Here is an 87155-nt window from a genome sequence, read left to right on the forward strand (position 1 = left end):
TGAATACATTAAAAGAGGTTAGTGTAAATCACTTCACTATTGATAAAGATAAAGTCGTACAGGCGATGATTTTGGATAAAGTTGAAAAGGTGTTAATTGATGGAAATAGTAAGGGCGCATAAAGACTGTATATCTCCTCGTATCTGTGTTATTGGAGCTGGCCCGAGTGGAATCGCAGCAATTAAAAACTTACAGGAACAAGGTTTAACCAGTATCACGGCTTTTGAAAAAAACAATCAAATAGGTGGCAATTGGGTATATGATGAGAATAATAATCATTCAAGTGTCTATGAAACCACTCATATTATAAGTTCAAAGAGATGGTCACAGTTTGAAGACTTTCCTATGCCTGCGGAATATTCTGATTATCCATCTCATGCACAGTTATTAAATTATTTTAAGAGTTACGCAGAACATTTCGATCTGAACAAATATGTTCGTTTTAATACCACAGTTTTGAAAGTCACGCGAACTGAAGAGCAGAAATGGAATGTCCTTTATGAAGACTCACAAGGTACTCATGAGGAATGTTATGACTATTTGTTAGTTGCAAATGGCCATCATTGGGATCCCACTATGCCTGAGTATCAGGGGGAATTTACCGGTGAGGTGCTTCATTCCCATCAATATAAAAAGGCATCGACCTTTAAAGATAAGCGAGTATTAGTCGTAGGTGGTGGAAACTCAGCTTGTGATGTGGCAGTAGAAATTTCCCGAGTGTCTCCTAAAACCTGTATCAGCATGCGCAGAGGCTATCATATATTCCCCAAATTTATTTTTGGTAAACCTACTGACGTTGCTGTAGCTAAAATTCAATGGATGCCATCCTGGTTAAGACAGAAATTTATCAGCCTGGTAGTTCGAGGCTTGCAGGGACGTTATGGTAAATACAAATTAATGAAACCCGATTGTGGCCCTCTGGAAATACATCCAACAATCAATTCGGAATTATTGTACTTTATTCGTCATGGAAAAATTTTGCCTCGTCCTGGCATTTCCCACTTCGATGGGAATGTAGTGCATTTTACTGACGGCAGCAACGATGAGTTTGATACGGTCATTTTTGCGACTGGCTATCAAATCAGTTTTCCATTTTTTGATAAAGAATGCCTGGATTTTAGCAATTCCACCAAAATTCCTCTGTATCGAAAAATGATGCATCCCGAATTTGATAATTTGTATTTTATCGGTTTGTGCCAGCCTCAAGGGTGTATTTGGCCACTCGCTGATTATCAATCGAAAATTGTTGCACGCATCATTACTGGAAGTTTAAAGCGACCAGAGCAATTGCATAAAAAAATAGAGAAAGAGATTAATAAACCGCATTATCGTTTTAAATCCAACAGGCGTCATGCCCTGGAAGTTGACTATCACCGGTTTCGTCGTGAATTATTGGAAATGCTGGATCAAAAACGATTTGGTTGAATTTTTAAATCAGAATTGAACGCTAGAAATGGCTCTTGGTATTTGAAGGAGCCTTCTCACAGGATGCCTTCTTAAATACACCATTCTGCTATTCATCAGTTCTAATGTACCATTTTATAAGGTAGTCATCCTCGCGAAAGCACATTAGTGTCCGGGGAAATTGAGCCTCTTCCGATCAAATCCAAATCCACTCTCCACCGCACAAAGCGTGGGGGAGAGGGTTTAGGGTGAGGGGGTTCAAATACTGTCGCGCAAAAGCGCGCTCGTTTATACTATTGTCTGCATACCGCACCTAAAGCACGGTAATTAGGCGTTTTCGAGCAATGCAATAAGTCAATTATCAACAGACCTTAAAGCGTGTTTGCGTTTGATTAGAGCGTTCATTAGCTTTTCAATGTTATTAATATAAGGGTTTTCCTGACGAACGATGGCGTTTGTCCGTTCTTCACAATAACCTTTGACTTCTTTATCTGGCAATATATAAAATCGTTTCTGCTCTACTTCCTGGATGATATGTAACGCAACATCAGATGCGGGCCGTGAGTGCGCTAATAGCGAATTTAATGATTCGTGAAATACGGAATTGGATTCAGCCGGATTAGTTGATAATAACGAGGTGTCGGTAAATGAAGGGAATACGACTGATACATCGACTGGCTTTTCTAGTCTTTTCAAATCATAAAACAGGGATTCAGATAAAGCCAATACCGCATGTTTCGACATGGAGTATGCTGCAATTTGTGAACCAGAACACAGTCCATACAAGCTTCCCATATTAATTATATGAGAATGAAATGGCTGCTTAAATAAATAAGGCATAAAAATTCGGATGACATGGATCATTCCATGTAAATTAACATCCATGACCTGATTAAGCTGTTCAGGCTGCAACTCCCAGACTGGAGCCAAAGATCCAATAATCCCGGCGTTATTATAAAGCCAGTCTATTCTACCGCAATGAGTATCGACATAGGCAAGCAGTTGTTCAATGTCATCAGGCTTGGTGATGTCACACGTTTTATTGAGTGCCAATCCAGGATATAACTCATTCAGTTCGTTGGCCTCTTTTATAAGTTTGGAGCTGTCCTTATCCACCATGACTACCTTGATGCCACGTTGGAGGTATAGTTGGCTTAGGGCTAGTCCTATGCCACTGGCAGCACCAGTAATTAAAGCAACCTTCATTCGAGTTCCCCAATATTCTGTCATTTTATCTTCGATTGCCTCATGCAGATTGCTGAGTAGTGAAGAAATACTTAATTTCGAAAGGGTACCATAATTTGCTTTAATACTAAACTTTCAACAATCACGAGCTACAGGCCAAGGCATGACATAAATATTTTTAGTGTTTCAATATAGTCGAATTTGGCTTTGCTATAATTAATTAAAATGACAACCCAAAGGTGTTACTTTGAGAAACAGTGAAATACCGGAATCCCCATATGAATACCCCGCGGAGCCAATAGAGTATCCAATAAATCCAGAACCGTTGGAACCAGGATATCCGGAATTACCCGAACCAGAACCCATTGATACTCCTGAGCCAGGATATGAAGAGTAATTAATTGGGATCGCAGATTAATCCTTTGAGCGCTTTGCCTATGTTCTGGGCTCGCATCAGACTTTCCCCGATAAGAAAGGTATTAATCCCATGAGACTGCATTAATTTAATGTCGTTTCGTGTGTTGATTCCACTTTCCGAAATAATTAGTTTATCTGAGGGCACACATTCTTTTAGTTGAATGCTTAATTGCATGTCTGTTTTAAAGGTATGCAGGCTGCGGTTGTTGATGCCTATCAATGGAGTCGGTAATTTTATAGCTCGCTCCAGCTCTTCCCTGGTGTGACTTTCAACGAGTACAGACAGGTTAAGCTCCTGGGCTAATTGACAAAAATCAGTTAATTGCATGTCATCCAACATGGCAACTATAAGAAGAATACAGTCCGCACCCAAAGCCAGACTCTCATGGATTTGGTATGGGTCAATGATAAAATCCTTTCTTAGAACGGGTAGATTACACTGTGATTTTGCTAACGCCAAATAATCAGGGTGTCCTTGAAAGAAATCTCTATCGGTTAAAACGGAAAGGCATTTTGCGCCATTATTGGCATATACAGTTGCAATTTCTGCGACATCAAAGTGTTCTCTTATTAATCCCTTACTGGGAGAGGCTTTTTTAATTTCTGCGATGATTGAAGGGGACGAACCGGATTGAAGAGCTGCCAGAAAATCTCGTCTCTGAATGTCGTGTTCTTTTGAAAGGGAACTCAGGGGCTTATCTTTTTTAGATTGGGCAACTTCTTCCTGCTTATGTTGAGCAATGCGTTGTAAAATACTATTCATGGTGAGATTCTTTAGTTAATTGTTGAGTTAGATTTCGAAGATTGGTGAAACATTGGGCTGCTTTACCACTGTCTATTGATGCTTTAGCCTGTTCAAGAGCAAGGTCGAATGATAATTCATCCCTGGCACAATAAATTGCCGCAGCAGAATTCAGTAGCACCATGTCTCTCGCAGCACCCTGGGCTCCGGAAAGTACGGATGAAATTAATTCCAGACTTTGCTGGGGTGAGTCAACAATAATGGCATCCAGTGATTGGTGTTTTATACCAAAATGTTCTGGATGAATCAGCCATTCTTTATAAGTTCCATTATGGTACTCTACAACATCGGTAGGTGCGGCAATACTGATTTCATCAAGGCCATCGTGTGAACTGATGACCAAGGAGCGTTCACTGCCCAAATTAGCCAATACGATGGATAACGGTTTTAGCCAGTTTGCTGGATACACTCCAACAACCTGTTTTTTAACGCGCGCAGGGTTGACCAGAGGTCCAAGCAAATTAAACAGAGTTCTAATTCCCAACTGTTGGCGCGCTGCACGTGCATGCTGCATGGCAGGATGATAATGGGGTGCAAAGAGAAAAGCCAAGCCGCATTGTTTCATGCAGGCCATCATCTGGTCGTCAGTAAGATTCAGGGTAAATCCCGCCTGTTCCAATAAATCGGCACTACCGCTTCGGCTTGAGACGGAGCGATTTCCATGTTTTGCAACTTGAATTCCTGCTCCAGCTACTACAAAACTACAGGCAGTAGATACGTTAAAGGTATTTTTGCCATCGCCACCGGTGCCAACGATATCAATCAGATTCTCACCAAGTGCAAGAGGATGAGCTAATTGTCGCATTACAGATGCAGCGGTAGTCAACTCATTGGCTGTTTCGCCCTTCATTCGCATGAGAGCCAAAAAAGTTGCGATCTGCAGATCATTTAATTGACCCGTCATGCAGTCATGAATGACTTCATGCATTTGAGAGGGGCTCAGATCTTGCTTCGCGATGAGTTGTTCAAATAGTTGATTGGGCTTCATAACTTAAAAAATTCTCTAATATGTGCAAACCGTATTGGCTTAAAATTGCTTCGGGATGAAATTGTAGACCAAAAAGAGGGTATTGACGATGTGAAATTGCCATAATTGTATTATCTGCCCAGGCGTCTATAGAAAAACAATCGGGCAAACTGGATGCTTCGACTGCCAGCGAGTGATATCTCGTGGCTTTAAAGTGATTAGGAATATTCTTGAAGAGTCCTCTATTACTGTGGCGGATTTCAGAGGTTTTGCCATGCATGATTTCAGGAGCTGAGATAATTGTTCCTCCAAAAGCCTGAGCCAGGCATTGATGGCCAAGACAAACACCTAATATAGGAATATCCTGATGAAATGCTCTGATTGCTTCCAGGGAAATGCCTGCATCATCAGGTGAATTGGGGCCTGGTGAAATGACTATAAGTTTGGGGGCAAGTTTTTTTATATCCGCTATGCTAATGTGATCATGGGGATGAACTGAAACCGTTTGGTTCAAACATTGAAAATATTGTACCAGGTTATAGGTAAATGAGTCGTAATTATCAATCAGTACTAGCATTGAGATCCTATAATGCAAAATCCTCACCGAGGTATACTGCCCTCACTTGTTTATTAGCCAGGATGACTTCCGGAGCACCTTCACATAAAATTTTTCCTTGGCTTACAATATAAGCGCGTTCACAAATATCCAATGTTTCTCTTACATTATGATCCGTAATTAACACACCAATGCCATGATCGCATAAATGCTGAATAATTCTTTTAATGTCGATAACCGAAATTGGATCAACGCCGGCAAACGGTTCATCAAGAAGTATAAACGAGGGTTCAATTGCTAAAGCTCTGGCAATTTCAACCCGTCTTCTTTCGCCACCTGATAAGGACATTCCCAGACTTTTTTCAATATGGGTAATATGGAATTCCTGAAGGAGCAAATCCAGCTTCTCTTCTCGGGCTTGTTCGTCCAAATCAGTCCTAAGCTGCAGGATTGCCATGATGTTTTCTGCAACGGTAAGTTTACGGAATACTGAAGCCTCTTGAGGTAGATAGCTTATACCTAATCGTGCTCTTTGGTGCATTGCGGAATGGGTAATGTCTGTACCATTCAAAATGATCTGACCCTCATCACAGGATTGCAGGCCTACTATCATATAGAAACATGTGGTTTTACCTGCTCCGTTAGGCCCTAACAACCCAACACATTCCCCTTTTTTGATATTAATACTAATGCCGTTAACCACAGTTCTGGATTTAAATGATTTTTTTAACTCTCGGGCTTCTAATAGACTCATGTCGGTTTCTTTTCTGGATAAATGATAATGGTTGTTCTGGTTTTCCCGTCGCTTTCAGATACAACATGCTGCTCGAGGGTGTCGTAGCTAATTTTAGCCGCGGACAATGAATTGGTTCCTTGTTCAATACGCGCGTTGCCGATTAATTCAATTAGATGTTTTAATGGGTAATACTTTATAGTATCAGCATAGGCATGAAAAGGTGGCTTGTCGGGTCCGGTTTCGGTCCAGTAGTGAGCTTGTTTCCCTTTTTCACCATTGGCTATGGCCAAGACTAACTGATTTTTGGCATCACCTTGAGTTATGGCTTTAGCTGCATTCAGATTAGTTGAACCCTGCATGAATTCTACGTTACCAGTGTAGACTCCTTTATGATTTTTTTGGCTTAAATCGGCGGAGTCAGAGATGACATGCATGGTCTGCTCTTTGTCTGAGGGAAGGGCATAACCAACCATAACATTCAGCATCAAAATTACTAATAAACTGAAGCTAGCCTTTCGCTGGCTCATATCTACCTCTGGCTTGGTGAAGCAGTTCGACGCGTTTTTCATCAAGATAAGCATTCATTCCAGTTGACTGAATGATGTTTCCTGGTTGTTCAAAAGTTACGAACAAGTCGGTAGTTGCTTTCTTTTCTTGTGGATAATAGGTTACTTCTTCTGTTTTCAAGGTGCTTTCCTGGGATTTGTCGCCAGGATTTTGATGAACAACAACTTGCTCTATAAACGTAATGCGTTTACCGCCTTCGAATGATTTAGCGCGCTTGGAATTAATCTCCCATGCCGGTTGATCATCCTGATGGATAATAATATGGGGGGTCTTTAGCAGGTGAATGTCATCTTTAGGGATGTGTTCCATTAATGGAGTGGTTAATAAGTTAATCAGTACTCCTTCACTATTGAATTGACTTACGGTCAATTGAGTGATTGTCGTATCGATAGTATTGGACAGTATATCGTTATCCAAACTAATGAGTTTCTTTGAGTTGGTAAAATACCAACTGGAACATGCCAGAAGTGCAATTGCAAAAAACAACCATGCTGCTTGTTTGATGGCGTTCATTGTTTTAGATAACCTTCCAGTGCTAAATCCATTTTATTTTGTGCGTTCAGAATTAAGTCGCACAGTTCTCTTACTGCTCCACGACCACCTGTTTGCTGGGTTTGCCAATCAGCAAACTCTTTTACCTGGGTGACTGCATTTCCGACTGCCACACCTAATCCAACTTGCCGGATTAATGGTAAGTCAGGTAAGTCATCACCGATATAGGCGAATTGCTCATCATTCAGCCCCAGGCTTTTTTTAAGTTGCTGGTAGGCATCTCGCTTATCAACTTGTCCTTTAAAATAATGGACTATTCCTAGCTGTTTCATCCTGTGATCTACAACAGCATTGCGAGCGGTAGTAATAACTGCAACTTCTATGCCAATAGCCATAAGCAATTTTAGACCCATTCCATCCTGGACATGAAAGGATTTTAATTCATTACCATGATTGTCAATATGAAGCAGTCCATCACTAAGGACTCCATCGACATCACAAATAAGGCATTGAATTTTTTTTGCTTTTTCAATTAATTCATTCATTTTATTCTCTAAGTTAAAAAACGCCGGCTTTTAACAAATCATGTAAGTGAAGCACAGCATGAGGTCTGTTCATGTCATCTACCACTACAAGGGAAGTGATGCTGTATTTTTGCATTATCGCCAGGGCTTCGGCTGCAAGCATTCCCATATGAATGGTTCTGCAATTGCGGGTCATTACTTCTTTGAGCTGAGTCGTATTGATGTCGTATTGGCTGGTTAAGGTTCTTCGAATATCTCCATCGGTATACACGCCTACCAGGATCCCGTGATTGTCCACAACGCAGGTCATGCCCAGTTTTTTGTCGGTTACCTCAATCAGGGCTTCACTAATGGTTGCTTTCTCATTGGTCAGTGGCAATTGATCGCCTTTATGACATAAATCGTCTATTCGGAGTAATAATTTTTTACCCAATGCCCCGCCTGGATGGGACAAGGCAAAATCTTCGGCACTAAAGCCGCGTGCTTGAAGAAGGGCTATTGCCAATGCATCTCCCATGACCAGAGAAACGGTAGTACTGGTTGTCGGGGCTAGTCCTAGTGGACATGCTTCCTGCTTGATGCTGACATCGAGATTGACATCGGCTGATTTGGCCAGGGTTGAGTCAACATTTCCGGTTAAGGTAATCAGCGGTACTTCTAGACGTTTTAATAATGGGAGGATGGTTACAAGTTCAACAGTGTTGCCGGAATGTGATATTGCTACAACGGTATCTTGAGGAGTGATCATCCCCAGATCACCATGACTGGCTTCTCCAGGATGCATAAAAAAAGCAGGGCTACCGGTGCTGGAGAATGTAGCGGCCAGTTTGTTGGCTATATGTCCGGATTTGCCCATTCCTGTGACTACGATACGCCCTTTACAGGCAAGCAGTAACTCACAGGCCTTTTCAAATCGAGCATCAATTCGCTGAGTCAATTCGAAGACAGCTTGTGCTTCAGTTTCAATAACTGCGAGTCCAAGTGTGCAAAAATTCATAGGCAAAGTGTATTATTTTTTGTGTATTTTTCATTCTAACACATTGCTTTTGAATGATGTAACCCTATTTTTTTTTATAAATGAACTTTTTTTTAATTCAAACGCAATTAAAAACCACATTTTTTTTTTAACCAGTATATACTTCTAAATTCAGACTAAAATTGGAAATGAGAGCATGCCTGAAAATTGGGTTGTAATTAATAATCTGACCTTTACCCGGGATAACCGCTACATTTTTGATGGCATAGATATGGTGGTGAAGCAGGGAAAAATTACTGCTATCATGGGTCCAAGCGGTTCTGGAAAAACTACCTTGCTCAGGTTGATCGGTGCCCAATTAACACCTGACAATGGTGAGGTGTTCGTACACGGTCAAAACATACATCAGCTTTCTCGTTCAGCGTTGTATGAGGCAAGGCGTAATATGGGCCTGCTCTTTCAGAGCAGTGCACTTTTTACTCATCTTTCTGTATTTGACAATGTGGCTTTTCCTTTGAGAGAACATACTCAATTAAACTTTTCCATGTTGCGTGATATAGTGTTAATGAAGCTCGAAGCAGTCGGTTTGCGAGGTGCAGCGAATTTAATGCCAGCCCAGTTATCTGGCGGAATGGCAAGGCGTGTGGCACTGGCAAGAACTATAGCGCTTGACCCTGAGCTGATGATGTATGATGAACCTTTTACAGGACAGGATCCAATTTCAATGGGGGTTTTGGTGCGTTTAATAAAACGGCTGAATCAGTTGTTACACACCACAACCATAATTGTATCTCATGATGTTGAAGAAACCTGTTCAATAGCGGATTATATTTATTTGATTTCAGGCGGAAAAATTATTGGTCAGGGAACTCCTGATGAGTTAATTCAATCTGCAGAACCGCAAGTTAAGCAGTTTATGCATGGTGAAGCGGATGGAGCTGTTCCATTCCATTATCCTGCCAGACCTTATACAGAGGAGTTATTAGATGCTTGATTCAATCGCGCGTCTTGGTAATCGTGGTATACAGGTATTAAGTACTATTGGTAATTCAGGATTTTTTTTATTTACCATGTTGTTCAGAAAGCCTAATATACCTAAATTATGGCCTTTGTTGCGTCAGCAACTTCATTTTGTTGGCGTGTTGTCCTGTTTGATTATTGTCGTATCGGCCTTATTCATCGGTATGGTTGTTGGATTGCAAGGATACAATACTTTGCAAAAATTCGGCGCTGCCAGCCAGCTGGGACAATTGCTGGCATTAAGCATTGCACGAGAATTAGGACCAGTAATCAGTGCCTTGTTGTTTGCAGGACGGGCTGGTTCAGCTTTGACTGCCGAAATTGGCTTGATGAAAGCAACAGAGCAGTTATCCAGCATGGATATGATGGGTGTTGATCCACTGGGCAGAGTGATTTATCCACGTTTTATGGCAGGTTTTATTGCTTTACCCGTACTTGCATTAATTTTTTCTGCAGTAGCGATTTATGGCGGGTATTTTATCGGGGTACATTGGCTGGGTGTGGATGACGGCAGTTTTTGGTCCAATATGCAGGCAGCGGTTAATTTTCGTATTGATATTTTTAGTGGAATCATCAAGAGTTTCGTTTTTGCTTTTGTAGTGACCTGGATAGCAGTTTTCCAGGGATTTGAGTGTGTGCCAACAGCGGAGGGCATTAGTCAGGCGACGACTAAGACCGTAGTTTATTCATCGCTTGCTGTTTTAGGGCTCGATTTTTTGTTGACTGCAATGATGATTGGAGATTGGTAAATGAAAAAGCAACGTTATGTAGACATAAGTGTAGGAATATTTATGTTGCTTGGCCTATTGGCATTATTGGTAATGGCAATGAAAGTCAGCAGTTTTAATGATTTTATCTCTCAGAAAGGATATCAGGTCACAGCAGATTTTACTGATATCGGTGGCTTAAAGGTAAGGGCTCCAGTTACGGTCGCTGGCGTACGAATTGGTGAAGTGAGTCGAATTGAGTTGCAGCCAGGTGAGCTTAATGCCAGGGTTACCATGACTCTGAGAAGTGATAAAAGGATACCGTATGAGGATTCTTCTGCGCGAATTTTGACCGAGGGCTTGCTTGGTTCCAATTATATTAGTATTGTTCCGGGTTTTGAAGATGAGGACAGTAATGATCATCCGTATTTGCGGCAAGGGGATGTGATTGCTAAAACTCAGGAAGCGATTATTCTTGAGAATCTTATAGGCCAATTATTATTTAATATCAAGAAATAGGTGAACCATGAGAGCATTTAAAACCCTTTTATTAGTTGCTTGTATGTCCTTATCTCAAATGATGGCGGCACAGACATCTCCAGTACCTATGCTGGAACGAGCTGCTAATGATATTATCGCTACTCTCAAGGAAAACAAGTCAAGTTTGAAGAGCAATCCTTCTATTATTTATAAAGCAGTGGAAATGCATTTGCTACCAAATGTTGATGTAGCTGGTATGTCCCGATCCGTTTTAGGCCGTCAGGCATGGAATAAGGCAACACCATCTGAGCGCGCTGAGTTTTCCAAAGCGTTCACCCGATTGGTTATACGCACATACTCCAGCCCACTGGCTGAATATTCAGATGAAACCATCCAGTTTTTGCCTTTGCGCGGTTCATTGGACAGTCGTTTCATTAGGGTAAATAGTGTGATAGTTCGTTCCAAGGGACAAAATATTCCTTTAAGCTACAGTCTGGTTTCAAAAAATGGATATTGGAAAATTTATGACATAAGCGTTGAAGGAGTGAGTTTGTTACAGAGCTTTCGATCTCAATTCGCTCAAGCACTGCAACATTCCAGCATTAATGAAGTGATTAGTGAAATGCAGAAAAAACAAGTGAAGAAGGCTTCATAATCGTGGAAAAAATTAATTTTAAACCCGGTTCTGAGCTTACTTTTAAATCAGTGGTGTCTGTTCGCGCAAAGCTGTTTAAAGCGTTGATGGATGATGCCGCTACTACCTTTTGTCTTGATTTAAGTGACGTGAGGCATTGCGATAGTGCAGGCTTGGCATTACTGATAGAGGCAAGAAAATTGTGTATGCACCGCAACAAAATGTTTGAAGTGATAGGGATATCTCCAGAAACTCAGTCCTTAGCCGAATTTTGTGGAGTAAAGAGTATTTTAGAAAGTGCATGAATAGAAGAACCTGAATTAGGTAAATACTCATCATCCCTAAGACCTTGGCCTGCCTTTCGCGCAGGCTAGTTTTTTTGATATAAAACCCCCTTTGGAATGACTGTATAATCCTCTTTTATATTTTTTTTTACAACTAGGGTAAAAAAATTGTATTTATTTCAATTAGTGAGCTAACTTTATGTTAAGTAATGAAGAAATTGAACAAAGACTTAAAAGCATTGACGAAGTGCTTCATGTCGAAGTAACAGGCGATGGTTACCAGTACCAACTGATAATAGTAACCGATATATTTTTAAATAAAACCAGGGTCGCTCGACAGCAATGGGTCTATGCTCAGCTCAATGACTTAATTACCACTGGCAGGCTTCATGCTTTAAGCATGAAGACATGGACAAAAGAAGAATGGGGGAAGCAACATGGATAAATTATTAATAAACGGTGGTAAGGCATTACAGGGTGAAGTAGTTATTTCTGGTGCTAAAAACGCAGCATTACCCATCATGGCTGCCAGTTTACTTGCCAGTGACCATGTAACCATATCCAATGTTCCTCATTTAAAAGACATTACTACCATGATGGAGCTGCTTGGACAATTAGGCGCCCATTTGATTGTTGATGAAAAAATGAATGTGCAGGTAGACGCCAGTCAGGTCAATGAGTTTGTTGCCCCCTATGATCTCGTTAAAACAATGCGCGCGTCAATTCTGGTGTTGGGGCCTATGCTGGCGAGATTTGGAAAAGCCGATGTTTCCCTGCCCGGTGGCTGTGCGATTGGAACTCGTCCAGTAGATTTGCATCTCAAGGCATTAAAGGCTATGGGTGCTGATATCACGGTTAAAAATGGATACATCAACGCGCGTTGCCGGCGAGGTCGATTGCAGGGACGTCGATTAATGTTTGATACCGTTACGGTAACGGGTACTGAAAATATTCTTATGGCAGCAGTGCTTGCAGAAGGTACAACGATAATTAAGAATGCTGCTCGTGAGCCTGAAGTGGTTGATTTAGCTAATTTCCTAATCCAGATGGGCGCTAAAATATCAGGTGCTGGAACTTCAACTATTGAAGTTGAAGGTGTTGAGTCATTAGCTGGTGGGACTTATTCTGTTATGTCTGACAGAATTGAAGCTGGTACTTATCTTGCTGCCGGAGCATTGACCCGAGGTCATGTAACCGTAAAAAGAGTACGACCCGATACCTTGTTGTCTCAGTTGTGCAAATTTGAGGAAGCAGGGGCTGAGCTGACTATAGGCGAAGACTGGGTTAGTCTGAATATGCATGGCAAACGACCACAGGCAGTCAATATTTCAACGGCTCCTTATCCTGCTTTTGCTACTGACATGCAAGCTCAATTTATGGCAATGAATTCAGTTGCCGAAGGCACTTCAACGATAGTCGAAACTATTTTTGAAAATCGCTTTATGCACGTGCAGGAATTGCAACGCATGGGTGCTCAGATCCAGCTAAATGGTAATACCGCAATTATCAATGGCGTTGAAAAGCTAACGGGAGCACCAGTAATGGCAACCGATCTTCGCGCTTCAGCCAGTCTGATATTAGCTGGTTTGGTGGCTGAGGGAGAGACTGCTGTTGAGCGCATCTATCATGTTGATAGAGGATATGAGCGTATCGAAGAAAAATTGTCTCTTTTGGGCGCTGACATCAAGCGAGTTTCAGAGCGGTGATTACACGCAGTGAATTAAGCCTGTACCTGAATGATTTGCTGAATTGTCGTCAATATACTGACTATGCACCAAATGGAATTCAGGTTGAGGGTAAGGAACACATCAAGCGCATCTGTACTGCAGTAACTGCATCTGAGGACGTAATTTCTCAGGCAATTGAATGGCATGCAGATGCGCTTTTGGTGCATCATGGTTATTTTTGGCGTGGTGAAGATCCTGTTATCACCGGAATGAAGCGTCAGCGAATCAGTAAATTATTGAATCACGAAATTAATCTGTTTGCATATCATTTACCTCTCGATTGCCATCCTGAGCTGGGCAACAATGCGTGTCTGGCTAAATTATTGTCATTAGACTCAATTCAGATGCATCAAGTTGGCACTACAGATAACCTGTTATGGTCTGGTCTTCTGACTGAAGATATGACAGAAATGCAATTGGGCGATTTTTTGGAGCGTTCTTTTGGACGTAAACCTCTTCATATATCCGGTCATTCTAAACGCATAAAATCTATAGCGTTGTGTACTGGGGCTGCTCAGGATTATATTGAACATGCTCATGCGTTGGGAGTCGATGCCTATTTAAGTGGAGAAGTTTCAGAACGAACTTATTATCAGGCAAAAGAATTAGGAATTCACTATTTCTCTTGTGGGCATCACGCAACAGAGCGCTATGGAATTCAGGCATTAGGAAATCATGTAGCACAATATTTTAATTTGTCTCATCTGTTTCTGGACAGCAATAATCCTGTTTAATTATTTACCTTATTTAAAATTCATATTTGGTCATCAAATTGGAAGATAATAAAACAGATATACTGGATTAACACTTTTTTTATTCCTTGCTAGAACAATCTCTCTTGTGCCTGCCCTCTATAGTGGGCTAACATGTGACAATAGTTGCTAAAGGATTGTTATAATGATCAATTTTAAAAGATTTCTGGTCTTTATATTTGTGCTTTGTTTTTTTTCGTTGCAGTTAAATGCGAAAGGATTACAAAATAAAGCATTTAGAACGATCTGGCATCCAACTTATCTTGGAGAACGTCTGGATTATTGCAGTTTTGATGGAAAAGAGTGCGGTAAGGATGTTGCTAATCGTTATTGTCAAATGTTGGGCTATGATTATTCCAGTCAAAATGTCATTGCTTACAACGTAGGGTTAACAAATTATTTATCCAGCAGACTACAATGCAAAGGTTGGCGTTGCAATGGATTTATGACGATTAGTTGTGCCATCGGACTGTCACATAATCCACCCAAACCTTATCATTACCGCGAGAAAGAATTTGCATATCCTCGATACAATGATTATCGAGTAGATTGGTGTTATGACAAGGATAAAGGTTGTGGAGCACGAGCTGCAAATTCATTCTGCAGCAGGATGGGGTATCTCCAGGCAAAACGTTTTGTTAAGGAATCTCAAATTAGTGCAACCAAATCAATTGGTAGCCAGGAACTGTGTTTTGGTAATCAGTGCAATGCATTTAAATCAATACTGTGTTATCGATGATCCTATCATCTTAAGGGTCATGGAACATGTCATCCCGAATACAGCATGGGATATCCTGATATTCAGTTTTTGTTTATGAAGAATGAACCCCAGTTGTTCTGAAAGAACCTGGGGTAACAGATCGGTCGTGAAGCAGAGTACATGTTTATATGCTTGAATCATTTTGATTGATGGTTTTTATGACAGTTCAGTAAATTTAATGTCAGAAGTTTGACAGTAATGAAGTAAGTATCCGATACTTAAATTAAATTATCTCAAACTTAAGGATAGGTTTATGAGTGACAATGAGACAATATACATCATTGATGAGAATGAAAATCGTTGTGACAAATTAAGAACTATATTTGACTTTTTAGGACAATCTACCGAGGTTATCAAATATAACAATTGGCAAATTATAAATAATCCTAATCCTGGAGTAATCATTCTGGGTGCTGAGCGAGAGTTCGATAAGACTATTGATGAGCTTGATGCTTTAGCCCAGCAATTTTCAAGAGTTCCAATAATTGTTATTGGTCAACAACTTAACTCCGTTCAATGCGAAGATCGGAATGTTGTTGCCTGTCTTTCTTTTCCATTCAGTTATGCTCAAATGCTTGAAGCGTTGCATCGTTGTCAAATTGCTAAAGAAGCAGTAAAACTGATTACTGCCAGCACACAAAGAATCCCTTTGTTTCGTAGTTTGGTTGGAACGAGTAAAAGCATTAGCCAGGTTCGTAAACTGATTGAGCAAGTTGCAAATACTGAGGCTAGCGTATTGATTTTAGGAGAGTCAGGAACTGGTAAGGAAGTTGTTGCTCGAAATATTCATTCTTTATCTGCACGAGCGAATAAGCCCTTTATACCGATTAATTGTGGCGCTATTCCGGGTGAATTATTAGAAAGTGAATTATTTGGCCATGAAAAAGGCGCTTTTACCGGGGCCATTACTTCAAGACAAGGACGTTTTGAATTAGCTAATGGTGGAACTCTCTTCCTCGATGAAATTGGTGATATGCCTTTGGCCATGCAGGTAAAATTGCTTCGAGTGTTGCAGGAACGTTGTTTTGAGCGAGTGGGCTCCAATAAGAGCATTGATGTAAACGTTCGGATCATTGCTGCAACTCACCGAAATTTGGAAGTTGCCATTAAGGAAGGTAAGTTTAGAGAGGATTTATTCTACAGGCTTAATGTATTCCCTATTGAAATGCCTCCTTTGAGGAGCCGAAGTGCGGATGTGGTGCTTTTATTTAATGAACTCATTTCGCGTATTGAAGGGGAGAATAGGCCCATTGTTCGTCTAATGCCTGATGCGATGGATGCATTATGTAATTACAGCTGGCCTGGAAACGTTCGTGAATTGGCAAATTTGGTAGAACGTTTGACCATTTTATACCCTAATGGTATTGTGTGTAAAAATGATCTACCCCAGCGCTTTCAAGGTGAATACAAACTATCCTATATGGAAATGAATTCATCTGGCTCTGAACGTGAAACCTTATTACAAATAATCAGTCAGGATCAACCATCAAATACTGATGGGATTGATTTGAAAGAGCACTTGGTTAAAACAGAGCTTTCTTTGATAAGCCAAGCTTTAGAGGAGTCTGACTGGGTAGTAGCTCATGCAGCAAGTTACCTCAACATGAGGCGGACAACTTTAGTTGAAAAAATGCGTAAATATGGATTGACTCGTCCGGAGAAAGAAGAGCGGTAGGCTCATTATATTTTATCTTGGACTGGCTCAAACTCAGTAAGAGATTAATGAAAAAAATGTATATTATCTGAGATTTGAATAGACCCCGCGGTCTTCATTTGCTGAATTATCTCATGGCATAGTTCATTTCATTTTGGATTACTATATTGGATAAGATCCATTTTCCACGATCGCTTCCAGGCAAAACCAAGAGCTATTGAGTCGTTTCTAGTTTTCTTAAGCACTATTGGCTACGTAGGAGTAGTCCTCGCGAGATAAACTTGAAAATAAATTGGAAGAACACGTTGCATGTAATACAATCGCGTCAATAAAATACTAATGGAATAATAATTGAGTCTTTAGGGATAAAGCGAATTATCCTTTAAGAGATGTAATCATGAAAATTATTCAAATTAAACGAAGCGCCTCAGGAACGATAAAACCAGTTAAAGAGCGAGTTTATTTGCCTCGATCAGAATTTCATTGCAGATATCCTTCATTATTTGATATGACCGATCCGGTGAGATGGTCTACTTACCACAGAAGTGATTTTAAAAAAATCGAAGGAACAACTAAAGACCTGTTTAAATTTCAGGGAAATCAGGAGTCAATAACAACGGGTATGTACCCTAAAACGGGTAATTTTTACAATCCTTTCCATTTTGCAAGATATAAAAAAGCCTTAAAACCAGTAAAAAAGGCACTGGCAATTTCGGAACCTGCTATATGGTACGACAGGCTTTTGGAACAGCAAAAAAATATGGCTGCTTATGTTGTTGCTCAAGTTAATGAACGCGATCCTGACATTCTTATCAACGCAGATAATAACTACACCTGCGTATTGTTTTCTTTGCCTAAGCCCGCCGGTGAGAAAAATCCTAAAGTTTGGAGCCAATTTCTATCCGTATACCTCATTGCATTTGCTAATATTTTGGCTGATGAGCGGGGAATTAATATTGAAATGGTGCACCGCTCGAGCTTTGGATGCTTGAGACCCTCTGTTGCAGATTGTGGTGAAAGTGTGCGTGTTAATCTTGGATTAACACCAAAACCCTATGCGGACTGTGTGATTGATGCGATCATGTTTTTGCAAAAACTGGTCAAGAACCAGAATGCTTTTGAAATTCCATTTCACTCTGTAGCATTGACGAAGACTCTGAAAAATTATAATAAAATAAAATCGACGGAAACAAAACCAGTAGACATTCAGCTTAAAGATACCCTTTGGAATACTTTATGGGCTCCAGGTGATAGTTCAAATAAATCGTTTGCGAGTCAAATATTCAGAAAATCAGTAGTTAAGGAATGCCTGGTCGACTTGATACAAAATGCCTGTCTTGATCATCCATTAGAAGATATCTTCCAGGATAAAAAAGCTTGTAACAAGGCGTTCATAGAACCACTTAAAAAAGTGCTTCAATCCATTAAATTAAATGGCAAATCCCTTTCGATCCAACTTGATGGTGATGACTTAACATCCTATGAATGGGGGGAGGCCGAAAAAGTTCTGGACGATGAGTTTTGGACCCTGGTAAAAGAAATGGCAGAGCTTTTGGGGGCGACAAAAAAAGAAGTTGCAACTCTTGTAAAGGAACAAAAAACAGAAGATCTCCATTCTTGTTTTGAAGCATGGGTTGCAAATTTCATTTTTCAACCTAAAGCAGATCAATCGGTTGAGGATGGAAATGGCTCTGACTCTGATGAAGAAGGGGAGCTTGAACTTAAAGGAGAGCCTCAGACAATTCATGCAAAGAAAATAATTACCGCAACAGGGATGAGGGCAATACAACTGATTCATGCTGTCAGTAGAAAATACCTCCATGATACATACCAGATAGATCCCTTGTATCTAACATTCAGTGCAAGCCAAATGTATTATGAAACAGATGAAGCATTATCAAAACATCCGATTCCTGTTGATTATGTGCATGATAAACCCAAAAAAAGAGTTCAGACCAACGTCGCCTTTTTTGACGTAAATCATTGCAACACAACCCATGAGGATATGGCGGATGAAATTGCTTTAATTGATAAAAAAGATCGGATTTGCGCCATTGATGTCACTTCAGCTACAACTCGAGAGATTCATGAAACCCTGGTGCGACTTTATGAAGAGCGGCCTAATCTTGAGATTATTTTAACAATCAGTAGTGGCTTAAAAAATGAGCAGGCAATGGGTGATTACAACCCCTATGGCACTGTACGTATTTTTTCAAAAAATCGTGAATCGCTTGATGTCATCTATGATGATTTGGTTGAGCTTGAAGAGCAAGCGGGCTATTTACACCCGAAAGAAAGTCATTTAATCAGAAAATCTGCAAAATTAGCGGGATTGACTCCAACTAATGCGTCCATTTTATGTTAAGGAGTTGGGAATATGTTTAATTCATTTCATTTAGACGGAATAAAGGCATTTGATGAACATAATTATGAACGTGCTAAAAATTGTTTTCTTCAAGCGATTGATAACAATCCAGAAGTACCAGAGAGCTATTTATATCTAGGAACATGTTTCTTTTTTTGCAGCGAACCAAAAAGAGCAATTTCTTCTTTAAAAAAATTTATTGAATTAAGACAAAGTAATCCAGACGAAGTAGCCAATGTGTCTCATGCGTTCGATTTATTAGGGCAATGCTATGAAATGGAACATAACAGCAAAGCCGCACTCACATGTTATGAGACGGCAACAAAAATATATCCATCTGGTGCCTCTGCCTGGAATAACATGGGTTTATTGTTTATAAAGTCCGCTGTGCATTATCTCGAAACAGACTTGGTACAGAGCGTCAAGCTGTTTCGTGCTTCCCTGGCTTTTATCACAAAAGCCTTGAGTATAAGCAGCGAAAACCCTGTTTTTTTACACAGTGTAGCAAGTTGGTATGAACAATATATTGAAGTGGTTGTGAAGGTCGTACAAGACGAAGATGCTGTGATGAATAATGTAGCAATGAATTTTAGTTTTGCAATACACTATTACCGAAAAGCTCTAGCGGTTTGTAAAGAACATGAGGTCACATTGAGAAACATTATCTTATCTAACCTCACTGAATGTTTGGCACAATATGGACATCATTTTTACAAAAATAATGAATACTTAAAAGCGCAAGAAATTTATTTAGAAGCACTTCAGTTTGATCCAGAACATCTTATTGTCATTAATCAGATTGGAATGTCTCTTTTTAAACAGGATTGTTTTCCTGAAGCGCGAAAATACTTTTCCTCTATTCTCAATAAAACAGAAGACACGCAAGAAATTGCAGATGCCTGGTTAAATATTGCTTGTACCTATAGATTAGAGAATAAGTGGGAGCAGGCTGAAGAGGCTCTTATCCAGGCTAAACAGCATGCGCCTGAGGATTCTTCCATAACTGAAGAAGAAATGAGGTTGATTGAATCAAAAAGTGCTGCGCTTCTTATATCAACACCTCAAACATTATTTGGTAGTTCAAGTTCTGCTTCTCAAGGAGCAGGATGTCAGGAGGTTTCAAAATCAAGTTGCATTTTTCAGTTAAACTAAAATTATTTAAAGCATGCTTGTTTGGTCTGGAGATGAACTCTACAACCCTTTTCCCCACGCTGAGTGGGGAGGGGAAAAGCCTTTGATTGTGATTTCAGGGGATGTTAATACCAGGCCTTGGTTTTAGGACTAAGGCTTATTCTCGGTGGGTTCTTCTTCAGTTTTTTCTGTTGTTTTGGCTTTTTCAGTTTTTGTCTCAGCCGCTTTTACTTCTTCAGTTTTAGTCGCTTCTTTTTTTACCTCTTCAGCAGGTGTTTCCTGTTGCTCTCTTTTTTGCTTGTAGTCTTGAATTATTTCTTCGACACTGCTTTTTATGCCTTTATACAGTTTCGTTGTCATTGAAGTTAATTCTTTAAAATCAGGCAGCTTGGATTTAAAATCGCTCATGTTCCACTCCCTTGCAGAAAATTGTTTTATTATATAATTATATACTCATATTCAATCTTTTGTTGTTCTTCTCTTATCTATCACCGGGCTTTTAAGTTAAGCCCAGGGATGCAACAGATTCATTGCGGGTTTTAGCAGTTTATTCATTAACGTATGTTTGGGCTGTACCGTTATTTTAAATGCCTTATAGCGTGCCATTTTTTCCACCAGGTAGTCATCACTGGTGCATAGTTTATCTACCAGACTTAGTTCAAAAGCATCGCTAGCCAGCCAATGCTCACCTGTGGACACTTTATCCATATCCAGTTGGCTGCGATTAGCGAGGACATAATTTCTAAATGCCGTATGAATGTGCTCCAGATCTTCCTGAAATTTTTTCCGGCCTTTATCGGTATTTTCAGCAAACAGAGTAAGGGTACGCTTGTATTCACCAGCCGTTAATAATTCAACGTCAATATCATTTTTCTTTAACCAGCGGTGAAAATTAGGGATTTGAGCCACAACACCAATTGAACCAATGATTGCAAAGGGAGCCGCAATAATTTGATTGGCTACACAGGCCATTAAATAGCCGCCACTTGCTGCTACTTTATCAATACACACTGTTAAAGGAATGTTTTTATCACGTATTCTTTGCAATTGGGATGCAGCTAGACCATACCCATTAACCGCACCGCCAGGGCTATCCAATCTGACCAGAACCTCATCTTCCGGTTTGGCAATACACAGGATAGAGGTAACTTCTTCACGAAGTTGTTCTACTTGTGACGCTTTGATATCACCACTGAAATCAATGACATAAAGAGTGGGTTGCTTTTCCTTGCTTTTTTTCTTTTTTTCAGGTTTTTTATCAAGAATTTCTTTGTTCATTAACGTTTGAATATGCTCATATTGTTCATTTAGAGAAGTAATTTCCAATTTAGGTTTGGGTTTGCGACCTAAAGAAAAGATACCTGCTATAAGTACCAGAAATGCAACAACCAGGGTGACGCATTTAAGGAGAAACATACCGTATTCACTAAGAAATTCCATGGATAACCTTTAAATAAATAAAACTGATTATGGCGATCCTGATGTGACTTCGCAAGACAAAAATCAGGAATTTAAACGGTATACACGCTAAAAAACTTGTTTTGTCTTTTATTTATAGTTAGTCTCGCTTTTTACGGTAAAAAACACATTCCTATGCTTGAAGTGATTGATCTTGATTTTGATTACCAGGAACAACCTCTGTTACATCATATTTCATTTAGAGTACCACAAGGCGGTCTTTTACATCTGAAAGGCGGTAATGGCGCGGGTAAAACTACCTTACTTAAGTTGATAGCGGGATTGCATCAACCCATGCACGGGCAGATCTGTTTTTCAGGCCTACCGATTTCTGATCAGCTTGCTGCATACCAACAACAACTCTGTTTTGTAGGCCACAAAACGGGAATTAACCCTTATCTTACCGTAAAAGAAAATTGCCTGTTTGATTTGAACTATGGTGGTAACACGGCCGATATCACTGAACTGGCTGCCCAATTTCATTTGGAACGATTTTTAGATCAACCTTGTGGCTTGCTTTCAGCGGGACAAAGAAGACAGGTCGGTCTTCTCCGATTATGGATGTCTGATAAACCTTTATGGCTGTTGGATGAACCCTTGGTAGCTTTGGATCAGACCGCGTTGATGACTCTGATGGATAAAATAGAACATCATCGATTGCAAGGTGGTGCAGTATTGCTTACTTCTCATCAAAACTTGCCATTAAGCGATAGTGACTATCAGGAGTATCATTTGTGAATTCGTGCTTTGTATTACTTAGAACTCAATTCAAGCGTGAATTATTAATTCAGATGAGGCAAATCAGATACTTGGTTAATTCCTGTTTATTTTTTTTAATGTTGTTATTTCTTTTTCCTTTAACGATACGACCTGAATTGGTGCTCCTGAGGACTATTGCTCCAGGCTTGATCTGGATGGCAATTTTACTGTCCATGTTACTTTCAGCGGAACGACTTTTTCAACAAGATTATGAGCAAGGTGTTATTGAGCAATGGCTGGTTTCTGGGCAATCATTGCCTGTTATTATCAGCGCGAAAATCCTGGCACATTGGCTCTTTAATATAACACCCTTGCTACTCCTTTCTCCTTTGGTTGCTCTCTTGTTTGCATTTTCCCTGTGGGAAACCTGGATATTGGTACTGAGCCTGCTTTGTGGTACGCCAGCCCTGTTTTACTTGTGTGCATTGGCGGCAGCCTTTGGTGTTGGGGTAAATCAACGAGGGGCTTTAATGGCATTGATATTATTGCCTTTAACACTTCCATTGCTTGTTTTTGGCAGTGGCACTTTAAGTATTGCAATGCAGGGATTACCAATTAATGGGTATTTGGCATTACTCATGGCTATGTCTGTTATTGCAGCAGGCTTTTTGCCTTTTGCCATTGCGGGTGTGGTTCGAATCAGTCAAGTCGATTGATGAATGTTGACAATACATTTTTTCGATTAACTGCTTTTAGTAAACCATGCATGGAAAAATGCCTTCACCCGCAAGCGGTTGAGAGGCGCTTCAGTTAACTACAGTGCTCATCAAACCCTGTCTTTGAGGTATATTTTGCGAAAACACTGAGGCATGGTAAAATCCGACTCTTTTCTGACTTTAATGTTTCCTATGTGGAAGTTTTTATATCAATTAGCCTCGCCCAAAACATTTTACAGTTTCTCGGGGCGCATAATTCCGTGGCTGGCGGCTGGTGCATTGCTGACTTTGGTGATTGGAGTGGTTTGGGGCCTTGTTTTTGCTCCGCCTGATTATCAGCAAGGAGATGCCTTTCGGATCATCTATGTTCATGTTCCCAGTGCGTTTCTTTCAATGGCTCTGTATGCCTGGATGGGCTTTTTAGCTGTTTTGCTTTTGGTTTGGCGTATTAAAATAGCCGGCCTATTGATTAGCCTGGTAGCTCAATTGGGGCTTTGTATGGCGTTTCTCGCGCTGGTTACCGGCAGTATTTGGGGGAAGCCCATGTGGGGAGCCTGGTGGGTATGGGATGCAAGATTAACTTCTGAACTGATACTTTTGTTACTTTATGCCGCTATTTTAGCAACGCATCATGCGGTTAAAAATAAAGAAGACGGAGATAAAATCATTGCGATATTAACTTTGGTCGGTTTAATTGATTTACCCATTATTCATTATTCAGTGTATTGGTGGAATACCCTGCATCAAGGAGCCACTTTATCTGTGTTTGCGAAGCCTAAAATTGAAGTCAGCATGTTGTATCCATTGTTGTTGACCCTGATTGGATTCTTTTTCTATTGCTTATGGATCATTCTGGAAAAGGCGCGAAATGAATTATTGATCAGGGAAAGAAAGCAAACCTGGGTTAAAATTCAATTCGAAGGAGAGCGTCAATGAACCCATTTTTTGAATGGTTGGCAATGGGTGGTTATTCTGCTTATGTGTGGACCGCTTACGGATTGGTTGGTTTTGTCTTGCTAATGAATTTTTTCGGAATAAAAAGACAAAAAACTCGAACTCGTCAAAAACTGCAACGATGGTTTAAGAGATAGCATTTATGAATCCGGCAAGAAAACGCAAATTACTTATGATACTTTTTTTTATGTCAATTTTAGCCATAGCTTCCGGCCTGGTTTTATACGCTTTGAGACAAAATATCAGTTTATTTTATACCCCTAGTCAGGTTGCTTCGGGAGAAGCACCATTGGCTCGTCCCGTTCGAGTCGGTGGCATGGTTGAAAAAAACAGTATTGTGAGAGCGAAAGAAGGGCTGGAAGTCCAATTTAAAATCACCGATTTTAATAAAACCATCACGGTGACTTATAAAGGAATTTTGCCCGATCTGTTTCGTGAAGGACAGGGAATAGTCGCAGAAGGAGAGGTCATTGATTCGCACTTTTTTCGAGCCACTCAGGTGTTAGCAAAACACGATGCGAATTACATGCCCCCGGAAGTTAAAGCGTCTTTGGCTAAAAAGGTGAATTCATGATTGCAGAAATTGGCCTTTTTTCGTTAATCCTGGCATTGCTTGCTGCTCTGATGCTGGCGATAGTTCCTTTGGCGGGTCTATATCTCAAACATGAAGCCTGGATGGAATCAGCGAGAACCTATGCCGGGTTACAATTTTTATTTGTGAGTATTGCTTATTTTTGTTTAACTTTTTGCTTTTTAAATGATGATTTTTCAGTTGTTTATGTAGTCAGTAATTCGAGTGTTTTATTGCCCTGGTTTTATAAACTCTGCGCTGTTTGGGGTGGGCACGAAGGCTCCATGCTTTTATGGGTTGCCATTCTTAGTTTCTGGATGATTCTGGTAGGTTACTTGAGCTCAAGTCTGGACAAGGAAATGCGCACTCGGGTATTAGTGGTATTAGGATGGTTAAGCATCGGTTTCATCCTTTTTTTATTGACTACATCCAATCCTTTTTTACGCCAGTTTCAGGTTTTAAATACTCAAGGCAGGGATCTGAATCCATTATTGCAGGATCCGGGGTTTTTGTTTCATCCACCCATGTTGTATATGGGGTATGTTGGTTTTTCTGTGGCTTTTGCTTTTGCTATAGCTGCATTGTGGGCAGGCAAAGTCGAATCCAGCTGGTCTAAATGGACCAGACCTTGGACTTTGGCTGCCTGGTGTTGTTTAACCGCAGGAATTACATTGGGAAGCTGGTGGGCCTACCGAGAATTAGGGTGGGGCGGTTGGTGGTTTTGGGATCCAGTGGAGAATGCTTCGTTTATGCCCTGGCTTGTCGGTACAGCATTACTTCATTCATTGGCAGTGACCGAGCAACGCCAGCAATTTAAAGCCTGGACCATGCTGCTCGCAATCGCAGCCTTTTCTTTAAGCCTGATCGGAACATTTCTTGTCCGTTCAGGAGTACTAACCTCTGTGCATGCCTTTGCTGTGGATCCCCAGCGTGGCTTGTTTATACTGGCTTTTTTGCTGATGGTTATTGGTGGTTCTTTGCTCTTGTTTTTATTTCGTGCTCAAACCTTACAGACGGGTACCAGTCCCAGCCCGGTGTCACGAGAAAGTGCTTTGTTATTAAATAATGTATTTCTGATGGTAATAATGCTGACGGTATTAATGGGTACCGTATATCCCTTATTGGTTGAAGGATTAGGACTGGGTAAACTCTCTGTTGGGGCTCCTTATTTTAATGCAGTGTTCGTCCCGTTGATGATCCCTATGCTGTTGATTATGGGTATCGGGATTCATTTAAAGTGGAATTGTGATGGTTGGAAGGCAGTTTATAAAAGGTTGAACTGGACTGCCTTACTGAGTCTGGTAGTTCCTGTAGTTGTATTATGGTTAACATCCAGCCAATTTGATGGTTCAGCCCTAATGGGCTTGATCTTGGCCTTTTGGGTTATTTTGAGTACTTTCAATGCGGTTATCCGACGAATCAAGGAGCGAGGGCTTGATGGAGTGGGTCAGGCTTATTGGGGTATGGTTGTGGCACATTGTGGCGTTGCCGCTTCTGTAATTGGTATAGCGGTTTCCACTGCATACGGGATACAGGACGATGTACAGATGGCTCCTGGTACTCATGTTTCTCTTGCTGGCTATCAAATAAACTTTATGAATCAATCGGATCTCGTTGGACCTAACTACAAAGGGGCTAGAGCCGAGTTCAAAATTAGTTATCATGACAAAACAAGTCTCATCTATCCTGAAAAAAGAGTGTATTCCATTGGACAAATGGCGATGACCGAGTCAGCAATAGACGTGACTCCATTCAGAGACATTTACATTGCTTTGGGTGAGCCTTTGGCAGATAATTCCTGGTCTGTACGATTGTATTATAAGCCTTTTGTACGCTGGATCTGGGGTGGAGGATTTTTGATTCTTGCCGGTGGTTTTCTCGCTTTGACTGATAGACGCTATTACAGAAAAAGAACAGCAGTTGAGGTTCGAGCTCAGGAGTTACAGGCATGAAAACAATTGGGTGGAAAATAATTCCTGTTGCTTTGTTTGTATTATTGAGTTTTTTTCTGTGGCGCGGTCTTTCTTTAGATCCGCATCAATTGCCCTCAGTGCAACTTGGAAAGGCTGTTCCTGAATTTACCTTGCCACAACTTCAAAATCCAGAAGCGACCTTTAGTTCAAATCAATTACGCGATCAGGTTGTTCTTCTTAATGTCTGGGCCAGCTGGTGTGCAGCCTGTGTCGAAGAACAGGTTTTTATGCTGCAATTGGCACGTGAAGGAGTGCCTGTGTATGGCTTGAATTATAAAGATAAATCGGCTGATGCCCTGCATTGGTTAGAGCAATGGGGTAATCCTTATAAACAGGTATTCCAGGATAGTGAGGGCAAGGTCGCTATTGATTTAGGCGTTTATGGTGCACCTGAAACTTTTGTTATTGATAAACGCGGTATTATTCGATATCGACATGTTGGGATAATGAATCAGGAGGTCTGGAGTAAAGATATATTGCCCTTGATGAAGCAATTGGAGCAGACCTCATGAGAACAGTGTATTTGTCTTGCTTAGGCTTCATTGTTTTTTTAATCATGCCTTTTTGTTTTGCCAACAGCGTTTACCCTTTGGATTCAGCCAGAAAAGAGGCTCAATTTAATCATTTATTAAAAGATTTACGATGTTTGGTATGCCAGAATCAGGATTTGGCAGATTCAAATGCTGAATTAGCCAAGGATTTACGTTTACAGGTTTATGAAATGGTAAAAGAGGGTAAAAGCGACAGTGAGATCACGGACTATCTGACCTCACGATATGGCGATTTTATTCTTTTTAAACCTCCAGTAAAAGCGGTTACATTATTGTTATGGTTTGGCCCATTTGTATTTCTGCTATTGGGTTTTCTGATTTTTTGGCGAACATGTTTTAAGCGACGATCCTATGACTGAATGGTGGTTAATCAGTATTTTGGTTTTGATAACCTTTGCTGCAAGTATTTTAATAATTTATCCCTTAAAATGTACTTTATTGACCCGTATTGTACTGGTGCCATTTATCTTTTTGATGGCTTATGCCGGCTACTACAATTGGGGTGGTTTTTCTGGCTGGCAAGAATACATACATCAAACTGAATCTCGGGAACGTGCCCAGCAAGTACTTAAATCGATCAAAAGTCCTCAGGAACTTATCGATAAATTAAAAGCCAAAGTGGATGAAAATCCCAAAAGCGCAAAGGGATGGTATTTATTAGGACGTTTATATACCAGTCAAAATGAAACGAACAACGCGTCTCAAGCCTTTGCTAAAGCCCATCATTTAAAGCCTGATGAGGAGCAGTATGCTGTCAATTATGCCCACAGTCTTTGGCTGATGAACAATCAACAATTTAGTGCTGAGATTATCGAGATATTTAACAAGCTATTAGATAAGAATCCCAAACAACCGGATGCCTTAGCCATGCTTGCTATGAACGCTTACTTGAGTCATGATTATCAGGAGGCAATCACCTATTGGCAGCGTTTGTTAGTGATGGCACCGGAGCAATCTGAGGAGTCTCAAGCGATTCGTAAAGCCATTGCGAAAGCACAGGATCAAATTAAATTAGGGAGTGAGAAAAAATGACTGATAAAGTGTATCGATTTGTTGAATTAATTGGTACTTCGCAAGAAAGTATCGAGAAGGCTATTGATAATGCAATAATGGCTGCTCAATCTCATGGCAAACTGGAATGGTTTGAAGTAGTAGAAACGCGTGGTTTTATTGATCACAATAAAGTTAAATATTATCAGGTTCATGTGAAAATTGGTTATTACAGCTAGTTTCTCTTCCATCCTGACTCTTGGTCACAAATATGGAACCTTGGAGAAAAGTCAGATTTGCGTGCAGGTTTAGCGAAAACCAAATAGGGCTTTTCAGTGAGTTGTGCACAAGAGACAGTCTTCCATCCCAGGATTAAATAAAGACGAGACACCCGATATCAAGGTTTGGAAATAAAAGCATTGTCTTTTATGTAAAACCTTAATAATTTATCAGTCCAATCTTTAGCATAGTGAACCCCTATCCTGGGTTTTTCTATTATAGTGAAGGTGGGTTGGTTCGTTGTTTCGGCTATATAAACAGTATTGCCGGTCAAATCATGTCGATTAAATCGGATGTCAATGTTCATGGCTCTGGACAATAAGCCAGGACCTTGTGTTTTTCCCAGTGTATTTTGTACTGGCTCCAGAGCCCTTATTAATACTGCTGAACCAATACCTTCCTTTTCTGTAACGACGTTGGTGCAATAATACATTCCATAGATCATATAAACGTATGCAAAACCAGCCGGCCCATACATTACTTCAGTGCGCTTGGTTATCCCTTTTGACGAGTGTGATGCTAGATCCTGTTGTCCAAGATAAGCCTCCACTTCGACAATTGTTCCGATCCGCTCCAGCCCCTCATCGCAGTGCACCAGAAACTTGCCTAAAAGATCCCTGGCAACCTGAACGGTGTCTCGTTGATAGAACTCTTTGGGTAGTTGCTGCATTGGAGCTCAATTGTTCCTGGATAGTGATTTAGTTTAGTGTTAATCGAGATGAGAATAAAGAGTGGGCTGATTAGGGTCCTTTGACGTGGGAGGTCGTAGCACCAGACTTCCGCGGTAATTCAACACACACTATAGCAGACAGTTAGAGAATTGTTGGGCGAGGACAAGCTCCATTTATGGAGCTGTTATACATTATGCTGGGATGAGTTAGCAGAAATCAGTGCTGTTTTCATGAGCTCTTAATTTGAATGCTCTGTACAGCACCAAAAAACCTGTCATGCCCGCGCAGGCGGGCACTTTCAATTAGCCTTAAGTATTTCTTGACGAAATGCTAAATCTTTAATTCCAAATGTTATCGAAATCTCGCTAAAATGTCCTTCTCCCTCAGGGAGAAGGTGCCAACGGCGGATGAGGGGATCTTAAAACGATACAATTATCTTTTAAAATACTTAGTCCAACCAAAAATGAATTAAATGCATGGGATTAACTAATAATGCAAAAAGTCTACGCAAAAACAGCTCCTGCATGGAAATTAAAATATGGACCTCACCTGGATCACAACGAGTTCAAGGAGTTAAATTCAGAAGACAATGCCCTATTGGTACCTATATTGTAGATTTCGTTTGTATCGAAAAAAAATTAGGGGCTGTTGACCTTTCATTATGTTCAAGCCTACTTTCCGCGACTTGTTCGCGGAATCGATAGATCTTGCGCAAAACAAGAATATATTGTGCCTATAAAGAGTGAATTGGATCCCGCGAACAAGTCGCGGGACGTCGAAACCTGAATTGTCAACAGACCCTAATTATTGAGATAGATGGTGGTCAGCAGAATGAGTGCAGGCAAAATGAATACGATAATATAAGGACTAACTCTCTTAATAATTCAGGCTATGAAATTTTAAGGTTTTGGAATAATGAAGTACAGCAACAATTTAATTTAGTAATGGATGTTATCTATAAGTATTTAATGAATGATGCGTGATCCCCTCATCCGCCGTCGGCACCTTCTCCCTGAGGGAGAAGGACATTTTAGCGAGATTTCGATAACATTTGGAATTAAAGATTTAGCATTTCGTCAAGAAATACTTAGGGCTAATTGGAAGTGCCCGCCAGCGCGGGCACGACAGTTCTTTTTGTAATGTACGGAGTTTAAATGATTAAAACTTTAGTTCCAGGGTTGGATTTTACCCAATTCGCTACATAGTCAATGTAATTATTCTTACCAACCGCAATACATCCACGAGTTGAGTAGGGCAAACCATTTAACCAGTTAAATCCTTTAGAGGATTGTGTTGGTCCGTGAATACCGACATCTCTTCCTGTAAAGCCCGCTGCAGCTTGCTTTGAAGTCGGATAGAGAATGGGTATGAATATTTTGAATTGATTGGATTTTCTTGGATAGGCTAATCCGTATAAACCAACAGGTGTTTTATTATCCCCGGCTTTCTTTTTACCGATGCCTTTGTATCCTAAAGCTACTTTAAAGGTCTTAATTACTGAGCCGTGTTTACATATGTTTAATGTTCGCTTTGAGGTGTGTACATTGATTCCGTCTGATAAAGGACAGGTAGTATTACTGGCAAATAAAACCACAGGAAAAAGAACAGCGACCAATAAAGAAATTGCTTTAATTTTCATATAAATAGACAAAATTTACTGTAATTGGTTGATAATTATTCCATATTTTTCGCTAAATTCATAGATCTGATTGACAAAATTTTCCACAATGAGCAACAGTGAGAGAATAGAATCGGATCGAACTCCTTGATTTTTAGATAAATTTCAGCCAGGAGGGCGCTTCCTTCATTGAGTTGAATTGGTTTGAGGATAAAGCGCTCTCTTTAATTAGGCTGTTTCTGTCAGGATTCGCTGAATTCTTTTAGTACTTTAAGAAAATGATGCCCATAATGAGTGAGTTTGTGTTGGCCTACTCCTGATACATCAAGCAACTCTTCTGTGTTTTGCGGTTTTAGTTGCGTCATTTCGTGCAGGGTCGCATCACTGAAAATCATAAATGGAGGTTTATTTTCTTCATCTGCCAGTTTACGCCTTAAACTTCGCAATACTTCAAATAAAGGACTGTTTTCTGGTTTAACAGAGCTGCGTTCCTTGTTTTTCTTTTTTGTGCCCTTAAGGTCATTATTGGGAATGGTCAAGGAGATCTGTTCTTGACCTTTTAACAGTGGTATCGCTTTTGGCGTCAGACGCAACACGTTAAAATGACTGATGTCCTGCAAACAATAATCCTTATGGATCAGTTGCCAAGCCAGCTGTTTCCAGTAATTGGCTGATTTATCTTTTCCAATGCCGTAAGTGCTGAGTTGATCATGGCCAAATTGTTTGATTTTGTCTGTTACAGCACCTCTTAGTACTTCTATGGTATGAGTTAATCCGTAATTTTGTTTTAGTCGATAGATGCAGGATAATAATTTCTGAGCATCTTCTGTCGCGTCGGCCATCTCAGGTGGATTATCACAGACATCACAGAACTTGCACTCGGTATCGCAAGGTTCGTCAAAATAACGCAAGAGAATCTGACGCCTGCAATGGGAGGCTTCCGCAAAGGCCAGCATGTGATTTAATTTACTGGTTTCCACTCTTCTTTGTTCGTCGAGGGGAGTATTGATTATCCAGGAGCGGAGCCTTGCGCTATCAGCGGCATCATAAAGGAGAAGGGCTCTGGCAGGTAAGCCATCACGACCAGCCCGGCCTGTTTCCTGATAATATCCTTCGATATTTTTAGGTAAATCATGATGTACCACGAAGCGGACATTCGGTTTATCAATACCCATGCCAAAGGCAATCGTAGCAACAACAATATCAATACGATCATGTCGAAATAAAGTTTGTACCTCGCGTCGCTCGCTGTGAGCAAGGCCAGCGTGATAAGCCCGTGCCTTAAATCCCATATCCTGCAGTTTTTCTGCAAGCCGCTCCACGCTGTTCCGTGTACCGCAATAAATAATTCCGGATTGTTGCACTTCAGATTGCAAAAATTGATTCAATTGCTTCGCTGGATTAATTTTAGGAACTACTTTGTAATGAATATTAGGTCGATTAAAGGAAGCGACGTATTTTTTTGGATTGTAATTTAATTTTACAACAATGTCTTCGCGGGTTTGTTTATCGGCAGTTGCGGTTAACGCAATCATAGGCACATTTGGAAAATGGGTTTTTAATAGCCCTAGTGCTGCGTATTCGGGTCTGAAATCATGTCCCCATTGAGAAACGCAATGTGCCTCATCAATAGCGAACAGAGCGATTTGGCATTCTTCCAGACGCTCTAAAAAAGACGTGCTGATCAGTCGTTCGGGTGCGATATACAATAAATCCAGTTCATCATTGTGTAATTGTGCCAGCACTTTTCTGGCTTCTTCACTGGATAAGGACGAGTTATAATAGGCCGCATTAATGCCTTGTAATCTAAGGGCCGCGACTTGATCTTCCATTAATGCAATCAAGGGAGAGACAACAATACCCACTCCAGGCCTTACTATTGAGGGTATCTGATAGCACAGAGATTTACCCCCTCCAGTCGGCATGAGAACGAGTACATCTACCCCGGAAATAACATCATTGATTATTTCTTCCTGAGGTGTTCTAAAAGAATCAAAACCGAAATAATCTTTTAGTACGGTAAGGGCATTTTTATTTGTTACTGTCGGTTGCGCTATTTGTCCCATGTGATTATTCTTGTTGTAGTTCACAGGCGCTAAAAATTCGCAATAATAACATCTTTTAAGCTGTAAACAGAGCTGTTTAGCAAGAACTTGAAATTTTATGGGCTAAGTCCCGGAATTTTTTACAAAATTTAGTGCCGTAATCGCTTCAGTAGATTAAACTCATTCAGGTTTATACCCGGTGGGTATATAGGGTGTTAAAAACAAACTTTCTAAGGATGGTCTATGAATTTTGAATTCACCGCTGAACATCAGGCGTTTCGTCAGATGGCATCAGATTTTGCCCAAAATAAATTGGCTCCCATGGCTGATCATTGGGATGAGCACAGCCACTTTCCAACCGATATTTTACGAGAAGCAGCAGCATTAGGGATGGCGGGCATGGTGGCACGCGAGGATATTGGTGGTGCGCAACTGACTCGCCTGGATGCGTCCTTGATATTTGAACAATTGGCAACCGGCTGCATCACCACCAGTGCATATCTTTCCATTCACAACATGGTTACTTCATTGGTTGATCGCTATGCTGACGACTCACTACGTTCCAACTGGGGGCCTAAATTAACTTCGATGGAAGTGATTTCCAGTTATTGCCTGACTGAACCAGAATCAGGATCAGACGCGGCTTCTTTAAAAACCAGAGCTGTACGAGAAGGGGATTATTATATCCTTAATGGCGCAAAGGCTTTTATTTCCGGTGCGAGTGTGAGCGATGTTTATTTATGCATGGTTCGCACAGGAGATGAATCGCATCATGGGATCAGTTGTTTGTTAATAGAAAAAAATACACCGGGTTTCACTTTTGGTAAACTGGAAAAGAAAATGGGTTGGCGCAGTCAACCAACGTGTATGATCTATTTTGAAAATTGTCGTGTACCGGTCTCCAATCGGGTTGGTGAAGAAGGTATGGGCTTCAAAATTGCTCTTAATGCATTAAATGGCGGGCGGGTGAACATTGCCTCATGTTCACTGGGGGGCGCACTGGCTTGTTTACGATTAACTCAAGCCTATCTTCATGAACGCAAACAATTTGGTAAATCATTAACTAAAATGCAGGCTTTGAGGTTTTATTTTGCCGATATGTTAACTGATTATGAGGCAGCACGGTTAATGGTCTACAGAGCTGCAACGGCTATGGATAACAATGATGCCAATGCGCCAATGTATTGTGCGATGGCCAAACGTCTTGCCACTGATGTTGCTTTCCGGATTAGTGATAAAGCCATGCAATTGCATGGTGGATATGGTTATTTACGCGATTATCAGATCGAGCGAATCTTCAGAGATTTAAGAGTACACCAGATTCTTGAAGGCACTAATGAGATCATGCGCGAAATTATTGCCAAAGCCAGTTTGGATGAAGAATTTTTTATTGATTAGGATTTTATCAGGAGTTTGTTAATGAATTTAATTGAACAAGAATTGGATGCAAATGGAATTTTAACATTAACCTTAAACAGACCAGAAAAACTGAATGCATTAAGTACCGAAGTTTTAGATGCTCTGGCTGGATTGTTTCGCTCCGCAAAAGCAAATCCAAAAGTTAAGGCATTAATGATAACTGGCAATGGCAAAGCATTTTGTGCTGGCGCTGATATTAATCGACTGGCCGAATGTACAGCGCAGACTGGATATGAGTTTGCCTGTCACGGTCAGGAAGTGTTTCGTTTGTTGGAGAATATGGGTAAGCCTTCTCTGGCGGCGATTAATGGATTTGCGTTTGGCGGTGGTTGTGAACTGGCTATTTCGGCAACGATGCGCATTGCATCAACCAAAGCGATGTTTGGCCAGCCAGAGGTCAAACTGGGAGTTATTCCTGGATACGGTGGTACTCAGAGATTAGCTCGTCTTGTTGGTAAGGGTCGTGCTATGGATTTGTGTCTGACTGGGCGATTTATTAATGCTGAAACCGCTTTGAACTGGGGCCTGGTCTCCGAAGTGACAGAGCCTGAACATTTATTGGAACAGGGAAAGACGATATTAAAGGGCATTTTAAGCATGGCTCCTCTGGCTATAACTGGCGTGATGGAAGTCATTGATCATGGCTATGATTTACCCCTTCAGGAAGCATTACATCTGGAAGCCATTCATTTTGCCAAGGTTTGCGCTACTGCCGATAAAAAAGAGGGAGTAGAAGCGTTTTTAGGTAAGCGTGCTGCTGCCTTTAAGGGAGAATAATGATGCTCGAAGAGATACTCTTTGCACAGGAAGGACAAATAGGATTAATTACTTTAAACAGAGCAAGTGCATTAAATGCTCTTTCCTTAACCATGATTTTGGCCATGCAAAAACAATTGGAGATTTGGAAGGAGGATAACTCCATAAAGGCAGTAGTCGTTCGAGCCGTTCCCGGGAATGCATTTTGCGCGGGGGGTGATGTGCGCTGGCTCTATAACTCAGGACGAAGTACCGAGTCAGAGCAAATGCAGTTCTTCTGGCACGAGTACAGGCTCAATCATTTCATTCATCACTATGGTAAGCCGTATATTGCGTTAATGGATGGAATCACTATGGGCGGTGGTGTTGGAATTTCCTTACATGGTAGTCATCCCGTTGCCAGCGAGCAATTTGTTTTTGCCATGCCTGAGACCGGTATAGGATTTTTCCCTGATATAGGTGCCAGTCATTTATTAACACGCTGTCCTGGTTCTCTGGGTATATATCTGGGATTAACGGGGAACCGAATAGGTGCTTTGGATGCATTAAATGCTGGTTTAATTAAGTATCGTGTTTCTTCCAGACAAATGGGGGCATTAACCGAGGCTTTAATATCTACCGATTTATCAGAAGATCCATATGACAAAGTCGATCGTTGCATTCAAAAATATTCTCAATCCGATTTGCAGCATGAGGTCAGTCAGATTAAGCCCTTAATCAATGTGTGTTTTTCTAAACCAACTGTCGAACTGATCCTGGAGGCTTTGCGTGGTTGTGATGGCATATGGGCAGAAGGTGTTCACAATACTCTGGAGCAAAAATCCCCATTAAGTCTTAAAGTAACCCTCGCTCAGTTACACAAGGCAAAAGGTTTGTCTTTAGCTGAATGTTTGAAAATGGACTTTGATTTGGTTGCGCACTTCATGAGCGACAGAGATTTTTATGAGGGAGTCCGTTCCTTGTTGATCATCAAGGATAAAAAACCGAACTGGAAACCAGCCAGTTTGGATTTGGTAACAGACAGTATGGTTGTGAATTACTTTGAGCGCTTTCACTCCGGTTTGGAATTGATTGTTATTTAGTGCTTAACCATACAGAAGATGGGCTCGACTTTTTAGGGCGAGCCACTTTTTTCGGATAGATTCAGGCTCCCTGCACCAGGCAGCGATGATTTTCGTATCGATTGCAATGGTGAGCAAAATGGTATTTTAGGCCTGACACAAAGATTTTTTCACCTTGTTCCATTAGGAAAATGAGCTCTGGCTGCAGTTCTGCATAGTTAGAATCTCTTAAAACAGCTTTATAAATCGGTCCAGCATGAGGAAATAACCATCTATCCAGAAACGGCAGAATTTTTTCAGGATCGTTGGAATAAAAATTCTGATTAATATCAGTAAATAACTTTTTCGTCATTTCATAATTGTTTTTAAAGTAGAAATTACTGCGATCCTGCCTGTATTCTATAAAAGGAGGATTCTTGGGGTTTTTCTTCATACCTGCTGAAACATTAAGTGCCACTACAAGTCCTTTGGCTGATTCAATATTTAATTGAGTGCCCAGAAAATCAGATCCATTATTCGCGGACAGATAGGATTTCAAGTAGTTTACCGCCTCATCATTCACGGGATCAAAATAGCTGTTGATTTGGAAGTTGATTGCAAAATTTGTGTTCGGATTATAGGTACAACTGAAATAAGTCTGGTAAGAAAATTTATCCGAAGTGATATAATGTACAATTCGTTCTTCAATAGCTTCATTGACTTGATCACAGGTCAATTGTTGGTTTTCCATGCTTACCGACATCCGAATAATTTGAGTTGGGTAATCCATGCTGCGCGTAAACGATTGGAGTTGGTTCAGACGTTCCGTGCTATTGGAGTATGTTTTTTGTATGGAGTTTTTAGATAATAGAGGATTGTGATCCAATATCAGCGTATCGGATGGATGTTCTGAATGACTGAACGAACATAAGGGAATCAAAACAAGAGGAGCAATAAAGTAGTTACGTCTCATGGCAAACTCCTTATTTTTTTAAATTAAATCCTTTAATTTAAGGTACCCATGTCAATGTGGAACAAATTCGAGAAAACCAACTGGACTTAGGAACAACGCGTTATCGCTTCGTTAAAAGGAATTTTTGCCTTGATCTTTGGGATGTTCATTAGTCCTGGCTTAATCAATTTGGTCGTATTTTTGAAAGGCCCTTTTTTGAGTATACATGAATGTAATTAATTCGCTACAAGGCCCAGAATTGAATTCGAGATGATTTTTATGATTTTTTATCCCAAAATGGGTATAAATCGACGAAAAAATTGTTAGTTTGATGCATTTCCCTTAGAATTCATCTCATTATTAAATCATTTACCAGAGAGCTTTATGTCTGATTTTTATCAAGACTTTAATAAGAGAAGAACGTTTGCCATTATTTCTCACCCTGACGCGGGTAAAACCACCGTAACTGAAAAACTGTTGTTATTCGGGGGTGCTATTCAGTTGGCGGGTACAGTTAAAGGCCGGAAGGCAGACCGGCATGCAACTTCTGACTGGATGGAAATGGAAAAGGAGCGTGGTATTTCCATTACTACTTCGGTAATGCAGTTTGTGCATAATGACCATGTAATGAATTTACTGGATACTCCCGGACATGAGGACTTTTCAGAAGATACTTATCGCACCTTGACTGCTGTAGATTCTGCTTTAATGGTAATTGACGTTGCCAAAGGGGTAGAAGACAGAACAGTGAAACTGATGGAGGTATGTCGCCTTCGTGATACTCCCATCATGACGTTTATCAATAAATTAGACCGTGAAGGACGAGAACCTATTGATTTACTCGATGAAGTCGAATCTGTACTAGGAATTCAGTGTGCGCCTATTACCTGGCCAGTAGGTATGGGTAAACGTTTTAAAGGCATTTATCATCGCTATGAAGATACCGTATATCTTTACCAGCACGGTAAAAATGCTCAAAAACAGGAAGCCGTTCAAATTAAAGGTCTGGATAATCCTCAATTGGATGAATTGCTGGGCGACAGTGCGCAGGAACTTCGTGATGAAATTGAGTTGGTAAAAGGGGCATCACACGAGTTTAACTTGGATGCTTATTTGGCAGGCAAAATGACTCCGGTTTATTTTGGTTCCGCAATCAACAATTTTGGTATTAAAGAACTATTAGACGATTTTGTCCAATACGCCCCAGGCCCTCAACCCAGAGCAACAAATGAGCGCATCGTTAATCCTGATGAAGAGGCATTTAGCGGCTTTGTTTTTAAAATTCAAGCCAACATGGATCCCAAACATCGAGATAGAATCGCATTTGTACGTATTTGTTCCGGAGCATATAAAAAAGGGATGAAGCTGAGTCATTTACGTATTGGCAAAGAGGTGCAAATTGCTAATGCTTTAACTTTTATGGCGGGTGACCGTTCGCATACTGAAATTGCTTTGGCAGGGGATATTATTGGTTTGCATAATCATGGAACCATTAGGATAGGTGATACTTTTACTCAAGGCGAGCAACTAAAATTCACTGGAATTCCTAATTTTGCCCCGGAGCTATTCCGTTTGGTTCGTTTAAAAGATCCACTGAAGAGTAAAGCGCTATTGAAGGGGTTAATTGAGTTATCTGAAGAAGGAGCGACCCAGGTATTCAGACCCTTAAATAGTAACCAACTCATTCTTGGAGCAGTCGGGATTTTGCAGTTTGATGTAGTAGCCCACAGACTTAAGAATGAATACAAGGTGGATTGCATTTATGAATCAGTTAGCGTGACTTGTGCTCGCTGGGTATACGCAGATGACGACAAGGCGATGAGTGAATTCCGTGACAAAGCCTATGATTATTTGGCTTTAGATGGCAGTGATACCTTGATGTATCTCGCACCTACCAGGGTGAATTTAACTATGGCCGAAGAACGATATCCCAAGATTAAGTTCCGAGCGACAAGAGAGCATTAAAATTGATGCACTCCGGGGCTTGTTCGCTTGGTATATCATTTTGGTAGGATGTCTTCAGGCTTTTTGATGATTCTGCATCAATCAGGGTCTCATACGGATTGAATGATGAGCTTGGACGGGATAATAACCTGTATCTACTCCATGTAGATGCAGGTCATTTGACCTAAGCAGGTCTGTTTTCATGCTAGGTCGTGCAATTGGCAATAACTTTATGCTGCCCTAAATTGGTTATTCTGACTTTTGCTCCTGACTCGGCACTGATTTTCAACGTGTCGCCTTGATGAACTGTAACCTGCATGGAAGCACCTTTGGTTAGTGTGACATCGTTTACTTTTCCTTGTTTGGCTAAAGCTTCCGCAAACAATACATTACTCTCATCTTGGGTAATAATTTTACATTTGGCTTCTATATCCCAATACAGGTAATTAATAAATACCTGAGGTTCATTGGGCATTAATTCATAATCTATTGTCATGCTCGGTTGAAGGGTATTCGTTACAACTGAATGGGCACTCGTACTGATTAATGTGACTGCGCATAATAAGGAAAAGCCGATTTTTCGTAGCATAGATATCTCCAGTGTGAAAAATTAACAGGCTAAGATACATTTAAATTGTTTCCTTGGCAAATTTAAAAGCATTTGCGCAGAGTCGCCGGGATCCCACCCCAAGTATGTTCAATTTTTTAGGTTATATTTCTCCTAATGCTTTAGATATAGATTCAGTCATGGTTTTGGCATCACCGAATAGCATATAAGTGTTGTCATGAAAAAAGAGACTGTTTTCGACGCCCGCATACCCTGGAGACATTCCACGCTTAACAAATAAAACGGTTTTCGCTTTCTCAACTTCTAAAACAGGCATGCCATAAATAGGGGAGCTTGAATCTGTTTTAGCCGCTGGATTTGTAATGTCATTGGCACCGATAACAAAAGCAACATCGCAGGCAGCAAAATCTCTGTTGATTTCGCTTTGCTCAAAAACACGATCATAGGGAATATTGGCTTCTGCAAGTAAGACGTTCATATGACCTGGCATGCGGCCTGCGACGGGGTGAATAGCAAAACGTACTTTAATAGAACGGGCTTCCAGGGCATCAACCAACTCTTTAACCGCATGTTGCGCATGTGCAACAGCCATACCATAACCGGGTACGATAATCACGTCTTTGGCATTACTTAACAGAAAAGCAGCATCCTCACCATTCGCTTGCCGTACCGATCTGGATTCTTCTCCTACATGAGCTTGCTGGTTAGTTCCTGCAGAGTTAATTCCTCCAAAGATCACATTGAAAATGGAACGATTCATACCAACGCACATGATGTAACTCAGGATGGCTCCACTAGCTCCGACCAAAGCCCCTGTTATTACCAGCAAATCATTGCTCAGAGTAAATCCTATACCTGCAGCAGCCCATCCAGAGTAGGAGTTAAGCATGGAGATTACTACGGGCATATCAGCGCCACCAATAGGAATAATCAGTAATATACCAATAAGAAATGCCAATCCGGCCAATACACCAAACAGCAATAAACTTTGATTTATTAAAAATAAGACAAAAAAACCCAGAATGGATAAGGCAATAACCAGATTTACACTTCTTTGCCCTGCAAATCGTACCGGTACTCCGGACATAATCCCTTGTAGTTTTAGAAAGGCAATTACTGAGCCTGAAAAGGTGATCGCACCGATAATCAACCCTAAACTCATTTCAACCAGGCTGGCTTTTTCTATGTCGCCGGTGCTGCCAATATGAAATGATTCAGGTGCCAAAAAGGCACAAAATGCGACTAAGACAGCAGCCATACCCACCAGGGAGTGAAACGCTGCAACAAGCTGAGGTATGGCCGTCATATTAATTTTTAGTGCGATGAACGTCCCTATGATTCCTCCTGCGATGATTAACCCAATAAGCAGGTAGTGATGAAATATAGTAGGTATCATCATCGTAGATCCTACTGCGAGTATCATTCCCAGGATACCCAGGAGATTTCCTCTTCTGGAAGTGGCTGGGCTGGCTAAACCTTTTAAAGCAAGAATAAAACAGACAGCGGCTAATAAATAGAATAGGGGAACGAGTGAATTCATTACAGAGTCCATCCTTTAAGTCATTATTTTTTATACATGCGAAGCATGCGTTGGGTTACAACAAATCCGCCAAAAATATTTATAGAAGTAATAAATATTGCCAGGCCCCCTAACCAGGTGATGGAACCCATCATTTCGCTTCCTGCTGCGATTAGAGCGCCTAAAACGATAATGCTTGATATTGCATTGGTTACAGACATTAAAGGGGTATGAAGAGCAGGAGTTACTTTCCATACGACGTAATAGCCTACAAAACAGGCCAGGACAAAAATGGTCAAAATGGTTATGTAAGGATTAGCAATTGAGTGAACTTCATGCATTTTGTTTCTCCCTGGTTGCTTGATAAGGTAGATAATTCCCCTCATAACAAAGAACCGCTTGCTGAATGATCTCGTCATCCGGGTTAAATTTAATTTCTGGAGGAGTCGGTGCTATCAAATTAATTAAGTGGACCAGATTATTGGCATAAAGATCACTCGCCGTTGCGGGTACGAGTCCTGCCATATTACTTATTCCGATTATCGTGATTGTTCCATGTTTAATAATTTGATCGGGTACGCTTAATTCACAGTTTCCACCTCGCGAAGTAGCCAGATCGATGATGATTGATCCGGGTTTCATTTGTTCAATAGTGGATTTATAGAGCAAAACAGGCGCTTTGCGTCCTGGTATTAATGCGGTCGATATGACGATATCAGAAATTTTAGCGTATTGATCGATTAACTCTGCTTGTAATTTTTTATATTCATCGCTGGTTTCTGAGGCGTATCCACTTTTAGATTCGCTGTCCAGTTCCTGACTGACTTCAATAAATTCAGCGCCTAAACTTTCAACTTGTTCTTTGGCTGCTCTACGTACGTCAAAAGCATAAACAACTGCCCCCAGCCGTTTGGCAGTAGCTATAGCTTGTAATCCTGCTACACCCGCACCCAATATCAATATTTTAGAGGGTTGAATCATGCCGGCAGCGGTCATCATCATCGGTATGACACGGTGGAATTGGGTTACTGCTTCCAAAACTGCTCTGTATCCTGCAAGGTTTGCTTGAGAGGATAGACTGTCCATGCTTTGCGCCCGGCTGATTCGTGGGATTAAGTTCATGGAAAATAAATTAATATGTTGTTTTTGGCACCATTGAATCAGTTTACTTTGGGGATCATTGTCTATATGACCTATTATCAATGAGTTTTTAGCCAATCCTTTTAAATCATCGGGATTGGGTTCATTGATGCACAAAAGTACATCTGTTTGCTGTAGCAAGGTTTCTCTATGTTCAATGAGTTCCACGCCAACACGCTGATATTCCTCATTAGAGAAATCCGAAGCGATTCCCGCATTCTTTTCAATAGCAACTTTAAATCCAATTTTTATAAGTTGTTTTGCTGAGTTGGGTGTAATTGCTACGCGGGTTTCCCGACCAGACTCCAGTAAAGTTGTAATGTTCATGGGGTAGTCCTTTTACCGATCTATAATCAATCCTAGTTTAAATTAGAGTAATTTGCCAATGGAAAAAATGTCAAATAGACAAAAATCAGTTGGAATTAATGTTGATTCTTTATATTATTGAATTTAAGCAAATTTTTAAATGGAAGTAGTGGATGATGAGTACCAAATTAAATTGCTCTAAAGTAATTCTATCTTTGCTTGTAGTTGCTTCCAGCTCTGATGCTGTTTCAGGTGTTATGGGCACTCAATCAGAGTCTCCATGGAATTATATTATTGCGCTGAGTGCAGGTCCTGTATGGCAAGATGGCGGTAAGACCCAGACTTTATTTTTAACGCCTGATATTGAAAAAACTTATAATGCATTCAATTCTACAGAAGCTCTGGCAGATGGAGAATTTTTTTTGGGGGTACAAAAAAAATTACATGGCGCTTTTATCGGTCAGTTGGGAATTGCATTAGCCACGACTGGAAAGGCCACATTGAATGGCGAAATATGGGATGATGCTGATCCTGAGTTTAACAATTTTCTATACGGCTATAAAGTACAACACAGCCACATTGCTCTGAAAGGAAAACTGTTATCAGATTTTGGGTTTATGGTGACTCCCTGGATTAGTGCCAGCGCAGGCGTAGCAATCAATCGTGCTTCAGATTATTACAGCATCCCTGTTATTTTTGAAGCGATACCTACCCCGGATTTTGTTTCTAACAACAAAACTTCATTTACTTATACTTTAGGGGCTGGTGTACAAAAAAAATTGAGCCAAAATTGGCAAGTTGGTATTGGTTATGAATTCACTGATTGGGGTAAAAGCCAATTGGGTTGGGCGTTCGATCAATCTATGGGTACTGGAATCAGTTTAAATCATTTCTATACTCATGGTGTTATGTTTAACGTTACGGCAGTAGCCGGTTAAGAAGAGTTGAGGACAACTAAAGTACTGTGGCGCGTCTTCCAATGATATTTTTATTGTCTATGTGAGTTGTACTGTCTGCAGAAATTGCGTTGCAGACAACTGTTCTTTGATAATATAAAAAGGGCGTATTACATACGCCCTTATTTTTAAAAAGTGGATATAGACAGCAAGATTGATTACAGTCCTGGTTCACTAGGTGGATTCCTCCGGAATGTTTTTGGCTTCTTAGTCTGGCTAAGCTTGCTCACCACATTCTCAATCTGGCTTCCAAGGTTGTGATGTTGGCTGAACAATGTGTACCGCCTATGATTCTATAATAGGCTACTATTATGATTAATTCCACTGACGAAAACGGGTTTATTGCAAAGATATCGTTAAGTGTCAGGCGCTCTATAAGGTGGGCTGGTTAATTAGAACTTTTAACCAGCGCTCCAGTCAACCTTAAGTGGTTTTTCTGAATAGAGTTCCATTGAATAAGGCATTAAATGGCTTTCTTGCAGCGTACTTAGTGTTAGCCCCTGTTTTAAGAAAAATTTGAGTAAAGTATATTTTTCCATTCTTATCACGAGCAATCCCGATGCCGGTAAGATTATAATTTCCATCAATGTTTTGTTTGTGGCCCGGGCTGCGTAACCAGTTTTTTACTACATCTTGAGCATCCTTGTAGTTAAATGCTACGTTTTCGGCACCAGCGTTGGAATCTTTGATTTGACTGTGCAACCTGTCAATGCGACCTTTAAAATATTTATGGCCAAATGGTATTTTGTGATTTGCCATATCCAATGAATGTTGTTTGGCTTCTTTAACTATGCGGTTGTCCATGTTGAGGGTATTTAACCCATGTTGCTGTCTGTACTCGTTAATGTAATACAAAATGGCATTTTGAATGGCAGTATCATTGTCGGATTTTTCTTTGGGTGTTCCTGCAAAAGCCAGTTGAAATAAACTAAATAGGATGTAGATGAGAATCACTGTTCTCTTTATTTTGTTTAAGTACATCATTGTGCCTCTTTAATATTAGAAAAAAAAAAGAGCTTAATGGTTACTAAAAATCAGGCATTTGTCTAGAGAGTTTAGGATTTAAAAACCCTGTACATGACAAAAAAACGGTCCTGCTCACGCAGGCGGGCAACCAACCATCAAAATAATTCGATACCCAAGTCAAGCCACTGGTGCTTGTTTTGCTCCACGTTTAAACGATATTTCAACTCGCTGATACACTTCATATAATTCATATAATCTCGATTTTAGAGATAGAGATGATATGATTTTCATTGTATGTAGGGGAATTATCTTAATTATTTCAGTGCCAAACCTGAAATGGTTACCCGTCTAAGCGGGCATGACCGGTTTTTTCCTTGTGCAGAGATCTAAAAAAGATGAATGATTTTTTTTTTATCAATTAGGGGCTGTTGACATTTCATTATATTTAAGCCTACTTTCCGCGACTTGTTCGCGGAATCGATAGATCGTGCGCAAAACAAGAATAAATTGCGCCTATAAAGATTGAATTGGATCCCGCGAACAAGTCGCGGGACGTCGAAACTTGAATTGTCAACAGACCCTAGTATTAAATTTAAATTATATCAAAAAAATCAAAGGAATTGTTGCGGGAATTGTGTGGTGCATGTTTTCCATTGATAGGGCGTAATTTGATTAGTATGCTCATCCAAATATAATGTGCTGACCTGAGTTAACGTCTCTAAAGCTTATTATAATTTGAGGGACAATGCTTATGTTTGCGCTGTAAGCCACCGATTAATGAGTTAATTTTTTTATTACGTCTTTCAATTGTTCAACTTCTCCAGAATAATGATAGTAAATTCTGTTATGAGTACAATCGATGATGCTCAAGGGTTCTTTGGGTAAATCTCCAAATTGTTTAAATATCCAGAAGATACCTTCTGTATGATCATTCTGAATTTCAATTAACAAGTCCAGCATTTTATCTTCTTCAATTTCAGCATGAGCACAAATCAGATCTGAAGGGGATTGATTAATCTTATAGGCATAATGTTTTTCTTTCATGGTACTACTCCATTGAATTCATCATTCCAATTTCGATACTGCACTCGATTTATAGCGTTTATATTCACCCTTGATGATTAAATTATAGTCTTTTATATTAATTTGAGTGCATTTTGTGGAAAATAAAAATGAGCAGTATTGAACTGATATACTGTAATCGATAGCAAATTCAGAGAATTGGGAGCATTTAATTTAGAGGTTCACCGTCAGGCCTAATAGTACCGCATGCAAAATAGGTATATTAGATATGCTTGCAGTTTTTGTAGCCGTATAAATTTTGGGTTTGGGATCGTTACCGTATACCCCCTGGTATAAGACATTTAAACTGGCTAAAGCTGTGATTGGATAACCAAATCCCGCTTGGAATTCTCCTGCCAGTTGTGATTTTTCTTTAATTGGCCGATGTTCCATTTGCCAATAGCGGTAAGCAACACCGCCTTTTAACTGAGCAAAGAAGGAGCTACCAAATAAAGGATCACTTTTAGCAGTAAGTAATAAATCAAGCATGGGGCCAAGTGTTGTTTTAACAGGAAGCCATTCCAGAACCGCTAATGTCTCATTGGGAATATTAAGACGCATCTGATGGCCGTTTTGTATACCTAATTCAAGTCCGAGAGCAAAATCTCCAGAAAGCATCAGTTCATTTCCTAGCGCAAGACGCCCCATGACAGATTTTCCATCTTTAGAATATATGTCCTGATATCTTCCATTGCCTACACTCGCTGTGATGGTCCATGGTTGATCTTGTGATGTTAATTCGGGGTAGTATCCATCGGCGAATACGTTGACTGAGAATAAAATTCCTAATGCGGTTATTTGTAATTTCATTTTCATCTGTCATATCCCTGATTAAATTAGTTCATTCAGAAAGCGAAGCTTATTTTACAGTGCACGGGGGTGAGACATAATTTTGGCGGAGAGAGAGGGATTCGAACCCTCGATACGTTGCCGTATACACACTTTCCAGGCGTGCGCCTTCAACCACTCGGCCACCTCTCCAACCGGGCAAGCTTATACTTGTCAGAAAATAAATGCAAGAGTATATGTGAAATGAGCTGTAATTTAAGTAAGAAAGAGAGCTTTTTACTCATTAGCAATGGATTGAAATGTGTGATTCTGTACATTTTAAAGAATTCAGAATTGGAAAAACCGTTATTTATCGTTATATGGATAAGTATTGGTTTCGTGATACTGCATTAGAGTATCCTCGTCATAAAGGCAATAAGAGAACTTTTGGAAGTGATACTGTGCCCGGATTCGTAGAACTTTGGTTGCGCTCAAAGTAATTAAATACTCGAAGTGTTGTATAGAGTATAAAAAAATTTATGACCCTATCAGGAGGGTTTTGAGTAACTGTATGGTATCTGACACACAGAAGTTGATTAAAATTTATTGATTATGGTTTAAATATGATGTATTTTGCGTTATTTTTACTGGATGAGGAATTTATTATGTCTTTAGAGAATGCCATGCAAAAAGGAGTTGCTGATTTCAGTTTAATTATAGGTAAAGGCTTAATGTACGGTGGCGGAGCCGGTTTATTGATTATGGCGGCAGTCGGTACTATTTCGATTGATCTAGTCCTTCTTGCATATGCAGAAAAACATCATAATAGCTTTTTAACCGGATATATATTGGGAACAATGTTATGGGGACCAAGGTTTGATCCTCTTCCTTTACTTATAGTTTCTCCAATTACTTCAATCATTGCGGTAGGTTTATCTGTCGCTCTCGGAGTACCAGCGGTAGGGGCTGCAATTTTGGCAGGTTGGGCTTTGGCTGCTACTGTATTGGCTGTTGGTTTTGGTTTTATTGCGCTTGGACAGGCTATGAGACCGGAAATGCACGCTGAATCTCAGCAAGACGAAAATTATGAAGACAGTTGTTGTTTCTGTCCCTGATTCAGGGTTTAGAAGATTATAGTGACCGCGAGTTGAAAGGGAGTTCAACTCATTCTTAATTATAGAACACCGTATCTTCGTCGATCTCAATAACTTCTTCATACCATTTTGCGACGAATTGTATATACTGATTATATTACTCATAGCTCAGCTTCCAATAACGGTTTTATTATGATGATAGTTCGTCTTTTTGCTCTATTTGGGATATTAGTGTTCTGTCAACCTATCTGGTCCTTCACGTGTTATTATACCTTGGTTAAGGACAACTGCTGGACTAATTATGATGTGTCTGTAGACGTCATTGATGCATCAAATACAAATAAAGTATTTAGCCTTACTGTACCCAAAGGAAAATCCTGGGGACGGGTAGAGTTTTCATGCACTGCTGCTCAAAGTTTACTTTATTATTCTCGATATTCTCCCGTTTTTTGGCAAAGTGAAAAAGGTAAAACATATCCAGCCCTAAGAAATTGGACTTTACCAGGTAAAATAAATCCAGGGGATCTTGCCTGGACTATTCCCGTTTGTTTTCCTGCTGATTTTTCACAGGTTCCTTTACCGCCGGATGCTAAGGGCAATTGCAAGTGTGATTTTAGCTCTATTCCTGAACCCAAACCTGCGCAGTAGGAGCAGGGCAAGTATTTTTGGTCACACATTCAGCATACTTTTTTTTTGTGCTCCATAAGGGGCACAATACATTTTTGTCAATAATTGTATATACTGAACATATATTCATCGATTAGGTTCTAAGCAGGGTCTTATCATGATAATTCGTCTGTTAGCTCTTTCCTGGCTGATTTCTTTTAGCAGTCCACTATGGTCTTTTACTTGCTACTATACCTTGGCTAAGGACAATTGTTGGACAAATTATGACGTATCAGTGGATGTTTTTGATGCAACTAGTAATACTAAATTATTCACTATAACTGTACCAAAGGGAAAATCCTGGGGGCGTACTGAGTTTGTTTGTACTGCTGGCCAGCGTTTACTCTATTATTCTCGATATGCCCCCGTTTTTTGGCAAAGTGAGGTGGGTAAATCTTATCCCGCACTGAAAAGCTGGACTTTACCTCGTACCAGTAATCCAGAACATGTAGCCTGGACTATCCCGGTGTGTTTTACTGCAGATTTTTCACAGGTTCCTTTACCACCGGATGCGAAAGGAAATTGTAAGTGTGATTTTGGTTCTATTCCTGAACCTCAAACAGGGCAGTAGAAGAAAAAGCCGTGTTTTTTAAACCTTCTAAGGGTAACACATAGCCTTGCATCACATCTTTGTGTATTATTTCGTCCATCAGTTAGGATGAGGCAAGCAAATGATTACTCTTAGAAATAAAATTGGACAAATGTTGATTATGGGGTTTAATGGATGTGAACTGCATGAGCATAGCCCTATAGCTCAATGGTTATCCAATGATGGCCTTGGCGGTGTTTTGTTATTTGATAAAGACCTCGCTACTAATACCTACGGTAAAAATCTAAAGAACAAGACTCAAATCAAACATTTGATCCATCAGTTAAATCATTGCCCTGCACCGTTGTACATAAACGACGAGGCGCCATCATTACTCATCGCCCTGGATTATGAGGGTGGCGTTGTTGATCGATTGGCAAAAATAGATGGATGCATGACGACTATGAGACCTTGCGATTTGGCAAAATTGTCACCAAATGATTTTAATGAAGAAGCAGGGCAAATGGCATCTACATTAAAATCTCTGGGTTTTAACCTTAATTTTGCTCCAGTGGTCGATTTAAATTTAAATGAGCAACAAGGTATTATAGGAAGATTAGGCCGTAGTTTTTCAAATAATCCTGATGCCGTAGCACAGGCGGCCAGACAATTTGTTAGCGTGTTCAGTCGTTATGGAATAGGGTGTTGCTATAAACATTTTCCTGGACACGGAAGTGCTGTTGGTGACACGCATGAAGGCTTTGTCGATGTTACTGATACCTTTCACTTTGATGAATTAGTACCCTATCGCCATTTGTTAAGAGACAGTGATAAACCGGTTATGGTGATGACTGCGCATGTGGTTAATAAGAAATTGGACAGTCAAGGGCTTCCGGCAACCCTGTCTCATGAAGTGTTAACTGGCCTTCTAAGAGAGACTATGGCATTTGATGGCGTTATAATCAGTGATGATTTACAAATGCAGGCCATTTCAAAACATTATACCCTGGAAGAGTCACTTGCCCTTACAATTAATGCAGGTGCAGATATGATGATATTTGCAAATCAACTAGACAGTATTACGGCAACCGAGGTTATCGATTGCATTGAACAATTAGTGCAAAACAATACGATAGAACTTAAACGTATAGACGACGCGTTCAGACGCATCATGCGTTTCAAGCAACAAATAAACAGTATTGAACTGGTCGATTTTTAGTAATTTATTCGGGATGTGAGAAGATAGGGTTGTTTAATCAACTCGGGAATATCAATGCTGAGTCTTGTTCATCTTCCCTAACCCCTGGTGGGCGCTTTCGAAAACGGCTAGGCCCGTTTGACGGCCTGTAGTCTGCGGAGTTGAATTGTAAACACGTCCTGGTATTATTTTGCCTACTTTTCTCTGTACATGACAAAAAAACCTGTCTTGCCCGCACAGGCGGGCAACTATTTGGCATTTGGCATTGTAGTACGTTGAGATCACTTGTTGACATACACCAAAAGTCATATCATCTCGAACGCGAAAAGAAGGTGATATGGAGTGTGTCAGAGAGTTGAAAGAGAGTTTAAATGGGGAGAGCAATAATCCCCATTGGCTCTTTGGCAGCGGTTTATTTTGATGAATGGTTGCTCGCCTGTGCGGGCATGACAGCTTTTTTGCTATGTGCAGAACCTATTTTTAATGAATAGTATTGACGTATACTGACATTATGTTAGAATATACACGATATGTTCAAATTTTTACCAAGGTAATGGTGTTTATGTCAATTCAACCGCTACATTTTACCCGCCTTTTATCTCACTCAGACATCAAGTTACTGTATTGCTGTTGCTGCTGTTAAATCTCTGATTTCTCTTGTTTTTTTATTCTAAGAATTAAGGATTTAAATATGTGTGCAGCACATCAACAAAGCAAAAAAAAATTTTTAGCCACTCCTTTAATCTATGTACTCATGATTGGTTTGGGAATTCTAAGTGGTCTGTCTGATATTGCTATATTAAAGGGCTTGGGACTGCTTATTTCTGAATTGTTCATAAAAATATTCAAGTGCATCAGTTTACCCATTATTTCGCTCTCAATCATTGTCACCTTGGCTAATTATAAAACTGATGCGGTGATGAAACGAATTTGGCAACGAACCATTAAATACACGTTCTTGACTACATTGGTTGCCGCAACCATTAGCTGCTTGCTTTATATCATCATTAATCCCAATACTGTACAGGTCAATTTGCAGGAAACAGCTTCAAATTCAATCAATAATCTGGGATATCTGGGGTATTTGGCAAATATCATTCCTACTAATTTATTATCTCCATTCCTTGAGCAGCAAGTCATGGGGGTTTTACTACTGAGTATTGTTATTGGATTTGCCATACGTCAAATTCCGGAAGATGGTCCAAGGGAAACCATTTCCCAATTTTTCCGCGGCGCTCATGGCATGTTTTTAGTCATGACTCGTTGGATTATTACGCTGATTCCTCTGGGGCTGTTTGGATTTATTACCTCCACGGTAGTGCAGTTGCGCTCGGGAATGGACATTAAAGGTATAGGCCAGTATTTATTAATTATCGTACTGGCTAATTTGATTCAGGGATTTATTATCCTACCTCTGTGGCTGAAAATGAATGGGATTAAACCATTTGCCACGATGCGTGCAATGATACCCGCATTATCCGTTGCTTTTTTCTCTAAATCATCGGTAGGAACCTTGCCGATAACCATGAATACGATTGAAACCAATTTGCAGGTCAAACCGAAAATCAGTCGTTTTGTTTTGCCTTTATGTACCAGTATTAACATGAATGGTTGTGCTGCGTTTATATTTGCTACAGTGATTTATTTGATGCAAAGCCATGGTATGCCTATTTCTTATCCTGCTATGGGTTTGTGGATTCTGGTTTCAACAATCGCTGCTATAGGAAATGCGGGAGTTCCAATGGGCTGCTTTTTTCTTAGCATCAGTTTATTATCCAGCATGAATGTTCCTATTACCTTAATGGGCGTTATTTTACCGTTCTATGCCATGATAGATATGCTGGAAACGTCTTTAAACGTCTGGTCTGATGCCTGTGTCACTAAAGTAGTTAATGATAAAGCGGTAGCTGAAGAAGAATTAAAATTGAACCCTAAAAAGCAATCCTCTCTGGAGCTTGAGCTGGGTTAGGAAAAGGCATTATTAGAGGATGTGCCAAACAGCATAATCCCGTATTGGCAGAACGCAATACGGGATTAAAATCATATGATTCAGGACAGGTTTTTTATGATTTGCAGTACAATATTCGCCTGCATGCCAATGAATCGATGCTAACCAAGTATCAGTTGCTCGCAAATCGAAAAATACATGGCCTCCAATAATTGAAGATCCTTTAGTGAAACACATTCATCGACCTGGTGTATTGTTGCATTGCATGGACCCAGTTCGATGACCTCAACCCCGTAAGGAGCAATGAAACGACCATCTGAAGTGCCGCCGTTGGTCGATAAATCTGGAGTTAATCCGGTGATTTTGGTAATAGCCTGTTTGCAACTTTCAAGAAGCTCGCCCTTATCCGTCAGGAACGGTTCCCCATTGAGTCGCCATTCTACAATTGGAGCCAGATCATAGTGATTGAATGTACCCATTACCTTTTCTATTAATGAGCGCTCTGTTTGTTCCGTAGAGTATCTGAAATTAAGATGCAGATTCAACTCTCCAGGTATAATGTTATTCGCCTGGCCTCCTGATTGAATGTGGGTAATCTGCATGGAAGTAGGTGGAAAAAAGGCGTTGCCATTATCCCACTGAATAGAGGTTAATTCAGCAAGAGCCGGGCTAATTCTATGAATTGGATTATCTGCTAAATGAGGATAAGCCACATGACCTTGTTTACCATGCAAGGTGATTTTCGCACTCAATGAACCTCGTCTGCCGATTTTGATTACATCACCTACCCGGCTGGTACTGGATGGCTCACCTACAATACAATAATCAATATGGATGTCCTGTTTTTGTAATTGCTCCATAACATAAGGAGTTCCAAAATCAAAATCATCACCTTCTTCACCGCTGGTTATCAAAAATCCTAACCTTCCCGGAAATGAAGGATAGGTTTTGATAAATCGTTCAGCCATGACCAGCATGCTGGCCAAGCTACCTTTCATATCAGCAACCCCACGGCCGTAAAGCATATCGCCTTTAGCCTGCAGTTCAAATGGATCTGAGCCCCATTTTGTGATCTCGCCAACCGGAACTACGTCTGTATGCCCTGCGAAGACTAATAAAGGCCCGATTGAGCCATAACAGGCAAAAAAATTAGTTACCGGCCCTTGATTCATTATTTGGCAATTAAATCCCAAATTTTTGAGGAACTGGATCATAAAATCCTGGCAACCCGCATCCTCGGGGGTGATGGACGGAAAACTAATGAGTTTAGCCAGGATGTTTTTTATATCATTCATTTTAATTCGCTCTGAGTAATTCATTGATACTTACTTTTGCGCGTGTTTTTTCGTCGACCTGCTTCACTATAACAGCACAATAAAGACTATGGCTGCCATCGTCACTTGGCAGATTTCCTGCAACGACAACAGATCCCGCTGGAACTCTGCCATAGGTAATGCTTCCCGTCATACGGTTGTATATTTTGGTGCTTTGGCCCAGAAACACACCCATTGATATAACCGAGTTTCGTTCTACAATGACTCCTTCGACCACTTCCGAGCGTGCCCCGATAAAACAATTGTCTTCAATAATGGTTGGATTGGCTTGCAGCGGTTCCAGAACGCCACCGATACCAGCTCCGCCAGATAAATGAACGTTTTTGCCTATTTGAGCACAGGAACCAACTGTTGCCCAGGTATCTACCATAACACCTTCGTCAATATAAGCACCAACATTCACATAAGAGGGCATTAATACCGTATTTTTGGCAATATAGGCTCCTCGCCGAACCATGGCGTGAGGGACAACTCGAACTCCTGATTGTTGAAATTGCTCCTTGCTATAGCCAGTATATTTTAGAGGGACTTTGTCATAAAACTGACAAAAACCGGAATCAATCACTTGGTTGGGGAAGAGTTTAAATGATAAAAGTACTGTCTTTTTTATCCATTGATGAACGATCCATTCATCATTAATTTTTTCGGCAACTCGATATTGTCCATTATCAAGACAGGAAAGGACTTCGTCAATGGCTGCAATCAATTCGGGTGACGCGGTATCCATGGACAGGTTTTGACGATGTTCAAATGCTTGTTCAATTATAGTTTGGAGTGAGTTCATAAGTTATTCCTGTAATGAGGCAATTAGAGTATCTTTTTCAGCCCATTGCTTGTTTAACCAGTCTTTAAATTCATCTTGAGTTGCCTTGTCATTAATGAGATTTAAAGAGGTAAATTGAGTTGGAATGGGAATCTGTCTGATATTTACTTTAATGGATTTTATTCGATTGCAAAGAAAATCCCAAAGTGAGTGATTTTTTTCTGAATAGACTATGGTTACATCCAGAATGCTGGTGATTTGCGATCCCATAGAACTGATAATAAAACTGATACCACCTGCTTTGGGTTTGAGCAGATGATTATAAGGTGATTGTTGTTGTTCTTTTTTGGATAAAGTAAAGCGAGTTCCCTCAACAAAATTCATAATCGATGCCGGAGTTCTTTTAAATGTTTCTATCGCTTTGAATGTGGAGATAACATCTTTACCTTGTTTGTGTGGTTTTTTTTCCAGATATTCTTTGCTGTATCTTTTCATAAAAGGGCAGCCCATAGCCCACCAGGAAAATCCAAGCAAGGGCACCCATTTTAGCTGATCTTTTATAAAAAATTTCAATACGGGAATTTTTCTGTTAAATAAGCGTTGAAGAATGACAATATCAAGCCAGCTTTGATGATTGGCAATAACCAGGTACCAGTCTTTCCGATTCAGGTTATTTAACCCGGTTATGTCCCATTTGATTTTTTGCACATTATTGACATAGTAATTATTAATGCCGCACCAAAAGGTGGCAATGCCATCCACACAGCGAGTGCAGAGTGCTTGCCATGATTTATTGGGAAATAATTTGAATAGCCCAATAAACAGGATAGGGATAAAGCAAAAGGTGGTAGATAAAATAAGAAGCAGGGTTGCCATTACGGCTTTAATGTACCCCTGAAATTTATTTGGTTTTTGCATGTATCACTACTCCTGATATTTAATGATGTTTTTAATTTAAGGCATATTCCAGATCAGCACGTAAATCGTCTATATGTTCAATTCCAACAGACAGTCTAATCAAACCATCGTCGATACCCAAGGCTTTACGCTGATTGGCTGGCACGGAAGCATGCGTCATAATGGCCGGATGTTCTATCAAGCTCTCAACTCCTCCAAGACTTTCAGCCAGGGTAAAGAGTTCACAACGGCCTAAAAATCTTTTGGCTTGCTCCAGATTACCATCGATTACCATGGAGATCATACCTCCAAAATCATGCATTTGCTCTTTAGCCAATGAATGCTGTGGATGGCTTTTTAAACCAGGGTAAATCACCTTTTTGATTTTCTGATGACTGCTTAGCCATTGTGCCAGTTCATTGGCATTTTTGCAGTGTCGCTCCATGCGAATGGATAAGGTTTTTAAACTTCTTAAAACCAGAAAACTGTCAAAAGGTCCCGCAATTCCTCCACAGGAATTTTGCAAATATCCTAATCGCTCGGCTAATTCAGGATTATCTCCAACAACCACAACACCACTGACCACATCTGAATGACCGTTCAGGTATTTTGTTGCAGAATGAATAACGATATCAAATCCCAATTCTATGGGCCGTTGAATCCAGGGCGTTGCAAATGTATTGTCGGCAACAGTAATCAGCCCATGTTTTTTAGCTATGGCGGCTATATCACGTAAATTGGCTAATTTTAGCATGGGATTAGAAGGCGTTTCTATCCATAGCAGTTTGGTTTTGGGGGTAATAGCGGCCTCTATGGTGGCCAGATTGGTCATATCAATAAAGGAAAAAGATAAATGAGAAGTGCGGGTTTTTACTTTATCAAATAATCTGAACGTACCCCCGTATAGATCATCCATTGCTATGACATGATCTCCAGCATCGAGAAGATCGATCACGGTATTGATGGCTGCCATACCTGAAGCAAAGGCAAATCCATGTTGACCTGATTCCAGACTCGCGATACAGGCCTCATAGGCGGAACGGGTCGGGTTTTTTGTGCGGGAATATTCATAGCCAAGATGCTCACCCGGGGCAATTTGTTTGTAGGTTGATGTTGCATATATAGGCGTCATTACCGCACCAGTGCTTGGACAAGGTTCTTGACCTGCATGAATTGCCCGTGTATCAAAGTGAGTTTTTTTCATTTTAATGTAATCCTTTTAAAAAATTCAGACTTATTATTCTTCCTGAGTAATGAGACTTATATGTTCATTAACTGTACTTTTGGTTCTTTATTTGCTAAAGTAAATACAGAAGATGCCGTTAATCATCATGAAGGACATTCTAGTGAGGGATGCATGCGTAGGCAAGAAATCAATTACGAAAAAGTTGCCGCTGCCGCAGAAAAAATAAAAAAAAGAGGCAAAGAGCCGTCTGTAACAGATATCAGAGACGAATTGGGGGTATTGGGTAATCATCCTGGTTTATCCGATCTGTTGGAGCAATGGTACCACACTCAACCCGAATTTCAGCGTTCAAGCAAATCCCCTTTGACCGAGAACATTTCCGTTAAAACTGATGAAATCCTTGAGAAAAATATCGAGCTTGAAAAATCCTTATCGTTACTGCGGGCCACTTTGGAATCCACTGCCGATGGAATCATGATGGTCAATGGTCATGGAGCTGTAGTTGACTGGAACCAAAAGTTTGTGGAAATGTGGCGCATACCTTCTTATATGCTGGAATCCGGCAAGGAAAGCATGAGCTTTGAGTATATATTGGAGCAATTAATTGATCCTCAATCGTTAATTTCAGACGTTCAATATCTTTACCAAAATCCCGAGTGGCAGGGGGAATTACCTGAATTAATATTCAAAGACGGGCGAATATACGAACGCTTCACTCAACCTCAACGTGTTGGCTCTCAGATTGTTGGGAGGGTGTACAGTTTTCGTGATGTAACTCAAAAACGTCTTGCGCAAGATGAATTACGAATACGCGAGCGAGCCATAGAAGCAAGCACACATGGCATTGCGATTATCGATATTTCCACAAATGAAAATAAAGTGATTTATGTCAACCGTGCTTTTGAACGAACGACGGAATATACAGAACAACAAGCTTTAGGAAAAAGTTTGGTTAGTTTACTCGGTTCTAACTCGGAAGAGGTTAATAATAAAAGGATTGAGCTGGCTATAAGAGAATTGCGTGAAGAAATGGTTGAGATGGAAAGCATTAAAAGAAACGGGACGGTTTACTGGTGTGAAATCAGTGTTGCTCCGGTAAAAGACTCCTTGGGTAATGTGAAACATTATGTATGTATTTTAAATGATATTACCCAGCGCAGAGATATGGAAAATCAATTGGTCATGCAGGCTACCTATGATTCACTGACTCATTTGCCCAACCGGGTTTTATTAATGGACCGGGTTGATCAGGCCATACTTCTTGCCAAAAAGAAAAAATCCATCCTGGCATTTATGTTTTTAGATTTGGATCGATTCAAAATGACCAATGATACTTTGGGCCATAATATGGGTGATAAATTATTGCAGGCCATTTCCAACAGGCTCTTAATTGCAACGGATGATTTTGATACGGTTGCCAGACTTGGTGGTGATGAGTTTGTAATCTTACTCTCAGAAATTGATTCATATCAGCAGGCTGAGATTATGGCTGAGGGCATATTACGTTCCATTGAAAAACCAATACAAATCGATCAGCACAGCTTAAAAATTACTGCTAGCCTGGGGATTAGTTATTATCCTCGTGATGGTGGAGATTACGAGTCCTTGATGAAGAGTGCGGATTTGTCCATGTATCATGCAAAAGACAGTGGGCGAAATACCTATCGAGTTTATGAACCTGAAATGAACAGACGCGTTATTAATCACATGCAATTAGATTCTGCATTGAGAGATGCTCTAAAAAATAATGAATTGTTCCTGGTTTATCAGCCATTAATAGATTTGAAGCAATCCAAGGTGATTGGTTTTGAAGCGTTAATGCGTTGGCATAGCAAGATATTGGGTTTAGTTAGTCCGGTTGATTTTATTCCCATGGCTGAAGAAAATGGGTTAATTCTTGAGTTGGGCGAATGGGCCATGCATGAAGCATGCAGGCAAATGAAGGAATGGCAAACAAGGGGATTAAAGGATTTAAGTATTGCGGTTAATATCTCAGGAAGACAGTTCAGGCAAACCAATCTGCCTGATATGGTTTCCAGAGCTCTAAAATCCAGCGGATTACAAGCAAAGTATCTTGAGCTTGAATTAACTGAAAGTTTATTGATTGAGGATATCGATCTCGTGGTTGAAACCATGTACTCTTTAAAAGACATGGGAACCAAATTGGTTATCGATGATTTTGGTACAGGCTATTCCAGTTTATCTTATCTCAAACAATTCCCGGTCGATAAGTTAAAGATTGATCGTTCATTTATCAATGAAATGGCATCGAATCCTAATGATGCGGCTATCGCCAAAGCAATTATCAATTTAGGCCATAGTCTTAATATTCAGGTATTAGCCGAAGGAATAGAAACTGAGTTCCAAAGAGATTTTGTTGTATCTCATGGATGCGATTTTGCTCAAGGATATTTATACAAGGCCCCGGATCTTCCAGATAAAATTTATGAGTTTCTAATCGGTCTGCCACAAGCCAAAATCAAGAATTCCTGAGTTTTGCTGTATTGAGTACTATTAATTCATCTTAAAGGTATTGTTACCCTTTTTTGACTAGTGCAGTCAATTTCCTATTTATTGAATGGACTTTTGTCGCACGGTTTTATAAGCTTTTAAACATGACTCCTATTGATTCCTTCTATTTAAGACATGATCCACTGGCTGATTTATGTACATAAATGTTAGGACAAAATTTTTATTCAACCTCATTATTTCTTTAGTGTGGTTTTTATTATGCTTTTATTTGTCCATTTCGTGGATCAATGAATTGGCAGGTCTTGTAACATTTATCCCTTCGGTAATCATTATTCTGTCAATTGCCTTGATTCCTGGCTTTATGTATATGTTTTTATTGACCAGTTATTTAACTGATTCACGTAAAAACAAAATTTATAAACAAGAATATCCTGCTGTATCGGTTCTCATTGCCGCATACAATGAAGAACATTCTATCGAATTTACTTTGAACTCTATTAAAAATCAGAAATACCCAGCTAAAATCGAGATCTTTTTAATAGACGATGGGTCAGTTGATAAAACTGTTGAAAAAGCAAAAATACTGAAATTAGGTAATTTGCGCATATTGGAAGCCAATCATAAAGGTAAGGCTGCGGCACTGAATTTTGCATTGCCGCAAGTAACGACTGATTATGTCATTACCATTGATGCAGATACCTATTTGCAGTCTTCAGCAATTAAAAATCTCATGACCAAACTGCTGACTGGCCCTAAAGGAACCGTTGCATGTGCAGGATCAGTTTATGTGAAAAACTCCCGTGCTACCTTAATGACTCGTATTCAGGAATGGGATTATTTTCATGCAATTGCAGTGATTAAACGTGCTCAAAGTTTTTACCAAGGCACTTTGGTTGCTCAGGGATGTTTTTCTGTTTATACCAAAGCATCCTTGCAAGAAGTAAACGGGTGGCCGGAAGTTGTCGGAGAGGATATTGTGCTTACCTGGTCTTTGCTAAATAAAGGCTATAGAATTGATTTTGCGGAAGAGGCAATATCTTTTACTAACGTCCCGGAAACATACAAGCAGTTTTTCTTTCAACGAAGTCGATGGGCAAGAGGTTTGTTTGAAGCCTTTCGTCAATATCCGGGAATATTGTTGCGTCCTCGTCTCTCGACATTTTATGTATACTGGAATTTATTTTTTGTAATGTTTGATAATGTATTTTTTTTCGTATTTATTCCAGGTGTAATTGCCGCATTTTTCGGGTATTTTTATATTGCGGGTCCTATGACTCTTGCAGTTTTACCCTTGGGAATATTAAGTAATTTAATTTTTTATGTAGGGCAACGTAGTTTATTTCAACGAAGTAACTTTAAAGTCAGGAAAAATATATTGGGATTTGTGCTTTATGTTCTTTTTTATCAATTTTTGATGAATCCGGCAGTGATTTACGGGTATGTTTCAGAATTATTGCGACGTAAAAAAACATGGGGCACCAAGAAAGAATAGGGGTAATTAGCCTGTTGTGTCGATTACCGATCCAGGAATATGGAGATTGAATTGTTGATTCGCAAGCTGCTTGTAATGTTACTGGCGCATTTTATTCTGAATTGCTCTTATGCGAATACTGCGGGCAATAGCTATTGGCAAGAATACTCCAGAGCTAAGGACTTATATAATCAAAATAAATTTTCAGAAGCATTGATTATTCTGGAACAGCTCGAGCAAAAGCAAAAAAATTATAATATTGAGCTGACTTTGGGAGATACTTATTCAGCACTGGGTAATTTACAAAAAGCATTGAATAGTTACAAATCTGCTCTGTACCATGGAAAATTAATCAATAATATTGTTATCGAACGTGTCGCTTTATTTAAAATAGGTAAATTACAAACTCAGCTAAAAGAGTACGAGTTAGCGTTTGAAACGTATCAAACCTTGCTGTCTTTCAAACTGGATAAAGAGGACTATTCTATTGCAAAATCAGGGTTTGACACCGCTTTGGAGCAAATCAATACCTTGATTAACGGCATGATTAAAACAGGGAATCAGTTTGCTGACAAGGAAAAGCCTGACGAAGCTCTCAAGGCTTACAAACAAGCCTACGGAAAAGCACTGTTCTTCAAAAATGATCTTCTTCAAAAGATCGCGCTGTTTAAAATCGCTCGCACCCAACTCTGGTTGATGGATTATGAAGAAGCAATCAAGCTTTACCAACAACTCGTGTCAATGCCGCTGAATGAGCAGGATGCTTCTGTAGCAAAAAATGGCTTAAAACAAGCTGAAGAACTTAAAAAAGATGCCCTAATCCAAGAGGCCCGCGAATTAATTGATAAAAATCAGGGCAAGGAAGCTTTTCAAATAATTCATCCTTATTTACGTTCGCAAGAGTCATTTCAACTCTTGATAATTGCTGCTCAATGTATGGCAATTATGGATAATCCCAAACAATCGTTCGCTTATTATCAGAAAGCCTATGCAATCAGCAAGAAGGCAACGGATCAGTCCATCGCGCTAATGGGCATGATCAAAATGCAGCTTGCCTTAAATAATAGAACAGCAGCAGAGCACTATCTATTTCGCCTTGATAAAATGTCCTCCATTAAAAATCTACCGGGAATAGAGCAAAAAGAACAAGAATTTATAGAGCAATTGAATCAATTAAAAATTGGCGATCAAATCAAGAAGGCAGAACATTATCTTGAATTAAATAATGGGCCTCAGATGTATGAATCGATTAAATGGTATCTTGATGGTGAAAAATCACCTCTGTTATATCGTATCGCAGCAGAGAGTATGGCTATGATGAATCAGCCTCAATTTGCTTTTGACTATTATCAGTTGATGTTCAACAGCTCCAGCAAACCCAAAGATCAAATTATTGCATTGTTTGGCATGGGGAAGATGCAATTCTGGATGGCTCGTTACGTGAGGGCAAAAAATTTATATAAAAAAATACTCACTTATAATTTATCAAAAAAACAACATGAGCTTGCCTTGGCTGGATTGGTTAAAAGTCTTGCTTATTACGATCGGCCGCGTTTGGCTTACAGTCAGATTCCTTCTAACCAGGAATATACAACACCTGAAATGGTGGTTGCTTCATCTCAGGCAAGTTCCTGGTCTGATTGGTCTGATTTGACCCAAAAAACGCTGGTTAACAATCGTGAGATAATAGCGACGATTGATTTAAAATCAGGACTGGGTCGTGATCTCAGGGATTTGGTATGGCAAACCAACCTGGCTACATGGCCGAATGTCATCAGCCCGTCTTACTACAGGTCAGTAGATTCGGAAACATTTACGAAGAACAAAACAACTTTGGATTACAGACATTATTGGAGTCAACAAAGTCAAACGGTATTGGGGCCTGAATACATTAAATACACTCAGAATGGTTTAAGAGTGATGGATGCAAAAGGATTTTATTTAGGCCAAAGTATACGTTCGGGCCGATATCTGATTTTAGATGGAAAGGTTGAACCTACTGAGTACCGTAATGGTACTTTTGGGCAACATGATACCTGGTCTCCGTTTTTGTGGAATACATCCTTATTATTTACTCCCAATGATTACATCAATATAAGATGGTTGGCTCAGAAGGAAGTTCTGGAAACGTTTCCGGCCTTTGCTAATCGAATTACCAACAGACTATACGGAGCTAGCCTTGCCCTGAGTCCATTGCCTTATTTGTCCTTTGATGGTTCCTATTCTCATATGAGGATAAGTGATAATAATGAGCGAAATGGTTATTATCTTGCTCCGTCTTTTATTGTTAATCCGGATTTAGGATTGACATTAACAGCAATAGCTAGAGGATTTACCAATCAGTTCCGATCACGTAATTATTTTAGTCCAGCTCAATATCAGGAAAAAAAGGTATTAGTCAAGTTAGGCAGAAAGTTAGGACCTACCTGGCACTATTATCTGGATGGAGGCTTCGGTAGACAGTACATTAAAAATCTTCCAGATTCAGAAACCAATTCCAGTCCGACCTATCAATGGGGTATGGGTATTAATGGCCCACTGTTTAAAACGCTGTTTCTCACCGTTTATTATGTCAATACGCATCAAGCATCAGCCTTTATTGATTCACCAGGATATTCCATGCAGTATGGAGGATTGAGTCTCAATTTATTGGTATAACGGAATTATTTTTTAAAAAAATACCGATCTTGAATGTTGCACATCCAATTAAAATTGCTTGAGATGCAGTGAGTGAGAGGGTAGAACTGTTCTCTTGGTTTTTGTTAAGTGCCCAGAATTTCAGCTAGAGTAACTAAACTGTCGGCATATAAATCAAACCAGGGTTCAGGAGTTAGGTCTGGTTTACCGTTTGGGCCAAATTCCAGCGGTCGAGCTACAAATGCTGTGCGCATTCCAAAGGCTCGTGCGGCCTTCAAATCATACTTGTGACAAGCCACCATCAAGAGTTCATCGGGTTTATAACCGAGATAATCTACAGCCAACTGATATACTGAGGGGGAAGGTTTGTAGTTATGTGCCAGTTCAGCTGTAAGCAATGCATCGAATGGCAACCTGGCGTGTTTGACGACAGAAACCATCGTTGCCATTCCTGCATTGGACAATGTGGATGTAATGAACTTTTGGCGCAATCGGCTTAGGCCTTCTATACTGTCTGGCCAGGGTTCCAGACGGCTCCAGATGGTGTTAAGCTTATCGCGCTCAGCGATTGAGAAACTGACTGACAAACCCTTAAGTTCCAGCAAGGAATCCAATGTGTGACGGTAGATGTGATCTACCCTCATCCAGGTTCGTTGGCCAGTAATTATTTCATCAAGTATGTTGCGATATAATTTGCGCCATTCAAAAGAAAAAGTGTTCCAATCAATATCGATGTTTTTTGTATGATTTAATTCCAGTCCTGCGCGGATAAGTGGTTGAACAAAATCAACGCAGGTTCCCTGGATATCAAAAGTAATTGCTTTGATCATTTTTAAACTAAAGGCTATATCAGTTTGTTGTTCCTTTGGTTCTTTGTCCATGAAGATTTTGATTTTAAAGGAGTTGATATTTTAATTATAGAATACTTTATATACGTTCAGGTTGTAGTGCAGTAACACCCTAATGAAAATAATTGACCAAAATTCAATAATCAGTCTCCATTAGGGAGCGGATTTTTAACAGCCAGTTTACCGATGTCTGATACTTACTCGGTCAGAATGTTCTATTTTGCTTTTCTCTAACGGTGAGTCAGGCAATTTAGATATATTTTCATTGGGTAGGTAGGTAGTCAGAATATCGTAGACCAACTGACCCCGTAAAAAAAGAGCAGCAAACCCTGAGCCTATTGCCAGCAAGATCCCAAAAATAATATAGCTGTACGCCAGGATAAACAAATAGAAATGAACCATGTTATAAACTTGTGCAACAGGCAGCAAATCGGATTGTTCTTTTATCATAAACAATAAAAGCCCCAAATCGAATATGGGTAATGAGGCTATAACCATGGTAAACCCGATCAGAAAAGTCTTTGCTTTGTATGGTTTAGGACAGTGAATAATTCGTTCTCCCATTATGGCTCCGGTACATGAAGCAACAACCATCCCTAAAATTACGGCCTCAAATATCGGAATGATTTGTTTTACTCCAAGAGAAGTCAGCATGGCGTTAATTAAAATAGTACCAACCACAGACAGTAAGCCAAAATATATGGCTGATATTAATCTTGGGTTAGGACAGTCAAGCGCAGGATCTTGATTTTTCATAGCACACCTGATCTCTAGATTGTATAAATATTATTCTAGTATAAAATTTGATCAATTGGTAATTTGAACCTAACTACCCACATACTTAACTTAGTTTCTGCTGATTGTCAGAGCAATTTCCGATGAGGGTCTGGATGCAGAATAATTTCTTTATATCGATGCACGGAACTGCTGCAAATTCATATTATATACTGTATACTGTGCCACTATTTTTATTCCATTTAAAATTATAAGAGCGCTATGACTGACTTAAACCTTTATAGAAACATTGGTATCTTCGCTCACGTAGATGCCGGAAAGACCACTACTACCGAGCGTATTTTGAAGCTCACTGGCAGAATTCACAAAATAGGTGAAGTTCACGATGGTCAATCAACAACCGATTTTATGGAGCAGGAAGCGGAGCGGGGTATTACTATCCAGTCAGCAGCAGTAAGTTGTTTCTGGAAAGGTACACGTTTCAATGTTATCGATACCCCAGGACACGTGGACTTTACTGTAGAGGTTTATCGTTCATTGAAAGTACTCGACGGCGGTATCGGCGTATTCTGTGGTTCTGGCGGTGTTGAGCCTCAGTCAGAAACCAACTGGCGTTATGCGAATAACTCTAAAGTATCTCGTTTGATTTTCGTAAACAAACTTGACCGAATCGGCGCTAACTTCCTGAGAGTCACTGAGCAGATTAAAAAAGTATTAGGTGCAAATCCTCTCATTATGACTCTGCCCATCGGGTTTGAAGACAGCTTTGTTGGTGTTGTTGACTTATTAACCCGTAAAGCTTACGTTTGGGACGAATCCGGTCAGCCAGAAAATTTCACCGTTACCGATGTACCAGCTAACATGGCTGACGATGTTGAAACGTACCGGGCACAATTGATCGAAACAGCGCTGGAAATGGATGATGATTTATTGATGGCTTACCTGGATGGAGAAGAGCCTTCAATTGAAGACATCAAGCGTTGCATTCGTAAAGGTACTCTTGAATTAGCTTTCTTCCCGACTTATTGCGGTTCTGCCTTCAAGAATAAAGGGATGCAACTGTTATTGGATGCCGTAGTTGATTATTTGCCTGCACCTCATGAAGTTAATCCACAGCCTTTGACCAATGCTGAAGGTGAGCCAAATGGCCAGTTCGCTATTGTTTCTCCTGATGAGCCATTCCGTGCATTGGCATTTAAAATCATGGACGACCGTTTCGGTGCTTTAACCTTCGTTCGTATCTATTCAGGAAAATTGAATAAAGGGGACACCATCCTAAACTCGTTTACTGGTAAAACGGAACGTATCGGTCGTATGGTGGAAATGCAGGCAAATGAACGTAACGAATTACAACATGCTGAAGCTGGCGACATTATCGCTATTGTAGGCATGAAAAACGTTCGTACCGGCCATACTCTTTGTGATCCGAATCACGAGTGCACCCTTGAAGCAATGGTATTTCCTGAACCGGTAATCTCAATTGCCGTGACGCCAAAAGATAAAGGCGCTACTGAAAAAATGGCTATTGCTATCGGTAAAATGGTGGCGGAAGATCCAACATTCCGAGTTGAAACAGATGAAGATTCAGGCGAAACCATCCTTCGTGGTATGGGTGAGTTACACCTTGATATTAAGGTGGATATTCTGAAACGTACTTATGATGTTGAGTTAATCGTAGGTCAACCACAGGTTGCTTACCGTGAAACCATTACCAAATCGATTCAGGACAGTTACACACACAAGAAACAATCAGGCGGTGCCGGTCAATACGGTAAAATTGATTACACTATTGAGCCAGGTGAGCCAAACTCTGGATTCACTTTTGTGACGTCTGTTGTGGGTGGTAACGTTCCTAAAGAATTTTTCCCTGCAATTGAAAAAGGCTTCCGTTCAATGATGGGCGCAGGTACTTTAGCTGGTTTCCCCGTTTTGGATGTTTCAGTAAACCTGACCGACGGTGCCTACCATCCAGTTGACTCGTCAGCTATCGCTTTTGAAATTGCTGCTAAAGGTGCATTTCGTCAATCCATACCAAAAGCTGCTCCTCAGTTGCTTGAGCCCATCATGAAAGTTGATGTGTACAGTACAGAGGAAGATGTAGGTAACGTGATTGGTGACTTGAACCGTCGTCGCGGTATGATATCTGGACAAGAACCCAGTGCAGCTGGTGTTCGTATCAAGGCTGATGTTCCTTTATCAGAAATGTTTGGTTACATCAGTACGTTGCGTACACTGACTTCTGGTCGTGGTCAATTCTCAATGGAGTTTTCTCACTATGCTCCATGTCCAGCCAGTGTTGCTGAAGCAGTAATCGCTAAAGAAAAGGAAAAGAAAGCTGCTGCAGCTAAGTAATACATTGAACCAATTAAGGCTGAGCTTTGTAGCTCAGCCTACAATACCTCCGCTAGACACGAGCAAATCACTTCTTTTATGAACTCTGTTAACCAATTAAAAATTATTTTAGCCAGTGCATCGCCACGACGATTGCACATCTTGCAAGAGCATGGGTTGGCTGCAATGGTCAGACCTGCCAACATTGAAGAAATTCAACAAGCAGGAGAAGATGCAAAAGCCTATGTAACCCGACTGGCAAAAGAAAAAGCTCAAACTGTTTTGTCTCAGGTTGCGACCGACTCTATTGATTTAATTTTAGCTGCAGATACTACTGTAGCTTATCAGAATCACATTTTAGAAAAACCAGGCGACTACGAAGATGCCTACAGAATGTTGAGCTTGTTGAGTGGCAAATCACACGAAGTATACACTGGATATGCTCTGATTTTTCTTCCAGAGAAACGTTTGCACGTGGATTATGTGACAACCCATATTACTTTTCACACCCTTACTGAACAACAAATACGTGATTATATTAATACAGGCGATCCTTTCGATAAAGCTGGGGCATATGGTATTCAGAATGTATATAAAGCATTTGTGAAAGAAATAAAGGGTTCTTATTACAATGTTATGGGATTGCCGATTGAAGATATTATTAGAACTATTTCTCTCGAATATTCTGAGTTACGCAAATTCCAAGGGTAAGAAAACAATTTCTAGCCTCTCTTGGTACCAACAAGGCGTTATTAGTCTGTGCTGACAAGTGCTTTTCTAACCTATGTTCCGTGCTTAAAGTTTAAACGATCTTCATTATAATCGCTTTAAAACGTTGGATCCCGCGGTCAATGCCTGAGAGATGGTCACATTTTGTGACCATCTCTCAGGCATAAAGCTCGGTAAGTAGGGGGAACTAGATGAAATGACAATAACCCTTAATGCTTTGGTAGAGCAACAAATAATTCGCCAGTGTGATTGAGATTATTTGCTTCGATGCCAGCTTGATCTCCCTCACCCTTGTAGCAGTCAACGTGAGCGCCTACAATGGCTCCGCCTGAGTCTTGAGCAACACACCATGAAGTCGCTTTTTTGCAATTATAGATAAAGCTCATGCCCACAGGTATTACCTTGTGATCTGTTGCGCAGGATGCATGGGGTGTCAACGTAATGTTTTCGGAGCCATAAGGTCCACCATCTTCTTTGGCAAAAAATACGAAACTTTGATCTCGATTGCGAAGATTTGCGGCTGTAGTGGTGTCTAATGAATCAAGGTATTGTCGTATTTGTTTCTCAGATGCTGCACTTTGCCTGATTTTTTGAGACACATTACAGCGTAGTTTTGCTTCATCATGACATTTAGGATCTTTGGAACAACGTTCAATGTTATCCAAATTACCACCACAGGTTGGATCTTGGGCGCATTGAACTATTCGACCCAGCATAGTCCGTGGTCTGCCATTAAAGCCATCGTAGTTGAGATGAAATAATTGCCCATCCAATATTAATGAGCCGGAGCCTTCAACCATTAAGAAAGAAGGATCATTGGGATCTTTAACATAACCAATGATGTATTTGGGATTTAATGCTCCGTGATCAATTTCGCTTCGGTCTGGTGCTATGGAGTAGGTGCCATCGGCATTTTTCATGCAAAATCCGCGCGGCATCTTAGTCAGAGGGTCAACTCCGCAAAGAGGAGCTTTGCAATGAATTTTTTTGCATTCTAAAGACGCATTAACAACACCGGGGTTCTTATAGATAGGATATAAAAACGCACCACCGCGTTGAGTTCGAGCCTCTATAGCCGCTGGTGCGTAATAAGCCGTAAATTGAAATTCACCTTTCTTGAATCCCGCATGATTTTCAGGCCATCCATCACTTTTATACCAGTCAAACTCTGTTTTGATGCTGGATAAATATTTTTGAAAATTCCCACGAGCTGCTTTTGCAAGAGCAAGCATTTTGGTATTAGTTTTATGACACCATTCCTGGCGCGTCAATTTGCGGCCGGCTATAGTGAGGCTTTGAAATTCACCACGGCTTTTATTACAGTTTTCAATTTGATTTTTTAAGGCGGCAATTACTTCATTCATCGATCCAACAGGATTATTTAATGGCAATTCAGAGGCTGAAACTTTGTGAAATCTGAAACGCATCACCCCAGGTTCTTTCGCAGCCATTTTCTGCCTTGTGGTGAAGTCCGCGAATCGCCTGACATCCAGACAGCGCTGGATTGGATCGGCAGGAAGGGCTGCTTGAGTGATGACGCTAAAGGTGATTAGCGCAGTTATTAATGCTGATCGAAACATGGGTATCCCTTATAACTCGGTTGATCCTTCACCCAAACATGGATAGGAATTGGTTTGGGCAATTATATAGGCTATTGATCACCTATCAAAGCAGGCGAAACCAAAGCAATTGAATTATTATATCTAATTCGTATTGAATACCAATGCATATTTATTTTCTTGTATTGTTAACATTCAATTTGGTCAAGTAGTTCAATCTGCTCATTCAGATTCATCAACTGATTTTGCCAATACACAGGAGTATTAAACCATGGGAAACTTTGCGGGAATGCTGGATCAGTCCAGCGTTTTGCTAACCATCCGGAATAATGCAGCATACGCAGTGTACGCAACACTTCGATTAAATGGCGTTCCCGTGGATTAAAGTCATAAAACTCATAATATCCCTCTAGTATTTTCGTCAGTTGCACCTCCATTTGTTTTTGATCACCTGAAAGTAACATCCAAATATCCTGAACCGCAGGCCCCATGAGGCAATCGTCCAGGTCAACAATATGAGGGCCTGATTCGCTCCATAATACGTTGCCAGCATGACAATCACCGTGCAAGCGAATAAGCTCTATTTGGCCAATTGAGCTCATTATCTGATCGATTTTTTGTAAGGCCGTTTCGACAGTTCTGCAATAATTTGATGACATGTATTCCGGAATAAAGTGGTTTTTCATGAGAAACTCATAAGGCTCATGGCCATAATTTCGGGTTTGCAGTTGGATGCGATGTTGAAACGACTTGCAGGCACTAACACCATGCAAGCGCCCTATAAAACGCCCCATCCATTCCAGGTGTTCATCATTGTCTAGCTCAAGAGGGCGCCCTCCGCGCCTTGGGAAAAGCGCAAATCTGAATTCATCATAATAGTGGAGTGTTTTATTGTTTATCAGCAGGGGGGCAATAACGGGAATTTCATGCTGAGCTAATTCCAGTGCGAACTGATGTTCTTCTAAAATCGCATCTGAGCTCCAGCGATGTGGTCTGTAAAACTTCACTATGAGCGGTTCTGCATTTTCAATACCGATTTGATAAACACGGTTTTCGTAACTGTTAAGGGCGAGGAGGCTGCCTGTGCACTTGTAGCCAGTGCTTTCTATCGCGTCCCAAATCATATCTGGATTTAGTTGCTCATAGGGAGTTTGATTGTCGTGATTCAAGGGTGAATCCTTTTTTGTGTAGAACGATGAATGGATTATACAGGTAGTTTTCGGAAATCGTAGATTAATTGCTTACAGCATCACGGCTGTCCCATTAAAAATGTGACGTCTTTCCAAGCGTAGCGAGGAATCTCCTGCAAGGTTGCACGATCCCATTAAAATGCGGCCATTAAAATCATATCAAGAGTTGAGTCTCCCCAGCCAGCCTTTTTCTGCAGGCGCCTAATGCTCATATCCTTAAATTTTTTTTTTGGTATTTTGTAACCTGTTCAAAATAATATGCCGAACCATCGCCCTATTTTCAGGAGCATGATCTTTGCGTACGCGAGAATCATCTTCACGTAATGTAACGTCCAATTGTGCCAATTTGCAGGAGATTCCTCGCTACGCTCGGAAAGACGTCACATTTTTAATGGGACAGTCGTGCTTACAGCATAGACCCTCGCATGGTCAATTAATAGTTTAAGCAGTTCGGTATATTTCTTGCATCCATTAAATAGTGGCTGTTGACATTTCATTATTTTCAAGCCTACTTTCCGCGACTTGTTCGCGGAATTGAAAGATCTTGCGCAAAACGAGAATATATTGCGCCTAGAAAGATTGAATTGGATCCCACGAACAAGTCGCGGGACGTCGAAACATGAATTGTCAACAGACCCAAATAAAACTGGTTTAATGCAGGAAGCGGGTTATGGACTTTCTGCCAAAGTTAGGCTTTTGCTTCGTTCCACTTCGGCTGAGGACGGTGGATGGCTTTGTTTCGGGCCTTGATAAAATGGATTCGTGACGAAGTAATCGTTCTATTCAAAAGGGATAAGGAGTAGTTAAAACAGAATTTTTTAACTGAATGGCTGTAATTTATAGGGTAGTTTATTCCATTCTAAAGTGGTGATGGCTTAAGTACATTCATTTTATGGTTGAGGCATGAAGTGCTTGATAATCAGCACAGGCCGTCAATGAATCAATTTATGTGCCGAAAAAAACTGGAATAGTGTACCTGCCGATTTTATTGGAGTAGTACTAAGGTTTGTTGAAAAAACAGAGTTCGACCTTGCGCCACTTGTTAGCGGGTTCCTGCTTGATTATGGTAAATGCATCATCTTAATAAATGATACTGTACTCTGGAACCCGTGAAGAAGACTTGGACGTTGGAAATAAATGGATGAAGGGAGTACACATCCAAGGCACGGATAACGAATTTAAAGCACCTCCATCAGAGGCTTGCCCAAACACTGGACGTTGGATTGAGTGATGAGTTGACAGGGAGAACACATGAAAGAAATTACCATTATTGGAGCAGGGCTGGCGGGAACTCTTTGCTCATTATATTTGGCCAGGCGAGGCTACAAGGTAGAGTTGTTTGAATCACGTTCTGATGTACGTGACAGCCCCATCGATTACGGTCGCTCTATTAATCTTGCTTTATCATGCCGCGGAATTACAGGTTTGGATGCAATGGATTTAATGGACGAAGTGAAACAGATTATGGTTCCCATGCGCGCACGAGCGATACATGAAGCAAATGGTGAGGTTCATTTTCAACCATTTGGTCGTCATGAAAATGAATACATTAACGCTATATCTCGCACTGATTTAAATGCATTGCTTTTAAATAAAGCAGATCAATCGCCTAATATTCGTCTGCATTTTGAAATGAAACTGTTGCAAATGGATGTTCAGAATAAAAAGCTGAAGTTTGAAACTAAAGATGGACATTCTGTTGAGCACCACTATCATCGATTGATTGGGGCGGACGGAGCTCCGTCACATGTAAGAGAGGCGATGAAAAGCGAGGGGATTGTAGTCGCAAGCAGGGATTATCTTTCACACAGCTATAAAGAATTATCAATCAGTAAAACACATACTGTAGGAATGGCCCGGGAGCATTTACACCTATGGCCGCGTGATTCATTCATGCTTTTGGGTAATCCTAATCCTGATGATTCTATTACAGGGTCTTTATTTTTAGCGAATGAAGGCAAAGACAGTTTCGCTACTTTGGATAATGAGGAGCGTTTATTCGCTTTTTTTAAGAAGGAATTTCCTGATGCTTTTAAAGTTATGCCCAATTTGGCCAGTGAGTTTTTCGGAAATCCAACTGGATTTATGAGTACTATAAAGTGTACTCCCTGGTATTACCGCGATGAATGTTTACTAATAGGGGATGCTGCCCATGGCATTATTCCCTTTTTTGGCCAAGGAATGAATAGCGCTTTTGAGGATTGTCGTATTTTAGATGAATTATTAGAACAGCATCATGACGACTGGTCAAAAGTTATGCCCCTATTTTATGAACAAAGAAAAGTGAATACGGATGCTGTTGCTCAAATGTCGATGGATAACTACCATGAAATTCATTCTGATATTCGTCACCCGGAGTTTATTTTAAAGAAACAGGTGGAGCGTGAATTAATGGCTCGATACCCTGAACGCTATATCTCGAAACATGTGTTGGTTATGTTTACAAATACCCCTTATTCGCGTGCGCAGGCACTGGGTGAGATTCAAAAACGTCTTTTAGACCAAATTTGTTGTTCAATAACTGATATAAAGGAGCTTAATTGGCATGATGTGGATAATTTGATGCTTGATTATGACAAAAAATTGGCGAAATTTATTTAATTTACAATAGGCCATTCATTTTAAAACGAATTGTTGGTCAAAAAAATGTCGCCCAGTTGAGATTCAGGGACATTATTTTGTCGCTTCCTGAGAATTTATTGCGGGGAAAACAAAAAAAAACTGGTTTTGAGTCTAATTTTTATTCATTTTGAGTAAAATGTTGGCACGTTGGCTGCACATGTAAAATTGTCAAACAATTTAATACATGGAGTCAGTCATGAAAACTATACAAGCATATATCGATTCAAAACAAAATGAATTTGTAAATCATCCATTCTTTAGTGTGCTAGAAGACTTAAACAGTTTGGAGGAAATCAGTTATTTTGTACCAGAATTAACTTTTTGGGCAATGACCTTTCAAGATATATTACGTATTAACGAGGAACGAGTTAAAGATCCCTATTTAAAGAAAGTGGCTCGTCACCATCGTCTGGAAGATGCCGGCCACGAAAAATGGTTTTTGAGTGATAAAAAATACATGAGTGAATTTTGCAGCGATAAATTCTGCGATCGTGATGATGTTGCCTGGTTGTACAGCAAAGATTCACAACTAATCCGAGATGCAGCTTATGCCATCATGTCGGAAATTTACAAACTGGACGATGAAAGGTTAAATGTCGCGCTGCTATTGACTTTGGAATCATCTGGACATGTATTTTTCGAAAAAGTAGTGAAACAAGTTAAGAAAACAGGAGAAGATAGAAATTTGAAATATTTCTCAAGTTCACATTTGGAAGTGGAATTGGCACATGCTTTGTTCGAAGAAGAAATGGAGAAAAAAATATTCGAAGTGCAATTACCAATCAGCACCCGTCGTGAGGCTTTAAAAATGATAGATCGCTGCTATGACGCATTTAACAAGATGTTCGATGGATTGGTTCTTGCATGTAACAAACGATTAGGTCAAGCACAAGAAAGGAATCAACATGTCATTCAACCAGTGGAATATAGAGAGAATCAAGCAATATGAAGATGAGACAGGACAAGCGTTGCTCAGTGATGAGCAAACGCTTGTTTTTTTCAGTCAGGATTTTGGTAAATTAATTCAATCTTCTCCTTCCGCTGTGTTCATACCCCAGACTACCGATGAATTACAAGCTTTGATTGTGTATGCGAGTCAACATCAGTTACCAGTGACCATTCGTGGTAATGGATTAAGTCAATGCGGGCAGTCTTTACCCGTTCCGGGTGGATTAACACTGTCCATGCAGCAGTTTAATAAACCCCTGGAGCTTACCGATGATTCCATCTGGGTTGAGGCAAATACCACTTGGGCCAGTTTACTCGAGGTAGCCTTAGAGAAAAATCAGGCACCTTATGTACTGCCCTATAATTGTAATTTGTCAGTAGCTGGTGTTTTGTCTGCAGGTGGAGTAGGGGCTTCTTCTTTTAAACATGGGGCAATCAATGCTCATGTTAAAGCATTGGAAGTAGTGGATGGGAAGGGGGAAAAACATCGTGTTGAACGTCATTCACCATTATTTCAAGCATGCCTTTCAGGGCAGGGGCGGTTTGCAGTTATTACAAAAGTGTGTATACAGTTACGCCCGATTAAAGCACAGGTTAAAACAGTGTGTCTGGTTTATACTGATCAGGAACAATGGTTTCGCGATATAGAAAAAGCACAAGGACGAGTAGATTATATTGAGACCTTTTGTTCTCCTTCGATCCAGGGTGCTAAATCTGTTGGGGATAGACGTGTTCCGCTGGTGCAGTGGCTTTTCGGTTTGCATCTTTCTGTAGAATATGAAAAAAACAGTCCGGATCTTGGGGAAGTTATTGCTCATCTGGATCCCTGGCATGTCATCAATACTCAAGAGGAGCGGAATTCCGCTTATCTTTTAAGGCATAATTCCCGATTTGAAGTGATGAAAATGCTGGGACAATGGGAACTTTATCATCCTTGGTATGAATGTTTTATCTCTACAGCAGTTTTAAAAGAACATCTTTCATCAATATTACAGGAATTACCTGTACATTATGCCAATCTCGTTCATATCGTGCCAATGGCTAAAAAGAAGGAAGGCTTTTTGATGCTCCCTGATGAGGATTCGATCTGTTCCTTTATGATTTTAAATCCAGGCGTACCTTTGCCATTGAAGGACAGTTGTTTACAGGCCATCCAGGATCTGGACCGTCGGTTGATTCAGTTAGGCGGTAAGCGTTATTTATCGGGTTTCTTGGGGAATGGTGTGTCAGATGATTATTGGAAGCAACATTTTGGTAAGCAACATGCTGCATGGATAGAATTAAAAAATAAATGTGATCCGGCAGGTATTTTTCAATCGTTTTTGCATCCTCAATAAAGAGTGGGTTATGTGAATTGCATCAGGGTAAACATGCCTTGAGTTGGAGTAATCGATACCAATTTAAATCCAATTGGTTCAATCAATTCGATCCAGTTTGTGGCGGTTCTTTGTCTGCCGCCTACTAAAACCATCATGATAATGTCCATGGTTTTGTTGGTATGAGGCAGATCATTATCCGGAATGACTTGTTCAGCAATAATCAGTGAACTCCTGTGTTTCATGGTATTACGCAGATCTTTGAGTCGCTTGATAATAATCTGATCATTAAAATCATGTAATATTCCTTTAAAAATATAGGCATCCGCATCAGGAAGGTTTAACAAGGATGGGGCATTTTCATTTTTAATTAATTCCGGATCGAATGGATGAATGTCGATGTGTACTTCCGGATGATGTTTTGCTATCGCCTCAGCTAATCCTGCTCTGCCATAACCCAGATCCAGTACTTTCGAAAATTGGCCAAAATCAAAGTGTTGGGCAATCAGGTCATCATCCAGTTGTGACAGTGCTGCCATGCCTTTTTCATAGTGAGTTTTTTTATTCGGATGATTGTTCATAAATTCATAAAAATCAGTGCCGTGTTGGTGTTTAAATGCTGGAATACCTGACTTTAAACTGGTTTCTAATTGGGAAAATGCTTGCCACCAACAGTCATCAAACATTCCCAAAATATCTTTTATTGAACAGGCGTTATCCTGTTTTAAAGGGTAGGATAAAGGTGTAAGCGCATAGGCTTCACCTTCTTTGATAAATAATCCATAATCCGTGAGAAAAGTTAACACTCGATCCAGAAGTTCAGGAATCGTACCGGTTAATTGAGCCAGTTCTGAAACTGATTTAGGTTGGTCGGACATATGGTCGGCTAATCCCAGCTGAGCAATCACATGCAGTGTCCTTGAAACTACATATTCACGCGACATCATAGCCAATTGAATGTGAGGAGGGAGTAATTTGGTGTTCATGCGTCATCCTTGAAAAAATTCAGTTATTATTGGATGGTTTATACCCACTTTAGATAAAGATCCAATAATTTATGCTAGGATGGGTACCTACCCAAGTGTCTTGGGTGTATATTAATTTTTAGCATAGAACGAATGAGTTTGCATCTTTAAAAATTAAAGGGTTATGGACATATGAAATTTGATATTCATTATTTACTTTCCGCCAGGTATGCAAAATGGATTATCATGAGTTTAATTTCCCTTTTTTCATTATTAATCATTATCGAATTTGCCAGTATTTTGTTTCCCTATTCTAAAACCAGCGTTACTTCAGAAAAAGAAACAGTCCCTCTTGGAGGGGAAAAGCAGGATTCATTTCGCGATATTTTGAACTCTTCCTTGTTCGGTGTTTATGTTCCCAATGATTTGAACGAAGGCAGTGTGAAAAAATCGATGTTGAATGTCGATCTGGTAGGGATCCTTTTCGCCGATAAAATAGATGAATCGCAGGTTATTATCCGCTCTTCCAACGGCGAGGAAAAAACTTATAAAATCGGTGATAAAATCCCTGGCGGAGCAGTAATTAAACGAATTATGGCGGGAGCCGTTTTGGTAGAAAGGGATGGCAATCTGGAGAGTTTAAGTTTACCTAAAAATGATTTAATCTTTGAACCTGTAGCAAAGCCGTTGAAAGAGGAATAAACAGTATGAGATCGTTAACCAGGTTGTTATTAATTGTAATTTTTATTCCACTGTTGGCTGCATGTATTTCGAGTGCCTATAATTTGCATGAAGGGATTCAGAGTTTTAAGGCTCAAGATTATAGAAGAGCATTTATTCGTTTAAAACCAGAAGCGGCAAAAGGTCAACCTGATGCTCAATACGCCATAGGCTATATGTATTATTATGGGCAAGGCGTCGTTGAGGACAGAAAAAAAGCATGGTACTGGATTAATATGGCAGCTGAGGCAGGCCAACCGGATGCTGTGGTCGCAGCGAAAATCCTTGAGCACGGTAGTCTTGAGAAGAAAAAAATATTTCAGAGTAAAAAACTGCAAAATTATCCTGTAGAAAAAATCATGTTCTAGGGAAGGCATTAATGCGCTACTATGCTTCATTCTTGCATGGATACCACTTTCGCAAGGGGGAATAAATAGTGATGAGCGTTGAGGAATTTTCCTAAGATACCCTGTCTACCCATAGCACATGCTACGGGTACTCGTTATCGGACTGAAGTGATTTAATGATGCGCAGAATAATCCGTGAGGTGTTCACTGGAAGTCCCAATACAAACAATGATCACGTGCTTATATCTTGAAAGCTGCACTTAGCTCATCTTTCAGATCATGCTCATCAGTCATCTCTGCAGATTCAGTCTTTTCTTTGCTCGTACTGTTCTTGAAATCAGCCCAGGATTTTGCGGCATTCATTTCAAAAGTGGTTTTTGGTACCTTGGGACCGTCATTCTTGGCTTGGGCAACATGATTACCCCAATTTGCATCAAATTCTGTTCGTTCCTCTGGACTCAACGTGTTTGCATAACATGAACTCAATTGATTGATTTCTGAATGTTCATTTTTAAGTTCAACAGATGGTCGATTAATCCATGAAATGTGAAAGGTTTGCGGTGGTCCGGGAGTATAGTGGGTTTGGACATTATCAGGATCAACATTTAAACCAAGAGATTTCATCAGATCTACAACAAGATCTTTTCCTGCATCTGGACCACTTAAATCTTTTCCTGATCTTGGGAGAGTGTCCATGTGTTTTACAATGCCTTTAAAGAGTCCCTCTTCGACTTCTTTTCCTTTTTTCTTAACTTCTTCTTCTATAAACACTTTTCTTTGAGTAGGGTCCTGGATTTTTTCCGCTTCTTCTCGAATTGCCCTGGCTCTTTTTTGTCCTTCAATTCCAGAAAATAAATAAGCCATTTGATTGGCAATTTTTTGTTTATCAAACAGGAATCCGTCCATATCCCATTGCCCATCTTTTTTTCTTAATGTCTTTTGTGGTTGAGTCATTCTTCATCTTCCATAATTAATCAAGCGCTGCAAATAAATTCAATTTGGTTAAATAATAACATATCAGTATTACTGGTTTGCAAAAAAATTATGAGTTAACTGTAATTTATTTGTTAACGTTTAATGAGGGGAGGAGATTTTTATGATATTTGCGTGGATTTTTTAAAAGTACAACTTGACAGACATTTCTATATCTATATGCTTCATTTTTTAACTCCAGGCTCTGTGCTATGAAAATTCTGGGAAAATTTCTAATTGCCATATTGTTTTTATTATTATTTGCGTTTATCACCCTGTGGATACTCGCTAAAAATATAAAACCTGAAACCATCAAACAATTAGTTAGCAAGCAAATCACCACACTTACTCATAAAAAAAGCCAAATTAATGGGGATATTTTCTGGCAAGTCTTCCCCAGACCCGGATTAAAATTCAGTCAAATTCAAATAGGTGATGAACAAACCAAAGAGAATTATTCCCTATCTATAAACAGTATGTTGTTAAACTTACAAATTACCCCATTGCTTAAGGGACATTTTGTTTTTAGTGAAATCAATGTCGATGGATTGAAAGTACATATTAACCAGGATACTCCTCAGTCATCACAATCTCAGACGGCACCGGTTCAAAATAAACAAGAAACTGTGAGCCATCAATTCGCCATTCAAAGTTTATCCGTAAATCATGGTCAAATTGTTATTAATAAAAATGGACGCGCCACGGTATTTAAAAACATTCAAGTAGGTATTGAACAATTTAATACCGAGAAAACTCCTTTTCCAGTCCAAATCAAAGCCAGACTTACCGAAGCTGCTCCATTTTCAATTGCCAAAGCGAGCATCAATTTTAAAGGCAGGTTAAGTCTTGCACCCTCATTTATCAATGAACTACAAAGTGGAATCGAACATTCCTCAGTTGAAGGCCAACTGTCTATTCAAAATATTTTAATCAATCAATTTGCAATCAATAAACTCAACACTACCCTTAAAACACATAAGAGCGGCTTATCATTTAATCCCTTTACTCTCTCTTTATACGGCGGAGAATCTATAGGGGATATGGATTATAGATTGGCAAGCCAACAGTTTTCCTTGAATCAGACAGCGACTAATCTTGATGGTAAACAATTAATGACTGCTTTAGTGGGGCATGAAGCAATCAGTGGTAATCTCGATTACTCCATTCATGCAACCATCCCATTGAATAAACCCGGCTTTGAGAGCATTAGTGGCAAAGGTGCAATTACACTTAAAGATGGAGAAATCTATCATATCAACCTGAATCAAATGATCAGTAATATAAAAGAACAGTTGGATAATCTGATGAAAGGCGATCCATCAAAACTTCCAAAAAAATTGTCCTTATCAGGATGGGATAAATCAGGATCCGGTAATACTCCGTTCAAATTGGCCAATATTCAGTATCAAATACACAATGAGATGATTACGAGCGAATCCATGCTCTTGCAAACCGATAAATTGCAAGTAAATGGCGAAGGAACCATCAATTTATCAACGCGTGAATTAAACGGCAAACTAAAAGCATCTTTAAACAGTAATTCAACGGACAGTTCCATGCAAAAGATTCAAAAGGCACTTGGAGGATATTTTCCCTTTGACGTATCAGGAACATTAGATCAACCAACCGTGTTACCTGATCTAAAAATGATAAATCCTCTTTTAAGTCAGTTATTGATTAAAACGACACTAGAACACCCTTTGAAGCACATTGAGGGTACATTAAAAGAGTTAGTACGTTGAGCAATCGATTCATTCAGGAACAATTTAGTCGTCCTCTGCTTGCGTGGTATGACCTTAATGGGCGTAAAGATTTGCCTTGGCAATCTCCACGGCACCCCTATCGGGTTTGGGTTTCTGAAATCATGCTACAACAGACACAGGTGCAAACAGTTATTCCCTATTTTAATCGTTTTATGCAGCGATTTCCTACCGTTGATGACTTGGCACTAGCTCCTGAGGATGAGGTGCTCTCATTATGGTCCGGTCTTGGTTATTACAGCAGGGCCAGAAATCTTCACTCGGCCGCAAAAATAATCAGCGAGGACTTTCAAGGGATAATTCCAGGGGATTTACAGATCTTGATCACCTTACCTGGAATTGGTCCTTCAACCGCAGCGGCAATTGTCTCACAGGCATTTAATGAACCAGCAGCCATTTTAGATGGTAATGTGAAGCGAGTGTTAGCCCGCTATTTCTTAATTAAAGGCTGGCCGGAACAGGCTCAGGTAAAAAAAACTCTATGGGAGCATGCGAATTTATGCATGCCAACAGAGCGCTGTGCAGACTATACCCAGGCAATAATGGATTTGGGGGCAACCTGTTGTACTTCCAGAAACCCCGATTGTTTTCGTTGTCCTCTTAACGCAACCTGTCTGGCTTATAAACACGAAGAGCAAAGCCAATACCCTGGCAGGAAAGTTAAAAAACCTGCACCACTTCAGTATCAGCAGTTTCTGGTTCTCCATGATAAAAATAAGTGCATTTATTTGGAAAAAAGACCGCCCACAGGTTTATGGGGTGGTTTATGGTGTTTTCCAAGTCTGAGTGTTGAAGAGAGCCCTTTGGAATACATCCAGCACCATTATGCATTAAAGGGCTCGACTCCAAAGCCATTGATGTCCTTCAAGCACCGATTCAGTCATTTTCATCTGGAAATTAATGCTCTTAGTATTCAAACTCGATCCTCAAATCAACAGATTGCAGAACGTACTGGTTCATGGTTTCCCAGGAAACAGTTGGCTTCACTTGGTTTAGCTAAACCCACCAGCCTTATCCTGGATAAGTTGTTCGATCTTGATGAATTTCAGTGAACCAAATTTGGGTTGGGCTATATCCTATTACTCAAACTCGTATTATCATCAATTAAATTGTATTTTTGAGTTTCCCAATGAATACCATCCTGATATTAATCGTTAGTTTCATTGCTCTCTTGTGGGCTGCAAATCACTTGGTAACTGGCGTTTCGGGATTAGCTGTTCGTTTTAACCTGTCGCCTCTGATCATTGGATTAACTATTGTTGCTATAGGAACTTCTGCACCTGAGATTGCTATTTCCATTCTGTCTGCTCTTAAGGATAAGAATGATTTGGCTATAGGTAATGCCATTGGATCGAATATTGCTAATATTGGTTTGGTTTTAGGGATTACTATATTGATTAAACCAAACACTATGAATTTCGCCACGCTTAAAAAAGCGTACCCCATTTTAATTATCACCATGCTCTTCGCCTACAGCTTGATACTTGATGGTTTTCTAGGGAAAACGGACGGCTGTTTATTACTTATCGCCTGTATAGGCGCAATATCTTTTTTTATTTATCTGGCAAATCATGCCCCTAAAAGAGATCCGTTCTTTAACGAATTTAAAGCAGCAGTTAATTCGAATCGCTCGATTGGAACCAATCTGTTAAGTACATTTCTCGGTTTGATCATTCTGCCGTTGAGTGCAAAATACATTATTCTGTGTTCCACTACTATTGCGCAATGGTGTGGTGTTAATGAAGTAACAATAGGATTAACTATTATTGCTTTTGGAACCACATTACCTGAATTGGCAACATCAATCACTGCAGCGTTAAAAGGGGAAGAAGAAATTGCCATCGGTACTATTCTTGGCTCCAATATTTATAATTTCCTGCTGATATTAGCTTTTCCTGCATTAATCAATCCTTCAAAAATCAGTAATATCGTTTTATGGAGGGATATGCCGGTATTGATTGCATTAACTGTCCTGTTAATATTTTTAAATTATCATTACAAGAAGAAGCTGTCTCCATGGCATGGCGGCATACTGGTCTTGGTATATTGCAGTTATATCATTTCTTTAATTCTTAAAGCCCGCATTTAATGGTGATAAAATTTGAAATTTATTTCTTTGCTTTCAAGCGGCATCACTTAGGGGGTATAAAGCGCTTGTAACCAGGGGCTGTTGACATTGTCCTGTTTTGAGAAAAACTCGGTAATCCTCTTGAAAGAATCCCAAGGGCAAATTAGACTGAATAAGAGACACTTTTTTGTTTCATATACTTGAATGGAATTAATTAATGAATTCAACGGTAATTTACTCGCTGTATCTAACCAACTAAAAGATAAGATGTAGATTTCTTTTCAGGGTATGTACTCAGGATGAGTTTACTAAATCAGGGAGAACGTCATGCATCAAAATCAATCTGAGATTGTGGTATTAAAACCGACCACGGTCTTTTTATCCTTCCTTGCCTCACAATTACCAGAAGATGATTTGCCCAGTTTGAAAACCTTACACACTGATAATACGGCATATGTTATTGCAAAACAGAATTCAGATGAAGCAACCCTTTATGAAATTGAAAAGCATTTTCCAACCATGTTTCGACATGAAATTTGTCGTTGGTTAGGAGCTGAGGCTCGAAATGAAATTGAAACCAGTTTTTTGGATTTTTTATGCTGTTTTAAGTTTGAGTTACATTCTCATATTATTTTAATGGAACCAAAACTGTCTGATGGTCATCAATTATTGAATATTAAGCCACGCACTATGCTTTTAAAATGGATGAAAACTGCTGTCGAAGACCAAGAAGAACTTATGACTGTAATGGAACGGGTTAATTTATCTCAGTTGGCCGAGAACTCCACTGTTATGGTTAAAAATTTTACGAATTTGAGTAAAATCAAACCCTTTTTGGAACAGTACTATAAGCCAATTTTCGAAACGGCGATGAGTCGGATGTCTAACCAACCTGATGAGTGGCCTGAGGTTAATTCATTTCAATCATTCAGTCAGTATTTTGAAGTTGAAATACATACTCAATTGATTCATTTGCACCAATAAGGAGTCGACTATGGAACCAGTGACTATAGCCCTCATATGTGCGGCTGCGTTTGGAGCAGTAGTGGCATTATCTGTATTTGTCAGGCAATTATTGCTTAGTAGAGATAAGAATTTAAATGATGAGGCACAAAGAAAGGCAATATCCCAGGAGGCGGGTGAATTAGAGAAGATGCGTGAACAAATGCAAAGTAATAAACGTTTCGATTCTCATTATCAGGTTCTGGGCGCTAATAAGGACGCTATTATTTATTTAGATACTAAAATTGAGGATGTCCTTCATAAAAAAACACAATTGATTGATCGTTATGCACAGGTTTCATTAAAAGAATCTGGTGCGATAGTCGATGGTGAAATCTCTGCTGAACGAAAAGCAGCTTGCGACCGATTAAAAAAAGAAATTGATGAAGAAATCAAATTTTATGACAGTGAGCTGGAGCACTTGCAGAAGAGAAGAACTTCCTTATGGGATACGCGTACTGATCTGCAGGAATATTTATTGGGTCAGGAAAAATCTCGCAATGAAAGCCTGGATTACATTTATAAACAACATTCCGGACTTCTTGAAAAGATTTACATTCGTCATACTGATGACAGCGAACATATTGCAAAACAAACCATTGAAGCAGGGACTACGTCTTTTAAGATGATGATTCTGGCTCCCATTCAATTTTTATTGCAATATTTTAATATCTCAACAGGCATTTCTTTCGATCGCTCCAAAATTGAAAAAGCGGCGAGAGATAATGTTGAGAAAGCTGAAACTGATGTCAATGATTCTGAAAATAGTGATGATGACGTTAAAAGCGATGATGAACTAAACAGTGATGATGAGGCTGAACTTTCAAGTAGCGATGATTCAAATGTTGACTCCGATGAGGATGCTGATTCAGAAAAAGATTCAAGGCTTATGTTTGTTTAAAAATAATTCTTTTGAGTTATTTGATGACATTAATGATGTTGTATATTACAATATGGCACCCATGTGAACTTGTTGTTTGCATGGGAATTTATAAGGGTCTGAATTTTAAATCAGCTTCATGCTTAAAATTTAAAGACTTTAATCCCTTGGTTGCTTAAGGAATGACTCGTGGTTTATATAAAACGTGATAAGGATGGTCAAGTTTGTGCCATATATAATCAAGATAATGCAGAGAAGTTGGAAGAACTTGATATTGATGATCCTGAAGTAGTTCAATTTTTAATTCATTGCGACAAAGATCTTCAATTGAAGTTTATCCAATCAGATTTGCAATTAATTCGTGTGCTTGAAGACGTAATTGACATTTTAATGGATAAAAATATCATTACTATTACGGATTTTCCGCAACCAGTAATCGATAAGTTATTAGCACGCCAGGCCTTTCGTAAGCGATATGCTGGTGCTGCTGGTATGGAGTATAACGAAGATGAAGAAGATAAGTAATTTAATTTTTAAAGCGTGTATTTTGAGTTTTACCCTTGTAAGTCCAGGATTTAGTTTAAATTTAGATACACTTCTGCCTGATGAACGAAATACTGTAGATATATTTCAAAAATCTGCCCCTAAAGTGGTATACGTTCATCGCCTGACTACAGTAGCAAAAAATCATTCTCTGCAGAAAATGCATGTTCCCGATGGCGCAGGCTCCGGAATTATCTGGGATGATAAAGGGCATATTGTAACCAATTATCATGTTATAAAAGGCGCGGATGATTTGGCCATTACCTTGGGAAATATGACTGTTCCAGCCAAGGTAATTGGTACAGAACCTCGTAAAGATATCGCTGTTCTTGAAATAAAAAATCCTCAGGCATTATCTTATTTAAAATCATATAAGCCCTTTGAAATAGTACATGTCAATGATTTGATCGTTGGTCAGAAAGCGATTGCCATTGGAAATCCTTTTGGCTTGGATCACAGTTTATCTAAAGGGGTGATTTCAGCATTAGGAAGAAAAGTTCCCGGTATAGGCGGTGTTACCATTCATAATATGATTCAAACGGATACCCCCATCAATCCAGGAAATTCAGGTGGTCCTTTACTCAATAGTGCAGGTCAGTTAATTGGTCTGAATACAATGATTTACTCGCGATCCGGATCTTCAGCTGGAATTGGTTTTGCAGTCCCAGCTGATGACATTGATCGAATAGCCACTCAGATAATTAAACATGGACGCGTCGTTTTGTCCGGTATTGGTATCCAGCGTGTTGAACCTAATCTTGCTCAAAGATTGGGGGTGAGTAAAGGGATATTAATTGCTGATGTTTTGCCTAATACACCCGCTGCTCATGTCAAATTGCGTGGAACGCATCGAGATCCATGGGGGCATATCGTCATGGGGGATGTTATTGTCGCTCTGAATGCTCATCCAGTGCCCAACTATGATGTGTTATATAATTTACTGACTGAAATTAAAGTCGGTGAGGAAGTGACGCTATCCATTCAAAGAGGCAATAAGCAGATGGATGTTAAAATGAAAACTATAGACATCGCTGCTCTATAATCAGGATGATCAGCTATCAAATTTGAAAATCCGAGGCCGGAGTAATACTCCGGCTTTTTTATAAGCCAGTTTTCAGTCCGAAGATCCAATCTTGATGAGCACAGGAAATGTGTTCATCGGGTTTAAACAGATAGCGGTAAAGACAGGGATTTTATTTCCTATTACCCGCAGCTTACCAGGGGCTGAGGACATTTCATCTATTTATTCCTACTTTCCGCTCTTTATGCCTGAGAGATGGTCTCACTAAAATGAACCTACTTTTAATGAGATTATTTCTAGGGGCTGTTGATATTTCATTATATTCAAGCCTACTTTCCGCGGCTCGTTCGCGGAATCGATAGATCGTGCGCAAAACAAGTATATATTGTGCCTATAAAGATTGAATTGGATCCCGCGAACAAGTCGCGGGACGTCGAAACTTGAATTGTCAACAGACCCTAGATTCTGCGCCACGGCTGTCCCATTAAAAATATGACGTCTTTCCGAGCGTAGCGAGGAATCTCCTGCAAGGTTGCACGATCCCATTAAAATGGGGCCATTAAAATCATATCAAGAGTTGAGTCTCCCCAGCCAGCCTTTTTCAGCAGGCGCCTAATGCTCATATCCTTAAATTTCTTTTTGGTATTTTGTAACACGTTCAAAATAATATGCCGAACCATCGCCCTATTTTCAGGAGCATGATCTTTGCGCACGCGAGAATCCTCTTCACGTAATGTAACGTCCAAGACCCAATGTAGACTGTTCTCCACAGCCCAGTGACTACGAATAGTCTGAGCAATTTGTTTAACATTTGCCTTGACTTTTAAATCTACAAGGAGCCGTCTAATCTGAAGAGCAGTGGATTCATTTGAGCTACTTAGGATAAGATGATGATTTAATTCTTAGGATAAAAGGATGTTACTTAACAAAAATGACTCGCTCCTGGTTCTTGTCGATGTACAGAAAAAACTACTACCCTCGATTTCAAATAACGAAGATTTGGTTGCACGCTGTGAATGGTTGTTAAAATTGGCAAAAAAAATGGATGTACCTATTCTATCCAGTGAGCAATATCCTAAAGGTTTAGGGGCAACTATAGAACCACTCAATAGTTATGTTGCATCAGATGATTGTATTGAAAAAGTACACTTTTCTTGCATGCAGCAACCAGATTATGTTCAGCGATTAAGTTCATTTAAAAAAACACAATTAATTCTGATTGGCATTGAATCTCATGTTTGTGTTTTGCAGACCGCCATGGAAATGAAAGAGGCAGGCTATGAAGTTTATGTAGTTGTAGATGCCGTAAGCAGCCGTAATGAAATGGATAAGAAATATGCATTAAAGCGCATGAAACAAGAGGGCATTCATTTGGTAACCTCTGAAATGGTTTTTTTTGAATGGATTAGAGTGGCGGGTACTCCAGAATTTAAAGCATTAAGCAAAGAGTTTTTACAGTAATTAAATCAGATGGAGCATAATAGTGAATTTTGATAATCAAATTGCATTAATTACCGGTGGTGCCTCAGGAATGGGGAAAGCATGTGCCGAGTATTTACAAAAACACGGTATGAAAGTTGTCATCTGGGACAAACAGGAAGCAAGTGATACCTCAGCCAATTTCTATGTCAGTTGTGATGTGACCAGTGATGAATCAGTAGAAAAGGCCATGAAAGAGACTATTGCTCACCTGGGCACTCCCAGAGTCTGCATTAATTGTGCAGGAATTGCTCCGGCCAAACGAATAGTCGGTAAAGAGGGTGCTATGCCCTTGGCTGCGTTTAAACAAGTAATCGATGTAAATCTCATCGGTACATTCAATGTAATGAGAGTCGCCGCACACGCCATGTCAGGTCTTGAGATCGAGAGTAAATCTCAGGAACGAGGCGTAATCATTAATACCGCTTCGGTAGCAGCTTTTGAAGGCCAGATAGGTCAGGCAGCATACAGTGCATCAAAAGGTGGGGTGGTCGCAATGACCTTGCCAGCAGCCCGAGAGCTGGCCCAGTTTGCCATCAGAGTCAATACGATAGCTCCGGGTTTAATCGCAACTCCCATGCTCTTAAATATGCCCCAGGAAGTTCAGGATAATCTCGCAGCTTCTGTTACTTTTCCAAAGCGCCTGGGACGACCGGAGGAGTTTGCTTCCTTGGTTGGGCATATTATTGAGAATGGGATGATTAATGGGGAAGTGGTGCGGCTCGACGGTGCTCTCCGCATGCGCTGAACGGCTGTCTTTGGCGCATCTTGCACGATCTCTCGACTAAAAAAATGCTCATGTACCTGATGTACACTCCGCTTTTTTTAGTCGAGAGGTCGTGCAACCTGCACTCAAAGCCAGCC

Annotated in this window: 90 protein-coding genes, 1 tRNA gene and 1 other RNA gene (1 of these 92 only partly in view); 57 read left to right on the forward strand and 35 right to left on the reverse strand. The window is 40.0% G+C overall.

Going from position 1 to position 87155, the window contains the following annotated elements; genetic code table 11:
• Nucleotides 1-122, forward strand: partial view of a hypothetical protein gene (locus G543_RS0114340; protein ID WP_028385129.1) — the end only. Its footprint begins 601 nt before the window's first position; 122 of the gene's 723 nt are visible here — the last part of the coding sequence; its start codon lies beyond the left edge, outside the window; the stop codon is at nucleotides 120-122.
• Nucleotides 100-1425, forward strand: coding sequence for a flavin-containing monooxygenase (locus G543_RS0114345; RefSeq protein WP_028385130.1), 1326 nt, complete (start codon nucleotides 100-102; stop codon nucleotides 1423-1425). The genes G543_RS0114340 and G543_RS0114345 overlap by 23 nt, the downstream gene beginning before the upstream one ends.
• A 333-nt stretch (nucleotides 1426-1758) precedes the next feature.
• Here G543_RS0114345 and G543_RS0114350 read toward each other — a convergent pair whose 3' ends face one another.
• On the reverse strand, nucleotides 1759-2610 hold the full coding sequence (locus tag G543_RS0114350; protein WP_028385131.1) for an SDR family NAD(P)-dependent oxidoreductase: 852 nt from the start codon (nucleotides 2608-2610) through the stop codon (nucleotides 1759-1761).
• Nucleotides 2611-2836: 226 nt separating this feature from the next.
• Between G543_RS0114350 and G543_RS19205 the strand changes: the two genes are divergently transcribed.
• Nucleotides 2837-2986 carry a hypothetical protein gene (locus G543_RS19205; protein WP_165482382.1) on the forward strand — a complete coding sequence of 50 codons (150 nt, stop codon included), beginning with the start codon at nucleotides 2837-2839 and terminating at the stop codon, nucleotides 2984-2986.
• On the opposite strand, the gene trpC is transcribed toward G543_RS19205, so the two are convergent.
• The 8 genes from trpC to G543_RS0114395 are packed head-to-tail and all read right to left on the reverse strand — an operon-like array spanning nucleotide 2987 to nucleotide 8647.
• Nucleotides 2987-3769: an indole-3-glycerol phosphate synthase TrpC gene (gene trpC / locus G543_RS0114360; RefSeq protein WP_028385132.1), complete on the reverse strand. Its 783-nt coding sequence runs from the start codon at nucleotides 3767-3769 to the stop codon at nucleotides 2987-2989.
• The gene (gene trpD, locus G543_RS0114365) at nucleotides 3762-4796 is read right to left on the reverse strand and encodes an anthranilate phosphoribosyltransferase (RefSeq protein ID WP_028385133.1); all 1035 of its coding nucleotides are present in this window, start codon (nucleotides 4794-4796) and stop codon (nucleotides 3762-3764) included. Before trpD ends, trpC begins: the two co-directional genes overlap by 8 nt.
• On the reverse strand, nucleotides 4774-5352 hold the full coding sequence (locus G543_RS0114370; protein ID WP_028385134.1) for an anthranilate synthase component II: 579 nt from the start codon (nucleotides 5350-5352) through the stop codon (nucleotides 4774-4776). The genes trpD and G543_RS0114370 overlap by 23 nt, the downstream gene beginning before the upstream one ends.
• Before the next feature lie 7 nt (nucleotides 5353-5359).
• The gene (gene lptB / locus G543_RS0114375) at nucleotides 5360-6085 is read right to left on the reverse strand and encodes an LPS export ABC transporter ATP-binding protein (protein ID WP_028385135.1); all 726 of its coding nucleotides are present in this window, start codon (nucleotides 6083-6085) and stop codon (nucleotides 5360-5362) included.
• Complete coding sequence (gene lptA / locus G543_RS0114380) at nucleotides 6082-6594, reverse strand: lipopolysaccharide transport periplasmic protein LptA (protein WP_028385136.1); 513 nt, start codon at nucleotides 6592-6594, stop codon at nucleotides 6082-6084. Before lptA ends, lptB begins: the two co-directional genes overlap by 4 nt.
• A complete protein-coding gene (lptC, locus tag G543_RS0114385; protein WP_028385137.1) occupies nucleotides 6575-7147 on the reverse strand; it encodes an LPS export ABC transporter periplasmic protein LptC in 573 nt (190 codons plus the stop codon). The genes lptA and lptC overlap by 20 nt, the downstream gene beginning before the upstream one ends.
• Nucleotides 7144-7671 carry a KdsC family phosphatase gene (locus G543_RS0114390; protein WP_028385138.1) on the reverse strand — a complete coding sequence of 176 codons (528 nt, stop codon included), beginning with the start codon at nucleotides 7669-7671 and terminating at the stop codon, nucleotides 7144-7146. The genes lptC and G543_RS0114390 overlap by 4 nt, the downstream gene beginning before the upstream one ends.
• A gap of 13 nt (nucleotides 7672-7684) precedes the next feature.
• Nucleotides 7685-8647: a KpsF/GutQ family sugar-phosphate isomerase gene (locus G543_RS0114395; protein WP_028385139.1), complete on the reverse strand. Its 963-nt coding sequence runs from the start codon at nucleotides 8645-8647 to the stop codon at nucleotides 7685-7687.
• Between the two features lie 175 nt (nucleotides 8648-8822).
• Here G543_RS0114395 and G543_RS0114400 point away from each other — a divergent pair, with 175 nt between their 5' ends.
• The 12 genes from G543_RS0114400 to G543_RS18095 all read left to right on the forward strand — a co-directional run bounded on the left by G543_RS0114400 (nucleotide 8823) and on the right by G543_RS18095 (nucleotide 20161).
• Nucleotides 8823-9620 (forward strand): ATP-binding cassette domain-containing protein, encoded by a 798-nt coding sequence (locus G543_RS0114400; protein ID WP_028385140.1) that lies wholly within the window; start codon nucleotides 8823-8825, stop codon nucleotides 9618-9620.
• Nucleotides 9613-10395 carry a lipid asymmetry maintenance ABC transporter permease subunit MlaE gene (mlaE, locus tag G543_RS0114405; protein ID WP_028385141.1) on the forward strand — a complete coding sequence of 261 codons (783 nt, stop codon included), beginning with the start codon at nucleotides 9613-9615 and terminating at the stop codon, nucleotides 10393-10395. Before G543_RS0114400 ends, mlaE begins: the two co-directional genes overlap by 8 nt.
• Nucleotides 10396-10872, forward strand: a complete 477-nt coding sequence (gene mlaD / locus G543_RS0114410) for an outer membrane lipid asymmetry maintenance protein MlaD (RefSeq protein ID WP_028385142.1) — start codon at nucleotides 10396-10398, stop codon at nucleotides 10870-10872.
• A gap of 7 nt (nucleotides 10873-10879) precedes the next feature.
• Nucleotides 10880-11488 (forward strand): MlaC/ttg2D family ABC transporter substrate-binding protein, encoded by a 609-nt coding sequence (locus tag G543_RS0114415; RefSeq protein ID WP_028385143.1) that lies wholly within the window; start codon nucleotides 10880-10882, stop codon nucleotides 11486-11488.
• Nucleotides 11489-11490: 2 nt separating this feature from the next.
• Complete coding sequence (locus G543_RS0114420; protein WP_028385144.1) at nucleotides 11491-11772, forward strand: STAS domain-containing protein; 282 nt, start codon at nucleotides 11491-11493, stop codon at nucleotides 11770-11772.
• Nucleotides 11773-11950: 178 nt separating this feature from the next.
• On the forward strand, nucleotides 11951-12196 hold the full coding sequence (locus G543_RS0114425) for a BolA family protein (RefSeq protein ID WP_028385145.1): 246 nt from the start codon (nucleotides 11951-11953) through the stop codon (nucleotides 12194-12196).
• On the forward strand, nucleotides 12189-13457 hold the full coding sequence (gene murA, locus G543_RS0114430; RefSeq protein WP_028385146.1) for a UDP-N-acetylglucosamine 1-carboxyvinyltransferase: 1269 nt from the start codon (nucleotides 12189-12191) through the stop codon (nucleotides 13455-13457). Before G543_RS0114425 ends, murA begins: the two co-directional genes overlap by 8 nt.
• Entirely contained in the window at nucleotides 13454-14212 is a 759-nt protein-coding gene (locus tag G543_RS0114435) for a Nif3-like dinuclear metal center hexameric protein (protein WP_028385147.1), read from the forward strand. Before murA ends, G543_RS0114435 begins: the two co-directional genes overlap by 4 nt.
• A gap of 163 nt (nucleotides 14213-14375) precedes the next feature.
• Nucleotides 14376-14969, forward strand: coding sequence for a hypothetical protein (locus tag G543_RS0114440; RefSeq protein ID WP_028385148.1), 594 nt, complete (start codon nucleotides 14376-14378; stop codon nucleotides 14967-14969).
• Between the two features lie 274 nt (nucleotides 14970-15243).
• Nucleotides 15244-16665 carry a sigma-54 dependent transcriptional regulator gene (locus tag G543_RS0114445; RefSeq protein ID WP_028385149.1) on the forward strand — a complete coding sequence of 474 codons (1422 nt, stop codon included), beginning with the start codon at nucleotides 15244-15246 and terminating at the stop codon, nucleotides 16663-16665.
• Nucleotides 16666-17041: 376 nt separating this feature from the next.
• Entirely contained in the window at nucleotides 17042-19009 is a 1968-nt protein-coding gene (locus G543_RS0114450) for a hypothetical protein (RefSeq protein ID WP_028385150.1), read from the forward strand.
• Nucleotides 19010-19021: 12 nt separating this feature from the next.
• A complete protein-coding gene (locus G543_RS18095) occupies nucleotides 19022-20161 on the forward strand; it encodes a tetratricopeptide repeat protein (protein ID WP_035922435.1) in 1140 nt (379 codons plus the stop codon).
• A gap of 129 nt (nucleotides 20162-20290) precedes the next feature.
• Here the strand turns inward: G543_RS18095 and G543_RS0114460 are convergent, their stop codons facing one another.
• Together G543_RS0114460 and sohB are read right to left on the reverse strand one after the other, a co-directional pair.
• Complete coding sequence (locus G543_RS0114460; protein ID WP_028385151.1) at nucleotides 20291-20548, reverse strand: hypothetical protein; 258 nt, start codon at nucleotides 20546-20548, stop codon at nucleotides 20291-20293.
• Between the two features lie 96 nt (nucleotides 20549-20644).
• The gene (sohB, locus tag G543_RS0114465) at nucleotides 20645-21580 is read right to left on the reverse strand and encodes a protease SohB (RefSeq protein WP_028385152.1); all 936 of its coding nucleotides are present in this window, start codon (nucleotides 21578-21580) and stop codon (nucleotides 20645-20647) included.
• Nucleotides 21581-21733: 153 nt separating this feature from the next.
• Between sohB and ccmA the strand changes: the two genes are divergently transcribed.
• The 10 genes from ccmA (at nucleotide 21734) to G543_RS0114515 (ending at nucleotide 28291) form a co-directional block, all read left to right on the forward strand.
• Nucleotides 21734-22336 (forward strand): cytochrome c biogenesis heme-transporting ATPase CcmA, encoded by a 603-nt coding sequence (ccmA, locus tag G543_RS0114470; RefSeq protein WP_028385153.1) that lies wholly within the window; start codon nucleotides 21734-21736, stop codon nucleotides 22334-22336.
• Complete coding sequence (gene ccmB / locus G543_RS0114475) at nucleotides 22333-23013, forward strand: heme exporter protein CcmB (protein WP_028385154.1); 681 nt, start codon at nucleotides 22333-22335, stop codon at nucleotides 23011-23013. Before ccmA ends, ccmB begins: the two co-directional genes overlap by 4 nt.
• 192 nt (nucleotides 23014-23205) lie before the next feature.
• Nucleotides 23206-23949 carry a heme ABC transporter permease CcmC gene (gene ccmC, locus G543_RS0114480; RefSeq protein WP_028385155.1) on the forward strand — a complete coding sequence of 248 codons (744 nt, stop codon included), beginning with the start codon at nucleotides 23206-23208 and terminating at the stop codon, nucleotides 23947-23949.
• Nucleotides 23946-24104: a heme exporter protein CcmD gene (gene ccmD / locus G543_RS0114485; protein ID WP_028385156.1), complete on the forward strand. Its 159-nt coding sequence runs from the start codon at nucleotides 23946-23948 to the stop codon at nucleotides 24102-24104. Before ccmC ends, ccmD begins: the two co-directional genes overlap by 4 nt.
• A 5-nt stretch (nucleotides 24105-24109) precedes the next feature.
• On the forward strand, nucleotides 24110-24541 hold the full coding sequence (ccmE, locus tag G543_RS0114490) for a cytochrome c maturation protein CcmE (protein ID WP_028385157.1): 432 nt from the start codon (nucleotides 24110-24112) through the stop codon (nucleotides 24539-24541).
• Entirely contained in the window at nucleotides 24538-26490 is a 1953-nt protein-coding gene (locus G543_RS0114495; protein ID WP_028385158.1) for a heme lyase CcmF/NrfE family subunit, read from the forward strand. Before ccmE ends, G543_RS0114495 begins: the two co-directional genes overlap by 4 nt.
• A complete protein-coding gene (locus G543_RS0114500) occupies nucleotides 26487-27023 on the forward strand; it encodes a DsbE family thiol:disulfide interchange protein (RefSeq protein WP_028385159.1) in 537 nt (178 codons plus the stop codon). The genes G543_RS0114495 and G543_RS0114500 overlap by 4 nt, the downstream gene beginning before the upstream one ends.
• Nucleotides 27020-27421, forward strand: coding sequence for a cytochrome c-type biogenesis protein (locus G543_RS0114505; protein WP_028385160.1), 402 nt, complete (start codon nucleotides 27020-27022; stop codon nucleotides 27419-27421). The genes G543_RS0114500 and G543_RS0114505 overlap by 4 nt, the downstream gene beginning before the upstream one ends.
• Entirely contained in the window at nucleotides 27414-28094 is a 681-nt protein-coding gene (locus G543_RS0114510) for a tetratricopeptide repeat protein (RefSeq protein ID WP_028385161.1), read from the forward strand. Before G543_RS0114505 ends, G543_RS0114510 begins: the two co-directional genes overlap by 8 nt.
• Complete coding sequence (locus G543_RS0114515) at nucleotides 28091-28291, forward strand: dodecin (protein WP_028385162.1); 201 nt, start codon at nucleotides 28091-28093, stop codon at nucleotides 28289-28291. Before G543_RS0114510 ends, G543_RS0114515 begins: the two co-directional genes overlap by 4 nt.
• Before the next feature lie 158 nt (nucleotides 28292-28449).
• Here the strand turns inward: G543_RS0114515 and G543_RS0114520 are convergent, their stop codons facing one another.
• Nucleotides 28450-29001, reverse strand: a complete 552-nt coding sequence (locus G543_RS0114520) for a DNA-3-methyladenine glycosylase (RefSeq protein WP_028385163.1) — start codon at nucleotides 28999-29001, stop codon at nucleotides 28450-28452.
• A 525-nt stretch (nucleotides 29002-29526) separates the two neighbouring features.
• On the opposite strand from G543_RS0114520, the gene G543_RS19575 reads away from it, so the two are divergent.
• Together G543_RS19575 and G543_RS19580 are read left to right on the forward strand one after the other, a co-directional pair.
• Nucleotides 29527-29706 carry a DUF559 domain-containing protein gene (locus G543_RS19575; RefSeq protein WP_428829159.1) on the forward strand — a complete coding sequence of 60 codons (180 nt, stop codon included), beginning with the start codon at nucleotides 29527-29529 and terminating at the stop codon, nucleotides 29704-29706.
• 78 nt (nucleotides 29707-29784) lie between these two features.
• Entirely contained in the window at nucleotides 29785-29985 is a 201-nt protein-coding gene (locus G543_RS19580; protein ID WP_065236051.1) for a DUF559 domain-containing protein, read from the forward strand.
• A 167-nt stretch (nucleotides 29986-30152) separates the two neighbouring features.
• On the opposite strand, the gene G543_RS0114530 is transcribed toward G543_RS19580, so the two are convergent.
• Both G543_RS0114530 and recQ read right to left on the reverse strand, forming a co-directional pair.
• A complete protein-coding gene (locus G543_RS0114530) occupies nucleotides 30153-30641 on the reverse strand; it encodes a L,D-transpeptidase family protein (RefSeq protein ID WP_028385164.1) in 489 nt (162 codons plus the stop codon).
• A 221-nt stretch (nucleotides 30642-30862) separates the two neighbouring features.
• On the reverse strand, nucleotides 30863-32686 hold the full coding sequence (recQ, locus tag G543_RS0114535; RefSeq protein ID WP_028385165.1) for a DNA helicase RecQ: 1824 nt from the start codon (nucleotides 32684-32686) through the stop codon (nucleotides 30863-30865).
• 222 nt (nucleotides 32687-32908) lie between these two features.
• Between recQ and G543_RS0114540 the strand changes: the two genes are divergently transcribed.
• The 3 genes from G543_RS0114540 to G543_RS0114550 are packed head-to-tail and all read left to right on the forward strand — an operon-like array spanning nucleotide 32909 to nucleotide 35922.
• Entirely contained in the window at nucleotides 32909-34063 is a 1155-nt protein-coding gene (locus G543_RS0114540; protein ID WP_028385166.1) for an acyl-CoA dehydrogenase family protein, read from the forward strand.
• 21 nt (nucleotides 34064-34084) lie between these two features.
• Nucleotides 34085-34861: an enoyl-CoA hydratase/isomerase family protein gene (locus G543_RS0114545; RefSeq protein WP_028385167.1), complete on the forward strand. Its 777-nt coding sequence runs from the start codon at nucleotides 34085-34087 to the stop codon at nucleotides 34859-34861.
• A gap of 2 nt (nucleotides 34862-34863) precedes the next feature.
• Nucleotides 34864-35922, forward strand: a complete 1059-nt coding sequence (locus G543_RS0114550; RefSeq protein WP_028385168.1) for an enoyl-CoA hydratase/isomerase family protein — start codon at nucleotides 34864-34866, stop codon at nucleotides 35920-35922.
• A 61-nt stretch (nucleotides 35923-35983) separates the two neighbouring features.
• Here the strand turns inward: G543_RS0114550 and G543_RS0114555 are convergent, their stop codons facing one another.
• Nucleotides 35984-36853, reverse strand: a complete 870-nt coding sequence (locus G543_RS0114555; protein ID WP_028385169.1) for an Lpg0189 family type II secretion system effector — start codon at nucleotides 36851-36853, stop codon at nucleotides 35984-35986.
• Between the two features lie 363 nt (nucleotides 36854-37216).
• Between G543_RS0114555 and G543_RS0114560 the strand changes: the two genes are divergently transcribed.
• The gene (locus G543_RS0114560; protein ID WP_028385170.1) at nucleotides 37217-38797 is read left to right on the forward strand and encodes a peptide chain release factor 3; all 1581 of its coding nucleotides are present in this window, start codon (nucleotides 37217-37219) and stop codon (nucleotides 38795-38797) included.
• A gap of 184 nt (nucleotides 38798-38981) precedes the next feature.
• Here the strand turns inward: G543_RS0114560 and G543_RS0114565 are convergent, their stop codons facing one another.
• The 4 genes from G543_RS0114565 to G543_RS0114580 form a co-directional block, all read right to left on the reverse strand.
• A complete protein-coding gene (locus G543_RS0114565; protein ID WP_028385171.1) occupies nucleotides 38982-39365 on the reverse strand; it encodes a hypothetical protein in 384 nt (127 codons plus the stop codon).
• A gap of 121 nt (nucleotides 39366-39486) precedes the next feature.
• Nucleotides 39487-40884, reverse strand: a complete 1398-nt coding sequence (locus tag G543_RS0114570) for an NAD(P)(+) transhydrogenase (Re/Si-specific) subunit beta (RefSeq protein WP_028385172.1) — start codon at nucleotides 40882-40884, stop codon at nucleotides 39487-39489.
• A gap of 23 nt (nucleotides 40885-40907) precedes the next feature.
• Entirely contained in the window at nucleotides 40908-41204 is a 297-nt protein-coding gene (locus tag G543_RS0114575) for a proton-translocating transhydrogenase family protein (protein ID WP_028385173.1), read from the reverse strand.
• The gene (locus G543_RS0114580) at nucleotides 41197-42330 is read right to left on the reverse strand and encodes a Re/Si-specific NAD(P)(+) transhydrogenase subunit alpha (protein WP_028385174.1); all 1134 of its coding nucleotides are present in this window, start codon (nucleotides 42328-42330) and stop codon (nucleotides 41197-41199) included. The genes G543_RS0114575 and G543_RS0114580 overlap by 8 nt, the downstream gene beginning before the upstream one ends.
• 152 nt (nucleotides 42331-42482) lie before the next feature.
• Between G543_RS0114580 and G543_RS0114585 the strand changes: the two genes are divergently transcribed.
• On the forward strand, nucleotides 42483-43247 hold the full coding sequence (locus G543_RS0114585) for an outer membrane protein (RefSeq protein ID WP_238584784.1): 765 nt from the start codon (nucleotides 42483-42485) through the stop codon (nucleotides 43245-43247).
• 158 nt (nucleotides 43248-43405) lie between these two features.
• Here the strand turns inward: G543_RS0114585 and ssrS are convergent.
• From ssrS to G543_RS0114605, 5 genes are all read right to left on the reverse strand, one after another.
• Nucleotides 43406-43554, reverse strand: a non-coding RNA gene (gene ssrS / locus G543_RS19585) — 6S RNA.
• A gap of 134 nt (nucleotides 43555-43688) precedes the next feature.
• Nucleotides 43689-44246 (reverse strand): CAP domain-containing protein, encoded by a 558-nt coding sequence (locus tag G543_RS0114590; RefSeq protein WP_028385176.1) that lies wholly within the window; start codon nucleotides 44244-44246, stop codon nucleotides 43689-43691.
• A gap of 759 nt (nucleotides 44247-45005) precedes the next feature.
• Complete coding sequence (locus G543_RS0114595; protein ID WP_028385177.1) at nucleotides 45006-45275, reverse strand: hypothetical protein; 270 nt, start codon at nucleotides 45273-45275, stop codon at nucleotides 45006-45008.
• A 192-nt stretch (nucleotides 45276-45467) separates the two neighbouring features.
• Nucleotides 45468-46109, reverse strand: coding sequence for a hypothetical protein (locus G543_RS0114600; protein WP_028385178.1), 642 nt, complete (start codon nucleotides 46107-46109; stop codon nucleotides 45468-45470).
• 77 nt (nucleotides 46110-46186) lie between these two features.
• Nucleotides 46187-46274, reverse strand: a tRNA-Ser gene (locus G543_RS0114605).
• Nucleotides 46275-46381: 107 nt separating this feature from the next.
• Here G543_RS0114605 and G543_RS0114610 point away from each other — a divergent pair.
• The 6 genes from G543_RS0114610 to G543_RS0114640 all read left to right on the forward strand — a co-directional run bounded on the left by G543_RS0114610 (nucleotide 46382) and on the right by G543_RS0114640 (nucleotide 51517).
• Complete coding sequence (locus tag G543_RS0114610) at nucleotides 46382-46561, forward strand: hypothetical protein (protein WP_028385179.1); 180 nt, start codon at nucleotides 46382-46384, stop codon at nucleotides 46559-46561.
• Between the two features lie 123 nt (nucleotides 46562-46684).
• Nucleotides 46685-47176, forward strand: coding sequence for a hypothetical protein (locus G543_RS18100; protein WP_238584785.1), 492 nt, complete (start codon nucleotides 46685-46687; stop codon nucleotides 47174-47176).
• 174 nt (nucleotides 47177-47350) lie between these two features.
• Nucleotides 47351-47803, forward strand: coding sequence for a hypothetical protein (locus G543_RS0114620; RefSeq protein WP_028385180.1), 453 nt, complete (start codon nucleotides 47351-47353; stop codon nucleotides 47801-47803).
• A 136-nt stretch (nucleotides 47804-47939) separates the two neighbouring features.
• Nucleotides 47940-48392, forward strand: coding sequence for a hypothetical protein (locus G543_RS0114625; RefSeq protein WP_028385181.1), 453 nt, complete (start codon nucleotides 47940-47942; stop codon nucleotides 48390-48392).
• A 100-nt stretch (nucleotides 48393-48492) separates the two neighbouring features.
• Nucleotides 48493-49569 carry a glycoside hydrolase family 3 protein gene (locus G543_RS0114630; protein WP_028385182.1) on the forward strand — a complete coding sequence of 359 codons (1077 nt, stop codon included), beginning with the start codon at nucleotides 48493-48495 and terminating at the stop codon, nucleotides 49567-49569.
• A gap of 670 nt (nucleotides 49570-50239) precedes the next feature.
• A complete protein-coding gene (locus tag G543_RS0114640; RefSeq protein WP_028385183.1) occupies nucleotides 50240-51517 on the forward strand; it encodes a dicarboxylate/amino acid:cation symporter in 1278 nt (425 codons plus the stop codon).
• 140 nt (nucleotides 51518-51657) lie between these two features.
• On the opposite strand, the gene dapE is transcribed toward G543_RS0114640, so the two are convergent.
• From dapE to G543_RS0114660, 4 genes are read right to left on the reverse strand one after another with little or no spacing between them, the layout of a single operon-like run.
• Nucleotides 51658-52791: a succinyl-diaminopimelate desuccinylase gene (dapE, locus tag G543_RS0114645; protein WP_028385184.1), complete on the reverse strand. Its 1134-nt coding sequence runs from the start codon at nucleotides 52789-52791 to the stop codon at nucleotides 51658-51660.
• A 1-nt stretch (nucleotide 52792) separates the two neighbouring features.
• A complete protein-coding gene (gene dapD, locus G543_RS0114650; RefSeq protein ID WP_028385185.1) occupies nucleotides 52793-53614 on the reverse strand; it encodes a 2,3,4,5-tetrahydropyridine-2,6-dicarboxylate N-succinyltransferase in 822 nt (273 codons plus the stop codon).
• Nucleotides 53615-53617: 3 nt separating this feature from the next.
• Nucleotides 53618-54511, reverse strand: coding sequence for a 1-acylglycerol-3-phosphate O-acyltransferase, YihG family (locus tag G543_RS0114655; protein ID WP_028385186.1), 894 nt, complete (start codon nucleotides 54509-54511; stop codon nucleotides 53618-53620).
• A 31-nt stretch (nucleotides 54512-54542) separates the two neighbouring features.
• Nucleotides 54543-55694, reverse strand: a complete 1152-nt coding sequence (locus G543_RS0114660) for a trans-sulfuration enzyme family protein (RefSeq protein WP_028385187.1) — start codon at nucleotides 55692-55694, stop codon at nucleotides 54543-54545.
• A gap of 153 nt (nucleotides 55695-55847) precedes the next feature.
• Here G543_RS0114660 and G543_RS0114665 point away from each other — a divergent pair, with 153 nt between their 5' ends.
• The 3 genes from G543_RS0114665 (at nucleotide 55848) to G543_RS0114675 (ending at nucleotide 62277) form a co-directional block, all read left to right on the forward strand.
• Nucleotides 55848-58169 (forward strand): bifunctional diguanylate cyclase/phosphodiesterase, encoded by a 2322-nt coding sequence (locus tag G543_RS0114665; RefSeq protein WP_028385188.1) that lies wholly within the window; start codon nucleotides 55848-55850, stop codon nucleotides 58167-58169.
• A gap of 172 nt (nucleotides 58170-58341) precedes the next feature.
• On the forward strand, nucleotides 58342-59640 hold the full coding sequence (locus G543_RS18105) for a glycosyltransferase family 2 protein (protein ID WP_035922440.1): 1299 nt from the start codon (nucleotides 58342-58344) through the stop codon (nucleotides 59638-59640).
• A gap of 51 nt (nucleotides 59641-59691) precedes the next feature.
• Nucleotides 59692-62277, forward strand: a complete 2586-nt coding sequence (locus G543_RS0114675; protein WP_133141380.1) for a tetratricopeptide repeat protein — start codon at nucleotides 59692-59694, stop codon at nucleotides 62275-62277.
• A 104-nt stretch (nucleotides 62278-62381) separates the two neighbouring features.
• On the opposite strand, the gene G543_RS0114680 is transcribed toward G543_RS0114675, so the two are convergent.
• On the reverse strand, nucleotides 62382-63137 hold the full coding sequence (locus G543_RS0114680) for a haloacid dehalogenase type II (protein ID WP_065236052.1): 756 nt from the start codon (nucleotides 63135-63137) through the stop codon (nucleotides 62382-62384).
• A 147-nt stretch (nucleotides 63138-63284) separates the two neighbouring features.
• The gene (locus G543_RS18110) at nucleotides 63285-63860 is read right to left on the reverse strand and encodes a hypothetical protein (RefSeq protein WP_035922442.1); all 576 of its coding nucleotides are present in this window, start codon (nucleotides 63858-63860) and stop codon (nucleotides 63285-63287) included.
• A 240-nt stretch (nucleotides 63861-64100) separates the two neighbouring features.
• On the opposite strand from G543_RS18110, the gene fusA reads away from it, so the two are divergent.
• Both fusA and G543_RS0114695 read left to right on the forward strand, forming a co-directional pair.
• Complete coding sequence (gene fusA / locus G543_RS0114690) at nucleotides 64101-66191, forward strand: elongation factor G (RefSeq protein ID WP_028385191.1); 2091 nt, start codon at nucleotides 64101-64103, stop codon at nucleotides 66189-66191.
• A 78-nt stretch (nucleotides 66192-66269) separates the two neighbouring features.
• Nucleotides 66270-66881, forward strand: coding sequence for a Maf family protein (locus G543_RS0114695; RefSeq protein WP_028385192.1), 612 nt, complete (start codon nucleotides 66270-66272; stop codon nucleotides 66879-66881).
• Nucleotides 66882-67108: 227 nt separating this feature from the next.
• On the opposite strand, the gene G543_RS0114700 is transcribed toward G543_RS0114695, so the two are convergent.
• Together G543_RS0114700 and G543_RS0114705 are read right to left on the reverse strand one after the other, a co-directional pair.
• Nucleotides 67109-68479 carry an MltA domain-containing protein gene (locus G543_RS0114700; protein ID WP_028385193.1) on the reverse strand — a complete coding sequence of 457 codons (1371 nt, stop codon included), beginning with the start codon at nucleotides 68477-68479 and terminating at the stop codon, nucleotides 67109-67111.
• Nucleotides 68480-68646: 167 nt separating this feature from the next.
• Entirely contained in the window at nucleotides 68647-69627 is a 981-nt protein-coding gene (locus G543_RS0114705; RefSeq protein WP_028385194.1) for a serine/threonine protein kinase, read from the reverse strand.
• A 1272-nt stretch (nucleotides 69628-70899) separates the two neighbouring features.
• On the opposite strand from G543_RS0114705, the gene G543_RS0114715 reads away from it, so the two are divergent.
• The 3 genes from G543_RS0114715 to G543_RS0114725 all read left to right on the forward strand — a co-directional run bounded on the left by G543_RS0114715 (nucleotide 70900) and on the right by G543_RS0114725 (nucleotide 74555).
• Nucleotides 70900-72249, forward strand: a complete 1350-nt coding sequence (locus tag G543_RS0114715; RefSeq protein ID WP_028385195.1) for an FAD-dependent oxidoreductase — start codon at nucleotides 70900-70902, stop codon at nucleotides 72247-72249.
• Nucleotides 72250-72466: 217 nt separating this feature from the next.
• A complete protein-coding gene (locus G543_RS0114720; protein ID WP_028385196.1) occupies nucleotides 72467-73219 on the forward strand; it encodes a hypothetical protein in 753 nt (250 codons plus the stop codon).
• The gene (locus tag G543_RS0114725) at nucleotides 73176-74555 is read left to right on the forward strand and encodes an FAD-binding oxidoreductase (RefSeq protein WP_028385197.1); all 1380 of its coding nucleotides are present in this window, start codon (nucleotides 73176-73178) and stop codon (nucleotides 74553-74555) included. The genes G543_RS0114720 and G543_RS0114725 overlap by 44 nt, the downstream gene beginning before the upstream one ends.
• Before the next feature lie 8 nt (nucleotides 74556-74563).
• Here G543_RS0114725 and G543_RS0114730 read toward each other — a convergent pair whose 3' ends face one another.
• Nucleotides 74564-75520: a methyltransferase gene (locus G543_RS0114730; protein ID WP_028385198.1), complete on the reverse strand. Its 957-nt coding sequence runs from the start codon at nucleotides 75518-75520 to the stop codon at nucleotides 74564-74566.
• Nucleotides 75521-75691: 171 nt separating this feature from the next.
• Between G543_RS0114730 and G543_RS0114735 the strand changes: the two genes are divergently transcribed.
• Nucleotides 75692-76201, forward strand: a complete 510-nt coding sequence (locus tag G543_RS0114735) for a type II secretion system protein N (RefSeq protein ID WP_028385199.1) — start codon at nucleotides 75692-75694, stop codon at nucleotides 76199-76201.
• A 5-nt stretch (nucleotides 76202-76206) separates the two neighbouring features.
• Nucleotides 76207-76587, forward strand: a complete 381-nt coding sequence (locus tag G543_RS0114740; protein WP_028385200.1) for a tetratricopeptide repeat protein — start codon at nucleotides 76207-76209, stop codon at nucleotides 76585-76587.
• Between the two features lie 219 nt (nucleotides 76588-76806).
• Here G543_RS0114740 and G543_RS0114745 read toward each other — a convergent pair whose 3' ends face one another.
• On the reverse strand, nucleotides 76807-77520 hold the full coding sequence (locus G543_RS0114745) for a hypothetical protein (RefSeq protein ID WP_028385201.1): 714 nt from the start codon (nucleotides 77518-77520) through the stop codon (nucleotides 76807-76809).
• A 230-nt stretch (nucleotides 77521-77750) separates the two neighbouring features.
• Here G543_RS0114745 and G543_RS0114750 point away from each other — a divergent pair, with 230 nt between their 5' ends.
• The 7 genes from G543_RS0114750 (at nucleotide 77751) to G543_RS0114780 (ending at nucleotide 84833) form a co-directional block, all read left to right on the forward strand.
• Nucleotides 77751-79280: an AsmA family protein gene (locus G543_RS0114750; protein ID WP_028385202.1), complete on the forward strand. Its 1530-nt coding sequence runs from the start codon at nucleotides 77751-77753 to the stop codon at nucleotides 79278-79280.
• Entirely contained in the window at nucleotides 79277-80350 is a 1074-nt protein-coding gene (gene mutY / locus G543_RS0114755) for an A/G-specific adenine glycosylase (protein WP_028385203.1), read from the forward strand. Before G543_RS0114750 ends, mutY begins: the two co-directional genes overlap by 4 nt.
• 77 nt (nucleotides 80351-80427) lie before the next feature.
• Nucleotides 80428-81387 carry a calcium/sodium antiporter gene (locus tag G543_RS0114760; RefSeq protein WP_028385204.1) on the forward strand — a complete coding sequence of 320 codons (960 nt, stop codon included), beginning with the start codon at nucleotides 80428-80430 and terminating at the stop codon, nucleotides 81385-81387.
• 306 nt (nucleotides 81388-81693) lie between these two features.
• The gene (locus G543_RS0114765) at nucleotides 81694-82350 is read left to right on the forward strand and encodes a hypothetical protein (protein ID WP_028385205.1); all 657 of its coding nucleotides are present in this window, start codon (nucleotides 81694-81696) and stop codon (nucleotides 82348-82350) included.
• Between the two features lie 10 nt (nucleotides 82351-82360).
• Entirely contained in the window at nucleotides 82361-83269 is a 909-nt protein-coding gene (locus G543_RS0114770) for a hypothetical protein (protein WP_028385206.1), read from the forward strand.
• Nucleotides 83270-83437: 168 nt separating this feature from the next.
• Nucleotides 83438-83773: a hypothetical protein gene (locus G543_RS0114775; protein WP_028385207.1), complete on the forward strand. Its 336-nt coding sequence runs from the start codon at nucleotides 83438-83440 to the stop codon at nucleotides 83771-83773.
• Nucleotides 83757-84833: a S1C family serine protease gene (locus tag G543_RS0114780; RefSeq protein WP_028385208.1), complete on the forward strand. Its 1077-nt coding sequence runs from the start codon at nucleotides 83757-83759 to the stop codon at nucleotides 84831-84833. The genes G543_RS0114775 and G543_RS0114780 overlap by 17 nt, the downstream gene beginning before the upstream one ends.
• Before the next feature lie 524 nt (nucleotides 84834-85357).
• Here G543_RS0114780 and G543_RS19475 read toward each other — a convergent pair.
• Nucleotides 85358-85696 carry an ISAs1 family transposase gene (locus G543_RS19475; RefSeq protein ID WP_115343537.1) on the reverse strand — a complete coding sequence of 113 codons (339 nt, stop codon included), beginning with the start codon at nucleotides 85694-85696 and terminating at the stop codon, nucleotides 85358-85360.
• A gap of 31 nt (nucleotides 85697-85727) precedes the next feature.
• On the opposite strand from G543_RS19475, the gene G543_RS0114790 reads away from it, so the two are divergent.
• On the forward strand, nucleotides 85728-86273 hold the full coding sequence (locus tag G543_RS0114790) for a hydrolase (RefSeq protein ID WP_028385209.1): 546 nt from the start codon (nucleotides 85728-85730) through the stop codon (nucleotides 86271-86273).
• A gap of 22 nt (nucleotides 86274-86295) precedes the next feature.
• Entirely contained in the window at nucleotides 86296-87039 is a 744-nt protein-coding gene (locus G543_RS0114795; RefSeq protein ID WP_028385210.1) for an SDR family NAD(P)-dependent oxidoreductase, read from the forward strand.
• Nucleotides 87040-87155: the final 116 nt, after the last annotated feature.

Origin of the sequence: Legionella moravica DSM 19234 (assembly GCF_000423305.1) — a bacterium.
In the GTDB taxonomy this organism is placed as follows: Bacteria; Pseudomonadota; Gammaproteobacteria; order Legionellales; family Legionellaceae; genus Legionella; species Legionella moravica.

What these genes read in the sequence shown, in the direction of transcription:
- G543_RS0114345 (WP_028385130.1), top strand. Translation starts at nt 100, where the DNA reads ATGGAAATAGTAAGGGCGCATAAAGACTGTATATCTCCTCGTATCTGT.
- G543_RS0114350 (WP_028385131.1), bottom strand. Translation starts at nt 2,610, where the DNA reads ATGAAGGTTGCTTTAATTACTGGTGCTGCCAGTGGCATAGGACTAGCC.
- trpC (WP_028385132.1), bottom strand. Translation starts at nt 3,769, where the DNA reads ATGAATAGTATTTTACAACGCATTGCTCAACATAAGCAGGAAGAAGTT.
- trpD (WP_028385133.1), bottom strand. Translation starts at nt 4,796, where the DNA reads ATGAAGCCCAATCAACTATTTGAACAACTCATCGCGAAGCAAGATCTG.
- G543_RS0114370 (WP_028385134.1), bottom strand. Translation starts at nt 5,352, where the DNA reads ATGCTAGTACTGATTGATAATTACGACTCATTTACCTATAACCTGGTA.
- lptB (WP_028385135.1), bottom strand. Translation starts at nt 6,085, where the DNA reads ATGAGTCTATTAGAAGCCCGAGAGTTAAAAAAATCATTTAAATCCAGA.
- lptA (WP_028385136.1), bottom strand. Translation starts at nt 6,594, where the DNA reads ATGAGCCAGCGAAAGGCTAGCTTCAGTTTATTAGTAATTTTGATGCTG.
- lptC (WP_028385137.1), bottom strand. Translation starts at nt 7,147, where the DNA reads ATGAACGCCATCAAACAAGCAGCATGGTTGTTTTTTGCAATTGCACTT.
- G543_RS0114390 (WP_028385138.1), bottom strand. Translation starts at nt 7,671, where the DNA reads ATGAATGAATTAATTGAAAAAGCAAAAAAAATTCAATGCCTTATTTGT.
- G543_RS0114395 (WP_028385139.1), bottom strand. Translation starts at nt 8,647, where the DNA reads ATGAATTTTTGCACACTTGGACTCGCAGTTATTGAAACTGAAGCACAA.
- G543_RS0114400 (WP_028385140.1), top strand. Translation starts at nt 8,823, where the DNA reads ATGCCTGAAAATTGGGTTGTAATTAATAATCTGACCTTTACCCGGGAT.
- mlaE (WP_028385141.1), top strand. Translation starts at nt 9,613, where the DNA reads ATGCTTGATTCAATCGCGCGTCTTGGTAATCGTGGTATACAGGTATTA.
- mlaD (WP_028385142.1), top strand. Translation starts at nt 10,396, where the DNA reads ATGAAAAAGCAACGTTATGTAGACATAAGTGTAGGAATATTTATGTTG.
- G543_RS0114415 (WP_028385143.1), top strand. Translation starts at nt 10,880, where the DNA reads ATGAGAGCATTTAAAACCCTTTTATTAGTTGCTTGTATGTCCTTATCT.
- G543_RS0114425 (WP_028385145.1), top strand. Translation starts at nt 11,951, where the DNA reads ATGTTAAGTAATGAAGAAATTGAACAAAGACTTAAAAGCATTGACGAA.
- murA (WP_028385146.1), top strand. Translation starts at nt 12,189, where the DNA reads ATGGATAAATTATTAATAAACGGTGGTAAGGCATTACAGGGTGAAGTA.
- G543_RS0114440 (WP_028385148.1), top strand. Translation starts at nt 14,376, where the DNA reads ATGATCAATTTTAAAAGATTTCTGGTCTTTATATTTGTGCTTTGTTTT.
- G543_RS0114445 (WP_028385149.1), top strand. Translation starts at nt 15,244, where the DNA reads ATGAGTGACAATGAGACAATATACATCATTGATGAGAATGAAAATCGT.
- G543_RS0114450 (WP_028385150.1), top strand. Translation starts at nt 17,042, where the DNA reads ATGAAAATTATTCAAATTAAACGAAGCGCCTCAGGAACGATAAAACCA.
- G543_RS18095 (WP_035922435.1), top strand. Translation starts at nt 19,022, where the DNA reads ATGTTTAATTCATTTCATTTAGACGGAATAAAGGCATTTGATGAACAT.
- G543_RS0114460 (WP_028385151.1), bottom strand. Translation starts at nt 20,548, where the DNA reads ATGAGCGATTTTAAATCCAAGCTGCCTGATTTTAAAGAATTAACTTCA.
- sohB (WP_028385152.1), bottom strand. Translation starts at nt 21,580, where the DNA reads ATGGAATTTCTTAGTGAATACGGTATGTTTCTCCTTAAATGCGTCACC.
- ccmA (WP_028385153.1), top strand. Translation starts at nt 21,734, where the DNA reads ATGCTTGAAGTGATTGATCTTGATTTTGATTACCAGGAACAACCTCTG.
- ccmC (WP_028385155.1), top strand. Translation starts at nt 23,206, where the DNA reads ATGTGGAAGTTTTTATATCAATTAGCCTCGCCCAAAACATTTTACAGT.
- ccmD (WP_028385156.1), top strand. Translation starts at nt 23,946, where the DNA reads ATGAACCCATTTTTTGAATGGTTGGCAATGGGTGGTTATTCTGCTTAT.
- ccmE (WP_028385157.1), top strand. Translation starts at nt 24,110, where the DNA reads ATGAATCCGGCAAGAAAACGCAAATTACTTATGATACTTTTTTTTATG.
- G543_RS0114495 (WP_028385158.1), top strand. Translation starts at nt 24,538, where the DNA reads ATGATTGCAGAAATTGGCCTTTTTTCGTTAATCCTGGCATTGCTTGCT.
- G543_RS0114500 (WP_028385159.1), top strand. Translation starts at nt 26,487, where the DNA reads ATGAAAACAATTGGGTGGAAAATAATTCCTGTTGCTTTGTTTGTATTA.
- G543_RS0114505 (WP_028385160.1), top strand. Translation starts at nt 27,020, where the DNA reads ATGAGAACAGTGTATTTGTCTTGCTTAGGCTTCATTGTTTTTTTAATC.
- G543_RS0114510 (WP_028385161.1), top strand. Translation starts at nt 27,414, where the DNA reads ATGACTGAATGGTGGTTAATCAGTATTTTGGTTTTGATAACCTTTGCT.
- G543_RS0114515 (WP_028385162.1), top strand. Translation starts at nt 28,091, where the DNA reads ATGACTGATAAAGTGTATCGATTTGTTGAATTAATTGGTACTTCGCAA.
- G543_RS0114520 (WP_028385163.1), bottom strand. Translation starts at nt 29,001, where the DNA reads ATGCAGCAACTACCCAAAGAGTTCTATCAACGAGACACCGTTCAGGTT.
- G543_RS19575 (WP_428829159.1), top strand. Translation starts at nt 29,527, where the DNA reads ATGGAAATTAAAATATGGACCTCACCTGGATCACAACGAGTTCAAGGA.
- G543_RS0114530 (WP_028385164.1), bottom strand. Translation starts at nt 30,641, where the DNA reads ATGAAAATTAAAGCAATTTCTTTATTGGTCGCTGTTCTTTTTCCTGTG.
- recQ (WP_028385165.1), bottom strand. Translation starts at nt 32,686, where the DNA reads ATGGGACAAATAGCGCAACCGACAGTAACAAATAAAAATGCCCTTACC.
- G543_RS0114540 (WP_028385166.1), top strand. Translation starts at nt 32,909, where the DNA reads ATGAATTTTGAATTCACCGCTGAACATCAGGCGTTTCGTCAGATGGCA.
- G543_RS0114545 (WP_028385167.1), top strand. Translation starts at nt 34,085, where the DNA reads ATGAATTTAATTGAACAAGAATTGGATGCAAATGGAATTTTAACATTA.
- G543_RS0114550 (WP_028385168.1), top strand. Translation starts at nt 34,864, where the DNA reads ATGCTCGAAGAGATACTCTTTGCACAGGAAGGACAAATAGGATTAATT.
- G543_RS0114555 (WP_028385169.1), bottom strand. Translation starts at nt 36,853, where the DNA reads ATGAGACGTAACTACTTTATTGCTCCTCTTGTTTTGATTCCCTTATGT.
- G543_RS0114560 (WP_028385170.1), top strand. Translation starts at nt 37,217, where the DNA reads ATGTCTGATTTTTATCAAGACTTTAATAAGAGAAGAACGTTTGCCATT.
- G543_RS0114565 (WP_028385171.1), bottom strand. Translation starts at nt 39,365, where the DNA reads ATGCTACGAAAAATCGGCTTTTCCTTATTATGCGCAGTCACATTAATC.
- G543_RS0114570 (WP_028385172.1), bottom strand. Translation starts at nt 40,884, where the DNA reads ATGAATTCACTCGTTCCCCTATTCTATTTATTAGCCGCTGTCTGTTTT.
- G543_RS0114575 (WP_028385173.1), bottom strand. Translation starts at nt 41,204, where the DNA reads ATGCATGAAGTTCACTCAATTGCTAATCCTTACATAACCATTTTGACC.
- G543_RS0114580 (WP_028385174.1), bottom strand. Translation starts at nt 42,330, where the DNA reads ATGAACATTACAACTTTACTGGAGTCTGGTCGGGAAACCCGCGTAGCA.
- G543_RS0114585 (WP_238584784.1), top strand. Translation starts at nt 42,483, where the DNA reads ATGATGAGTACCAAATTAAATTGCTCTAAAGTAATTCTATCTTTGCTT.
- G543_RS0114590 (WP_028385176.1), bottom strand. Translation starts at nt 44,246, where the DNA reads ATGTACTTAAACAAAATAAAGAGAACAGTGATTCTCATCTACATCCTA.
- G543_RS0114595 (WP_028385177.1), bottom strand. Translation starts at nt 45,275, where the DNA reads ATGAAAGAAAAACATTATGCCTATAAGATTAATCAATCCCCTTCAGAT.
- G543_RS0114600 (WP_028385178.1), bottom strand. Translation starts at nt 46,109, where the DNA reads ATGAAAATGAAATTACAAATAACCGCATTAGGAATTTTATTCTCAGTC.
- G543_RS0114610 (WP_028385179.1), top strand. Translation starts at nt 46,382, where the DNA reads ATGTGTGATTCTGTACATTTTAAAGAATTCAGAATTGGAAAAACCGTT.
- G543_RS18100 (WP_238584785.1), top strand. Translation starts at nt 46,685, where the DNA reads ATGATGTATTTTGCGTTATTTTTACTGGATGAGGAATTTATTATGTCT.
- G543_RS0114620 (WP_028385180.1), top strand. Translation starts at nt 47,351, where the DNA reads ATGATAGTTCGTCTTTTTGCTCTATTTGGGATATTAGTGTTCTGTCAA.
- G543_RS0114625 (WP_028385181.1), top strand. Translation starts at nt 47,940, where the DNA reads ATGATAATTCGTCTGTTAGCTCTTTCCTGGCTGATTTCTTTTAGCAGT.
- G543_RS0114630 (WP_028385182.1), top strand. Translation starts at nt 48,493, where the DNA reads ATGATTACTCTTAGAAATAAAATTGGACAAATGTTGATTATGGGGTTT.
- G543_RS0114640 (WP_028385183.1), top strand. Translation starts at nt 50,240, where the DNA reads ATGTGTGCAGCACATCAACAAAGCAAAAAAAAATTTTTAGCCACTCCT.
- dapE (WP_028385184.1), bottom strand. Translation starts at nt 52,791, where the DNA reads ATGAATGATATAAAAAACATCCTGGCTAAACTCATTAGTTTTCCGTCC.
- dapD (WP_028385185.1), bottom strand. Translation starts at nt 53,614, where the DNA reads ATGAACTCACTCCAAACTATAATTGAACAAGCATTTGAACATCGTCAA.
- G543_RS0114655 (WP_028385186.1), bottom strand. Translation starts at nt 54,511, where the DNA reads ATGCAAAAACCAAATAAATTTCAGGGGTACATTAAAGCCGTAATGGCA.
- G543_RS0114660 (WP_028385187.1), bottom strand. Translation starts at nt 55,694, where the DNA reads ATGAAAAAAACTCACTTTGATACACGGGCAATTCATGCAGGTCAAGAA.
- G543_RS0114665 (WP_028385188.1), top strand. Translation starts at nt 55,848, where the DNA reads ATGCGTAGGCAAGAAATCAATTACGAAAAAGTTGCCGCTGCCGCAGAA.
- G543_RS18105 (WP_035922440.1), top strand. Translation starts at nt 58,342, where the DNA reads ATGTACATAAATGTTAGGACAAAATTTTTATTCAACCTCATTATTTCT.
- G543_RS0114680 (WP_065236052.1), bottom strand. Translation starts at nt 63,137, where the DNA reads ATGGACAAAGAACCAAAGGAACAACAAACTGATATAGCCTTTAGTTTA.
- G543_RS18110 (WP_035922442.1), bottom strand. Translation starts at nt 63,860, where the DNA reads ATGAAAAATCAAGATCCTGCGCTTGACTGTCCTAACCCAAGATTAATA.
- fusA (WP_028385191.1), top strand. Translation starts at nt 64,101, where the DNA reads ATGACTGACTTAAACCTTTATAGAAACATTGGTATCTTCGCTCACGTA.
- G543_RS0114695 (WP_028385192.1), top strand. Translation starts at nt 66,270, where the DNA reads ATGAACTCTGTTAACCAATTAAAAATTATTTTAGCCAGTGCATCGCCA.
- G543_RS0114700 (WP_028385193.1), bottom strand. Translation starts at nt 68,479, where the DNA reads ATGTTTCGATCAGCATTAATAACTGCGCTAATCACCTTTAGCGTCATC.
- G543_RS0114715 (WP_028385195.1), top strand. Translation starts at nt 70,900, where the DNA reads ATGAAAGAAATTACCATTATTGGAGCAGGGCTGGCGGGAACTCTTTGC.
- G543_RS0114720 (WP_028385196.1), top strand. Translation starts at nt 72,467, where the DNA reads ATGAAAACTATACAAGCATATATCGATTCAAAACAAAATGAATTTGTA.
- G543_RS0114725 (WP_028385197.1), top strand. Translation starts at nt 73,176, where the DNA reads ATGTCATTCAACCAGTGGAATATAGAGAGAATCAAGCAATATGAAGAT.
- G543_RS0114730 (WP_028385198.1), bottom strand. Translation starts at nt 75,520, where the DNA reads ATGAACACCAAATTACTCCCTCCTCACATTCAATTGGCTATGATGTCG.
- G543_RS0114735 (WP_028385199.1), top strand. Translation starts at nt 75,692, where the DNA reads ATGAAATTTGATATTCATTATTTACTTTCCGCCAGGTATGCAAAATGG.
- G543_RS0114740 (WP_028385200.1), top strand. Translation starts at nt 76,207, where the DNA reads ATGAGATCGTTAACCAGGTTGTTATTAATTGTAATTTTTATTCCACTG.
- G543_RS0114745 (WP_028385201.1), bottom strand. Translation starts at nt 77,520, where the DNA reads ATGACTCAACCACAAAAGACATTAAGAAAAAAAGATGGGCAATGGGAT.
- G543_RS0114750 (WP_028385202.1), top strand. Translation starts at nt 77,751, where the DNA reads ATGAAAATTCTGGGAAAATTTCTAATTGCCATATTGTTTTTATTATTA.
- G543_RS0114760 (WP_028385204.1), top strand. Translation starts at nt 80,428, where the DNA reads ATGAATACCATCCTGATATTAATCGTTAGTTTCATTGCTCTCTTGTGG.
- G543_RS0114765 (WP_028385205.1), top strand. Translation starts at nt 81,694, where the DNA reads ATGCATCAAAATCAATCTGAGATTGTGGTATTAAAACCGACCACGGTC.
- G543_RS0114770 (WP_028385206.1), top strand. Translation starts at nt 82,361, where the DNA reads ATGGAACCAGTGACTATAGCCCTCATATGTGCGGCTGCGTTTGGAGCA.
- G543_RS0114780 (WP_028385208.1), top strand. Translation starts at nt 83,757, where the DNA reads ATGAAGAAGATAAGTAATTTAATTTTTAAAGCGTGTATTTTGAGTTTT.
- G543_RS0114790 (WP_028385209.1), top strand. Translation starts at nt 85,728, where the DNA reads ATGTTACTTAACAAAAATGACTCGCTCCTGGTTCTTGTCGATGTACAG.